Source organism: Clostridium sp. 1001283B150225_161107_B6 (assembly GCF_015556325.1).
Classification (GTDB): domain Bacteria; phylum Bacillota; class Clostridia; order Lachnospirales; family Lachnospiraceae; genus Enterocloster.
Genome location: NZ_JADNMD010000001.1, coordinates 115,344 through 230,686 on the forward strand (window position 1 = coordinate 115,344; position 115,343 = coordinate 230,686).

The window sequence follows — 115,343 nt, forward strand, 5'->3', positions numbered from 1 at the left end:
CAACATAGTTATGGTTATAGCGGGGATATACTTAATACTTTTAATGCTTGTTTGGTTATTTCTTACTTAAATTAATGTTTTATATTATCAAACAAATGGTAGTAGATTCAGGCAGGTATTGGTTAGTTCCTATGCCTGCTTACTTTCTCCCCAAATATTCTCCGGGTGCTGGAAATAAAGGGGCAGATTGTTACAATTAGTACAAAATTATAAAGGTGAGGTTTTGAAATGAAAAAGAGATACATGACTCTTTGTATGATGATGGCAGTCATTCTTACCGCATGCAAAGCGGAACCTAAGTATGTAACGGAAACAGTAATGAACAAATTTGTGGTTTCTTATCCCGGGAATTGGAATGTATCTGATAAAGATGGTAATATAACAATATATAGTGGTCACCTTACTACGGAAGATATTTATTTTTATTGTTATGATTCCGATTTCAAATTTGAAGAGTTGTGAGAAGCATGCTTCCGCTGTATCAAAAATTAAAACTATCAAATATATGATTGTAAAGTCATTAACATAGATGTATACTTTCGTTATAATTCTTAATTGTGAGGTACTTAATATGGATAACAGTACAAAGCTTTTTATTTTTTATAATTATTTCATTCCTGTTTTTGTCATTCTATTTTTTGCGGGTTCATGTTACATTTACTTAATAAGTAAACTTAAAAAAACAACTAAAAAAGAAGTACTTGCATCCTTGAATAAGTTAATCAAATCTTTGAAGATACTCATTATATTTTGTTCTGTTTCAGTAGCTTTTTTAGTTCTAATATTTTTATTATGGTGAAAATATTAATTTAAATCTCCTTAATTCTCCGCCCCGAGGCAGTTCGGGCAAATTTCAGTCTCATAACTCCAGTACCACTTATGGCACTGCTCACATACGGCAAGCTCCTGATTTCTGAATTGTTCGTCTACATAGGTTTCAGGGTGCTGCATATATCATTCCTTGGCCATAAAACTCCCTTTGAATTGTCTCGGCTTTATTTCCTGTAGCAGGTATATATTTTCCGACTACCATTTAGCACATCTCTTTTTCTTAAAGCATTAGTTTTCTTTCCAGAGGTCCTTTTTTCTGTTATAATAAAGCCAGCAATTTCATGGAGGGAAAGCGTGACGGCCCAGTGCAAAGCCCATCCATGGCAGTATGGACATGGTATCAGAAGCATGCCGACAGTACGCCAATCTGCCATTAGGTAAAGAAATGCAGGAAGTATAGGGGCGGGGAGCAGAAAAGATGCTGGAAAAATGTAAGGAGCGACACAATGTTAGATATTGCTATTTGCGATGATGATGCCTGTTTTTCCGGCGGATTAGAAGAGACGTTATGCCGCATGGAAAAGACCTATGGGTTGAATTTTGAAATTGATGTTTATCAGGATGGCAGCAGCCTGGTAAAAGCGGTTCGGGCTGGGAAGCGCTATGATATCATCTGTCTGGATATCCAAATGCCGGAGATGGACGGAGTGGAAGCAGCCCGTCAGATACGCAAATTGGATCGGGTTGCGGAACTGATATATGTTACATCATATGACAGCTATATGAAAGAGGTGTTTGAGGTAACCCCCAGCGGGTTCATTATTAAACCCTTGGATTTGAATGAATTTGAATCGACATTTTACCGCGTCCTCAGGACAGTTATAGGGCAGGACGAATACTACCGATTCCGCTATAATAAAAAAGAATACAAGCTTCTAATACGTAATATCCTTTACTTTACAAGCGATTTGAGAAAAACGTATATTATAGAGGAAGGCGGACGATATATGGAATACAGGAAAATAAATGATATCAGCAAGGTTCTTGGGGAGACAAAGGGGATATTTATAAGGATACATAAGTCTTACCTGGTGAACTACCGCCATATCGTTCGTTTTTCCTATGATACAGTCAAGCTGAGTAATGGGGAGGTACTTTCGGTGAGTAGTCGCCGTAAACAGGAAGTGAACGAGCAGCTTTTGAAGCTGATGTCATTTCCGCTAAGGTAAGAGGACAAGCATGTATTATTTTAGCGTAATGGCCTTATGTGTGGCAATTTCCCTCTTTAGTGTCCTGATTTTGAAATTATATCTGGATACGTTTCTGCAAAGAGCCGTGGGAATCAGGAGCGTGGCTGGGTGGCTTCCATTTTTCATATAGCAGTGTCTCTCTGAAACAGGGCATTTTCCGGGATATATCACTCTGTTGCTTACATTTTCCACTATGTTTATAGTAGGATTTAGTTATACCGGCCCTTTCTGGAAACGGTGTGTGTTCCCCACCATTTTCCTGGCAATATGGATGCTTTTAGAGGGTGCGGTGGATTTTGCCTTTCGGTATATAAATGGAACTGTGGAAACCGAGTTTTTGATGGTGTCCACTCTTTCTAAGATACTCCTGTTCCTATTAGCTATGGGTATCAGGCAGTATGCAAAAAAGAAGGGAATTGGAAAAGAACCATATGGCGGCGGTATGGTCTATATGCTCCTGCCTATTATAGGAATGATACTGTATCATACGCTCTATCAACTGCTGCAGTCCCTGTATGTGAACCAATCGGAAATTGGGGGATGGATGTTGTTGGCAGCAGTGGCCTTGATTTGTCTTAATTTATCTTTTTATCCTGTTTACACACAGTTGGTCAATAACCTTCATATGAAGATGGTTACGCATTATTATATAAAGCAGATGGAACTTTTCAGGCAGGAAGAGGCCATGGAAGCAGCTGCGGCGAAGGAAATTCGGCAACTGCGCCATGATATGAGGCAGCATCTGATTTATTTAGGAGAGCTGCTTGGAAATGGAACGTTGGAGGCAGCCCGGGAAGTATTATTTGAACTGATAGGGGAAACAAAAAAGCAGGGGAGACTGGAATCAAGGACCGGCAATATGGTGGTGGACTCCATGGTAAATCACGCATGGAAAACCGCAGTGGAAAACGGTATTATATTCCATGCGGATATAGCGCCGCTGCCGGAACTGTCTATAAAAGACGCGGATTTGTGTGTATTGCTGGGAAATGCCCTTGATAATGCGCTGGAGGCGTCAAGGTTTGTAGAGGAAGGCAGGAAAGAGATATGGGTTGCCATTCAATATTTTAAGGGGAGTCTGTGCATTCAGATAAAGAATATCTATAAAGAAGACTTGAAATTAGCAGATGATGGAAAAATAGTAAGCCGTAAAGAAGAGCGCGGGCATGGATTTGGACTGTACTCTATGGAGAGGATAGCAGAAAGATATCATGGAATGCTGGATATCAAATCCGATGAAGGATTATTTACGGTGGAGATATTCATATATTGCTGAAGTCAGGTAAGGGTTCTGGCCAGATTGTATCAGAAGAAGCCGAATATTTTGATGATGAAATTTTAAGTACCAAAAAATGTATGATATCATCCCGTCTTTGACACATAAATGGATGTATAAGTGCCGCAATCCCTTTGAAATACTGGGCTTGTGGCACTTTTAGATTGATTGATGTGTCAAACGCCCGTGTACTCAGAAGCATTGGACCCTCCCGCAGCAATTGATGAAAAAGGCAGCTTCTTAAAGAGCTTGCGTGAAATGTATTGCTTAATACCGAAATATCAACTATAATTATGCATGATGTTGAATTGTTTCGTTTTGTCCGAAAATTCAAAGTTGTCGTAAAAGAGACAAAAACCGCTTGAAAAGCCGGTATTTTCGGCCGAAACAGGAGCATAAAAAGTGAAATTTCCAGCTCTTTTCAACACTTGAAATAGCAAAAAAACAAGCACAGATTTTTGTGCAATACTACCAAATTAAGGACGATGTTCTATGAGAAAACTAGCGTTACCTGATGAAATATTACTAAATATCCAGCAGCCTGCCCGCTATATCGGCGGGGAGGTGAACATGACAAATAAGGACCCATCTAAGGTGGACATCCGATTTGCCATGTGTTTCCCGGATGTATACGAAATCGGCATGTCCCACCTGGGCATCCAGATTCTGTATTCCATGTTCAACAACCGGGAGGATATTTACTGCGAGCGCGTCTATTCCCCGTGGATGGACCTGGACCCCATACTCAGGGAAAATAAGATACCCCTCTTTACCCTGGAAACACAGGAACCGGTAAAGAATTTTGATTTCCTTGGAATTACCCTTCAGTACGAGATGTGCTACACCAATGTGCTCCAGATTCTGGACCTTTCACAGATTCCCCTTCATGCCTGTGACAGGACGGAGGATTACCCCATCGTCATAGGGGGAGGCCCCTGCGCCTATAATCCAGAACCGCTGGCTGATTTTTTCGACCTGTTTTACATCGGTGAGGGAGAGACTGCTTATTTTGAACTGATGGACCGATATAAGGAGAATAAGAAGGCCGGCGGCACCAGGAAGCAGTTCCTGGAAATGGCGGCAGAGATACCGGGCATATATGTGCCTGCTTTTTATGATGTGACATATAAGGAAGACGGGACCATTGAATGTTTTCAGCCTAACAATGAACATGCCATGCCGGTTGTTAAAAAACAAATCGTAACCGATATGGACAGCGTGGGCTATATCGAAAAGCCGCTGGTGCCGTTTATCAAAGTAACCCAGGACAGGGTGGTGCTGGAGATTCAGCGGGGCTGTATCCGCGGCTGCCGGTTCTGCCAGGCCGGCTGTGTGTACAGGCCCCTCAGGGAGCACAGCCTGGAATACCTGAAGCATTACGCCAATGACATGCTTAAGAGCACGGGCCATGAGGAGATATCCTTAAGCTCCCTTAGCTCCAGCGATTACAGCCAGTTAGAGGGCCTGGTCAATTTCCTCATTGATGAATTCAAGGGCAAGGGCGTGAATATCTCCCTGCCGTCCCTGCGCATCGACGCATTTTCACTGGACGTCATGAGCAAGGTCCAGGACGTGAAAAAGAGCAGTCTTACCTTTGCGCCGGAGGCCGGCTCCCAGCGGCTGCGGGATGTTATCAATAAGGGACTGACAGAGGAAGTGATTCTGAAGGGAGCCGCCGATGCCTTTGCGTCGGGATGGAACCGGGTGAAGCTGTATTTCATGCTGGGACTTCCCACGGAGACAGTGGAGGATATGGAGGGAATTGCGCTGCTGTCTGAAAAGATTGCGGAAGCCTATTACGATATCCCCAAGGACCAGAGAAACGGCAAGGTACAGATTGTGGCCAGCTCATCCTTCTTTGTGCCAAAGCCCTTTACGCCGTTCCAGTGGGCCAGGATGTGCACAAAGGAAGAATTCATTGAAAGGGCCAACATTGTCCGGGGCAAGTTCCGTGAAATGAAGAACTTTAAGAGCCTCAAATATAATTGGCATGAGGCAGAGCTTACCGTGCTGGAGGGCGTGCTGGCCAGAGGCGACCGAAGGGTGGGCGCTGTCATAGAAGAAGCCTACCGCACAGGGGCCATCTACGATTCCTGGTCCGAATATTTTAAGAATGACGTTTGGATGAAGGCATTTGAAACCTGCGGCGTGGATATCGGGTTTTATACCACCAGGGAGCGGAGCCCCGACGAGGTGTTCCCATGGGACTTCATTGACGCAGGCGTGTCAAAGGAGTTCCTGATTCGTGAGTGGAACCATGCTGTGAAGGAAGAAGTGACGCCTAACTGCCGTCAGAGATGTTCAGGCTGCGGAGCCAGGGATTTTGGCTGCGGCGTTTGTTATGAAACCGTAAAGGAATAGGATAAATGAAAATTCGGATTAAATTCAGAAAATATGGAACAATGAAGTTCATCGGCCATCTGGATGTTATGCGTTATTTCCAGAAGGCCATCCGCAGGTCGGATGTGGATATCTGCTACAGCGGGGGATTTTCCCCGCATCAGATTATGTCCTTTGCAGCCCCTTTGGGAGTGGGAATCACCAGCAACGGCGAGTACGTGGACATAGAGGTGTCCTCCACCGGGGATTCGGAAACCATGAGGGAACGCCTGAACGCGGTAATGTCAGAGGGCTTTGAGATTGTAAGCTACCGGCGTCTGCCGGATGATGCTGCCAACGCCATGTCCATAGTCGGGGCAGGGGATTATACCCTGGCCTTCAGGCCGGGATATGAGCCCGGAGACATGGATAAGGAACAGTGGTTTCAGGGGCTGATTGCTTTTTTTGAGCGTCCCAGCGTCATGGTGACAAAGAAGACCAAGCGCGGGGAAAAGGAGATGGACTTAAAGCCCCTGGTTTATGAACTGAGAATCTGTCCTGAGGGGGACGGTGAAATGGAAGGCCCCCGCCTGTTCATGAAGATATCCGCTGGCAGCGCTGCCAATGTGAAGCCGGAACAGGTGCTGGATGCATATTACGGGTTCCTGGGGGAGGAACGCCCGCCCTTTGCCTTCATGGTACAGCGGGAAGAGGTGTATGCGGACAGGGCTTCTGAGGCTGAGAAGGAGGCCGGGATTCATTCCTTTGTATCGCTGGAACAGCTGGGTGAGGAAATCAGATAATGGACAAACTAGTAGTGACCCGGCGTGGGGATAAGGTATGCACGGCCCTGGTATCCGATGGAAAGGTAAAGCAGCTTATGCTGGAGCCGGATACCGCCGACTCCCTGCTGGGCAATATCTATATCGGCAAGGTGCAGAAGGTGGTAAGCAATATCAATGCCGCCTTTATTGACATAGGACCGGGATGCACCGGATACTACAGCCTGCAGGAGCGCTGGAAGCCGGAACGGCTTAAGGCCGGCGATGAGCTGGTGGTGCAGGTCAGCAAGGACGCGGTAAAGACAAAGGCCCCGGTGGTTTCAGAGCGCCTGTCCTTCACAGGGCGGTACTGCGTGCTGACGGTGGGAAAGCCCGGAATCGGCTTTTCCGCTAAAATCCGGGATACCGCCTATAAGGCAAGGCTTCGTTCCCTGCTGGAACATGACCTGGAAGGGGAAACCTGCCTGGGTGTCATTGTGCGGACCAATGCAGGCACGGTGGAGGACCATACCGTATTGGAGGAACTGGCTGCACTGAGGCAGACATGGCGGAGACTTTCTGCGGAGGCTGCCTGCAGGGTCTGCTACAGCTGCCTTTACAGGGCGCTGCCGGGCTATATTGCAGCAATACGTGATTCCTTTGGGGGTTCCCTGGAGGAAATAATTACAGATGTGCCTGAGTACCACAGGGAGCTTAAGGAGTATCTGGAGGCATACCAGAGGGAAGATTTGGGACGCCTGAGCTTTTATTCGGACGCCCTCCTGCCCCTTGGCAAGCTCTACAGCCTGGAGAATGCGTTTGAAAAGGCGCTGGGAAAGAATGTGTGGCTTAAGTCCGGGGGCTACCTGGTCATAGAGCCTACGGAGGCCATGACGGTCATTGATGTGAATACGGGAAAGTATTCAGGCAGGAAAAACATGCAGGACACCATATACAAGATAAATATGGAGGCTGCGGATGAAATTGGACGGCAGCTGAGGCTGCGTAACCTTTCCGGCATTATTATTGTGGATTTTATTGATATGGAAAGGGAAGAGGACAGGAAGACCCTTCTTGCCCATTTAGGGGATGTTGTTTCGAAAGACCCGGTAAAGACCACGGTGGTGGACATGACTGCTTTGAACCTGGTGGAGCTTACCAGGAAAAAGGTGAGGAGGCCGCTCCACGAACAGGTGGGAATATGACAATACAAAAGGGGATAAAGGGGAAGAAATATGAAAATCATAATTGTAGGCTGCGGCAAAGTGGGAACCACACTGGCAGAGCAGCTGAACAGGGAAAACCACGATATTACGCTGATTGACTGTGACAGCGAGGCGCTTCAATCCATTTCAGACAGTACGGATGTCATGAGCGTCACCGGTAACGGAGCCGTGTACCAGGTACAGATGGAGGCGGGAATTAAGGAAGCTGATTTGCTTATCGCCACCACCAACTCAGATGAGCTGAACATGCTCTGCTGTTTGATTGCAAAGAAAGCAGGAAACTGCCATACCATTGCCCGTATCCGCAACCCTGAATATTCGGCGGAAATCAACTATATCAGGGAGGAGCTGAACCTTTCCCTGGCCATTAATCCGGAGCTGGCAGCCGCCAGGGAGATTGCCAGGCTGCTGCGTTTTCCAAATGCCATCAAGATTGAGCTGTTTGCCAAGGGCAGGATAGAGCTTCTCAAATTCCTGATTCCCAAGGATTCCATCCTGGACCGGATGAAGGTGATGGATGTGGTAAGCCGCCTGAAGAGCAATGTGCTGATTTGCGCCGTGGAACGGGGGGATGACGTGGTGATTCCCGACGGCAATTTTGAGATGAGGGGCGGGGACAAGATATCCTTTATTGCACCTCATGCGGACTGCGCTGAATTCTTCCGCAAGGCGGGCATTGAGAACAACGCGGTTAATTCCGCCATGTTTGTGGGCGGCGGAAAGCTGACCGTATACCTGGCCAAAGCCCTGGCCGATTCCAAGATGAAGATTAAAATCATAGAGCAGGATGAGGAGCGGTGCAGGATTTTAAGCGAAATTCTTCCCCACGCCATGATTATACACGGGGATGGTTCGGACCAGAAGCTGCTTTTGGAGGAGGGAATCCGCCAGACAGAGGCGTTTGCCTCCCTTACCGGCTTTGATGAGGAAAACATCCTGCTGTCCCTGTATGCAGCCAGCCAGTCCAAGGCCAAGCTGGTTACCAAGGTCAATAAGATTGCCTTTGAAAATGTAATCAACGCCCTGAATCTGGGAAGCGTCATATACCCGAAAATGCTGACAGCCGATATCATCCTGCAGTATGTAAGGGCCATGCAGAATTCCATGGGCAGCAATATAGAGACTCTGTATAAAATCGTGGCTGATAAGGCAGAGGCGCTGGAATTCAGGGTCAGGGGGGATTCGCCTGTGCTGGGGATTCCTCTGGAAAAACTGAAGACCAGAAATAATCTGCTGGTGGCATGCATCAACCGCAACGGCCGCATCATCATGCCCCGAGGCAAGGATACCCTGGAGGCAGGGGACACGGTTATTATTGTGACCACCCACACAGGGCTTAACGACTTAAAGGATATCTTAATGTAAAGGCGGGCTGGACATGAATCGGAGTATAATCATATATATGCTGGGCTGGATTATGAATATGGAGGCCATTTTCATGACCCTGCCGGTCATTACGGCTGTTATTTACAGGGAAAGCATTGGGTTCATCTACCTGGGCGTTGCCGCAGTCTGCGGCCTGCTGGGATTTCTGTGCACCAGGAAAAAGCCCTGCACAAAGATGTTTTTTGCAAGGGAAGGATTTGTGACGGTTTCCCTGGGATGGATTGTTTTGAGCTTTTTTGGGTGCATGCCCTTTGTCATAAGCGGAGAGATTCCCCATATCATTGACGCTATGTTTGAAATTGTATCCGGTTTTACCACCACCGGGTCCAGCATCATTCCCAAGGTGGAGGATATGTCCCATGCCACCCTGATGTGGAGAAGCTTTTCCCACTGGATTGGCGGCATGGGGATACTGGTGTTTATCCTGGCAATCCTGCCCATGGCAGGTGATTATAATATGCATATTATGCGGGCGGAGAGTCCCGGCCCTTCCGTGGGAAAGCTGGTGCCTAAAATACGCATCACGGCCAAGCTGCTGTATTCCATATATTTTTGGATGACCATCGTCATGATGGTCCTTCTGCTGCTGGGAAAAATGCCTTTATTTGACAGTATCTGCATGAGCTTCGGCGCTGCCGGTACAGGAGGCTTTGCCTGCCGTAATTCAGGACAGGCGGATTACACGGTGTACCAGCAGGCTGTCATTACTATTTTCATGCTGCTGTTCGGCGTGAATTTCAACGTGTACTACCTGCTGCTCATACGCAGGCCCAAGGATGCGGGACGGTGCGAGGAGCTGAGGGGATATCTGGCTGTGGTGGCCATATCCATCCTGCTTATCACCATCAATATCCGCAGCCTGTTCCCATCCCTGTTTATGGCCTTCCATCAGGCGGCGTTCCAGGTTTCCTCCATTATCACCACCACGGGGTACTCCACCATTGACTACAACAGCTGGCCGGAGTTTTCCAAGACCATTCTGCTGCTTATCATGTTTATCGGAGCGTGCGCAGGCAGCACGGGCGGAGGCATGAAGGTGTCCCGCGTTATGATTGCATTTAAGGAAATAAAAAAGGAGATGGCGTCTGTCATCCATCCCCGCAGCGTGAAGGTGCTTAAGTTCGAGGGAAAGCCTCTGGAGCACAATACCCTCAGGTCCCTTAACGCCTATATTATTGTTTATTTTATGATATTCGGCGTATCCACCCTGATAGTGAGTCTGGACAATTACGACTTCATGACCTCATTCTCGGCAGTGGCAGCCAACCTGAACAACATTGGTCCCGGTATGTCCGTGGTGGGTCCGGCATCCAACTATTCCATGATGTCCTACCTGTCCAAGACCGTGCTCATATTCGATATGCTGGCCGGCAGGCTGGAGCTGTTCCCCATGCTGGTGCTGCTGTCTCCCGGAACCTGGAAACGGAGCTAAGATGTGTAATTGTGAAATGCAGGTGAAAAAACAGTGACTTTCATTGACGAATCCCGACCTCCGGGGTATGATTTCCATAAGAAATCCATGAGGAAAGAAAACCGCGCACAATACACGTTTGGCGTGTAAGGGAATTATCGTGAAGGAGGAAACGGATTGATAAGATTCACAAAAGGCATAAGGTGTATCAGCGCTCTGGTTCTGGCGCTTTCGCTGGCATCGGCATACCCGGCCGTATCATGGGCCGGTGAAGCGGGGCAAACAGAGAATACAGAGAATACAGAAGCATCAACCGGTGCAGTTGCCTATGGTCCGGGAAGCTATGTCATCGGCCGGGACATTCCGCCGGGGGAATATGCGGTCTTTACGGAGGACACATCGGAGCAGAACGCTTATTCCACTTGTACCATTACGTTGTATAAGGATGATACCGATGAGCGGCGTATCGGAACCTTCCGGTTCCAGCACCACGGCCTGATTACCCTTTATAAGGGACAGCACCTGGTAATCACAAAGGGATATGCGGTGGAGGCGGACCGCGCGGGCATTACCCTGGGGACAACCGGCATGTACAAGGCGGGACGGGATATGGAGCCGGGCACATACCGCATCACGCCCCTTACCTCGGGCGGCGGTTATTATGCCCTGTACAATGATGTGAGATATTACTATGATTATATAGATGAATACGGAGCGCTGTTTGAGCCGGTCACAATCAATATTGTGGAAGGCCAGTATCTGGAGCTCTTTGACGCGGGCGCAGTGGAACTGGTGTCAAACTGACAAAAAACTGACAAAAAAACTGGAAATTCCGGTTGACATCGGAAAAGGAAAATGCTATGATATACCAGTATGCCGCACAGCGGGGTTGTAAGAGTCTGCCTGTTTTCCTTGAAAAAGGCAGGTCACCGAAGCTGGCGAGTAATGATAATAGGAGGTGCCTTTCATGTACGCGATTATAGCAACAGGCGGAAAGCAGTACAAGGTAGCAGAAGGCGATGTCATTAAGGTAGAGAGACTGGGCGCAGGCGCAGGCGAGACCGTAACATTTGACCAGGTGCTGGTTGTAAACAACGGCGAGCTGCAGATTGGATGCCCAACCGTTTCCGGCGCAACTGTTACAGCAACAGTTGAGAAGGAAGGTAAGGCTAAAAAAGTCATCGTTTACAAGTATAAGAGAAAGACTGGCTATCACAAGAAAAACGGCCACAGACAGCTTTATACTCAGGTGAAGATTGAAAAAATCAACGCTTAATTGTAAATGATATGATTAAAACAACCGTATTCAAGAAATCCACAGATTCAGGCAATGCTGTTTACACAGGGGTTGTGATGGAGGGACATGCCGGGTATGCCGGGGAGGGTGAGGATATCATCTGCGCGGCGGTTTCGGCCCTGGCTCTTAACTTTTTCAATTCAGTGGAGGCATTTACGGAAGATGGATTTGAAGGCGGGGCGGGAGAGAGCGGTTCGTTTGAATTCCGTTTCACTTCAGATATAAGTCCTGAATCAAAGCTCCTGATGAACTCTTTTATCCTGGGACTTCAGAATATTGAGAGGGATTACGGGAAATCATATATTAACGTGAAGTTTAAGGAGGTGTAACACATGTTAAAGATGAACCTTCAGTTATTCGCTCATAAGAAAGGTGTTGGTTCTACCAAGAACGGTAGAGACTCCGAGGCCAAGAGACTTGGCGCTAAGAGAGCCGACGGACAGTTCGTACTGGCTGGCAACATTCTGTACAGGCAGCGCGGAACCCATATTCATCCTGGCAACAACGTAGGCAGGGGTGGCGATGATACCTTATTCGCTTTAGTAGACGGAGTTGTTAAGTTTGAAAGAAAGGGCAGAGACAGAAAGCAGGTTTCTGTATACCCAAGGGCAATCAACGAATAATTTCGAAGGGCTCCATACTTAGCGTATGGGGCTCTTTTTCACACCACAGGAGGTACTGTGTATGTTTGCCGATAGCGCAAAAATATTTATTAAATCCGGTAAGGGCGGAGACGGCCACGTGTCCTTCAGACGCGAGCTGTATGTTCCCAACGGCGGTCCTGACGGAGGTGACGGCGGCCGCGGAGGCGACGTCATTTTCCAGGTAGACAAAGGAAAAAACACCCTGGTGGACTTCCGGCATGTGCGCAAGTACATTGCAAAGGACGGCCAGGAAGGCGGAAAGAAGCGCTGCCATGGAGCAGATGCCGATGACCTGATTGTGAAGGTGCCGGAGGGAACGGTGCTCAAAGATTTCGAGACAGGAAAGGTCATTGCCGATATGTCCGGTGACAACCAGCGGGAAGTCATCTTAAGAGGCGGCAGGGGCGGTCTTGGGAATATGCATTTTGCAACATCGACCATGCAGGTGCCCAAGTATGCGCAGCCGGGACAGCCCGGCGCAGAGCTGTGGGTGCAGTTGGAGCTTAAAGTAATTGCGGACGTGGGCCTGGTGGGCTTTCCCAATGTGGGTAAATCCACGCTGCTGTCCGTTGTCAGCAATGCAAAGCCTGAGATTGCAAATTACCATTTCACCACACTGAATCCCCATCTGGGCGTGGTGGACCTGGGGGACGGGGCCGGATTTGTCATGGCGGATATCCCGGGCCTGATAGAGGGCGCCTCAGAGGGCATTGGCCTGGGACATGCATTCTTAAAGCACATTGAGCGCACCAAGGTCCTGGTCCATGTGGTGGACGGCGCTTCCGTGGAGGGCAGGGACCCTCTGGAGGACATTAGGACCATTAACCAGGAGCTGGAAGCTTATAATCCGGAGCTGTTAAAGCGTCCTCAGGTCATTGCTGCCAATAAGATGGACGCAGTGTATGCAGAGGAAGATACGGACATTATAGTTGACGAGCTGAGAAAAGAATTTGAGCCAAAGGGCATTAAGGTATTCCCCATATCTGCTGTCAGCAGAAAGGGCGTAAAGGAGCTTCTGTACCATATCAATGACCTGCTTAAGACCGTGGATGATGCGCCGGTTGTATTTGAAAAGGAATTTGAGGTCCAGTACCAGGGCGACAGGAACCTGCCCTATACCGTGACCAGGGCGGATGACGGCGCCTATGTGGTGGAAGGTCCCAGAATCGACAAGATGCTCGGATACACCAACCTGGATTCTGAGAAGGGATTCGATTTCTTCCAGAAGTTCCTTAAGAATACGGGAATCCTGGACGACCTGGAGAAGGCCGGGATTGAGGAAGGCGACACGGTCCGTATGTATGGGCTGGAGTTTGATTATTACAAATAGAAGGAGTTATTATGACAAGCAAGCAGAGAGCCTATTTAAAAGGCCTGGCCATGACCATCGACCCTGTATTCCAGATTGGAAAATCCAGCCTTACGCCGGAGATTACCCAGGCAGTGGACGAGGCCCTGGAAGCAAGGGAACTGATTAAGGTGACGGTGCTCAAGAATTGTCTGGACGACGGCGGTTCCATCGCTGATGTCCTGGCGGAGCGCACGCATTCACAGGTGGTCCAGGTCATTGGCAGGAAAATCGTTCTTTACCGTCCTGCCAAAGAGGAAAAGAAACGTAAGATTGTGCTGCCGGTGAAATAGACGGACAGGTACCGGTTAAGGTATGTGAAGAAGGGATTTGTTTGGCAAAGATAGGAATACTGGGGGGAACCTTTGACCCCATCCACAACGGTCACCTGCGGCTTGGCAGGGAAGCTTATGAGCAGTTTGGGCTGGATGCGGTCTGGTTTATGCCGGCAGGCAATCCGCCCCACAAAAAAAATCATAAAATTACCGAGGGAGAGATGCGTGAGCGTATGGTTAAACTGGCCATTGCAGATACTCCCTATTTTCTGTATTCGGATTTTGAACTGAAGCGTGAGGGAAATACCTATACGGCCCAGACCCTGTCCCTCCTTCGCGGTGAATACAGGGAGGATGAGTTCTATTTCATCATAGGAGCAGATTCCCTGTATCAGATTGAGCAGTGGTTCCACCCGGAGCTGGTCATGAAGCTGGCAGTGCTCCTGGTGGCCGGACGGGCCTACCATGATAAACACCAGCCCTTTGAACGGCAGATTGAATACCTCACATCCAGGTATGGGGCAAGGATTTACCCTATCCGGTGCAGTGAGATGGATGTGTCCTCGGAGGAGATAAGGGCGGCTGTGGCTGACGGGTATTCTATCCATGGATTTGTGCCGGATGCAGTGGAAGAATATATTATGGACCATGGACTATACAGGTTCGGCGTAGAGAACCCGGTCCTGGACGGCAAAGGAGAGTGATTGTATGGAGAACCAATGCAGCCAGATTATGATATTCAGGAAAGACCTTAAGAGAAAGCTGGCGCCCATGCGCTACGAGCATTCCCTGAGCGTGTCCTACACCTGCATGAATCTTGCCATGCGCTACGGTTTCGACCTGGACAAGGCGGAGCTGGCCGGACTGATGCATGACTGCGGGAAACGGTATTCGGATGATATCATATTAAAAAAATGTTTGAAACATGGTCTGGAAGTGACGGATGCAGAGTACAAGGCCCTGCCCGTGCTTCATGCAAAATACGGGGAATGGCTGGCAGAGCACAAGTACCAGATTACGGACCCGGAAATCCTGGATGCCATTGGCTGCCATACCACCGGCAGGCCGGACATGACAATCCTGGATAAAATCCTCTATATAGCGGATTATATAGAACCCAGGCGCTACAAGGCCGAGAATCTGCCGGTAATAAGGCGGATGGCCTATGAGGACCTGGATGAGACCATGTATGCCATATTGGCGGGAACCCTGGATTATCTGGAAAAAAAGGGCGGAAGCATTGACCCTATGACGGAGCAGGCATATGAATATTTTAAGAAAGTGAAAGGAGAACGCGATGAACTCAAAAGAAATGGTGAAACTGGCATATCAGGCTCTCAGCGATAAAAAGGGGGAGGACATCAAAATCATTGATATCCAGTCCGTATCCGTCCTGGCGGATTATTTTATAATTGCTGACGGAAGCAATGCCAACCAGGTGCAGGCCATGGCTGATAATGTGGAAGAAATCCTGGAAAAGGCCGGCTGTGAGTGCAAGCAGATTGAGGGCTACCAGAATGCAAACTGGATTCTGATGGATTACAAGGATGTAATTGTCCACATCTTCTGCAGGGAAGACAGGTTGTTCTACGATTTGGAGCGAATCTGGAGGGATGGAAAGACGTTTGTGGATGTGAACGAGCTGTAATCAATAGGAACTGAAACTAGTTGGGAAACGATAAGAACGGATATACGAAGTCTGCCTGTATGGGACTTCTGTATATCCGTTCTTTCTGTGGGGGGTATAAAAGGCACCCGCGCCTACATCATGCGGACCAGTCCAATCACCTTGCCCAGTATCTCCACGGAATCCGTAATAATGGGCTCCATGGCGTCGTTCTCAGGCTGGAGGCGGTAATGCCCGTTCTCCTTATAAAAACGTTTGACAGTGGCTGAGTCATCTACCAGGGCCACCACAATCTCTCCGTTGGCAGCAGTGGGACACTGCTCCACAATCAGCTTGTCGCCGGGCAGGATTCCGGCGCCCACCATGCTTTCTCCCTTGACCGTCAGCATGAACGTCTCCGCGTTGGGAAGAATCTCTGCAGGAAATGGGAAGTAATCCTCAATCCGCTCCTCTGCAAGGATGGGTTCTCCGGCGGCAACGGTTCCGATAAGAGGTATGTTTACCATCTCTCTGCGGTTAAAGTTGAAGGTGTCGTCTAAAATCTCAATGGTCCTGGGTTTGGTGGGGTCACGCCGTATGTAGCCCTTTTCCTCCAGGGAGGACAGATGGGAGTGGACGGAAGAGGTGGACTTTAAATGTACTGCCTCGCAAATCTCCCGCACAGCCGGCGGATATCCCTTCTTTAAAATGGTATCTTTGATGTATTCTAAAATCTCCTGCTGCTTAGAAGTAATTTTATCCTGTGCCATAATCAACCTCCTGCGTTTTCTATATTTATAGTAACATATGTTCGATGAAAATGCAAACCTTTGTTCGTTTTTTTGCCTGCAGCCCTTGACAAACATTTGTTCTGGTAGTATAGTATGAATATACAAAAGAACAGACGTTCTGTATTGCGCGCAAGAAGGAACCGCCTCAGGGAGGTTGCCATATGAGAGTGAGAAAGAGAAGGTTGACAGCTACATGTTTTACGGTTTTACTGTTTGTTTCCATTATTATGGGACGCACCATGTTTACTTCCATGGCTAAGGAGGAGGGGAACAGGACCACTCCCTATTATAAGAGTGTCCGTATCCAGGAAGGTGACAGTCTGTGGGGGATTGCCAGCCAGTACAGGGAGGGCAGTTCCATGAGTATGGACGAGTATGTGAGTCAGCTCAAGCAGATGAATGGACTGAAGAAGGACACCATCCATGCAGGGCAGTATCTGACTGTGGTGTATTTTGAGTAAACAATACCAGCCTGCGGACATATAATATATATAGAAAGAAAGACATCTGAAAAGAAAGACATTTAAATGAAATATGTCAAAAACCTTTGGGGATATCCGGCCGGCTCCAAGGGTTTTTATTGTCTTGCAGGTATTATCTTCATACGGCTTTCTCCTGCGTTTCGGTTACATTTTCACCCGGAAATTTCCAAAAGTTCCAGATTATATAATTTTATAACCTTTTATTGTGCAAAATGATACAAATTTCTTTCTTGACGTTAAGATGCTGTGAAAATCAATCATATGTGTCGTGATATAATATACAAATTATAAAATAAAATGGGCCGGGATTTGTTACATTTTCATTTTCATAACATTTATATTATCAATTTATAAATAATATGTATTTGAAATTATTAAACCAGATGACTATAATAGGCAAAAGCAAACGAGAAGAGAAAGGGGGTTGTTTAGTATGAACGGTTTAGTGGAATCACTGATGGAAGAGCTTAACTGCAATGTGGTGTTCACCATACCGCTGTTCGGCGGTATTGATGTGATGGAATCCGTGGTGGTGACGTGGATTATCATGGCAATTATGATGGCGGCTTCCCTGATACTGGTCCATGGCCTAAAGGTAAGGAACATAAGCAAAAAGCAGGCTGCCCTGGAAAGCGGCATGTCCTTTATCTATGATTTCTTTGAAGGGCTTTTGGGAAAGGAAGGCAGGGATTATATACCCTATCTGATTACCGTGGTGATATACATAGGAATCGCCAATATGATTGGACTTCTTGGCTTCAAGTCGCCGACCAAGGATTTGAATGTGACTGTTTCCCTGGCTGTGATGAGTATCGTGCTGGTGGAAGTGGCCGGCATCCGCAGGAAGGGTATCAAGGGATGGATAAAAAGCTTTGCGGAGCCCATTGCCATCATAGCGCCAATCAATGTGCTGGAGCTGTTTATACGGCCATTGTCCCTGTGCATGCGGTTGTTCGGCAACGTGCTGGGCGCCATTGTTGTCATGGCGCTTATCAAGCATCTGCTGCCGCTTATTGTGCCGCTGCCATTCAGCTTCTATTTTGATATATTTGACGGAGTGATACAGGCATATGTGTTTGTGTTCCTCACATCATTATATATAAAAGAAGCCATTGAGGATTAAGTTTGCAGCCTTATGGAAAAAGAAAAAATTGAGAGAAAAAGGAGAGTCTTATTATGACAGGATTAATCGCATTAGGAGCAGGTGTTGCAGTTATTACAGGTGTTGGAGCAGGTATTGGTATTGGTCTGGCCACCTCCAAGGCAGTGGACGCCATTGCAAGACAGCCTGAGGCAGACGGCAAGATTACCAAGGCGCTGCTGCTGGGATGCGCCCTCGCTGAGGCAACCGCTATTTACGGCTTTGTCATCGGCCTTTTAATCATTCTGTTTTTAAAATAATTTACAGCAGGAAGGCGGCTTAATATGTTAAATTTAAACATTTGGAATGTAGCCTTTACGGTTATCAACCTTCTGGTTTTATACCTGTTCATGAAGCACTTCCTGATTGGTCCGGTGCGCAGGATACTGGATGAGAGGCAGCAGATGATTGAGCACGACCTGGACGAAGCAAAGAACAGGGAGACGGAAGCCTGCCGGATGAAAGAGCAGTACCAGGCTTCCATCGGCAATGCGGACCAGGAAGCTTCCAGAATCATCGAGGATGCCAGGAACAGGGCTGCCGCGGAGTATGAGAAGATTCTGGCCCAGGCCAGGGCAGACGCTGCCAGGAAGATGGAGGAAGCGGACAGAACCATTGCCCTGGAGCGCGAGAAGGCCATGAATGACTTAAAGGCCGGTGTGGCCGGTCTGGCCATGACAGCTGCCGCCAGGTTAATCAGCGAGCAGAGCGGACCGGACGGCGACAGGAACCTATACAACCGCTTTTTAGCAGAATCAGGTGAAGGAAATGACTGAGACAGCCAGGATGTATGCCATTGTTTTATATGAGCTGGGCATACCGGAAGAAATGGTCAGGAAGGCGGCAGAGCTGCTTAAGGAGAATCCGGAACTTCCGGAGGTGCTAATAAGCCCGGTGGTTCCCGCGAAAAGTAAGCATGCCGTGATTGAGAAGGTGTTCAGGGAACCCGAGTTTTCTGCATTGATGGTACGTTTTTTAAAAAAGGCTTGTGATGCGGGATGCATCGGACAGACAGAGGAGATAGCAGCGGCCAGAGATGCCTATGCCCGGAAGAAGGCAGGCATCATGGAAGCGCAGCTTCACTATGTTACCATGCCGGGTGCGGCCCAGATTACAGGAATAAAGCAGTTTCTGTGCAGAAAATATAAGAAAAAAGATGTGAACATCCGATTGGTGAACCAGCCGGACCTGATGGGCGGTTTTGTCCTGAAGGCCGGGGATACAGAATATGATTACAGCCTGAAGGGGCAGCTTTTAAGGCTCCGCGGGGCTGTGGTAAGATAGGAGTCTTGATATGAGCACAATCAGTTCCCAGGAAATCATCTCCATCATTAAGAGCGAGATTGAGAATTTTGACATGCATGCCGGACAGGAACAGGAAACTGGTTCTGTTATCTGGGTAGGAGACGGCATAGCAATCGTATACGGCATTGAACATGCCATGTACGGGGAAATCGTAATATTTGAAAATGGTGTCAAGGGAATGGTCCAGGACATCCGTAAGAATGAGATTGGCTGTATTCTTTTTGGTAAGGATACAGGAGTGGGCCAGGGCACCAAGGTGGTCCGTACCAGGAAAAGGGCGGGCGTACCTGTGGGAAACGGATTCTTGGGAAGGGTGGTCAACGCCCTGGGAGAACCCATTGACGGACTGGGCCCTGTAAAGGAAGAGGATTACCGGCCGGTGGAGGAGGAAGCTCCCGGCATCGTGGACAGAAAGTCAGTGGGTGTTCCCATGGAGACAGGTATCCTGGCCATTGATTCCATGTTCCCCATAGGCCGCGGCCAGAGGGAATTAATCATAGGGGACCGTCAGACAGGCAAGACCTCCATTGCCATGGATACCATTCTGAACCAAAAGGGCAAGGATGTGGTCTGCATCTATGTTGCCATTGGCCAGAAGGCATCCACCGTGGCAAAGCTGGTTTCCACCCTTAAGAAGAACGACGCCATGGGCTACACCATTGTCATGTCCTCCACGGCCAGCGAGGCAGCGCCTCTTCAGTACATAGCCCCCTATGCAGGGACTGCCATGGCTGAATATTTTATGCATCAGGGAAGGGATGTTTTGATTGTCTACGATGACCTGTCAAAACATGCAGTGGCTTACAGGGCACTGTCCCTGCTGCTGGAGCGCTCTCCGGGCCGTGAGGCGTATCCCGGCGACGTATTCTACCTTCATTCACGCCTTCTGGAGCGTTCCAGCAGATTGTGCGATGAAAAGGGAGGCGGCTCCATCACAGCCCTGCCTATCATCGAGACGCAGGCAGGCGATGTGTCGGCGTATATTCCCACCAACGTCATCTCCATTACAGACGGACAGATATTCCTGGAAAGCGACCTGTTCTTCTCCGGCATGAGACCGGCGGTAAACGTGGGCCTTTCTGTGTCCCGTGTGGGCGGCGCAGCCCAGACAAAGGCCATGAAAAAGGCATCCGGAAGCATCCGTATCGATTTGGCGCAGTACCGCGAGATGGAGGTGTTCACCCAGTTCAGTTCTGACCTGGATGAGGCTACCAAGGAGCAGCTGGCTTACGGCAAACGCCTTATGGAACTGCTGAAACAGCCTCTGGGAAGGCCCCTCAGCCTTCATGAACAGGTCATCACCCTCTGCGCGGCAACCCACAAGGTTATGCTGTCCGTTGAGGTTTCGGATATCAAGGAATTCCAGATGAACATGCTGGCCTGGTTTGATGAAAAGCACCCGGAGATTGGTAAAGAAATTGAGGAAACCAGGGTTCTGAACGATGACCTGACAAACCGCATCGTGGATGCGGCAAACCAGTACAAGACAAACCAGTACAAGGCATCCGTCTGACCAGGAAGAAGGAGTTAATATGGCAAATGCAAGAGAAATCCTCAGCCGTATGAAGAGCGTCCAGGATACCCGGAAGATAACCAATGCCATGTACCTGATTTCCTCCACAAAGCTTAAAAAGAGCAGGAAACTGCTGGAGGAAACAGAGCCTTACTTCTATTCTCTCCAGGATTTGATACGCCGCATCCTGCGCCATATGCCGGATGTGGAGCATTTTTACTTCAATCCAAGGAAGGAAATCAAGGAGGAGGACAGGATAAAGGGCCTGATTGTTATAACCGGCGATAAGGGACTGGCAGGCGCTTACAACCATAATGTGCTGAAGATGGCCCAGGAGTGGATGGAACAGAGCAGGAACCACCGGCTCTACGTGGTGGGAGAATTGGGACGCCATTATTTTGAGGCCAGGCATATCCGCGTGGAGGAGCAGTTCCATTACACGGTACAGAATCCCACCATGCACCGCGCCCGTCTGATTTCCTCCGCCATATTGGAGGATTATGAGGAAGGACGCCTGGATGAGGTCTGGATTATATATACGCAGATGATTAACAGCATGAAGATGGAGGCCGAGATGACAGAGCTTCTTCCCCTTAAGCGGGAGGATTTCAGCAATATTGTCATTCCGGCGGATATTATCCAGGAGGAGATACAGATGGTACCTTCCCCCAGCGCTGTCATGGACCACGTGGTCCCCAACTATGTGACCGGGTTCATATTCGGCGCCCTGGTGGAGTCCTTCTGCAGCGAGCAGAACGCCAGGATGATGGCGATGCAGTCCGCCAGCGACAATGCCAATGCAATCCTGAACGACTTGTCCATAGAGTATAACCGTGTAAGGCAGGCTGCCATTACCCAGGAAATCACAGAGGTAATCAGCGGCGCCAAGGCACAGAAAAAGAAACATTCGTAAATTCGTAAATATAGAAGGAGGCAGCCATGAGCAAGGGAAAAATCATACAGGTCATGGGACCTGTAGTTGACGTGGCTTTTGAGGATGACGGACTTCCCCATATCAAGGACGCCCTGGTGGTGGATAACCAGGGGAAGAAGTGCGTCATGGAGGTGGCCCAGCATGTAGGCGGCAATGTGGTGCGCTGCATCATGCTGGCATCCAGCGACGGCCTGTGCAAGGATATGGAAGTGGAGCCTACAGGCGCCGGTATCCAGGTGCCTGTAGGCGAGAAGACTCTGGGACGTCTCTTCAACGTTTTGGGCGAAACCATTGACGGAGGAGAGAGCCTGGAAGGTGAGGATAAGTGGGTAATCCACAGGGACCCGCCTTCTTTTGAGGACCAGAGCCCTGTTGTGGAGATGCTGGAGACAGGCATCAAGGTAATTGATTTGCTGGCCCCTTATGCCAAGGGAGGAAAGATTGGACTCTTCGGCGGCGCCGGCGTGGGAAAGACCGTACTGATACAGGAGCTGATAACCAACATAGCAACGGAACACGGCGGATATTCCATCTTTACGGGCGTGGGAGAGCGTTCCCGTGAAGGTAATGACCTGTGGACCGAGATGAGGGAGTCCGGGGTGCTGGAAAAGACAGCCCTGGTATTCGGACAGATGAATGAGCCGCCGGGGGCGCGTATGCGCGTGGCCGAGACAGGGCTGACCATGGCCGAGTATTTCAGGGATGTGGAGCACCAGAACGTGCTTCTGTTCATCGACAACATATTCCGTTTTGTCCAGGCCGGTTCCGAGGTATCCGCCCTTCTGGGACGTATGCCTTCGGCCGTGGGATATCAGCCCACCCTGGCCACTGAGGTGGGCGAGCTGCAGGAGCGTATTGCTTCCACCAAGAACGGCTCCGTTACCTCGGTACAGGCCGTGTACGTGCCTGCAGATGATTTGACGGACCCGGCGCCTGCCACCACCTTTGCCCATCTGGACGCCACCACGGTCTTGTCCAGGAAAATTGTGGAGCAGGGCATTTACCCGGCTGTGGACCCTCTGGAATCCACCTCCCGTATCCTGGAAGAGGATGTGGTGGGCAGGGAGCATTATGAGGTGGCCAACAAGGTGCAGCAGATGCTTCAGAAGTATAAGGAGCTGCAGGACATTATTGCCATCCTGGGTATGGAGGAGTTGTCCGAGGAGGATAAGCTGACCGTAAACCGTGCCAGAAAGATTCAGAGATTCTTATCCCAGCCATTCCATGTGGCGGAAAACTTTACCGGCGTACCGGGGAAATATGTGCCTGTAAAAGAGACCATCCGCGGGTTTAAGGCCATTATTGACGGCGAGATGGACGGGTATCCCGAGGCGGCGTTTTTCAATGTGGGTACCATTGACGAGGTTGTGGAGAAGGCTAAGACCCTGGAGCACCATGAGGCTTAACAGGGCTGTATGCCACAGAAAGGAGCCGGGATATGTCTGCATTTTGGCTGAAAATCGTTGCCAGCGACCACGTGTTTTATAACGGGCATTGTACGTATCTGGTGGTGCCAGCGCCAGACGGTGAGATGGGCATTATGCCCCACCATGAAGCCATGATTCTGGCTGTCCAGGAGGGAAACCTGCGCTTTAAGGTGCCGGAGGAAACAGAATGGCATCAGGCCATTGTGGGACGCGGAATCCTGCAGGTGGCCAATAACCGTGTGACCATGATAGTGGACACGGCGGAACGGCCTGAGGATATTGACGAGGTCAGGGCCAGGGAAGCGCTGGAGCGCGCGCAAGAGCAGCTGCGCCAGAAACTGAGCCTGAGGGAATTCAAGATGTCCCAGGCTTCCATGGCAAGGGCGCTCTCCAGGCTGAAAGGAAGCCATCTGAGGGAATTAAAGTGATGGGAGCAACTTCCTGGAAACAGCAACATTACATTAGGAAGCAGCGGCAATATGAAAGAATGGCTGTGGGATGGAAACATCCTACAGCCATTTTGAGTTTTGTATAAGGAAATTGCAGAAGTCCATCACAATGGGATTGTCCTTGCCAAGAGGGGAGCACATGAGGATAATCTGCCGGCGGCATACCTGGTCCCTGATGGGGAGCAGCTTTACCGGGGAGTGGGGAGACATGGGCCCCCATTCCCCGCCCAATGGTCCCCAGGAGTACTGGGGCCAGAATCCAATGCCCAGTCCGGCGGCAATCAGGTTCCTGACGGATTCCGTTGTATCGCTTTCAAAAATCACGTTTGGAACAAAATCAGCCTCTGAAAAATAGCTGTTGCATATCTGGCGTATGGGCCTGGAGCCTGCCAGGCATATGTATCCTGCGTTCCTGGTATCGGCCAGATTGATGGAATCCTTGTCCCCATAAGGGGAATGGGTGGGAACAGCCAGATACAGGTCCTCCTCCAGCATGACCATGTAATCCTCATAATCCGCATTTTTTAAGTCGGACCGCACCGCAGACACACACAAATCATAGTCAGCATGATTCTCAGCCTGGTACAGCTGGAAGTTAACGTCCGGCCGCAGGGCCCTGTAGGCAATGATTCGGTTGGTAATCAGGGTGGAGGCTGCCAGAAGCTTTAAATGGATGGTATGGCTGGACATGTACTGGTCCGCCCTCAGTTCGCCTGGAATCCGGTCCAGGGCGCTTACAATGGGAATCAGCCGCTTTTGAAGAAGGCGTCCTGCTTCATTCAGTTCTATGCTTCTGTTCTTTCTCTCAAAGAGGGGTACGCCCAGCTCTGCTTCCAGCCTGTGTATGGCCTGGGAGAGTGCTGGCTGGGCTATCTGAAGATGCTCAGCCGCCTTTGTCATGTGCTGATATTCAGCAGCTGTCAGAAAATAACGTAATTGCAGTAATTCCATATGTCACCTCGGATATATGATTTTTTCAACAGGCAGTTCCTGTTCGGGTATCCGACTATTATATACCATAATTTAAAAAAATGCATTCAAAATTTGAATGAGATAAAAACTCATTATTATTTTAAACACAGATAAAAAACCTCATTACCATAAAAACGAAAAAACCTCATAAAAAATGAGAATTATTCCCTGTTTCTGCTATTGTAATTTTTCGCCAGGTCTGATACGATGTAAAAGAGTTAGCTGTAGCTAACCACGGGGACTTTCAGCCAAACTAAAATTATGAGACAGCCGGAGGTAATACGTGAGCAAAGAAACCTTACGCCTAATGCTGAACCTGAATCCAAACGATTTGGATACCCAGGTGGCATTGCAGTGTGCACCTTTACTGACAGGTATGAAGATATCCAACCTTCTGACCGTAAACCGTTGCAGGAGGGCGGCGGTCCCGGAACTGTTCAGGGATACGGCAGTGTCCTGCTGCATTTTGTATGAATCAACTGAGAAAACCACATTTCTTCTTTACATCAGGCAGGCTCTTGAAGCGTATCTGGCCCGGCCCGAAGTAAAGACCCTGATGGAACGGTTTGGTTACAGGGGATGGGATTTGGAGGAGATACTAAGCCTTGTATCCATTAAATATGAGGAGCACATGGAAGACCGTGCCGGTTTCCCCCATGAGATAGGCCTGCTGCTGGGCTATCCTGCAAAGGACGTGATGGGATTCATTGAAAATAACGGAAAGGATTTTCTCTATATGGGATACTGGAAGGTATATGCGGACCTGCCTGAGTGCAAGCGCATCTTCCGGGCATACAGTCAGGCCCGTGAGCGCATGATTCATTTGGTTTCCCGCGGTATGAAGATTGATGGAATCTTAAGGTTGCACAATCTGAATCAATATAAATCAATGAGAATATAAGGAGGATACATGACATGAATCAGATTATGGTAGTTTACTGGTCACAGACAGGCAATACGCAGGCCATGGCCAATGCAGTGGCGGAAGGCATCAAAGAGGCGGGAAAGGAGGCCCTGGTCACAGAGGTTTCCAATATATCCGCGGACGCCCTCAGGGAGGCAGGCGTTTTTGCCCTGGGATGCCCGGCCATGGGGGCAGAGGTTCTGGAAGAAGGAGAGATGGAGCCCTTTGTGACAGAGGTGGAAGCATTTGCTTTTGGCAGGCACATCGGACTCTTTGGCTCCTATGGATGGGGAGACGGAGAGTGGATGCGCGACTGGCAGACCCGTATGGCCGATGCAGGCGCTGAAGTAGTGGGCGGCAGGGGCGTCATTGCCCAGGAAAGCCCGGATGAGGATGCGCTGAATCAGTGCAGGGAGCTGGGAAAGGCGCTGGCAGCCGCAGAGGCATAATGGGGATGTAAATACGATGAAAGGCATGGTATAGTGATAATACAGGCATGGTATGCTGCATGTTGCAGGTATCATGCTTTTTTTTGCAGACCTTTCGGTTTGCCTTTTTCTGGTGCTATGGTATAATGAATAGAATAGTATCAGGAATCTATGAATACAGCAGGGGGATATGAAACTTATGACAAATTCAGAGGGCAGGGGCAGGAATAACCGGCAGGAGGGCAAAGGACACAGAAGGGGCTCTGTCTCGTTTAAAATAAGCCTGAGTCTGCTGTGTGTTCTGATTCCCTTTTTAATCATACTCATTACGATATCCTGTGTCATGGCAGCCGGAGCCATATCCATCCTGAATGACAAGATACTGAAGGTTCAGACAGATTATGCTGTTTCCAGGGTGGATGATTTCTTCAGCAGCAAGGTTACGGCAGCCAGCATGTTCCGTGAGAATGATGATTTGCAGGCTTATTTTGCATCGGTCACCGGTAAGGATGACATCAGGTCCTATAACGGGCATGGCGAGGTGCTGAGAGTGCTGGGCAGTGCATTGGAGCAGATGGGGGATACGGAGAAGGTGATGCAGGCATGGGTGGCGGACCCCAGGACAGACTGCTACCTTTTGTCGGACGGCAGCGTGGTGGATGCTGGTTTGGAGGACACGGCATGGTACGGAACCGTGGTTTCGGAAGGGAAGACCATCATAACAGAGCCGTTTCTGGACCCGGCCACCCAGGAGATGATTGTCTCCATCGTGTCTCCGGTGGTGTCCGGGTCCGGCACAGGGCCAGCAGGGCTGTTTGGATTTGACGTAAATCTGGATACGCTTAAGCAGACTCTTTCCGGAATAAAGGTAGGGGAGGCAGGATATCTGGAGCTGATTTCCAACGGCTCGGATTACATATACAGCGACGACCCCACTGCTTCCGGCAGGAATGTCAGTGAGCTTACTATATCAGATGATTATAAAGATAAGGTGAGGAATAATTACAACGGCATCACTGATTTTACATATTCAGGGGTCAGGTATACGGCCATGTTCCGGAACTGCAGGACAACGGACTGGCTGGCAGTGGCCACGCTGCCCTTGTCAGAGGTAAACTACACCCGCAATCATCTGATTGAGACCATGGTATTCATGTCCATTCTGATGCTGGCCCTGCTGGTCCTGCTGATTGTCTTTGTGGTCCGCAGGCTGATGAAGCCCCTGGGTGAAATCAGCGCAAGCATGGAGGCATTTTCCAGAGGAAACCTGGATGCGGATATACGGGCCGGCGGGGATGATGAGATTGGAAGGCTGTCTGAAAGCGTCCGTTCTTCGGTCCGTTCCTTAAAGGACATCATTGAGGACATAACACACATACTGACAGAGGTTTCCGCAGGTAATCTGGCTGTGCCGGTAAAGGGGGATTACATAGGTGATTTCAGGTTTATCCGGGAAGCCCTGGAGAAAATCATGGGCGCCCTGAACCATACCTTACGGCAAATCAGCATTTCCGCGGAGCAGGTTTCCTGCGGCTCGGAGCAGGTGTCCGCGGGAGCCCAGACCCTGTCCAGGGGGGCTGCGGAACAGGCAGGCTCAGTGGAGGAACTGGCCACTGTTATCAACGACCTTTCCCAGCAGATTTCATCCAATGCCGACCGGGCCTTGGAGGGCAGCCGGATGGCCGGGAATGTGGGGGAGGAAGCAGCGGAAAGCGACCGAAGGATGCAGGAGCTGCAGGACGCCATACACAATATCAAAACAAGCTCCTTTAAAATACGGGAAATCATCAGGACCATACAGGATATTGCGTTTCAGACCAACATACTGGCCCTGAATGCCGCCGTGGAAGCGGCCCGGGCAGGGGACGCAGGAAAAGGATTTGCCGTGGTGGCAGGGGAGGTCAGAAACCTGGCTTCCAAGAGCGCCGAGGCTTCCAGAAATACGGCTGACCTTATCAATAACTCCTTAAAGGCAGTGGAGGACGGAACAAAAATAGTGGACGCAACGGCTGTTTCCATGAGGAACGCATTGACCGGGGTACAGAAGGTGGTAAAGACCATGGACGATATATCTTCCGCATCCAGGGAACAGGCGTACTCCGTGGAACAGGTGACGCGGGAGATGGAGCAGATAGCGGGCGTGATTCAGGAGAATTCAGCCACTGCTGAGGAAAGCGCTGCTGCCAGCGAGGAGCTTTCGGCTCAGGCACTGCTGCTGAAAGGACTTATAGAGAGGTTCCGGCTTGACAGCACATATGAGGAATGATTGCATACATTCAGTATGGGAATCTGAGGTGGATGGGATGTCAGTAAATTATGATGCGGGATTTTATGACAATGACACGGAATTGCATGACTATGATATGGAATTTCGGAAATTGGCAGATGAGGTATATAAGCAGCCCTGTGACTTGTTTTCTTATATGGAACGGCATGACATTCCGGCCGGCGACAGGGACAAGGTGCAGGAGGCGGTGCAGCTGGACATTGAAATTTTAAACACTGCCTTTGTCCTGGAGGATGCCAGGATATTTGAGGAGTACGCCAGGTGGCTGTACCGGCTTCTTCTTCCTGTGATGGCACAATGTCCGGAGGATGGACTGAGGAATATGGTCTGGCGGCATTTTAAACAGGTGGGAGACTGTGCATCAAGGGTAATGAACAAGAATGACGGGATGAAGGCGGTCCGGCTGACAGACCTTGGGGCCAGGGCAGCGGCCGGGGAATACGGAAAGGGGACCTGTAAAAAGGAGTGGAAGCCGGAAAAGTATGAGAGCCAGGTCAGACAGTATCTGGACAGCCTGCTGGCATCCGACACCAGGACCGCTGTGTCCCTTGTGACTGGCTATCTGAAGGAGGGTATCCCCTTAAGGGATATATACGGGGATATTATAGCGGAGTCCATGAGACGCGTGGGGGACCTGTGGCACGAAAATGTCATTTCTGTGGACAAGGAGCATTACTGCACATCCGTCACCCAGCTGGCGTTGTCCCGGATGTATCCTGTAATATTCGGCCAGAAGCGCAGGAACAGGAAGATGATGGCAGCCTGCGTGGGCAGTGAGCTCCATGAGATGGGAGCCCGCATGGTGGCGGACCTGTTTGAGTATGACGGATGGGACAGCATTTATCTCGGGGCGTCCGTGCCCTTTAATGCCCTGGAGGAAGCCATGGAAGAGCATCAGCCGCAGCTGGTTGCCCTTTCTGTGACCATGCCCCAGCATCTGAGGCTCTGCCGGGAGGCGGCGGACCGGATTCACAGCCTGTTTCCCGGATGCAGGATTGCCGTGGGCGGGAATGCATTTATGAGCACGAATGAGATATGGAGGAACTGGAAGGTGGATGTATATACCCGCGATGCAAGGCAGCTTGTGTCATGGGCGGACCATGTACTGGAAAAGGGATAATGATGGGATATATTGCTCTATGTGATTTGCAGGGAAATGTAATCAAGATAATTCAGCACAATTCTGCGGACATGGTCCATGAGGGACAGAATGTAAAGCAGCTTTTTTGCGATGCCCGGGAGATGGATGAGTGGGAGGAACTGCTCAGACAGGACAGCGGACACGCCGCCTATGGTTCCGGTTACTATGAGATACAGAAGGTAAATAACCAGCTTATCAATTCCCAGAGAGAGCTGGCCAAGGCCAATGCCCGTCTTAAAATCATGCTGGAGGAAGCCAGGCAGGCCAGGGATACCATCGAGCATCTGGAGCGGGACCCTCTCACCGGTCTGTTTACGGAGCGCGTATTTTATGAAAGGGCCGGCGCTGTTCTGGAGGAGGATTCCGGAAATGGGTATGACATTGTGGCAGTGGATATAGAACGGTTTAAGATGGTAAATGACGCCTTTGGGTCCGCGGCAGGGGACCAGCTGTTAAAACGGCTGGCGGACTGCCTTCTGGGCATTCCGCTGAAGGGGAAGGGATTGTTTGCCAGGGCCAGGGCCGACATGTTCTTTGGCCTGGTGGCCCATGAAGACAGTTTCTATGAGGAACTGGACCGGAGGCTGGACAGTCTGGCGGAAAATCCGCGCCTGCCCATGCGTATCCAGATTAAGGCCGGAATCTATCCGGTGGAGGACCGCCGCATCACCGTGCCCAGGATGTGCGACCGGGCCCTTCTGGCCTCGGCCAGCATAAAAGGATTGTTTAACTGCCGCTGCGCTGTCTATGACGAGTCCATGCGCCAGAAAATGGTGCTGGAGCAGAAGGTCATCAATACCATGGAGGAATCACTGGAACGGGAGGAGTTTCATCTGTTCCTGCAGCCCAAGGTGGAAATTGAAACCGGCAGGCTCATAGGGGCGGAGGTGCTGGTGCGGTGGGACCATCCTGAGTATGGAAGGATACTGCCGGGGGATTTTATACCTATATTTGAAAAGAACGGCTTTATCTACGCCCTGGACCAGTATGTGTGGAGAAAGGCCTGCCGGATGCTGGAGCGCTGGAAAAAAGAAGGAATGGATTACGTCCCGGTGTCGGTGAATGTGTCCAGGGCAGATATCTATCATGGCGAACTGCCTGAGATTCTGGCTCAGATGGTAGAGGAAAGCGGGCTGGAACCAGGTGAACTTCATCTGGAAATAACGGAGAGCGCTTATGTGACGGATTCCCGCCAGCTGATGTCGGTGGTGGACCGCCTGAGGCAGCTGGGGTTTGTTATAGAGATGGATGATTTTGGGAAGGGCTATTCTTCCCTCAATACACTTTCGGAGCTGCCCATTGATGTTTTAAAGCTGGATTTGGAATTCCTGAAGCAGGGAGTCAATGTATTGCGCAGGCAGCAAATCATGCGGATGATTGTGAACATGGCAAAGGAGCTGCAGCTGCAGGTTATAGCGGAGGGCGTGGAGACAGGGGAACAGACCCGCCTTCTGAAACAACTGGGTTTTTCTTATGCCCAGGGGTATTACTACGGAAGGCCGGTGCCCCAGGAAGAGTTTTTTCACCGGTACCTCAGACAGCGGAAATAAATGAAGGTATGGTTTGTGACTTTCAGAGTAAACCATGGGCAGAGCCGTGGACAGGGAGGAAGGAAGACATGCTTGCAAAGCGGAAGCTTTTAATTGTTGAAGATAATGCAATCAACCGGATGATGCTGAAGGAGATATTATCACAGCGGTATTCGGTGGCGGAGGCTGAGAACGGACAGGAGGCACTGGAAAAACTGGAATATATGAAGGGGGATGTTTCACTGGTTCTCCTTGATTTGGTTATGCCTGTGATGGATGGATACACATTCCTGTCCCTGATGAAGGCCAATCCCCAGTTTGCGCCCATTCCTGTTATTGTCACAACCCAGATCGGAGACGAGGAGAGCGAGGTCAGGGCCCTGACCAGCGGAGCCATGGATTTTGTGGCCAAACCATATAAGCCGCAGATTATTATGCGGCGCATTGAGAATATCATTAAACTGCGGGAAACAGCAGTGATAGTGAACCAGTTCAGGTACGACCGCCTGACCGGTTTGTGCAGCAAGGAGTTTTTCTGCCAGCAGGCAAGGGAAACCATGCTGGACCATCCGGACAGGGAGTATGATATCGTCTGTTCCGATATAGAAAATTTTAAATTAATCAACGATGTATTCGGTGTTCCGGCCGGTGACCGTCTCCTGTGCAGGATGGCGGACACATACAGGAAACTGGTAGGTGAGAATGGCTTTTGCGGCCGATTCAGTGCAGACCGGTTCGCCTGTTTGGTGGAACACCATTTTGCTTATACGGACCGTGTATTCAGGCAGGCTATTGACGAAATCAACAGCCTGGGGGAAGTGAGGAATGTAACGGTTAAGTGGGGAATCTTTCCTGTCAGTGATAAATCCCTGTCCATTGAACAGATGTGCGACCGGGCCTTTCTGGTGGCCAAGAGCATTAAGGGAAGATACGGAACCTGCTTTGCCACCTATGATGATAAGCTGCGCAACCAGCTTCTGAGGGAACAGGCCATCACAGATAGCATGGATGAGGCTCTGGAAAAGGAGCAGTTTGTCATTTACCTCCAGCCCCAGTACCGGCTCTCAGACCACACGCTGGTGGGGGCGGAGGCTCTGGTGCGGTGGAATCATCCCGAGTGGGGACTTCTGCCGCCGGCTGAATTCATTCCCATATTTGAGAAGAACGGATTCATCATAAAGATGGACCGGTATGTGTGGGACCGGGCATGCGCCGCGTTAAAATCCTGGGATGAAAAGGGATATCCCAGGCTGCCGGTGTCCGTCAATGTTTCCAGGTCCGATATTTATCACGCGGACCTGGCCGATATCCTCATAAAGACTGTCAGGAAGTACTCCCTTTCGCCCTCCCGCCTTCATCTGGAGATAACAGAGAGCGCATACACGGAGAACCCGGACCAGCTTATTGAGACATTGGGATGCCTGCGGGGAAAGGGATTTATCATTGAAATGGATGACTTTGGAAGCGGTTATTCCTCACTGAACATGCTGAACCGGATGCCCTTAGACGTATTGAAGCTGGACATGAAGTTTATACAGGATGAGACTTCCAAACCGGTCAATCAGGGAATCCTGCATTTTGTCATGGAACTGGCCCGATGGATGAAGCTGGACGTGGTGGCGGAAGGCGTGGAGAAGAAGGAGCAGATTACACGCCTGCGGGAAATGGGATGTGACTATGTCCAGGGATACTATTACGGAAAACCCATGCCGTGCCAGGAGTTTGATGACCTTATCAAAATATCAGGTCTTTTAAACCGCCGGGAACTGGATACGCCCATTGAGACTAGGGAACAGCCGGACACGCCATTGTCCATGATGGCATTTTTGGACATTTTAAACAGCCTTCCCTGCGGATTATGCGTATGCCGGGTCACTGAGGAGGCGCTGATTCCCCTGTTTTACAACCAGTCCTTTTATGAAGCCCTGGGAATGCCCATGGAACAGACACAAAAGACCATACTGGATTCACTCTTTCCGGGAGTCTGCCCTGATGATATGAAGCTTCTGAGGGAAAAGGTGCTGGAAGCTGTCTGGAATACGGGAACCCTGCTGCATATATGCCGCGTCCGGAAAAAGGATAAGGGGGAATACGGCTGGATTCATATGAGCGGCCAGGAGAAGGTGCAGAAGGACGGCACAAAACTCTTTTATGTTGTGTGCAAGGATATCAGCGAGTATGTTCATCTGGAGAGGGAATTTGACAGGGCGAATGAAAAGCTGGAGCATCTGGTCAACAGCATACCGGGAGGAATCATCCATATTGAAATAAAGGACGGGCAGGTCATGCCGGTTTTCTTTTCAGACGGTATCGCATCCCTTTCCGGCCGCGGCCGCGGGGATTTGGAACAGCTGATGATGGGGGACAGCCTCAGTATGATTTATGAGGCGGACCGCCAGAAGGTGGCCCAGACCGTGATGCAGGTTATGGAAACAGGAGGAAGCCTGGATGTCTCGTACCGTATCTGGCACGAAAACGGCTCCCTGCTCTGGATTCGCCTCAATGGACGGTGTATTGTCTCAAACGGGGAAGGAGCACGGCTTTATGCGGTGGTGACGGAAGTATCTCCGGAAACACAGCTGCTTCAGAATATGACCCTTCAGACCGCTGACGGCATTTATGTGATTGACAAACGCAATTACGACCTTTTGTATGTGAACGACGCCAAACATCTCTTTGCTGCATCCGGGGAATGTGTGGGAAAGAAGTGTTACAAGGCCCTGCAGGGCCAGGAGGCCCCCTGTCCTTTCTGCAACATAAGATTCAATGAATTTGAGGGCCAGGCCCGTGAAATGCCTATGGAGGACGGCCGGACCATGCGTACCCGTTTTTATGAGATGGATTGGAACGGCATACCCGCCTATGTGGAGTACATACAGGATATTACCAGGGACATTGAAAATAAAAAGGAGATGGAACGGCTGGAGCAGTATTTCCAGACCGTGCTCAGGTATCTGCCCGGCGGCGTGGCGGTTGTCCGTTATGGGAAGGATGGGGGAATGACGCCGGAATTCATATCAGATGGATTTGCTGCCATGACAGACATGTCCCTGAGCCAGACCTGGGAGCTGTACGGGAAAGACGCCACGTCGGGAGTCCATCCGGAGGACGTGGAACAGGTGCGGCAGAAGATGGCGGAGTACATTGAAAGCGGCGAGGTCCAATGTGAGATTACTTACCGTCTGATGAAGGGGGACGGAAGTTATGTCTGGGTGAAGAACACCCTTTCCATCATAGACAGCGACAAGGGGGAGAAGCAGATTTACGCCTGTTTCCGGGATATGACCAGGGAACGGGAGGAGCAGGAAATGCTCCGCAGCCAGTACAATGACCTGATTGTACAGCATTACCGCACGCTGGAGCCAAATACATTGATTGTGGGCCACTGCAACATTACGCAGAACCGTATTTTGGAAATCAATGATTATATGGGTTCGGACCTGCTTGAAACCTTCGGTGCCAGACGGGAGGACTTTTTTAAAGGTATATCCGGATTTGTGGCGGAGCCGGACATGCGCCGGCGTTTCCTTAAGACATATCTCAACCAGCCGTCCCTGGAAGCCTTTGAAAAGGGAAATCTGGAACTGAAGCTGGACTGTTTTGTACGCATGCCAAGGAAACCGGAGGGCTTATACGCCAGGTTTAAGATGAACCTGATTGCCACTCCGGACAGCGGTGATGTGACGGGCATCCTTACTGTTACCGATGTGACGGAACAGACTGTATCGGACCGGATTCTCCACAAGCTGTCCGTGTCCAGTTATGATATGGTGATGGATGTGGACCTGAACCGGGACCATTATACCCTGCTGTCCTATAACCACGGGGCGGAGGATGTGCCTGAGCCTTATGGAATCTACTCGGAACAGGTCCGGAGGCTGGTTCAGGATATCGTGGTGCCAAGGGACAGGGCCAATGCAGGCAGTATGCTGGATAAGGAGTATATGATATCACGGTTAAAGCGGGATGGATTTTATTCATTCCCCTACTCAGTCCGCTGGAAATCCGGGGGAATACTGACAAAGAACCTGACGGTTACGGCAATCGACCTGCGCATCGGGCGTATCTGCATGGCGCGGACCGACATTACGGATTCTGTCCGGGAACAGCAGGGAACCCTGAACATTGTGGCCAGCATCTTTGAGGTGATGGGGCTTCTGGATATATGCAGCGGCAGCCTGACCATGCATGACCGCCGGACGATTCTGGACGACCTTCCGCCCTACTACGTGGAGGATTATAATGCCTGCTTAAAGGGAATGACGGCGCATTACGTCTCCCATGCCCGCCAGGAGGCGGAAAGGCAGTTCCGGATGGAGACTATGCTGGAAAGGCTTAAGGAGAAACCGGAAGGGTATGACTTTGTGCTGCCTTATGGGAACGGGCGGGAACCGCGGTACAAGCAGATTAATATACTGTGGGGCGACAAGGACCATAATACCATCTGCATGGCCAGGGCAGATGTGACGGATATACTGGCGGCTGAACGGAAGTCTAAGGAAGCGCTGGAAGAGGCCCTGGCCTTTGCGGAGGAAGCCAGCCGGGCTAAAAGCGATTTCCTATCATCCATGAGCCATGATATCCGCACGCCCATGAACGCCATAATGGGCATGACCACCCTTGCCCTTTCTAACATGGGGGACCGGGACCGGCTTAAGGATTACCTGAATAAGATATCATTGTCATCCAGGCATCTGCTGAGCCTGATTAACGATATCCTGGACATGAGTAAGATTGAGCGCTCAAAAATCAAATTGAACAATATGGAGATAACCATGGAAGGAATGCTGGAACAGCTTTCATCTATTATGGGTCCGCAGGCTGTCAATGCAGGTCTGGCATTCCATATCCGGGAAGGGGAAATGCTGCATCCAAGGTTTTATGGGGACGCACTGCGCATCAACCAGATATTAATCAACATACTGGGAAATGCAGTTAAATTTACGCCTGAGGGGGGAACCGTAGAGCTTTTGGCGGAGGAAACATCTTCTCCTGCAGGGGATGGATGGTCCAGGTACCGGTTTACGGTCAGCGATACCGGCGTGGGTATGACGGAGGAGTTTCTGGCCCATATATTCGAGCCCTTCCTGCGCAATGCGTCGCGTATTGAGGGAACCGGGCTGGGACTCAGCATCACCAAAGGCCTGGTGGACCTGATGGGCGGCAGTATTTCCGTGGAAAGCCGTCTGAACCAGGGGTCCGTGTTCTGTGTGGAGCTGGACCTGAAATGGGCTTCTGCTGCAGGCAATGAGGACAGGGAACAGCCGGAACTTCCGGATGATACGGATAAGGGAACGATACTGGCGGGATGCCGTTTCCTTGTGGCTGAGGATAATGCAATTAATTCTGAGATACTCTGTGAGGTGCTGAGAATGTACGGGGCCTGCTTTACCGTGGCTTCCAACGGGGCCAGGGCAGTGGAGGCATTTAAGGATTCCCTGCCGGGCACCTATGACGCGGTGCTGATGGATATCCAGATGCCGGAAATGAACGGGTATGAGGCTACCCGGGTCATAAGGAAGCTGGAACGCCCGGACGCAGCAAACATACCCATCATAGCGATGACGGCCAATGCCTTTGCAGAGGACATCCAGATGGCCAGGGACGCCGGTATGACGGCCCATGTGGCCAAGCCCATAGATCTGAAGGTACTGCTGGCTACCCTTTGCGGTACTGTACTCAGGACAGCGCCTCTGCCGCGGGGCGGGAACCGGACTTGATGGGCGGCAGTATAAAGCATATACAATTGGGAGGAATAACATGCGATACAGGAAATTGGGAAACACGGGCCTGGAGGTCAGTGAAATCGGATTGGGAGCTGAATGGCTGGAACGGCATGGAAGGGAGGAGATAAAGGAGGTTGTTGACTGCTGCGAAGCACAGGGAATCAACATTCTGGACTGCTGGATGGCGGAACCCAATGTCAGGTCCAACATCGGCGCCGCCCTAAAAGGCAGGCGGGAACGATGGATGATACAGGGGCACCTGGGTTCCACCTGGCAGGGCGGCCAGTACGTCCGCACCCGCGAGATGGACAAGGTGATACCGGCTTTTAAGGATTTGCTGGACCGTCTGGGAACGGACTATATTGATTTCGGCATGATACATTTTGTGGATGAAGCAGCGGAATTTAGGCGTATCATGGAGGGAGAGTTCATTGCCTATGTCCGCGGACTGAAGGAAAAGGGAACCATACGCCACATCGGCATGAGCACACATAACCCGGATGTGGCAAAGCTGGCTGCCCTGAGCGGTGAAATAGAGCTGATTCTGTTCAGCATCAATCCGGCCTTTGACCTGCTGCCGGCCAGTGAGGACATGACGCGGTATTTTGCAGATGTGTACGATGAAGGGCTGAGGAACATAGCTCCTGAACGGGAGGAGCTTTACCGTATCTGTGAACAGAGCGGCGTGGGTATTACCGTGATGAAGGGATATGCGGGCGGCAGGCTGTTTTCTCCGGAGACATCGCCCTTCGGAGTGGCCCTTACCCCGGTGCAGTGCCTCCACTATGCCCTGACCCGTCCCGGAGTGGCCAGCGTAATGGCAGGGTTTGACACGCCGGAGCATGTGATGGCGGCTGTTGCCTATGAGACAGCCACAGAGGAGGAACGGGACTATGCCAGCGTGCTGGCAGGCGCCCCGCGCCATGCATACTTCGGTCAGTGCACCTACTGCGGACACTGTGCGCCCTGTCCCTCAGGCATTGATATTGCCATGGTGAACAAGCTCTATGATTTGGCTGTCATGCAGCCGGATGTTCCGGCTGCGGTGCGGGCCCATTACCAGGGACTGTCTGCAAATGCCGGGGATTGTACTGGGTGCAGAGGCTGTGAAGCCCGATGTCCGTTTGGTGTGCATGTGGCGGAACGCATGGAAAAGGCCCGGGAATTGTTTTGACGGCTGCTTCTGAGAAAACAGCTGATAGGGCAGCCCCTGCGCCGATAAATAGGGAAAGGATGACTGTATATGGAAATACGCATATTAAAGTATTTTTTGATGGCGGCAAGAGAAGAGAACATAACAAAGGCCGCCAGCCTTCTGCATATTACCCAGCCCACCCTTTCACGCCAGCTCATGCAGCTGGAGGAGGAGCTGGGCGTAACATTATTTACCCGCAGCAACCACCGCATCATACTGACAGATGACGGTATGCTGTTAAAGCGCCGGGCCCAGGAGCTGGTTTCCCTTGCGGAAAAGACAAAGATGGAATTTCTCCATGATGAGAATACCCTGGCAGGGGAGATTGCCATTGGCTGCGGCGAGACACGCAGCATGAACAGGCTGGCGGAGCTGATGGCTGACTTCAGGAGCCGGTATCCCCTGGTACGGTTTGAGATTTACAGCGGAAACGTGGATAATATAAAAGAACGGATGGAACGGGGGCTCCTTGATTTGGGGCTCTTTGTGGAACCGGTGGATGTGGGAAAATACGAGTTCCTCCGTATGCCTGTAAAGGAAACCTGGGGAATCCTGGTGCGGGAGGATTCCCATCTGGCAGAGATGGATGCGGTCCGCGCAGAGGACCTGGTCCGCATGCCATTGCTGGCTGCAAGCAGGGAAATGGTGCAGAACGAACTGGCCAACTGGTTTGGGGATTATGCGTGTCAGATGGAAATCGCCGTCACATACAATCTGGTCTATAATGCTTCCATCATGGTAAAAAAGGGAATCGGAGCAGCACTCTGCCTGGAGCTGGACAGCTCTTACGACGGGGTGAAATTTGTTCCCCTGTCCCCGCAGCTGAAGATCGGGTCTGTGCTGGCGTGGAAGAGGAACCAGATGTTTTCCTCCTCCACCTCCGCTTTTATACGGTATGCAAGAAGTTCGCTGTGATTGCCCTTGACACCTACACACAGTAGGTGTACACTGGAGATAATAACTACAAAGTGTAGGTGAAAGGGGATGGACATATGGAACGGGAAGTACAGCTGCCTGAGGCGCAGATGGAGGTCATGGAAGTTATCTGGGATAAAGGTGGGAGGGCCATGTTCGGCGCGTTGGGGGAGGAACTGGCATCCAGGGGTAAGTCCTGGAAGTCCAATACCATTCTGACGCTTTTGTCCCGTCTGGCTGATAACGGTATGCTGACCGTGCACAAGCAGGGACGGCTGAACGAGTATGTGGCCCTGGTATCCAGGGAGGCGTATCAGCAGGCCCAGGCCAGACTTCTGGTGGACCGGGTTTTCGGCGGTGACACAAAGCATCTGATTTCGGCCCTGGTCAGCCAGGAATATCTGACCGAAGATGATTATGAGGAGCTGAAGGCATTTTGGGAGAAAGGGGGAGGCAGGGGATGAGTATGTATCTGGAAATGTTTTTCACCCTGTCCCTGTCAGGCGCTGTCCTGATTCTGGTTCTGCTTGGAGCCACGCGGATATTCGGCAGATACATGGGGCGCAGATGGCAGTATTATATCTGGCTGGCAGCCGTGCTGAGGCTGCTTTTGCCTATCCCGTCTCCTGCCGGCCTTTTTTTCCCGGATGTTTTAAGGAGCGGCCTGTCCGCCGGCCTGTTGTCTGAAGGGGGGAATATGCCTGCCTGGACAAACGGACTGTCCGGCGGCGGGACGATGGAAGGACAGCCTGAAACGGGGATGGAAGGGGTGACGGGGAAGGAAGAGATGGGGGCAGAGGGGACAGAGGCCCCAAGGCCGGATTACACGGGCGCGCTCCGTGCAGATACGGTTCCGGTTTCCAGCCATGGGCTGTATCTGGTTCTCCTTATATTGTGGCTGTCTGTGGCTGCTGTGCTGATGGGAAGGAAGATATGGAACTACAGGTACGCAGCCAGGCTGTGTAAGAGGGCTGAGATTTCTTCCGGTATGCCGGATATGTGGCTGGAGGTCTATGGTGGGCCGTTGGAGGAAGCCTGCCGTACATGCGGCCTGAACAGAAGACCGCGTCTGGCGGTCAGCAGGGCCATTCCTTCGCCGGTGACAATGGGGCTGTTTGCACCTGTGATTATCATGCCTGCTGATATTCCGGCAGACAGGGCTTATTATGCATTTTTGCATGAAATCACCCATATACGGAGGCTGGATGCGCTGTACAAGTGGCTGGCGGAGGCGGCAGTATGCCTGCACTGGTTTAATCCGGCTGTATATGTGCTGCAAAAGGAGGTATCCAGGGCCTGTGAACTGTCCTGCGACGAGGCGGTAATCCGTCATATGGACAGCCGGGATAAACAGCGTTACGGCGAGCTTCTCCTCGCCACACTCAGACGCCATACCGTGCCTTCTGATGCAGGCATGGGCCTTCCGCTCAGTCAGAATGCAAAGTGGATGAAGGAGAGGCTGGTGTCCATTCTGGAATTCAGAACCAGAAGCAGGAAATGGTCCTGGGCAGCCTGGGCCGTGACGGCTGCCGTCATATCCATGGCAGTATTGTGCGGTTTTGCACCTTTGCAGAGGAAAACTGGGACTGCCGGTGCAGAGACCGTGCTGGCAGGTGCGGCAGGACGCCTGGAAACAGGTGCAGCGGACGGAACATCAAAAATCAGCTGGAATGAGTATGAGGATGTGCGCCGCCGACCGGACCAGAAAAGCCTTCAGACAAAGATGTTCTGGGCCAATGGCTATATCGTGGCCCTGGCCTGGAATGTGGACCCGGACCAGTATGACGTGGTCCGGCAGGCAGACGGAAAGACCCTGTGTTTTACAGGGAAAACAGAACCGTATGCAGAGGACAGTTCCATAGCCGTGGCAGTGCAACAGTCCATTGAAAAGCAGAAACTGAGTAAGGGCAAATATAATTTCCAGCCGGACCAGCTGGTTTTGCTGGGAGTGGACGGACCCTTTGAGGGAACTGCGGATGAACTGGCCACGTGGTTCTATGAAGCGGATAATCTGTCCTACTTTGCAGCCGTGGCAGGCAGTGTCAGCCCGGAAACCTGCGCCGGTCTGATGGAACGGTTTTATAAGGAGGACCAGATAAAGTATTTTGCCGTTATTTCAGGAAACCATGACACATCCCTTAAGGGCAGGAAATCAGAGATGGCAAAACAGGCGGCCAAGGCCGGAAAATCGGATTTCTTTTCCGTACTGGAGGATGAACTGACGGATGCGGAAAAGGCGGATATTGCCCTGGATGCATACCGGGCGGACCAGACAGATATATTCTATATGACATATGAGACATTGAGCCGGGACCAGGCCGGGGAAATTGCCAATCAGGCATATGAAGAGGACCGGGTGGAGTATCTCTATGTACTTAAGGACATGCTGACGCCCGGTCAGGCCGCATCCCTGGCGGAACGCGCCAGGAGGGATGGGAAGCAGGAGCTTTTATATGTACTGGAGTGGAAGAATTAGGTAAAGCTAAGAGGATGGGGTTTCCTTCAGAAATGCCCTGATAATGTCCAGTCCCTGACAGAGCTGTTTATGGCTTTTGGGGGAGCAGGTAGCGATGCGGATTGCATTGTGTCCCGCCTGATTGCCCACGGAAAAGCGCTCTGCTCCAAATACACTGACGCCTCTGGCGGAGAGTGCTGCTTCACATGACTTGCCGCTGCACGACAAGGGAAGCTTTAGCCATTGATAATAGGATTCCATGGAGGTGCAGGCTGATGGAAAATAGGAATGGTATATCTGGTTCCGGCGGACGGCAGCAGCCCTTTTTTCAGCTATAATCTGCCGGAACAGTCCGCTTCGTATGAGCTCTGTTGCAATTTCAATGTTCAGTGAGGATATTTTCAGGCTTTGGCTGTAGATTCCCTGTTCCATTACATCCACGTACTGTTTGGGCAGATGCAGATAGGCAATCCTGAGTCCGGGACAAAGGGGCTTTGACAGTCCGCTGATATAGATACAATGTTCAGGCGCTTCCAAGGCCACCGGGACATAGGGCCTGCTCATGAGAGCGGCATAGTTGTCGTCCTCAATGGCAATCAGGCTGTGCCTGCGTATAATGGCTGCGATTTCCTTTCTCCGGTAATCCGAAAATGCGATGTTGGTGGGATTGCTTCCGGCGGGCATCAGGAATATGCCCTTTATCTTCTGGTTTGTACAGAGGGTATCCAGTACATCGGGGCGCATGCCGCATTCATCATTTTCAACAGCCGCAAGCTGCAGATAGAGCTGGTTTGCCAGGCTGATGAAATTAGGGTAGGTATAGGTATCCACGGCAATGCGGTCCCCTGCCTCAAAAAGGGAGGAGAGGACAGTTGCAAGGGCGTTCTGGGCGCCGGATGCAATGAGGGTATTATGTTCATCGGCGTCCAGACCAAACTGCCTCACCCAGCCGGCAGCTGTCTGAATCTGCTCCCGGCTGCCCAGCGGGTGGGAATACTCAAAGAGGTGCTCGGAGCCGGGCCGGTTCAGCAGGTCCAGGGTCAGGTCCCGGACCAGTTTGTTCTGCTGGTAAAAGGGATGTATGACAGCCATCTCAATACGGGATGTTATGTTTTTTTCTACCGTGGACATGGGGACATTGGCCGAGGGGACCACAAAGGTGCCCTTGCCGGTGACCGCGTGAATCAATCCCCTCATTTCGCACAGCTTATATGCTTTTGTGATAGTGCTGAGGTTTAAATCCAGAAAATCCGCCAGTTCCCTCTGGGGCGGCATCTTGGTGTTGGCAGGCAGTCTGCCGCTTTTAATATCCCTCTCCATCATGTCTGCCAGACAATAGTATATGGGGTATCTCAGTTCTTTCCTGTCCGGTTTCCAGGACATGGGATAGTTTTCAAATGAATTGACAGGAATGGCAATCACCTCCGTTTGCGGTACAGCCGTTTTACGGGCGCGCCGCTGTATTCTGTCTGTGGTATTTTTACAGCGGTATTCTCAATATATCCCATTCTATATTTTCCTGAGGATACCTGTCAAGAAGAAAATGGATGGGGATTTTGAGTCTTTGGATTTTCAGCCCTGGGATTTTCACAAGGTCATAACTTGAAAAGCAGATGGAGGAGTGTTAGAATATATTATTTAATAAAAGGATTGGCACAGGCGCTTAAAACAGGGCTGTGCCCTTGGATGGGGGAATCAATCATATGAATCAGTTTGTCACGGAACAGCTTATCTATGTATTACGGCTGGTGGCCGCTGCCCTTTGCGGCGGTCTGATTGGCTGCGAGCGGCAGAGTAAAAAGAAGACAGCAGGCACCAGGACCCATGTAATCATTGCAGTGGCCTCTGCCATGATGATGATTATCTCCAAGTATGGGTTTGATGATGTGCTCAGTGAATATGTAAAGCTGGACCCTTCCCGTGTGGCCGCAGGCGTGGTTACGGCTATTGGTTTCATCGGTTCAGGCATTATTATTTTCAGGAACAACAGTGTGAACGGAATCACCACCTCCGCCGGAATATGGGCTACCGTGGGCGTGGGGATGTCCATGGGAGCGGGTATGTATATCCTGGGGGCAGTATCCACGGCCATTGTGATGCTCTCGGAACTGTTTCTGGGAAGAAAAGGTTACTTCTCCAGGCGGAACGGGGAGGACAAAGAAGTGGAGATTGAATACAGCGAAAGCCTGGACGAGGATATTTTCCAGTTCATCAACCGGACACTGCAGGACCAGGACTGCAAGATGGTGAATATCCATCTGACAGAAGAGGCGTCCACCTATGTTCTGACAGCCCAGCTAAAGACGCCGGCGGATTATGACATGTCAGACCTGGTGGGACAGCTTAAAAAGAAAGGCCAGCTAAAGCGTATATCGGTGCAGTGAGAGGGCGGGAATGCAAAATGTCTGATGCGAAACGGATGTATCTGTTTTCGTACGGGCTATTTTTCCCGAAGCCTGACCTTATTCCTGGCGCTGCGCCTTCGCTCGTCCTCCAGGGCAGCGTAGTGACGCTTGGTGGTATTGACATCGGAGTGGCCCAGCACATCAGCCACCAGATATATATCGCCTGTTTCGCGGTACAGGTTGGTGCCATAGGTGCTGCGCAGCTTGTGCGGGGTGATGGGTTTTAATGGCGCCACGGTCCGGGCATACTTTTTAACCAGGTTTTCCACGCTGCGCACCGCCATGCGTCTGCGCTGCAGGGAGAGAAAAAGGGCGTCCTCATGTCCCTGTTCCGGGATGATACGGTCACGTTCCTCCAGATAGTCTAACAGGGCATCCTCCACCTCTGTGCCGAAGTACACGGTCACTTCCTTGCCGCCTTTGCGGTAAATGCGGATGCCGCCGTTTTTAAAGTCAATATCGGAGATGTTAAGTCCCACACATTCCGATACGCGGATGCCGGTACCCAGCAGGAGGGTAAGAAGGGCCAGGTCCCGGGTCTTTGTCTTTGCATGATAGCTTTTCTGCTTATCAGTCAGTTTGCCGCCCTGTTCCACCTCGTCCAGAAGAAGGGCCACCTCATCCACGTCCAGACGGATGATTTCCTTTTCGTGGAGCTTTGGGAGCTGCACCAGCGCAGCGGGATTGTTCCTGATTCGTTCGTTCCTGAAGTAGTAATTGTAAAAACTTTTCAGGGAGGATATCTTGCGCATAATGCCCCGTTCCTTATTCATGACCTCCTGATTTTTATCATTAAAACGGTATTTCAGGTATTCCATATATTCCTCAAAATCCGTGACAGACAGCTGGTCCAGCTGGTCCAGCGTGATATCCTTCACATCAATCCTGGCAATGGCAGGATTTTCCCTGTGGAGGAAATCAAAGAACACATGGAGGTCATAGGCATAGGCAATCCTGGTCCTGGAGGATGTCCTGGGCTCGATACCGCGGAAAAAGTCTCCGCAGAATGGGGGCAGGTCTTTAATCAGATTGCGCAGCCGCAGTATGTTCTCGCGGTCTACCTGTTCATGGTATGATAATTGACTCATATAAGTGGATGCCTCGTTTCATAAGATAGTTTCTGCGTGCCAGACACGTTCTAAGCTCTATTTTAGCGTCAACCGCAAATGATTGTCAATTAATTGTTTTTTCTTTCCTGATTTTGTTGTATAATATAACAATTCAGATAATCGAAAAAACTTGGAAAGAAGGCAGTATGGAAATAAAATTGGAATTTGACAGTGTGTCCGGCGGCCTGTCCATCTTCCTTCCGGAGGGGACAAAGCCGGAGAAAAAGGCGTTGGATGAGCTGGGGACAATGATGAAGCTTACCGGTACCGTGGAGCGGATGAAATCGTCCGGCGTCTTTTCGGCGGAAAAGGGTCCCTCTGTCATAAAGGCAGCAGTGACCCCGGACTTTCACAAGGGGGCCGGCATTCCCATTGGCACGGTGCTGATGACAGAGGGATTTGTGATTCCCCAGGCCATGGGAAATGACATTAACTGCGGCATGAGGCTTTATACCACGGATTTAAAGGAGGAAGAACTGGAAGGTTGTCTGTCCTCCCTTCTGCCTGAAATCCGGCGCATTTTTTTTGAGGGCGGGCGCGCTATTCCCATGAACGGAATTCAGAGGGAGGCCATGCTCAGACATGGGCTTACGGGACTGTTGGAGACTGCCCGGGAGGCGGAAGAAAAGGGGATATGGACCCTTTATGACAGGGAGGAGCAGGAAAAGGCCCTGGAGCGCACGGCTTTCAGGGGCAGCCTGGATGCCGCAGATACAGAGGGGCTGGAGGATTTTATAGGCTCTGCCCATACCTTGTCCTACGATGACCAGATTGGCTCCATAGGAGGCGGGAATCATTTTGTGGAGATGCAGCGCGTGGCGGAGATTTACGACGGCCGGACAGCCAATGCATGGGGAATCAGGAGGGGAGCCATACTTGTCATGATTCACACCGGCTCCCTGACCATCGGCCACCAGAGCGGCAGAATCAACCGAATCATAACAAAGGAACTGTATCCGGAAAGCATTCCCCATCCGGACAACGGAATTTACCTTTTGCCTGAAGGGCAGGAGAGGGGGATAAAAAACAGCGCCGGAATTCCGCAAGGCGATGAGACGGAAAGCCCGTGGCGGCGTTTCTGCAGCACTACATATAATGCGGCTAATTTCGGGTTTGCAAACCGGCTGTTCCTGGGGCTTATGCTCCGGCGGGCCGTGGAGGACCGGGTGCGTCCTTATGAAATGAAGCTTCTGTATGATTCCCCCCACAACTTTATATGGAAAAAGGAAATGGAGGGCAGGAGTTATTTCATCCACAGGAAGGGGGCCTGCTCCGCCAGGGGCATGGAGGAAATGGAGGGAACGCCATTTGCCTACTATGGAGAACCGGTGATGATACCTGGTTCCATGGGAAGTTCCAGCTATCTGCTGAGAGGCATGGGAAATCCGGACGCTCTGTGGAGCGCCAGCCATGGAGCCGGGCGCAGGCTTTCCAGGGGAGAGGCGATTCATGGAAATGACCGGGAATTCAGGGAATTTATGAAGAAATTCCATATTGTGACGCCCATTGACCCGGACCGCAGCGATTTAAAGGGCCGGAACGATATACTGAAAAAATGGGAGGAGGCCGTCCGCTCTGAGGCGCCCTATGCCTACAAGGATATTGACCAGGTGGTGAAGGTCCATGAGGAACACGGGATGGCAGGGCTGGTGGCCAGGATGGAGCCTGTGTTCACAGTGAAGGCGTAGAAGGATGGTCCGGCCTGAGTTCTAACGCAATCTGTCTGATATTCTAACAGGATATTAATAATATGTGGAAATTATAATACGGACTGTTTTTGCAGGTCTTCTGGCTGGAGGTTTTACGATGGACATGTTGGTTTTTGGAATAGCAGCAGCGGCATCCTACTGGTATGAAACAGAGGTTTTTTTGTTTTTCGGCAGCATGTACGTCATGGGCCGTTTTCTGTATAAGTGGTATATGCCGCTGCTGGAATCATGGCCGCCTGAAAGGGGGAGGGAGGGACGTCTGGTTCTGGGCTGTCTTCCGCCTGTCTCCTTTGCGATTATACTATTTGTTCTCCTGACCATGGCATCCTATGACGTGGTTGGAATCTGGATTGTCTTTTACTGTATAATGGGATATGCGTGGCTCAGGGGCGGGATATACATGATGGAGTGCCTGGACCTGTCCTGGCCCTTTGACGCTGTTTATCTGGATAACAAGGCTGCAATCTTTCCTGCTGCCGGAGGATTTGCAGGGGTGACCCTTATTTACGCAGGAGCCAACACCGGGGACGGACCCGGCTGGTGGGTTGTATTGTTTGCCTCAGGGCTTGGTCTGGCTGCCTGGCTTGGTCTGGCCATGGCGGTTAATCTGCTGACGGATATGTCCGAGCGGGTCAGCGTGGACCGCGATATGGGCAGCGGCATCCGGTTCGGCGCATATCTGATTGCCAGCGGCCTGATTCTGGCCTATGCATCAGGAGGGGACTGGACCTCCGCACAGGCTACGCTTCTGGAATTCACCGTTGGATGGCCGGTGCTTCCACTCATGCTGTTTGCCCTTCTGGTGGAATGGTTTTATATACAGCCTGCCCGCCGCCTTGTGAACATCAGCAGGCAGGGGGATATACGTCTGTCCGTTTTTTGGGGAGGCAGTTACCTGGCCTATGCTGCGATTGTGCTCCTGGTTTTTCATGGGATATATGGTGAATCCGGCGGGGTATTCCTGTGAGCGGGGCGGTATTGGCCCGTATCCCCGGGGAGCAATATTCGGATTACCGCTATGAGGCCATATTCCGGGTATATAAATGGGACCCTCAGGTGGAAGACCACAACACAGTGGCTGAACATGTGGTGCTTCTGGACAGGCAGACAGCCGGGCAGCTGGAACGCTGGGCGGAGCAGCTGACCGCCGAGACCATGGAGATTGAGCAGGCTATGATGGGACGGATGGATTTGGTGAAGACCCTGGGTCTGCCGTCAAAGGTAAAAAAAGCCATTCCCAGAATGAACAGCTATTCCCCGGAGGAACATATACGGCTGATGCGGTTTGACTTTCATCCCACCACAGAGGGCTGGTCTGTTTCGGAGGTCAACAGCGATGTTCCCGGAGGGTTGGCCGAAGCCTCAGTGCTTCCCAGACTCGCCCAGAAATACTTCCCCTTCCATGAACCCCATGGTCATGTGGCCCGCAGTCTGCTGGAGGCATTTCAAAAGAGAACACGGCCAGGTGCAAGGATTGCCTTTGTACATGCAACCTCCTACGCGGATGACCGCCAGGTCATGCAGTTTTTAGGGGATTATTTTGAACAGAACGGATACCGTTCCCTGTATGCGGCTCCCGACCATCTTATCTGGAGAGAGCATCAGGCAGTAAGCCTGATTCAGGGGGAGGAGGGGCCTGTGGGCGGAATTGTGCGGTTTTATCCATTGGAATGGCTTCCGAATCTTTCCAGGCGGACAGACTGGGGCGGGTATTACGACACGCATACCCCGTCCTGCAACCATCCAATGGCTGTTTTTGCCCAGTCCAAACGGCTGCCTCTTATATGGGATGAGCTGGGGCTTGAGCTTCCTGCCTGGAGAACCCTGCTGCCTGAAACCTGCGCTCCCGGGAACGGTAATTTGGGGGAGGGATGGATTTACAAACCGGCGTTGGGCCGTGTGGGGGAAGGTATTTCAATCCGGGAGGCGCTGACTCCAAAGGAATACAGGCAGATACAGCGGAACGTCCGCCTGCACCCCAGGGACTGGATTGTACAGAAACGGTTTGAGAGCAAACCGGTTTCAGGCAGGGAGGGAGAGCAGTTTCATCTATGTGTGGGGGTGTTTACAGTGGATGGAAAAGCAGCCGGTTTTTATGGGCGCATCAGTCCCTATCCCCGCATAGACGCCAGGGCAAAGGACATTCCCCTGCTGGTGGAGAAGGAGGATAAAACCAATGAATGATAATTACAGTACATACCGAATCTGGGCGCCGGACAATGCCCTGTGGACCCAATGGGCCAAGCCGGTGCTGTTTGCCCGTGCATTGAATCCTGCGCCTGAGAAGCTGGTCCTGCCTCCTGTTAAATGGGCCCCTTATGGTGATGGAAGAACGGCTGTGTTTGTGGATTTGCCGGGAAAGAGAGGGGTACTGGAGGGCCTGGCCCTGGCTCAAATGGGCTACCGGCCGGTACCGCTCTATAACGGCGTCTATGGCGCGGACAAGTGGTCCATGGCAGTGGACGTAACACCTGTGGCGGAAGCCCTGTACCTGGGCGCGGATTACCTTAGCTGTCAGTCCATCCGTCCGGACGCGCCTCCTGCATTTCTGCTGGACGCGGCCAGGATGAAAGGTCCGGCACGCCAGCCGGGCAGATATGATAACCGCTGGTGCGTGTTTCCCCAGGATGCCCCGTCAGCTGATTTCCTGAAGGCTCACGGCATTGGTTCCATTTATGTCAGGGCCAAGGACATTCAGAATGATTTGGCCCACATACTTCTGCGTTACCAGAAAAAAGGAATTCGGATTTATCTTGTGGGGGATAATGGCGTACCCAAAAAGCTGGCCGTTGTGCGGCCCTCCTTGTTCAAGAGCTTTCTGTACCGATTTTGCACCATGATGGGTCTGACCAGAAATGCAGCAGGCGGATTCGGCGGAACAGTGCCCGAGGCCACCCAGTCCTCCGGCGGACGGTATTATGGCATTGGGTGAGCAGGCTTTATGTAAGCTGTATTACCGCAGGGCAGTTCTTATCGGAGATACCTGTATTGGCAATGGAAGATTAGCGTTGCAGGTTATCAGCAGGATGCATATAAGGCTGTAAAACAGGATTGGGTTAATTGAAAGCCAACACACGTCATATAAATGTCGTGACCGTAAAATGATAAAAGGGTTGTATACAAGGTACAGTAAAATGTGCCATGGTTACAACCCATAATTATTTGTATTAATACAACACTTTAAAGATACTGTTGGATGTGAGAGGTGTTATTAATTATATAGGATACATGATAATGACCGGGTAAAAATACAAGATAATCAGTTGGAAACACAAAAAGGTCTATTAAAGGTTGTTTTTGTCTCAAACTATTCGTTAAAGTGTTGTTTCGCGAATAGTTGGAAATCACCCTATTCGATATAGACTCTATACCTGGAATCCACCCATTTCAATTTGGTCACACCAAGCAATAATTAAATGCTCACCCTTCTAAGCAGCATATCCGCCATGGCCGCTTCCGCCGGCCCCTTTGCAGAGCTGTTCAAATTCTTTCAGTTTCTGCTTTGCTTCTGGAGTCAGGTTCGTTGGAACCTGTACTTCAACCGTCACATACTGGTCGCCATGGACGGACGGATTTCCTGTTGTAACAATCCCTTTCCCTTTCAGGCGAATCTGACTTCCGGACTGTGTGCCTTCCTTTATCCTGCACATAACGTCGCCATAAATTGTGGAAATCTTCACTTCACCTCCAAGCACGGCTGTTGTAAACGGAACTGTAACTGTGGTATAAACATTTTGGCCCTCCCTATGGAATCCCGGCTTGTCGTGCACCGTTATTTTCAGAAGCAGATTTCCAGGCTCTCCGCCATTGGTCCCGGCCATCCCTTTTCCCTTTAAACGAATCACTTTGCCGTTTGCAATGCCTGCCGGTATAGCTACTTCCACTGACCGTATTTGTCCATGTTCATCCTGCAGACGGATTGTTTTTTTGCAGCCAAAGGCCGCTTCATCAAAGCTGACTTCCATATTGCTCTGGATATCCTCTCCCTTTACCGGGAATCCGTATCCGGAATGAGCCCCATTAAATCCGTTACTCTGAAATCTGTCTGCTGTTCCTCGGAAGAAACCTGAACCTCCAAAGATATTGTTCAGAATATCATTCATGTCCTCTCCGCCTTCAAAATGGTATTCATGATAACCACTATCCATGTTTTGGCGGGTGCGGTAGGAATTATAATCAAATCCGCTATTTTCTGTTCTTTTGTAAGCTCCGGCTGACTCGTCAAACGCCGCATGTCCGTACTGGTCATATAATTTCCGTTTTTTTTCGTCACTCAGTATATCGTAGGCTTCATTGAGTTCTTTAAACCGTTCTTCTGCCTGAGCGTTACCCACATTACTGTCCGGATGATACTTTTTTGCCAGTTTTCTATATGCCTTTTTGATTGATGCGGCATCCGCTGTCCGGCTGACGCCTAAAACAGCATAATAATCTTTTTTCATCATGTATGCGCCCCCTCTTTCCTTCAGATAAGAGAACATCGAAGAGAAAAACGGGAAAACATCTATATGCTCCCCCGCTTGCCCTCATTTTATTTTCTATTTGTTCTATATATGTTATAACATATACATCAGCGCTCGTCAAGTATGATTTACAATTATTTCGATTATCCGCTATACCGTTGTATCTAAATGGCAGCGATTGCACATATGATTCCGATTAGTATCAGCAAACAGCCTCCGATTCGGTAAAATCCAATTGCCAGATTAGAAGGCTCGGCATTTTTATACCACCAACCGCGTGCAAGCCACCATGCACTTCTGGGCGCAAAAGTATACCAAGCCCCTATAATAATCAAAACAAATGCAAGAAAGGGGGACGCCAAACCTCTGCCATGGCTGTTCCTCGCATCCATGGCACGCTCTATTCCCCAGACAAGAGAAAAACCATCGATATACCCCTGCTCTTTTATGGCTTTGGAATCAGAGCCTCCGGAAACCATAAGCGCGCCGTTTATATTGGTCTGTCTGTAAACATGTCCATTGGGGTATGTTATTACAATATCCCCGTTTTTGTCATACCTGAATTTGTAATCCCCGTTTTCCATTGATATTGTTCCAGCTGAACGTGTTCCCGGGTTAAATGTAAGCACTCCGGACTGTCCGTCAATTTCAATGGTTGTTCCGGCCTGCTCTGTCACATCTTTTTTGCAGGATGTCAAAAAAAGAAGTGACAATATAATCACAACAAGTTTCAGGATTCGGGTCAGTCCATTTGTCCTTTCCATTTTCCATCCCCCACTCATTCCATTCTCCATCTCCCTTCGTTTGTAAGTATGCTTTTGTACATGGTTTAGTGATGATAACTGCTCCTTTTCAAAACAACAGGCGTTATGGTTCCCATGTAAAACTGCTGGGGATTTCCAACGGTCTGCCCTCCCATTCTGCACACCAACTTAGCCGTGATATCCCTGGCTTCCATGCGGATTTCTTCTATTCCCCGGGCAAACAAATCATCAAATGACAAGCGCGCAATCCGTGTACCAATGTGATGTCCCCTGTAATCTGGATGAATGGCAAACCTTCCCCAATGTATTTCACCATTCTCCCTCCAGGCAGCGACGGTTCCTATGACCACGCCATTGAGCACGGCACACCAGCACTGCGGGTTTTTATCTAAAAATCCATTGATATCTTTTGCGGGGATTTTCTGCTCCCCGTTAAATACGTCTGTCTGCAATTTCATGATTTGAGGCATATCCTCGCGGACAGCCTGTCTGAATATGATATTTTCCAAAAAATGCACCTCTTTCATCAAAGGTTCTCAATTGCACCAACAGGACAGGTTTGGATACATTTTGAGTATGATGGCCATTTGATATATAAGATTGTTTGTGATATAGTTGAATTGACTGAAAATGATAAAGGAGAATCATTATGGATAATCAGGAAATCATATGTTACTGCGCAGGTGTTACAAAGGCGCAGATTCTGGAAGCACTGGACAGGGGCGCCCGGAATTTAGACGACATAAGGCAAATGACCGGGGCCTGCACCATTGGCAGATGCAAAGAATTAAGTCCCACAGGAAAGTGATGTTCCTCTGCGATTATAGGTATAATCAGGGAGTATCATACAGTTCATCTGCCATAGGCGCTGTCATGTTCCGAAGATTACAGTATGTCCTCCGGTCAGGCGATTTCCAGGAGCTTTAGCAGTTCGTTGTGGGGGCGGTCCATATCCGCCTGAAACACATCAATGTGGTTTAAATCCCCGCTCCTGTCCGTAAAGGCGGGGAATAAAAAACCGCATACCGGCTTTCCTGGTTCGTACTCTCCGCTTAAAGGACAGATGGCGCAAATCATATATTCAAAAACTTCTTCAGATTCCCACTGACGTTCATTATCAGACCCTTTTGCGGGGATATCATAGCGGTCATGGAAAACCAGGATGGCATATTCCCGCTCTGCACGGTAATGCTCCATAACAACATCATAAAAGGTATCCATCAGGGCATCATTTTTCAGGCCGCATTCGTTCATGGCCATGAGCAGCTGCCACATGCTTCCTGGTTTTCGCGCGCTTTGAGGATATTCGTACTTCTTAAGGTTTACATTGGTGGCTGCAAAGGGAATTTCCTTTGCCAACTTCAGTTTTTTTGTCCGTTCTGCTGCTGATAATTTCAGAAAATTAATATTAAAACTACCGTCAAAATCCCCGTCCCTGTCTACATAGCATCCCGCAATCCTGGTAAAGGAGGTGCGGGAAAGGGTCATCCGTCTTGTAAGCTCCAGCATGTCTTCTCTGTTTATCATAATATGTCCGTTACCTTCCTGCCTTTTCTGTCATTCAAGAAGATTGTATCACATACTTTATGGACCAACAACTTATTTTCCTTTTGTATAAACAGGAAGGTTATTTTTGCCGATTGTGACGGAACCGCTTCTGCCTTGCGGTCCGGACCTGCATCGCCATATATGTCTTTTGGTCCATCATGGTTTACCTCCATCAGACACAGGGTCTAAATAAATGTTTTACAGAAACTTTATAAAATCATAACTTGACGCAAGTACGAAATCGGACTATAATACACACCACAAGTACGAAATCATACTAAGAATCAATTACATACAGGGAGGTGCGCCTTATGAAGAAAGGCTTCATGAACGAATCCGCAGAGAAATCCACAGAGAAATCCGCAGAGAAATCCGCAGAGGTAATGACAGAAGAAAATACAAAAGAAACAGACCAGGAAATCCGGGAATGCAACCGTCTGTACAAGGAACTGGATGATATTTACCACGACATTTCCCTCAGGCTGGGCATATCGGACAGCGCCTTTACCATATTTTACATCATCAATGAACTGGGGGACGGATGTCTGCAGGCTGATATCTGCTATGAGTCATTTTCCAACAAGCAGACCATCAACTCTTCCATCCGCAAGCTGGAACAGGAGGGGTATCTTTATCTGGAGCAGGGTCATGGAAGAAATAAGCACATCCGTCTCACCGACACAGGAAAAGCATTTATCCGGGAAAAAGTCAGTCCTGTGGTTAGAATGGAAAATGACGCCTTCCTGACCCTGGAGCCGGGGGAACGTCGTGAGTTTCTGCGCCTGTTTAAAAAATACGTGGAGAATTTCAGGAATAGTAAAAATGAACTGTAACAGGAGGATAATTTCTGTATGAGAACAATTCTGCGGTTTTTAAAGCCGTACAAAGGGCTTTGTCTGGTGACACTCTTCGTCATGGTACTGGACGTGGCCGGCGGTCTGCTGATTCCCACTATCACAGCGGATATGATTAATAACGGGGTAGCCGGAGGCGATATGGGCTTTATCTTACGCAGGGGCCTGGCCATGCTGGCCGTCACCCTGGTTACCAGCTTCGGGGCATTGGCAGGCAGCTGGCTCTGTTCCGACCTCTCAGCCAAAATCGGGCGCGATATGCGGGATGCCCTGTATGACAAATCCCTGACCTTTTCTTCCTATGATTTTGAGGCCTTCGGAACAGGTTCCATGATTACCAGAACCTTAAGCGATGTAAATATCATCCAGCAGTCCATTGTCTGGTGCATTCAGATGGTGCTGCCGGTTCCCGTGGTCTGCATTATGGGCATTGTCATGGCATATTCCATTGACCGCGTCATGGGGCTTCTGCTGATTGGCGTAACCCTGCTAATCATTCTTCTGGCTGTGCTCATAACCAGGAAGGCATCCGTTATTTTTGGCAGGCTCCAGAAGCTTTTGGACCGGATGAACGTGGTGCTTCGGGAAAATGTGACGGGTGTGCGCGTCATACGCGCCTTTAACAAAGAAGGATATGAAGAAAAGAGAATGCGCAAATCCTTTGAGGATTATGCCATGTCTTCCATCCAGGCCAACCGCCTGTTCGTCAACCTGGAAAGCATTGCATTGTTTGTCATCAATCTTTCCATTGTAGCCATACTCTGGATGGGCGGAAACCGCATTGGAGCAGGGTTCATGGAAATAGGCGATATCACTGCCCTGACCCAGTATGCCGTTATGATTCTGTTTTACATCATCATGGCCCAGATGGTATTTATCATGCTTCCCAGGGCCTTTATCTGCGTACGCAGGATGAATGACGTCCTCTCCCGCAAGCCGGAGATTCCCGAAACAAAGGATGCTGCTCCTGCCCTGCCGGAAAAAACCAGGGATGTCATTCAGTTCAGGGATGTCTCATTCCGCTTTGCGGATGCAGATGAGAATACCCTGGACCACATTACCTTTTCCTGTGTCAGGGGCTGTACCACTGCCATCATCGGCAGTACGGGAAGCGGAAAATCCACCATAGCAAAGCTGGCTCTGCGCTTCCACGACGTGACATCCGGCTCCCTGCTCTTAAACGGCAGGGATATCCGCAGTGTCAGCCAGAAAGAACTGAGGGACCATATTGCCTATGTCCCCCAGAAGGCATGGCTGTTTTCAGGTACCATTGCCGACAATCTCCGCCATGGAAATCCGGATGCCGGTGAGGAGGACATGAGGGAGGTTCTGTCTGCTGCCCAGTCTGACTTTGTATACGGCCTGCCGGAGGGCCTGCAATCCATGGTCTCACAGGGCGGCTCCAACTTTTCCGGCGGTCAGAAACAGCGCCTTTCCATAGCCAGGGCCCTGATGAAAAAGGCCGACCTCTATATTTTTGACGACAGCTTCTCTGCCCTGGATTTTAAGACGGATGCGGCTCTTCGCAGAGCCCTTGCGAAAAGGACGGAGGACGCGGCTGTTCTGATTATAGCACAGCGTGTCAGCACCATCCTGAATGCAGAGCAGATTATTGTCCTGGAGGACGGCAGAATTGCGGGAATGGGAAACCATGCCTCCCTGATGAAGACCTGTCCCGTATACCAGGAGATTGCCAGGTCACAGATGGAAGGAGGAAATTCTTAAATGAGTGATAACAATACACAGATATACGAGGATGAAATGGATTTTGCATCCCCCAATCATATGAGAAGGACCCTGCGGCGTCTGTGGGTGTCTGTGAATGACCAGCATAAACGGCTGATAGTAGTTCTGGTCTCCGTGGTGTTCTACACACTGCTCTCGGTTGCAGCCCCTTTTTACAGCGCGCACATCGTGGATTTGCTGTGGAACAGCATCAAGGAGGCCATGGCAGGCGGGGAAGCCTTCCGGGTAACCTGGCACCACGGTGGGAGGGATATATTCATCCTGCTTCTGATTTACCTGGCAACCGCATTTTTTTATACGCTGCAATCCTTTCTCATGGCCAGTTTTGCTGAGAACCTCAGCCTGCGTCTGAGGACGGAAATCAGCACCAAGTTAAACCGCCTGCCGCTGTCCTACTTTGACAGGAACCAGACAGGCGCAATTTTAAGCCGTACCACCAATGACCTGGATAAGATGGCGGAAGCACTGCAGACAGGGCTTCTGAAGCTCTTTACAGCAGCAGGAATGGTCGTTGGCTCCCTCATTATCATGTTCCGGTTCAGCGCCTGGCTGACCATGATTTTCCTGCTGTTTACAGGGCTTGCCATGCTCTCCACCCGGGCAGCCTCGGCTAAGACATTAAAGTATGCCATGGAGCGTCAGAAATGCGTCAGCAAGGTAACGGCCCTGGTGGAGGAATCCTACAGCGGGCGGGTCATTATCAAGGCATTTAACCAGGAACAGGACAGCTCACGGCGAATGCATGAGGCCACACAGGAGCTGGCAGGGGCTTCCAGAAAGGTGGATTTCATGATAAACGCCATCAATCCTGCTGTCCGTATGATTAACCGGTTCGGCCAGGTCCTGATAGTGATACTGGCTGGCAGAATGCTCATAAACGGCTCTCTTACCGTCGGCGTGTTCCAGGCATTTTTCCAGTATGTGAATCAGGCATCCGAGCCCCTGACAGAGGTAGCCTATATGGTAAACTCCATGCAGTCTGCCCTGGCCTCCGTGGAACGGATTTACGATATGCTGGATGAACCTGAGATATCACAGGAGCCAGCCCTTCCAGCCCTGGTGGAACGTGTACAGGGCAAAGTGGAATTCCGGAATGTGCGTTTTGGTTATTCCCCAGACCGCATACTGATGAAGGATGTCAGCCTGTCTGTCAGGCCGGGCCAGAAAATCGCCATTGTGGGAAGCACCGGAGCCGGCAAGACCACCCTCATTAACCTGCTGATGCGGTTTTATGAGGTGAACGGAGGAAATATCCTGTTGGACGGCAAGGATATCCGGACCTTATCCAGGGCTAACCTTCGCAGCTGCTTCGGCATGGTTTTGCAGGATACCTGGCTTTTTGAAGGCACCATTGCAGAGAACATTGCCTATAGCAAGCCGGATGCTGCCCGGGAGGAAATCATTGCGGCTGCAAAGGCGGCCAGGGTGGATTTCTTTGTACGCACCATGCCGGCAGGCTATGATACGGTTCTGACCAATGATTCGGAACATATTTCTGTTGGCCAGAGGCAGCTTCTGACCATTGCCAGGGTGTTTCTGCTGAATCCGGCCGTACTGATTCTGGATGAAGCCACCTCCAGCGTGGATACCAGGACAGAAATGGAAATCGGCAGAGCCATGAAGGAGCTGATGAAGAACAGGACCAGCTTCGTGATTGCGCACCGGCTGTCCACCATTGTGGATGCGGACCTGATTCTTTTAATGCAGGATGGCACCATTGTTGAGCAGGGGAACCACCGTGAACTGCTGAGGGCGGAGGGCGCATATGCAGACCTTTATTACAGTCAGTTTGCATAGAGGGAAGTTATGGCTTTATGTATGGGACAAGAATGACGCATGGTGGGCTTGCGGTTTGCGGATTTAAAATGCAATACGATAAACGTGGTTTAAATATCCATATCCTCCCACCCATACACCTGTAACTGTATCATCCTCGCTGTCCAGATTAACATATATTCTGGAAACACAGTGTAAATTATACCCCTGTTCAAAGATATACTGGTTTTGCTTTGATGCGTACTTATATAAATAACAGGCCAGCGCGCCGGTGGAGGTACCGGTGGCTGATTCTTCATTAATGCCGTACAGCGGGGCGAAATTCCTGCATATTGCGGTCACGCCCCTGTCTTTTCCAGGGGAAAAGGCATGGATGCCGATGCATTCATTTTCCCTGCTTATTCTGGTGATGGCGGGGAAATCAGGGGCCATACTGCCGAGAACCACGGGATTAGTCACAGGAACCAGGATATCCTTTAGGCCGGTGGACACGATTTGCACCGGTAAGGTATGGTCAATGACGATTGAATCAAAGCACGCCTCTGCCTCTTTTCTGTCCAGCGTTTCATAGAACTGCGGTCTGTTCTGCTCCATGAGAATCAGGCCGCTTTCATCAACCTGTACCCTCAGGATTCCTGACTTTGTCTCTATGGTACAATCCTGTTTTTTCAGCAGCCCCAAATGCCGCAGCACAGTGAAGGCGGCGATTGTGGCATGGCCGCACAGCGGAATTTCCCCTTTGGATGTAAAGTATTCCAGTTTAAAATCATTGAATGTTGAAATACTGACAAAGACTGTCTCCGAATACCTCAGATAACCGGCTATTTCCGTTTTCTGTGCTTCAGTGAACCGCCTCCCAATTATCACACCTGCCTTATTTCCGCCTTTGTCATCTTTGCTGAACGCGCTTGCTACATAAGCATTAAATATCGTCATTTATCTCTCCCGTTAAAATGCAGATGCTCTCTTCAATCAAGGTGACAGATTTTCTCAGATACGTATTTTTTCAGATACGGAACATAACCCTGTTTTTAAACTCCTGGGCCTTGCCGTCATTCCAGTCATGGACGGGTCTGTAATATCCCGCAATCCTGCTGTAAACATCCGCAGAGCCTCCGCAGTTGGGACAGATATCCTGTCTGCCGGGCAGATAGCCGCAGGTCTGGCAGATGGTGTAAACAGGAGACAATGTGAAACAGGGAATATGGTGTTCTGTAATCATGCTGCAAAGTATATCCCTTGCCTTTTTCCAGTCCTTCAGTTCCTGTTCCATGTATACATGGAACACGGTGCCTGTGGTATAAAGGGGCTGCAGGGCGTCCTGGTTCAGAAGGGCATCACGCAATGTGCCGTCATAGTCAGCCGGCAGCTTGGTGCTGTTTGTATAATAAGGCTTGTCCCCTTCATGACCGGCTGTCCTGATTCCGGGGAAACGCTCCCGGTCCAGTCTGGCGAATCGGAAGGTGGCTGACTCTGCGGGCGTTGCCTCCAGGCCGTAGAGATTACCGTATTCCTCCTGATAACCAACCAGCTTTTCACGCATGTGGTTCAGGACAGAGACAGCAAATGCTTTTGTCTCTTCTGATTCCAGTCCGGCCTGCAGCCACGGGGCATTGAGTCCGGCTTCATTCATGCCGATGACGCCGATGGATGAAAAATGATTGTCAAAGTCCGTAAGATAGCAGGCTGTATAGGGATAAAGCCCATTCCTTAACAGGGAGGAAATCACCTTCCGCTTCGTGTCCAGGGACCGTGCAGCCAGGTCCGTCATCCGGTCCAGCCGTGTATAAAAGTCCCTTTCATCCTTTGACTGGTATGCAATCCGGGGAAGATTGACCGTAACCACGCCAACGGAACCCGTATGCTCCCCATATCCGAAAAAGCCGCCGGCTTTTTTCCGCAGCACATGGAAATCAGGCTGGATTCCATCATAGGTAGCCCTCACATCCTCGGGTTTCATACCGCTTCCCATGTAGTTGATGAAATAGGGTGTTCCGTAATGGGATGCAAGGGAAAACAACAGCCTGTTTTGTTCGGTATCCGACCAGTCATAGTCCTCTCCCATCCCATAGGCCGGAATGGGATACTGGAATCCCAGGCCATTGGCATCGCCTTCCAGCATGGTTTCCAGGAATGCCTTGTTCACCATGTCCATTTCCCTCTGGCATTCCCCATATGTAAACTCCATTCTCCTGCCTCCCACAATGGCCTTTTCATCCGCCATGTCACAGGGCACCTTCAGGTCCATGAAAATGTGGGAAAATGGAGCCTGGGTACCCCAGCGGCTGGGAGTGTTGACTCCGAAGACAAATGCCTCCATGCATTTTTTTACCTTGTCATAGGACAGGTTATCTGCCTTCACAAAGGGGGCAAGGTATGTGTCAAAGGACGAGAAGGACTGGGAGGCAGCCCACTCATTCTGCATGATTCCCAGAAAATTCACCATCTGGTTGCAGAGGGTGGCCAGGTGCTTGGCCGGGGATGCGGTAATCTTTCCGGTGATGCCGCCCAGACCGTCCAACAGGAGCTTCTTAAGGGACCATCCGCAGCTGTAGCTGGTCAGCATGGATAAATCATGGATATGGATGTCTCCGTTTACATGGGCATCGGAAATTTCCCTGTCATATACTTCCGTAAGCCAGTAATTGGCAGTCACTGCGCCGGAGTTGTTGAGAATCAGCCCGCCAACCGAATAGGTAATGGTGGAGTTTTCCTTCACACGCCAGTCTTCCACCTTTACATAGTTGTCCACCACGTCTTTATAGTCCAGAATGGTTTTATCTAAATTCCTGATTTTCTCCCGCTGCTTCCGGTACAGGATATAGGCTTTGGCCGCATCGGTGTATCCGGATTCCTCCAAAACCTTTTCCACGCTGTCCTGGATATCCTCCACTGATATCCGGCTGTCTTTTATCTTTCCCTGGAAGTCGGAGGTGACCCTCAGGGACAATAGCTCAATGATATCATCCGTATATGATTTACCGGTTGCTTTAAAGGCTTTCTTGATAGCCAGTGTTATCTTTTCCAATTGGAATTCAACGGTTTCCCCGTCCCTTTTAGCCACTAAAAGCATGTTCTTGTCTCCTCCTCAATAAGCGTGATTCGCTGCCGTACATACCGCAAAACAGATATATTCCATTATATCAAAGACATGGACATAAATACAGCATGAATTTTTATCCTATGACGGGTGCGGGATTAAGTAAATGGCGGCCATCTAGAGATAGTGTCCGGTCAGGCGGTAAAATGCCCGGATACGCCGTTGCTTTTACCGGCGGTTCGCTCCAGGTACAGGAACATTCCCAGGCAGAGTATAATCTGTACGAGGCTGGAGGCAGGGGTTCCCAGACCAATCTGAAACAGGGTTGCCCCCGCCATACGGCTGACTGCGTAAACAATGGGAATCCGCACCAGAAATGCGCCGATGATTCCCTGTATCATGACAAAAATTGTCTTTTCACAGCCATTGTAATAGCCGGTAAAACAGAACAGGAAAGGTGTCAGCAGACAATCCACTGCATATGCCTTCAGATAGCTGTGGGAAGCAGCTATTACATCCAGGTCCTTTGAAAACAGAGAGGACAGCAGGTCTCCGTGGAACAGGGTGATATACGACATGGCCAGCCCCACCGCAAATGCGGTTGCCACGCCATATCCCAATGCCTTCTTGGCCCTGACAGGATTCCGCGCTCCCATGTTCTGGGCAACAAAGGCTGACATGGACTGCATGTAGGCGGAGGGAACAAGCATGATGAAGATACAGACCTTTTCTGCCACGCCCACGCCGGCAGAGAAGGTTACGCCAAAGGAATTGACAACGGTCTGTATCAGCAGGAAGGATACGCCCACTAAAAGCTCCTGCAATGCAACCGGAACTCCCAGTTTTAGCTCAGCTCCGATTATTTGTCCGTTGAACCGTATACAGTTCCCCGTAAATTCAAAGGGAAGCTCCTTTTTCAGTATGATTGCAAATGAGATTAACACGCTGATGGCCTGGGCTGCAACCGTGGCCAGGGCAGCGCCTGCTGTTCCCATGCCCAGTACGGCAACCAACAGGAAATCCCCGCCTATATTGATGACGCAGGCAATCATTACAGTCACCAAGGGCGTCCTGGAATCACCGATTCCGCGGAATACGGCCCCCAGCACATTATACGCAACAATGAACAGGGAACCAGCGCCGCAAATCCTGATATAGGTGACGGTCTGTGAAAATGCCTCTTTGGGTGTGTGAAGAAGGCCGGCCAGCACCTCAGCTGCGCCTGTCATTATCACGGTCAGAATGACAGCAAATACGGAAAACAGGCAGATGCCGCTGCCGATTGCATGGCCTGCTTCCCTGGGCCTGCGCCTTCCAATCCGTTCCCCTACCAGGATGGTAATGCCCATGGATAAACCTGTTATGACCATAGTGATTGTCTGTAAAAGCATACTGCCCGTTGCCACACCTGATACATCGGCCGTGTCGGCAAACTGTCCGACTACCAGCAGGTCCACCCCGCCGTATAAAGCCTGTAAAAACAGCGTAAAAAGTACCGGAACAGCAAAACGGACAAGGGAAACCAGTATATTCCCTTCTGTCAAAGAATGTTTTTTTTCCATCATGTTTTTCCTCCTCTTTCATTCATATAAATCAGCTGTGCCCGGTGTCCATGCATGGTCTGCTGCAAAACAAAAAGAGCCGGATAAGGAGCAGATATTTCAATCTGCAGCCTTATCCGGCTCATCATTTCATCCGAATGATTTGCCCTCCGAGCAAGCATTATTTATTATAGCAGATAATGATTTCATGTCAAGGTTTTTTATTTGCTGCAACAATCGCTGTAACAATAAGGACGGTCATGGTTGCTGCAATAGTTCATGTCATGATTGAATTCCGCGAATGGCCTGAATCACCTCTTCCAGGGAAAGCCATTTATCCCATTCATACCCTGGCATGGCAGAGGCAGTGTCATAGACAGCCTGGAAAGCCTGATTGTATTCATCCCGGGACATCAGAATCCCCTCCCATTCATATTGATAGATGGGATTTCCTTCATCATCAAGCTGTACATTGGAATTATCTTCCGCCCCATAATATCCGGATGCAATCGGAACCAGGCGGCCGGATTCCATGCTGTACACAATATCGTAGTAGCTGTCCATATTTCCCTCTGAATTGCACAGAAGATTTCCGCGTTCAATATAAGAAAAATAAAGTCTGGACAGCTGTGTTTCATTGACAGTCCCGTCAGCGAAACTTACAATATTGCAGCCCGTTGCCTCGTCTATCCCGATTTCCACCAATTCCGGGATGGCATCGTCATTGATGTAAATCAGATTGTATCCGTGCCACTGACCGCTGTCCTGGGATTGGAGAAGGCTGATATAGGCCTGTTTCCAGCCGGAAACAGAATCCTGTGCCCCGCTCTTGCCTGCACCCAGGAATCCCAGGACAGACCTCACGGTCTTTTCAGCAAGGGCTGAATTGGCATTCTCTGATAACTCTTTCTCCAATGTAAAGCTGCCGTCATTCTTTCCGCTGTAGATTCTCACCTCGGAACCACCGGTGCCTGTCTCTGGCCCGGATGCTGGTGAGTAACTGCATATGATGATAATATCATTGCAGCCGTCGTTGTTATAGTCGGGAAAAGAAACTGCCTCCACCTTATGAAACGTCTCATTGCTCCGTAAGTTGCCCTCGCACACGCCGTCCAGGATATACGCCGGTTTTCCGGTCTTTTTTATTTCAAACAGGACATCTGTCAGGGGATTCTCAGCCGGATCCGGTTCATAGGATGCAAATGTGACGCTGCCCAATGGTTCCAGGGTCACATCAAAGGTCTGGTCCTTAATCAGGATATATCCTGCCTTTCCATTGGCTGCATCAGACGGCTCCACTGCGTTGTCCTCCTGCTGTGCGGCTGTCTGCGTGTCAGGCTGGGAGTTATTTTTTGTGTCAATCCTGATTTCCGGTTCCTCCCCGGTATTTTGGGTTTCAGTCTGCTCCGGGGGTTGTGACCGGGATGGGGCCTTTTGTTCGCAGGCCGTTAATGCACCGCACAGCGCTATGCATAGTAAAAGTGTTGTCAGTTTGTCAGGAATATGTCTCATATTTTTCACCTTCTGTTTTATATGTAGTTTTAAATGATTTATAATAAATCCTTCCTTAATTCTGTGAATTGCAGGAAGGGACGGGATGTGATACAATACCACACGGGGCATTTGACGGACCGTTTCGCAGCCTGTAAATAAAAATGTGTAAATAAAAAAGTATGTATTGGAGGCTTATATTTTATGAAAAAGTGGGAAACCATCAGAGAATTTATCATGATTACCTTTGCCACCGTCATTGTGGCGGCAGCCGTCTTTTTCTTTCTGATGCCGAGCCACGTATCAGTGGGAAGCATCTCCGGTCTGGCAATTGTTTTGGGAAACTTTGTTCCCCTCAAAATTTCAGCAATTACCTTTATCCTGAACATGCTTCTCCTGGTTTTGGGTTTTCTGCTCATTGGAAGGGAATTCGGTGCAAAGACGGTTTATACCTCGTTCCTTCTGCCTGTGGTCCTGGCTGCTTTTGAACTTATGTTTCCGGGAAATGCTTCCATTACCAATGATGCATTTCTGGATATGATTTGCTATATCTTTGTGGTTAGCATTGGACTGGCCATGCTGTTTAACAGGAATGCGTCATCCGGCGGACTGGATATTGTGGCAAAGCTGCTGAATAAATACCTGCATATGGAACTGGGCAAGGCTATGTCCATGTCCGGTATGTGTGTGGCGCTCTCCGCTGCCCTGGTTTATGACAAGAAAATCGTGGTGCTCAGCGTCCTTGGCACCTATCTGAACGGAATCGTCCTGGACCATTTTATCTTTGGCTTTAACATTAAAAAACGGGTATGCATCATTTCCCAGCGCGAGGAAGAAATCAGGGAGTTTATTCTGCATCACCTCCACAGCGGCGCCACGATTTACGAAGCAATAGGCGCTTACGACGGACAGCCAAAGAGGGAAATTATCACCATTGTGGATAAAAACGAATATGCAACCCTGATGAATTATGTCCTGAAAACAGATAAAAATGCTTTTGTCACCGTGTATACGGTAAATGAAATCATATACAGGCCCAAGCGTTAAAAGGAGCCGGCCAGATGACAGATATCAGCGAGAGCAGGCATTTGGCTGGTATTAATTCCAAATATACCTGCATTCAGGGTTCGTGCATTCGTATTTTGGCGGGGATAACCTGCTGAAGCTCAGATGTGGTTCCCTGAACAGGAATGCGGCCAGCGGATTTCCGCGTATGACCAGTTCACTGTCTGTTAAATTATGTATTTCCCTGCAGCCGCACTTTGGACAGCCGGGATACTGTCCGTTCCTGTCCCTTTCATAGACAGGGGCAAATGAATGAATCTCAAACACATCCCCCATATCCTCGTAAAAGGTATTTTCTGATAAAGGTGTTCAGTAGAATGTTTGACAAGGACATTCTGATTATCTCACGTTGAATTAAAAAAATCCAGCCCAATTTATTCCATTTTTTTGATTATTATCTTCTTGGTCTAAAAAAGGTCATATTTCCGGCCATGATGTTCAAAAAAATTATTTATAAACTATTTTTGAACAAAACAGTTGACAAATAATGGTATATATGGTACCATCCAGGTGTTTAAAGCGTTCAACAAATATGATAATTATAAAATTTTGAACAATATAGCAAATGTACGGTTATACATATTCGGGTGAAATAGCAAAACCATAACTATTTAACCGCAGCTATATAAACCAGCCATAAAATCACCACAAATAACGGAGGAATGGTCTATGTCCGATTCACGCTTGTATAAACAATGGAAATCCAGATTTACATTCATGGCATTCGTAATCCCTGCCCTCTTTTTCCTTATACTGTTCTGGCTGCTTCCCATTGCAGCGTCCATTGGAATCAGTTTTACGGACTGGGATTACATGAGCCCGGGGTTTCATGTGACCGGACTGGCCAACTATCAGGGACTGTTTCAAGATAAAGCTTTTTGGGAGGCCCTTGCCCATACTCTTGTGTTCGCCGCTAAGACTGTGATTCCAGTTCTGGCTCTGGGCCTTATGCTGGCTCTTCTGGTGTGGTCTGCCGGCCGGCATACCATTTATTCCCTTATTATCTTCTCCCCCTGGATTACGCCGGCTGTGGCTGTGTCCATTGTGTGGACCTGGATATTTGAACCGGATGCCGGGTTGGCCAACCAGCTGCTGCATATGCTGGGGCTGCCTGGTTCCGCCTGGCTGCACAGCTCCGCTACAGCCTTGTCCAGCGTGGCTCTTGTCACAGTATGGAAGAATCTGGGATATGTGATGCTGCTCTTTTCAGGCGCATTATCCAGGATGCCCTCAGAGCTGTCTGAAGCTGCTTCTGTTGACGGGGCGGGAAGTTTGCAGCGCTTTTTATACATTACTCTTCCGCTGCTGCGCGCGGCTGTATTGACAACAGGAATTATCATGACTGCGGATTCCCTGCGGGCCTATGACCAGATTCAAATTCTGACCCAGGGAGGACCGGCAGGCAGTACCAGGACCCTGCTCTACCTGTATTATCAGCTGGGGTTTGAGCAGTTTAATATGGGAAAGGCGGCTGCAGCCGTGGTCATCCTTATGGCTATAGGTCTGGGCCTGTCCCTGCTCCAGCTCCATATGAAGAAAAAGGAGGTATACTCATGATTATGGTTCCGCGTACCCTTCCAATGGTTCGTTCAGTCGTTGCCCATGTGCTGTTGGCATCAGTCTGCTGCTTTACCGTATTCCCCTTTTTGTGGATGGCTGTAAGTTCCCTTAAAACAAAGGCAGAGGTCATGGCGGCAGATACCTTCCTCCCCTCATCGCCCCAGTATGGGAATTACCTTGAAATTCTATTCCGTTCCCCCATTCCGCGTTACCTTGCCAACAGCCTGTTGGTGGCAGTCAGTGCAGTGGTTATCCAGGTCCTGTGCTGCTCCCTGTTTGCCTATGCAGTGACATTCATGAAAATCAAGGGGCGGAATATCCTGTTCCGGCTGGTTCTGTTCACTTATATGGTGCCAACCGCTGTGACCTATATCCCTTGTTATATCATCCTTTCCAGGTTAGGGCTATTAGACAGTTACCAGGGCCTTATCCTTTCCAATGGCGTCAGCGTGCTGGGAATCTTTTTGCTCCGGCAGGCATTTGAGAGCGTTCCTATGGATACCATAGAGGCAGCCGGGATGGACGGAGCCGGTCATATTAAGATTCTCACAGGGATTATACTTCCCATGACGCGGCCCTCCTTTGTCACATTTATCCTGCTGTCCTTCATCAGTACATACAACAGCTATATGTGGCCGTCCCTGATAACGGATACTCCAAAGCTGAGTCTGGTATCCCAGGGGCTTAGGCGGTTCCTCTATGAGGGAGGCGCCTATGGAACCCAGTGGTCCCTGGTGATGGCCGCAGGAACGGTGACTGTAGTGCCTTTGCTGGTTTTATTTGCCGCTGCCTGGCCTCTGATTGTCAGGGGTATTACTGATTTGGGCTGCAAAGGTTAATCTGCGCGGCCGGGCATAAACCGTCAGTGGTAACCAGTTCATTATAAAGCATCCATACAGGAGGAATAAGATATGAATCAAAACAGGAATCAAAAGACGAACCGAATTGTGAATCAGATGAACCGCTGCCGGACAATCATCCATCAAAAGACATTGGCAGCAGCACTGCTGGCATCCGTTTTTTTCCTTCTTTCAGGCTGCGGGACCAATGCCCCGGCGGATACAGTCACAGACAGCGGCAGGGTCCGGGTTACATTCTGGTATTCAGGCGGAAAGACCGCAGCCAGGGTCATGGAGGAAATCATTGACAGCTTCAATCAGTCTCAGTCCAAATACACGGTGACCGGAATCCAGCAGGCTGATTACGATGAGACATACACCAAGCTGCAGGCTGGAATTGCGGGAAAGAATGCGGCGGATATCGCTCTTCTGGATTCGGATAAGGCGCGAAACCTTATGAAGAAGGAATTATTAGTCCGCCTGGACCGTTATACAGACCAGGATGATTCGTTTGATAAGGACAGCCTGATTCCCGTATTTCATAACCAGTGTCTTTGGGACGACGGGGCTTTGTATGCGATGCCTGCTTACGGCACCACACAGGTCATGTACTATAACAGGAGACTGTTTGAAACAGCAGGCATCCGGCCTGATTCCATTCAGACATGGGAGGACCTGGCTGAGGCGGCTGAAACCATACAACAGAGTACGGGAGGAAGCGCCTGTGGATGGGAACCTATGTGGGGGGAGGACAATCTGATTGACATGGCCCTCAGCAACGGAGGAACCATGCTCAGCGATGACAGCCGCACCGTGCTCATTAACTCGCCTCAGTGGATTGAAACCTGGGAAACAGTGCGGAAATGGATACATGAAGATGATATAATGGCTGTCCACTATGGCGGCCAGGGCTGGGAATACTGGTATGATACCATGGATGATGTGCTGCAGGACAAGGCAGGCGGGTACACCGGCTCCTCCGGCGACCAGGCTGATTTGGATTTCACTAAGGTGGGCGCCATGGAACAGCCTAGATTCGGAGATAATCCGGCTGCTCCTGTAGCCAGGGTGTTGCAGCTGGTGATGGTGGATACGGGAAAGGATAAGACAAAGGATGGGGCCTATATGTTCATGAAGTATTTTGCAGATGCGCCCCAACAGGCCAGGTGGTCCATGGCAACGGGATATATACCGGTCCGCCGGACCACCCTGGACATTCCGGAATACCAATCCTATACAGAGGAAAATCCCCAGGCCCTTGTTCCCCTGGCCCAGGCCATGCACGCGTCTCCTGACCCCATAGACCCAACTGGAGGTAAGATTTTCGACGCCCTGTCCATTGCGGCGGACAAGGTGGAGATTGAAAATGTGCCGGCGGCAGATGCCCTTAATGAAGCCGCCGAAACCGCGCAGGCTGCCTTGGATGAAACATATAAAAATGCAGAGGCTGTCCTGGCGGCAATGACAGGACATTCTACCTTCTGTGATGTTCAAAACGCCTTCCGGAATCCTCACTGTCATTTCTCCTGCCACGGCCGAATCCATTGCGCAGGGGACCTTCTCCATGATGGCGGAAGGGTTCCCTGTGTCCGTGGCTTAAGATATATTCATGCATCTCCTTCATTTTCTCAAAGGTATATTCTGAGGCATGGTCCGGATCCAGCTGCCGTATGATTTCATCCTCAAGACGTTCCAGGAACTGCTTAAATTGCTGCTGTTCCTCCTCGGTGAAACAGCAAAACAGCTGTTCCGCGTCCCGGCTGTCCATTCCATCTGACTGTTCCACTGCTTTTTTGCCCTCTTCTGTCAGGATGATGTTCATGCTGCGCCTGTCCTGCTCAGAGGGAACCCGCTTTACATATCCCTTGCTCTCCAGCTTACGCAGCAGCTCACTCATAGACTGGGTGCTGATTCCCAGAAGATAGGACAATTCCTTGTGACTGATTTCCGGCTTCAGCTTCAGGATGGCCAGTATTCTGCCCTGACCCTTATAAGGGCTTCCCAGGGGGCCGTTTTCCTTATAAGCCTCTGTCTGGTAACGGTGAAGCAGCATTCCGATATGGAAAAAATGTTCTGACAGCTGTTTGCCATGGTCCATATATGGTTCCTCCTGTTTTCTGATTTCTTAATCTGTGTATGGTTTTCTGCCTTGGTTTTATTCTGCCTGAGGTTCTTCCCGTCCTGCTATAAGGTTTGTGATATGAAGAATGGATTCAGGGCTTAAGTAATGTTCAACTCTGCAGGCATCCAGTTCTGCAACCTCTTCCGGTACGCCGATGCTGCACAGGAATTGCCGAAAGGTCTCATAGGAATGGCTGATTTTAGCCGCGATGCTGTATCCAGCTTCGGTCAGGTCTACCTCATGGTTGCTGTGGACCAGAATAAGCCCGTCAGCCGCCAGTTTGCCGAATGCAATGGAAACACTGGGCTTTTTTACGGAAAGAGAGGCAGCAACATCCGTGGCCCTTACATGTCCGTTTTTTTGCTTTAAGAACAGGATGGCTTTCAGATAGTTTTCTTTCGAGACAGTGATATTCATAATCGTAACCCTCTTCTGCTTATTTGTCCATATCTTTCATAATAATCTGTTCCATGCTCAGGGAAAAGGCGGGACTCAGTCCAATTTTCCGCAGTTCTTTTTCCAGCCGGTCCATGGACTGATTTACCTTATCCAGAGGACATTCCTGGTTAATGGTGATTTGCAGGGAAACAATCCTGCTCTCAGGGCCGTAATCATGAAAGTCCATTTTTTTCAGAGTCAGGAAGTCCTTTTCTTTATCAAAGCGTTTCTGGATTTCCAGAAGCTGCTGCTGGGATATGCCTTCTCCAAGGAGCAGCATGTAGTGATTCAGAAATGCCTTCACCCCATCCTTCAGAATCAAAAGACTGATTATGATTCCCACTGCCCCGTCTGCAGAAATCCCGGACACTGTGTACAGAAATGCCGAGCCAACGGTCATCAGGGTCATCTTGATATCCGCCCATTCATTCTGTTCACAGGCTTCCAGAGCCATGGATTCCAGCTGCCGGTTTACGTGCTTTGTGTATGCGGATATCCCGTATTTTGCCAGGATGGACAGCGCGGATACCCCATAAACCAAGGTGGGAAACGAACGGGCCGGTGGCTGAAGCATCCGCTGGATGGCTTCACGGAGCATGGCGGCGCCGGTCAGTATAATTGTTATAGCTATGATGAGTCCAAGCACATACTCTGTCCTGCCGTGTCCGTACGGATGGAGACTGTCCTCTTTTCTTCCGGCCAGGCGGAATCCCAGTACTACCATCAGGGATTGAATGGAATCCATTAGATTGTCAAAGCTTTCAGCCAGCACAGCTACATTTCCGCATAGAGTGCCGGTCAGGTATTTGCATATAAAAAGCAGAACATTTCCAAGGGTGGAAAAAAGACCGGTCTTCATCCCCAGGTTTTCCCTGGAAATGTTCTGTGTCAATGCCTGTTCCATAAAAATCAACTCCTCTCAACTGCAAATCAGTGAAATCAATTGTGTGCAACAAAATACATAAGGTACCTGATATAAATATAGCAGGTACCTTATGTATTTGTCAACACTAATATTTTCCTGGCTTATTTACAATAATACCATATCTCCGTTCGTTCATTTATTGTGTTTTTGTCTGCGGGATTTGCGGTCCGAAAACATAAATAGTATCAGGGTGATGAATAAAAGACAGCCTGTTATTACTACGGCCACGGATTGTATGAAGGAAGAGAATCCGTAGTATTGTTCCATCTCCTCTCCTTCTATCCATCCGCTGTATAAATCAAGGGCATTTCCAAGGTATATGTCCTCCGGCACATCCCGGTCTGTTATGCGGTATGCCTTTTTTTCTTTTTCATTCAGAAAGCGGGCTGCCCCCTCGTCCCAGTAATAGCCCACGGGAAGCACCACCCTGCCTCTGGCAGGTATGCGGGTAATTGCATTGTCCACCAGGGCCCAGGTTCTGGAACCATCCTTAAATGTAATCAGGTAATACTGGGCATAGTCCACATAGGGCCGCATCCAGAAGGTGGTCCACCAGCTCCGCGTAATGGCGGGCGCAGTGATTCCATAGGTACGGCTGCGGCTGCCGTAATAACCGCGCTGGGTGGAAGGCCGTGACCTGTGATTGATTTGTTTATATATGCCGGTAGCTTTAAACATGGATGCATCTGCTTCCCATGCTCCGATGTAGTTTTTCTGCAAATCCGCTGCTGACATCATGTATCCGGTTGGCTCCGTACAGGGGTAACCTGCCCGCTGCAATAAGCCGGAAGTACTCTCCTCGTCTCCTGTCAGCACTTCTTTTGCAGATACAGGTTTGGCAGACTGGTAAAGGATGCCTTCAAAATTCAGCCGCGGAGCAATGGTGAGCCAGAAAAAGAACATAACAGCCTCTGCCAGAAGCACCCATAAAAGCCTGCATTCCTTTTTCTTTTTCATTTGCCCCATTCCTCCTGTCAGACCTTTTTAGGCATATCCGGAGACAGAAGGCTTATCCCTTTCCCTGCCGGATGGTATTTATCATTCACATTATACCATATAATGAAAAGACCGGACATAAAAACCGAACCCAGCAGTGCCAAAGATGCGATACGCTGATGCCATATCACAATCACTGGCGCTGCAGGGTCCGGTTTCATTCATGCCGGGGTATCCCTTTTATAAATATGCATTTCAGAATTATCCTTCTATGGATATATATTTTTTCTCTTCTGCCAGGGGTTTTGTTTCCTTTTTCGGAATGGAAAGCCTCAGGATACCATGCCTGAATTCGCCCTTAATGTCCTCGTCGGTCACATCCTCGCCCACATAGAAGCTTCTCTCGCAGGCACCGGCATAGCGCTCCCGGCGTATATATCTGCCGCTGCCTTTATCCTGTTCATCTTTGTCCAATCCCTTGGAAGCGCAGATAGTCAGGTAGCCGTCTTTCAGGGATGCCTTGATTTCATCCTTCTTAAAGCCCGGCAAATCCATTTCCAGCTCATATGCTGTATCCGTTTCACGGATGTCGGTTTTCATCAGGTTTTTGCTTCTGCGGCCATATAATTTCTTTTCCAGTTTTTTCATATCCTTATCATCGAAAAATGGGTTCCTGAAAAATTCATCAAACATATCTTCACCAAACATACTGGGCATTAACATACATCATTCCTCCTTTGCTTTCTGTGCGGCTACCGGAAATGATTCCGGGAGCCATGTATGTTCAGGTCATCAGCCATATATCTGCTAACCTTCAATTGCAATATACTTTTTCTCTTCCACGGCCGGTTTTGCTTCTTTCTTAGGAATCACCATCTTCAGGGTGCCGTCTTCGAATTTAGCCTTGATATCCTCCTGGGTCACTGCATCACCAACATAGAAGCTTCTGCTGCAGGAGCCGGAATAGCGCTCCCTGCGGATGTAGGTTCCGCCGGAATCCTTTTCATCCCTGGCGGAATCTGTGGTGGCCTGGATGGTCAGATATCCGTCCTTAAGTTCTGCCTTTACATCTTCCTTTCTGACGCCGGGCATGTTCATGGTTATCTCATAGCCGCTTTCCGTATCCTTGATATCTGTATTCATCATATCGAATGTCTTGCGGCTGCCGAATGAGTAATCAAAAAAGTCATCCAATAAATTTTCTCCAAAAATACTAGGCATCAACATATGTCATCTCTCCTTTATTTTATAATCTATGTGGTTGTTATATAGTGTACGGGAACTGGGTGGGGAGAAAGTCAGGAAGCATATGTCATTGCATCCCTTCTTTTCTTTCCTCTCCCTTTGTTCTATATGTAATATAACACGCATTGTTAGCAATGTCAAGAGATGAGTGCTAATTTCACATTTTTTTCATAATTTGCGTAAATTTTTCTTACGAAAAAGCTGTTTCACCCCATCCTCACGGAATCTTTATATATACCTCATGATTTGGATATGGAATCTTTAGGCTGCCTGGTGCTACGATAAAGCCAGCAAAAGAACTGAAACACATGTGAAGGAGGTGTATTATATATGAATAAGGAATTCAGGCGTGATATGGCTGGTATGGGAATCATGTTTTTAATCATGCTGGGAGCAGTTGCGCTCCGCGCATATATCTGGCTGTAGTCTTATCTGTAATGAACGGATGCCATAGGGATTCATTGTTTTTTTCCTGTTTTTTCCTTAAGTCAGACCGAAAACATGAAATATTACAGGAAATCCAAAAATCTTACCATGGAAAAATCCATGCAGGACTCCTATACTTATAACAACACCATAAGACAAATCTGGCATGGAACAGAGCCAGTGATATGCAAAGGAGTGTAAGATTATGACAAGTATGTTAGTTAAGTTTGAACAGCCGGAACAGGTGGTGGATTTTGTAAATACACTGAGCCATTATGACTGTGATGCAGATATTAAGTATGGCAGCCGTATGGTAGATGCCAAGTCCGTTCTGGGGGTTCTCTATCTGGCGGTATCCCGTACCGTGGAACTGATACTCCACATTGATGAGGATGGCTCCGGGGACATAAAAAACAGACTTGCGAAATTTGCCGTATAAACAGAACCGAAATCAGAAAATCAGCCGGCTGTGCCAAAGCCGGCTGATTTTCTGATTATGGGCCCGGAACTATCTGCTCCAGTACAGTATCTCGCCGCCATACTCCATGGCCAGATACTGTGTGTTATCTTCCGATATGAGGTGAAGAGTCAGGCTGTTCTGACTGTCACCATGGTCTTCATAGGGTGTGATGGCGGCCGTTATGGTCCCGCCTGATTCTGCGGACACGTCTGCTTCCGAACACTGCCCCTCTCCGCCGACGCCTATGCCTATCAACTTAACATCCCTTTCATATATCTTAATTTTTACGAAGGGTAGTTTGGAATGACAATCCCTGGCATACCCCTGAACCAAACAAAAACGCAAATAGTTGACATAAAAATTTTATGTCAACTATAAAGGGGTTATGTCAACTCAACGGACATTTCCGGTCAGCCCATACGCTTCTGCTCCACAGCAGCATCTATTCAATGGGCGCCTGGTAAAATCCGCCATAAAAGTTTTCCGTTTTAATCATATTTACAATCACATGGGAATCCTGCTCCCGCATGAGATGTACGATGTCGTTTACCTCATAGGAGGACACCACGGTGTGGAGCAGGTACATTTTTTTATGGCTGTAACCGCCCACTGCATCCACGCAGGATATGCCATGCCTGTACTGTTTTACATACTGGTCTATGATTTCCTGCGCCTTGGTGGTGGTAATCTGCAATGTCACCCGCTCGTACCTGTGATGGAAGGCAGAGATGGCCTTGGTGGATACGAACTGGAACAGAATGGAATAGCCCGCATACAGCCATCCGAACATGTATCCGAAGATACAGAGTATCACACAGTTGCCTGCAAACACATATTCCCAGATAGACCGTCCTGTCTTATTGGATACATAGAGTGCAATAAAGTCCGTACCGCCTGTGGAGGCATTTCCTCTTAAAGCAATGGCAATGGACAGCCCGTACAGGAAACCGCCGAAGACCACATCCAGGAGCACATCGTTAAACAGCGGTTCAAAGCTGCATATTTTAAGAAAAAAGCTGGCCAGGAATACCTGAAGCATGGAATAAAAGGTAAAACGCATGCTGATGCTTTTGCTGCAGAGGATGGCCACCGGTATATTGAGGACCAGCATACCAAGGGAGGTGGAAATCGTATGTCCGTAGAGGGATGCAATCCTGTCTATCAGGATGGCCACCCCGGTAAATCCGCTGGACAAAAGGTTAGCCGGCCGTATAAAAGCCTGAATCACATAGGTCTGCAGCAGGGCGGACGCTGTCACGGCCAGGATGGTTATGAGCCTTCTCACCAGCATGTTCTTTTTGTATTTTGCTATCATGGCCCTATCTCCCTAACGCTCCAAGACTGTCCAGGAGCTGACGGACCAGGGCTTGTGACACCACGTCATAACTGTTCTCATGGGGCGGCTCTGCAAAGCCGTAGGTCACTCCGTTGGAAGTGGTGGTAGGGTCTGTCATCCAGTCCTTGCAGGAGCTGTGGACCTGCCTTATTCCGGTTTCTTCCATGAGGTTCCTGGCATTGGAGACATTGATGCCGCTTCCGGCCAGAATCTCAATGCTGTTCCCATATGCTGACTGAAGGGCACCCAACAGTGCCTTTCCCTCCACCGCCTTTGGCTTTAACCCGCTGGTCAGCAGACGGTCGGTTCCCAGTTCTATCAGGGTTTCTATGGATTCATAGGGATTAGAGGTGCAGTCAAAGGCACGGTGAAAAACGGCTTCCTTTCCATGGCTGTGGATAATGGATATCATCCTTGCATTCCTCTCCCTGTCAATGGAGGCATCCTCCCTCAGACAGCCAAAGGCAATGCCGTCTGCTCCGTGGCGCACCAGGTTTTCACACTCCCTGAGCATTACACTGAAATCCTCTTCGCCGTAACAAAATCCACCGCCCCTGGGCCGGACCATGGCGATTACCTTTACATTGCAGTGTTCCTTCACAAGCTCCAGGGATGCCAGGGAAGGCGTAAGCCCGCCCATGTGCAGGGCGCAGTTCAGTTCAATCCGTCCGGCGCCTCCGGACGCTGCCTGTAAGGCGTCATAGTAGCTGCCGCAGCATATCTCCAACATATTAAAACCTCTCCTTCTTCCTGTCCGTCCTTACGTTACCTGCCAAAGACCTACAGCTGCGCCAGACGGTACAGGGCCAGTGCATATATTTTTGCGTTGGTTACCAGGTCATCCACGGTCATCCATTCATTGGGATTGTGGCTGATTCCCTTTTGTCCCGGAAAACTGGGACCAAAGGGGACGATACCGGGCATGGCCTTGGCATAGGTGCCGCCGGTGGTGGTCACCGGAGTGCCGTCCATCCCCGTGACCCGCTCATAGCTGTCCTGCATGGCTTTTACCATAGGCGTATCCCTGGCAAATACCACAGGGTCATAGTTTTGTACCAGCTCTGCCTTCAGGCCGCTGTTCTCCGCCTTTTCCGTTATGGCTTTCATGATTTCCTGAATGGTGGTGCCTCCCGGATAGCTTAAGGTGGCGTCAAATGACACCCGGCCGTCTTTGTCCCCGCAGTCAGCATCTTCGCAGCAAACGTCTCCGCCGGGCCGTAATCCCAGCTTGTAACCGCGCATCTCCATCATACCATATTCTTCATGGTAGTAGTCAATACCCAATCGGTCGCCCGTATTTCCGGCGCCGATAAAATAATTGTTTACAAAGTCGAAAAATGTCCCCAGGCGTTCCTTGGTGCCAAGGATGCGGACCACAGCCCTTCCCCGTTCGCTGTAAACCACAGGATATTTACAGTCCGGCGTAAATCCGTAAACAGGAGGTTTTTCTTTCGTCAGATAGTAGGAAAGGTCCTTAAATCCCGTTTCCTCGTCGCATCCGAAAATGATACGCACCGGATGCATGAGAGGAAGTCCCAGCGCCTTGACGGCAGCCAGCCCGTACAGGCAGGCCATAACAGGCCCTTTATTGTCCAATACTCCCCTGCTGTAAATGATTCCGTTTTCCATATGGCCGCTGAAAGGAGGTTCCTTCCAGCCCTCTCCTGCCGGCACCACATCCACATGCCCCATGGCGCAGACATAGTCTTCTCCCCTGCCATAGGAGGCATATCCGATGTATCCGTCCAGATTTACGGTTTCAAACCCCATCTCCCTGCTGATGGAGAGGGCCAGGTCCAGGGCTTTTTTTACGCCCGGACCAAAGGGAGCCCCGTCCTGGGCCTCCCTTTCCACACTGTCAATGCGCACCATTTGGCGTACATGTTCAATTAACTGGTTCCGGTTTCCATCAATATAGTCCAGAAGCTTCCTGTCAATCTGATTTAGTTCATCCATAGTTCTATTCCTCTATGGGCGCCATACGCGTCTTCATATAGTTTTCCATCCATTCATCCGATGCCTTTTCATAGGTGCAGCGTCCATCCTCCCCACGGCTCACCAGATACACGGTGGGCGCCAGGTCCTCTGTGACCACGGCAAAGGAGAAGCCGTCTATGTTGGTTGCCACGCCCCATTGGCCCTTTGGATTCATGGCTATCAGGGATAAATCCCCTGCCTCGCCCCTGCGCTCCCTAAGCTCTGCGTCCAGGCGGTTGACGGCTGTCTCGCAGGCTTCCTGGGGATGCATGCCCTCGCCCATAAGGCGGACGATTTCATAGGAGATACAGCCCTTCATCAGGTCCTCGCCCAGTCCGGTGGCGCTGGCCGCGCCCTTTTTGCTGTCAGCATAGAATCCGGAGCCGGATATGGGAGAGTCTCCTACCCTGCCCTTTTTCTTCATGAAAAGTCCGCTGGTGGAGGTGGCGGCCGTCATCTTGCCGGTCATGTCCAGGCAGGCCATACCAACGGTATCGTGGCCCGAGTAAGGCTTAAGCTTCTGGGAGGCAGCCTGGAGGGCTGCCTGGGCAGACATCTCCTTTAAACGCTTTCTGTAGTGGGCCCTGGCGCGGTCCGTCAGCATGTTCTTGCGCTCAAAGCCCTCCTTATGGGCAAATTTTTCAGCTCCCTCCGCCACCAGCAGGCTGTTGACCTTTTCATGGCTTAAGCGTCTGGCAATGGAAACAGGATTGGCAAAGTCTTTGATGGCCGCCACAGCGCCTATGTCCAGGGTATTGCCGTCCATAAAGGCGGCATCCATCTCCACTTCCATCTCCTCGTTGGGAAGCCCTCCGTAGCCAACGGATTTATAGTAAGGAAAATCCTCCACCTCCCGGATGGCAGACTCAATGGCGTCCCCTGCGTCCCCGCCGTCCTTCAGCATTTCGGCTCCCTTGGTGATTCCCTCCACTGCCATGCGCCAGGTTGCAATCATACCCCACATCCTACATATCCTCCTCTATCTGAAACAGAATTTATTTTCCAGTTCCTCAGTACTGCTGCCGTCAGCCAGTGCCTTTGCCAGCGTGCACATGTTCTTGAGCGCATCGTTCAGCCCCATGCCGCCCTTTTTCGGGGTTTCCACAATAGCCACCTTATCCTTGTAGGCAGCAATGGTGTCCTGGTTCTCAGCAGACATGGCTGCAAACGCCTTTGCCTTTGTGGTGGCGTTGATATCACAAGCAACCTTGGCGCACATACAGGCATAGTCAGCGTAGTTAAAGGCAGGACCGCACATGACCACATCCGGCTGCAGCTTGTTTACCATGGCGCAGAGCTTGCGGCTGACCTCCTCCGGGTCAGCCAGAAAGGTTCCGTTGCCGCAGCACAGGCAGGCTGTCACATGGCCGTCCACCTGTTTTAAGAAGGGCTCCATCATGACTGCGGGACCAATAGGTTCTTTTTTTCCTGTAAGCGGGACCATGGTATCATCTTTTGTTCCAAGACCAGACTGTATCTGGTCGTATATCATAATAATCTTCATTATCTTCACCTCATATTTGTTGTATCCCCACAGGGATTATCAGAGAATGGCCGGGCCGTTCAGGGCAGCCATCCTACAGGTCGTCAAAGGAAAGGTCATCAAAATCAATGTCATCGTCATCGGATTTTTCAGATGCCTTGGCTTCGTCTTCCAGGTACTGCCTATCCATCATCTTAATGAACGGCATGTAGATAAATACGCCCATTATGAGCAGCAGCAGCTGGAGCACAGCTCCCTGCCAGCCCGTGGCCAGGAATCCGGATAATACCACAGGCATGGTCCATGGAATGGCGACGCCCGTGCAAAGGGGAACCAGGCCAATGCTCATGCAGAAATAAGAAATCACGATGTTGATGGTCGGCACCAGCATAAAAGGTATGAGAATCATTGGGTTCAGCACAATGGGAAGGCCGAACACAATGGGCTCATTGATGCCGAACACGCCGGGGATAAATGCCAGTTTGCCCAATTCCTTGATACGCTTGGAATGGCAGAATAAAAGCATTGCAATGAGCAGCGACAGCGTGGAACCGCATCCCCCGAAGGTTGCGAACAAATCCTGGAACTGCTGGGAAATGATGTTCGGCAGCGGCTGGCCTGCCTGGAAGGCAGCCAGGTTGTCGGCAGACAGTGTCTGAAGGATGGGATTGAACACAGCGCCTACCACAGAACCGCCGTTCACTCCAAAGAACCAGAAGAAGTGAAGGAAAATATAAGCGATAACCATGGCCGGAAGCGTATTGCCCAGCTTTAAAAGGGGTGTCTGCAAAATGGTAAAGATAAAGTTGAAGGCGTTCTTATAAGGTGTCATTGCAAATACAATGTTCAGGATAAAGAACACCAGTATGGACACGCCGGCGGGAATCAGGGCTGAAAATGACTTTGATACCGTAGGAGGAACACCGTCAGGCATCTTGATGACCCAGCCCTTTTTATTAACCCACGCATAGATATGGACTGACAGGAAGGCCACGATGATTCCCACGAAGATGCCCTTGGAACCCACCCAGTTTAAGGGGATTCCGGTGACCGTGGAACCGCCGTCCACAAGAATCTCATAGGGCATAATGAGAAACCAGCTCACCAGGGCAATGGCTGCTCCGAAAAGCTTATCTACATTCATCTGCTCCGCAAAGGAATAACCAATGCCTATGACGGCCAGAACTGCCATGATGGAGAAGGTGGCGTCCGTGGGCTTGGAAAAATAGGAAGCCCAGTTATCTCCGAAAAACCGGGCCCAGAAATCGGTCCATCCCGGTATCGGGAAGTTGGCAATCAGCAGGAAGAAGGACCCTACGATTAAAAGCGGCATGGACAGCAGGAAGCCGTCACGGATGGCAATCAGATATTTATTTTTTCCGATTTTCTCTGCCAGAGGCATGAGTACGGACTCTAACTTTCTTAACATGATTCATGTTCCCCCATTTCAACTATGATTGTTTTAACGCAGCCGGTCACGGATATTGCGCCGGACCGTTATTTTGCTGATTTCATAAGCTTGATGGCTGATTTCAGCACTTTCTCACCGTTCATCATGCCGTAATCCGTCTGGTCAATAACCTGAATCGGGATGCCCTTGTCGCCGTACTTTTCCACGATTTCACCATAACGGTATTTAACCTGGGGCCCTAAGAGAATTACGTCCGGGTGCTTCTCGTCAATAATCTGGCCAATCTTTCCGTCCGGGAACGCCTCCACTTCGATGGGAAGGTCATGGGAATTGGCTACGCCCTGCATTTTGCTTGCCAGCATACTGGTGGACATTCCTGCGCTGCAAAATAAATATACTCGTTTCATGATTAAATCCTCCTTGATATCTATATAGTTTCCTTTTATTGTTCTTCTTTTATACGGACAGATAAATTACGGCATCTGCCCTTACCGGTTTTCCAGCTTTTTCTCCAGTACTGCAATCCGTTCATAGCTGGCTATCATCTCTTCCGCAATGATTTTGAAGGCTTCCGCGCTCATGAGCTGGTCCTCTGCATGGACCAGAATCAGTGAACCTCCGACCTGCTCTCCCTGGGCCTCCTTCTGAATCAGTTCAAAATGAGCCTCATGCCCCGCCAAGAACATTTCCTGGCCTGTCTTAATACATTCCCTTGCCCCTTCAAAGTCTCCCTGCTTTGCTTTCTGGATTGCTTCGATGTAACTGGAACGGGCACCTCCCACATTGGAGATAATCTTGAAGCAAATCATTTCTAATCCCTCTACCATTTTTGCTGCCTCCTTACTATTTTTCAAAAGAGAAAATGCAACAAAACCATTCTGTTTGCTGCATTTCTTATTAAGTTGCCTTAATTATAAGGCAGTTATTCACTTTTTTTCCTTAAAGGCATTTCCTAGCTGTTAGGAAATTCAACCCATTATTCTGTCAATAAATTCCTCATAGCTGCATGGAGCCACTAATTTTGCCAGCTCCTCCGGCTGGTTCACCACATTGGACACCCAGTCAAAGAAGATTTTTATCATCCTGGCATCCCCCTCGTTGATGGCAAAAAGCATGACCAGACGCACCTCGAAGGCGCCCCATTTTACCGGATTCTTAAGCTGTGCAACGGCAATGGTGGAGTTCCTGGCAAAGGCGCCAAAGGCATGGGGAATGGCAAAGGTGTTTACAAAGGAGGTGGGCGACATCTGCTCCCTCTTTAAGACAACCTCCGTGAATTCCGGCTCCACGATGCCCTCCTTTTCCAGGCCGGCGCACAGCATCCGGATGATATCCCCGGGCTGGTCCATGTCCACCTGGGTGTGATAATGCTCCTTCCGTATCAGGTTTCCGATATGGGAGGTGAATTCCAGCCGGAAGCCTTTCTTGTCCAGCCGGTTGATGGCCTGGAGGATTTTCGACTCTGTTTCCGAGTCCACGAACAGATTGATGGAGACTGTCTCCACATCCAGTCCGTGTTCCAGGGGAAAGGTGCTGAGGAGCAGGTCCGGGTCCAGGGCAGACACCTCGTCCTCCTCAAAATAGCCGAATACCTTTACCACTTCCATCCTCTCCCGGAACATATCGGAAATTTTCTTCACACACATGTCGGAGAAGGACTGGTTATGGGGCAGAATCATCACGGCCCTGTATTTCCGCACGGAATTCATGCGTTCACTGGCAGCGCCCAGGTGAAGGGCTATGTAACAGCTCTCCACATCCGATATGGGCCGTTCCAGCTTCTGCTCCAGAAATTCCAGCACATAAATGCCCATCTCAAATACAAGGGGATATTTGCGTTTGATTTCCTCCACAAACACATCCTCCATACGGACCTGGTTTTTGACCCGCTCAATGAGCCCGTGAACATGCATCTTAAGCCCTGCCATCAGGTCTGCGTCCTGCCTGAAATCCAGGCCGAACAGGGCATAGACCTGTTCCAGGGCCTCGGCCACCAGCTTCTTGGTATTCAGCCACTTTCCATTAAAATTCACGAAATCGCTGGTGTAGTTAGAAGCCCTTCTGCCCATGATGACCAGGGCAAACATGCCCACCTCGCCGTCGTGGACCGTTACGTGCAGCCGCCTGGAGATGCGGTCGAAGAAGGTCTGGGATATCTGGTACTCGATGGTTTCCTCCAGCCCCTGCATCCCCTCCTCCATATTGATATAATTGGCGCAGTTCATCCGCTCTATGCTGGTCCCGGCGTGGAGAATCAGCATGGGAAACATGGACTCATGAATGGAATAGTCATATTCCTCCAGCACATCCACAAAGATGTCCTTGACCTCAATTAGGTTAAAGCTCCGGTAGAGATGGGCCAGGGTGTTCAGGTTCAGGAAGTTTTCCTGCACCTCAGCAACCAGTAAATCCCGGTAGAAACGGCGTTTGCTGGCCTCATCCCCCTTTAAGGAGATACATTCCTTGTTCCGCACCAGCTTCAGGCCGCTGTAGGGCTCCAGCATCTTGCGTATGCGCTTTAAATCATTGTCAATGGAATAGCCGCTGACATAAATCTGGCTCTGGAGCATGGTCAGGTTCAGCTCCTTTACCTCAAAAAGCAGCTTTTGTATCATGTATGCACAGCGGGCGCCGGGGGTCTGGGGAATGTCTGCCTCCCTTGCATCAGCCCCGGACGCCAGGGCAGGCCGTGCGTCCTCGCACAGCCTGTATCCCTGACGCACATTGGACTCGATGGGCGGCGGGTCCGTGTGCTTATTAATGGCCTCCACATCGGAACGGATGGTCCGGTCCGACACCTGCAGAAGGCCGGCCAGCTGCCGGCTGGTCATCCAGTCCCCCCGCTCTGATAATATGGCAAGCAGCTGCTCCTGTCTTTTATTCTGCATGGTTAAAACTCCTTCTCTCTTCTGCCGTTTCTGTCATGGCAGCTTTTCAGGGTACAGACCCTGTATGCGATACAGCCTGTGCGGTTCAACCTTATACAATGCGGAATGCAAATACCTTCCAGGGCTCAACATAGTCCAGGAGCACGTGTTCATACTCCGGCAGATGGCCGATGACATTTTTGCGGCCGTCATTGGGCATTTCTTTTGTGACAATGTGGAGCTCTCCCTTATATTTCAGGTAGCCGTCGTTGAGTATGACCACATCGCCCTTTTTCAGGTCCCTGGTATTGGCGGCCGGAATGGTCCGGTCTGCAAACGTTACCCTGGGCCAGGTGGAGCGAATCATGTATTCACTCATATCGCCTCTCACCACATGTCTGGGCTCATAGTCCAGAATCTGCTGTTCTGTCTCTGTCAGCTCCTTTTCCAGTTCAATGCCAAAGGTAAGGATGCTGGGATTGACGGCCGCACAGACCTTCAGTTCCTCGCCCGCTGCATAGGCGTTGGCTATCAGCACATCATCCACCATTCCCGTTGCAAACATATGGCGCACCTGGAAATCCAGGGGCAGGCCGCGGTGCATTTCCAGGGTACAAAGCCCTTCATTTAAAGGCCATGGACCGTAAGCACCCGGGGCATTGCTGGATACGAACGCGGCCACTGTAAGACCCAGTGATTTCATCTTTTCATTGCACCTGTTAAAGTGCTTCAGGCTCAGCCCGGTATAGGCCTGCGGATAAAAGTTATGGCAGGTAATCAGCTTTTCGCGGTCAGGATGGTGGTCCATGATATTTTCCACATACACCAGTTTGGTGCTGGCGTTCAGCTCTACCTTCAGGCCCTGGGGATTAAAGGTCATAAGGCTTTCCTTCATGCCGTCAAATCCCTCGTCCAGCCGGATGCCGTCCACATGCATTTCCTGGAACACGGACAAATCCTCATAGGAGATACCCAGCCTTGAAAATACAGCAGGGCTTACATCCGGAATGATTTCCATGCCGCAGTCATGGGCCTCGTCAGCCAGGCGGCGGAACTGTCCGATGATTTCCTCCCTGCTTTTTTCCCCAACGCTTAAAAGGCAGGTAAAAATCCTTTTATAACCCAGTTTACCTGCCTTTCTGATATACCCTATGTCCTGTTCTTCTGTTGAATACTCCGGATAAATAGAAATACCTAATCTTGCCATAATAATAACCCCTCTTTCCTGATTTGAACTGCAAAGCAGTTCTTTGACCTTAACTATAGACTGTCAAGAGGGGATTCGGCGGTAAATCCGTTTCCTAACAGCTAGGAAACGAACCAATTTTATGATGTCTGTCCGCCCTGCCTGTTTATAAAATAGTGCGCATGAGCCCCTGAAGGAAACCGGAAGCCTGGCCCTCATCGGGACCTTCCACCGTAAGCTCCAGGCTTTCTCCCTGGTGTACGCCCAGGCTCATGAGCGCAAGGACATTCTTGCAGTCCGCTGTACCCTTCTGGCTTTTAAGGGTTATCCGGCTCTCATAACCTGCGGCCGCCCTGCTCAGACTCATGGCATTGGTTGCATGAAGCCCCTGCTTGTCAGATACTACATATTTATAACTTATCATTTCATCATCACCCTTAATTTATTCTCCCCCCATTTTAACATAGTTAACTTTTCTTGACAACCAGGTGTGTGGACAGGTAGAATAGAAAAAGCCGCCCGGTACTCCGGCAGAGAGGAACCGCCGCAGGCACTGAACCGGAAAATAGTGATTAGAAAGGATAATTGGAATCTACATGAAATTACAGCGTCTTTTGAGCCTGACACGCCAGGCTCTTGATAAATACGGGCTTATTCAGGACGGGGACCGCATTGCCGTAGGAGTGTCAGGAGGAAAGGACAGCCTGGCCCTGCTCCACTCCCTTCATCATCTGAGAAGGTTCTACCCCAAAAAGTATGAGCTGTGCGCCATTACCGTGGATTTGGGACTGGGCAACATGGATTTGGAGCCGGTGGCAGCCATGTGCCGGGAATTTGAAATCCCATATGAAATCATCCGCACTGAAATCGGCCCAGTGCTTTTTGATATCCGCAAGGAAACCAATCCATGCTCCCTCTGCGCCAAGATGCGCAAAGGCGCCCTTAATGAGAAGGCCAAGGAGATGGGATGCAACAAGATTGCCTATGCCCATCACAGGGATGATGTGATTGAAACCATGATGATGTCACTGTTCTATGAGGGAAGATTTCACTCCTTCTCACCCTATACCTATCTGGACCGCATGGACCTGGCAGTCATCCGCCCCATGATTTTTGTCACGGAGGCAGATGTGATAGGTTTCCGGAACAAGTACCAGCTTCCGGTGTGCAAAAATCCATGCCCCATGGACGGGTACACGAAGCGGCAGTACATCAAGGACCTGATACGCCGGCTTCAGGAGGACAATCCCCATATAAAGGACTGCATGTTCCGGGCAATATTGGACGGCAATATAAAAGGATGGCCCCAGGCATTGAAATAATGCCTGAGGCCATCCTTTTCTGCCGAATCCGCACCGTCCTTATATGCCGGGACCGCCTTCGCCTGAACCGCCTTCGCCTGAACCGCCCTCAGCCGAACCACCCTGGGCCTGTCCTGGACCGTTGTCCTGGCTTCCGGGACCCTGGCCTGTACTGCCGGACCCGGAATCAGAACCGGAGCCGGAGCCTGTGTCGGGCTTTTCCGTGTCAGGAGCCTTTGTGGGATGGCTGCCGGATGGCTTTTCAGAGCCGCTGCCGGGGCCGTCCACTCCCGGGCCCTGTTCCTCATCCGGATTTTTCGTACTCTCAGGAGCCTTTGTGGGTTTATCCGAGACGCCCGGGCCCACCTCTTCGGTTTCCTCTGTCTCCCCGGTGCTCTCCTGGGTGGTTTCCTCTGTCTCCATGGTACTCTCCTGGGTGGTTTCCTCCGGGGCAGCTGTCTCAGGCGGAGGTGTCTCTGCCGGGACATTCTGGGCCGGGGCCTTACCGCCTGAAGAGCCGCCGCCTGAGGAACCGCCTCCGGTGGGAGCTGCCTTACCCTCCTCATAAAGCCCTGTTTCTTCCGATATATGGGCGCTGATTTTCTTCACGGAAGAGGAGGGATGATAGGATGTTTCCTCTCCGTACAGGAACTGGTGGAGAAGGATTACATTGCTTTCCAGCGTGGCAGGCACCACACAGTCCATTCTACCGATTCTCATGGTCTGCCTGGAGAAGGGGAAACCGGCTGTTTCTCCGATGTGATACTTACCAATATCCTTTGCCAGGGGAAGCACATCGTTGACGCCGACGCTGGTGGAAATTTCCTGTACCATGTAACCGGCCAGCGAGGTCAGGGTTGAGATATCAGCCTGCTTTGCCTTTGCCAGGGCAAGCTCAACTACCTTTCTCTGACGCTCCGTTCTCTGGAAATCCGTGTCCATGAGACGCAGACGGCTGTAGGCCACAGCCTGGACGCCGTCTAAGTGGTTCATTCCGGCCTGTTCCAGCTGATAGGAACCAATGCCGGTGGAATTGACGGTTTCCGTAATAAAGCCGTTGATATACTTAAATTCCGCGGGCGTGATTTCCAGGTCAATGCCGCCCAGAATATTAATGGCTTCGGCTACTGCCTTCCAGTTAAAGGTGGCATAATCGTCAATCCTGATATCCAGGTTTTCTTCCAGGGCAGACACGGCCTGTTTATGTCCTCCCTTAAAATATGCCTCGTTGATTTTGTGATAGGTTCCCTCTGAATTGATTTTCAGGTATGTATCCCTGTAAACGCTGACAAGGCGGATTTCTCCGGTGGACCTGTCGATGCTGCATATCATCTGTACATCTGCCAGGGCGTTCTTGGTATTTCCGTCCCGGCTGTCCACGCCGAATACGGCTATGTTCCAATACCCGGTGGGTCTGTGAAGAAACAGCCATGCCCCATATCCAATGAGGGCAACCAGAAGGAGCAAAAGGATTCCCTTCCATCTGCCTTTTTTACGCCGTTTGGCCATTTGTCCCTGCTGTCTTTTTCCGGCGCGTCCCTGATTTCTTGAACCAGTCTGGGGAGTTCTGGCCCTGTCCTGATTGGAAGAAGATGCGCTTCTTGCCTGCCGGGATTTACCGCCCGGTGCCGGTGCCTGGCGTCTGCCGCCGGAGTGAACCTGGCGCCGCCCTTGGGGGGAACCGGCTGAACCGGAGGAAGACCTCAGACGGCCTGCCGGTACCGGAGGCTCGTCATCCAGATAGTCTTCCATGGGAAAATCAATCTGCCTGTCCCCTTCCATGTCATATTCTTCGCCGTAATAATACTCTTCGTCATAATCATTGCGGCCGTCATGGGGCTGTCCGGAGCCTCTTCGCTCCCCGGCAGGCTGCACAGGCCTCTGGTATGCCCGGCCGCCGCCCTGCCCTGCGCGGCCTCTTCTGGCACGTGCCCTCATGCGTTCCAGCTCATCATCATTTTCTCTGTTATTCATGATTCTACTCCTCTTTATCTAATTGGTTCCAATGCGTAAATTGGTTCCTGTACGGAATTTTATTCCAGGATACGCCGGTAACTCTCCCAGTCACCTGTAACGCTTCCCACTTCCACATTATTGGAGCTGCCTGTGGTTTCCTGGATACAGAGCATATTGCCCTCAGCTGTCCAGCCCAGAAATACCACCACATGGGCCATGGGATTGAGCCTGATACAGATATCCCCCGGCATCAGTTCATTCCTGGCAACAGGCGTGCCGCTTCCCAACAGCGTGCTGGTGCTCTGAGCCCCCAGCCCTCTTCCCGTAACAGACCAATACACCCAGTTAATCCAGCCGGAACAATCCAGTCCCTTCAAAAGCCTGCCGTCCTCGTCAGGGACAGTCAGGGAGCCAAACCCATTGCCGGTATAACCGGGCGCCGACGGTTTTCCTCCCCAGTAGTAGGGAATCTTGCCCACGGAAGTGAGGGCATACCGCACAAAGTCCTTCTGCTGCCAGGTAAAGACTGTCTGCCTCCGAAGTGCCTTTGACCAGAGCCAGAACCGAGCAGTCCACATGGCCCGGTTCACCAGCAGTATGTAATCATATTTTTTCATGTTGTGCGTCCTGTTATCATTCATAAAGCATATAGTTGCACCGTTCCCCATTATATCACACGGACAGGGGAATGAATAGAACAAAAGTCTTAAAGAATCTTTAAAATAGCTCCTGAAACAAGGGGGAATAGGGCCTGAAGCAGGGAGTATACCCGGGGCAGGAGGGGCGTCTCACCCAAAATATGGTTGACGCATAAAATAGAGTGAGCTATAATATTCACAATCTATCACAGGAGGGATAGGGACTCATAGCAAAGCTAAGCGCCATGCACCTTTTGCCGGGGACGTGAACAGCAGGAAGGCCTGCTGCCGGCGGAAAGGTTAACGAGGTGGAGAGAGAATCGAGGAATTCGGCGGGTGCTCTCCCATGCTGTCCGGGCGTGTCACATGCTGGAAAATATGCGGGTAACTGCAAAACAAAACCAGCGTGACCGGATAAATAATACCAGTTGAAATGAAAATGAAATCAATGAAAAATGGAATGTTGAAAACTGCCTGAAAAAGACAGCCTGGTTTTTTGTTGTCTTTTTCAGGAATGACAAATGCAGTTAAAATGACTGCAGCCAACAAAGAAAGGCAGAAAAATTATGTGCGGAATCATTGGATATACAGGTCCTCTGGAGGCAAAAGATGTGCTTCTGAAGGGCCTTGCAGGGCTGGAGTACAGAGGATATGACAGCGCAGGCATAGCTTACTTTAACCAGGATTCCCTGGTCAGAACCATTAAGAAGGTGGGAAAGGTGGCGGCACTGAGTGAATGTGTAACGTCAACCGATGAAATATCCCACTGCGGAATCGGCCACACACGTTGGGCCACCCATGGAGGCGTCACGGATGCAAATGCCCATCCCCACAGCTTTGGTCAGGTAACCCTGATTCATAACGGTATCATTGAGAATTACCGCCAGCTCACCCAGGAATACGGACTGGAAGGCTGTCTTGTCTCCCAGACTGACAGCGAGGTGGCTGCGGCTGTCCTGGATGCAGCGTATAAGGAATGCAGCCAGGACCCTCTGAAGGCCATTGCCGCCTTTACAGGGAAGCTGGAAGGCTCCTACGGCTTTTGCATCCTTTTTGGTGACCGTCCCGGGGAAATCTACGCTGTAAGGAAGGTAAGCCCTCTTGTGGCCTCCTACACCCATTCAGGTGCCCTGGTGGCCTCAGACCTTACCGCCCTGATTTCCTATACCAGGGAGTACTTTGTGGTTCCGGAAGGCTGCATCGTGCGCATGACGCCATACAAAGTCCGTGTATATGATATGGACTTCAGCCGGGTGGAGCCGGAGGCATTGGAGGTCAGCTGGAACATGGATGCAGCCATGAAAAACGGATACCCTCATTTCATGCTGAAGGAAATCCACGAACAGCCGGAAGCCCTTAAGAATACCATACTTCCAAGGCTGGCGGACCGTCTGCCTGATTTTACAGCCGACAACATACCGGACCGCATATTTGCTGAGTGCTCCCAGGTGCGCATCATTGCCTGTGGCACTGCCATGCATGCAGGCATGGTGGCAAAAGCGCTGATGGAGCCCATGCTCCGGATTCCTGTTACCGTGTCCATTGCATCTGAATTCCGGTACGAGGACCCTCTGATTGATGCCGGCACCCTGGTCATAGTTATATCCCAGTCAGGGGAAACCATTGACACGCTGGCTGCCATGAATCTGGCCAAGAGCCTCGGCTCTCCCACCCTTTCCATTGTCAATGTAAAAGGCTCCACCATTGCCAGGGAAAGCGGCTATGTGTTTTACACCCATGCAGGCCCTGAGATTGCAGTTGCCAGCACAAAGGCGTATTCCGTGCAGCTGGCCGCGCTCTATATGATTGGCTGCCGCATGGCCCTGGTGCGTGGCGCATTCAGCAGGGAGGAGGCCAGGGAATTCATGACGGACCTGCTGGATGTGATACCTGCCATGGAGACTATGATTGGACAGTCTGAATTCATCCAGTCCTTTGTGCGCCACCTGATTCGTGAGAGGGACACCTTTTTTATCGGAAGGGGCCTGGATTATGCCTTTTCCCTGGAAGGAGCCCTGAAACTGAAGGAAATCTCCTATATCCATGCGGAGGCATATGCTGCCGGCGAATTAAAGCATGGGACCATTGCACTGATTTACGACAATGTGCCTGTCATTGCCATTGCCACCCAGGACCATGTGTTTGCCAAGACCATTTCCAATATCCGGGAGGTAAAGGCCAGAGGCGCTTACGTTATCCTTCTGGCCAAGAAGCAGTCTGTGGTGGAGGACGGGGTGGCTGACATGGAGCTTCGGATTCCCGACCTGGAAGACCGTTTCACCGTGTTCCCCATTGCAGTGGCCCTGCAGCTGATTGCCTACTATGCTTCCATCGGCAAGCACCTGGATGTGGACCAGCCCCGGAACCTGGCCAAATCCGTTACGGTGGAGTAACCGTCCATGGCTCTTCCTTTGCCGGGATAAATTACCGGAAGAAGGTTTTTTAGATGTGGTTTAGAGAAACATACGGTATCATACAACCATAACGGTTATTGCCAAGAGTACCGCATCAGAAAACAAAAGGAGATACGAACCATGAAAAAGAGGATTGCTTTATTACTAATTACAGGGATTTGCCTGGTAAATACGGTTCCCTGCTTTGCGTCACAGTCAGTGAAGGTCAGTGCTTCAGATTCCGGGCAAGCTCAATATACCACTCTCCCTGACAGGGATACCCTGCAAAAGGATGTGGGATTCAGGCCCAAGGCACCTCAAGAGCTGGCAGGCGGTTATCTGTTTGGCAGCGGGAGTATCACAGAATCATTTGATTTGGATTCAAGTGGAGCGCCTGTCAACAAACAGAAAGGTATAAGCTTTAAATATATAAAGAGTGACAATAATACCACCAAATTTGTTTCCCTGTCAGCAGAACCAGCGTCATGCCAGTCCTTTTCAAGTAATGGTTCTGTTATAAAATATGGGGAAACCGACTTGCACTACAGCACGGAGCAAGCCAATTCCCTGGCCTGGTTGGACGGGGATGTATGCTACATCCTGACGAACATCAATAAGAATGTGACCAGGGAAGAACTGATAGCCATGGCTGAGGCCATGATTGATTTAGATACTGATTTACATTGACGTTAAAAGCAGATGCAGCAACGCCGTCTAAACCCGGTATTGCTGCATCTGCTGTTTTACTTACTTATACTGCCGCTGCTCCATGCATGATGCCGGAGCTACTTCCGCTTTCTCCACTCCTGCTTCACTTTTGCAAAATTCAGGATGACATCCACTGCGCCCTCCGGCCCTGTGACGCTGCTGTTGAGGCATAAATCGTAGCTGCGCGGGTCGCTCCACTTCTTATTGGAGTAATAATTATAGTAGCTGGCGCGCTGTTTGTCTGTCTTAATCATGATGTCCTTTGCCTTGGAAGCATCCACCTTGTACAGGTCCTGAAGGCGTTTCAGCTTGTCGTCGTCATTGGCCGTGATGAATACGCTGACCACATTGGGGTAATCCTCCAGGGCGTAATCCGCACACCGGCCCACCATAACGCAGGAGGCCTCCTCTGCCAGCTTCTTGATGGTGTCAAACTGTGCCAGGAATATCTTATGGTTAATAGGCATATCGGAATATCCCGACGCCGTATACCCCATGGAATAGGAATCCATAACCAGTGAGTAGAGGAAACTGCTGGTGGGCCGTTCATCGTGTTTCTCAAACAGCTCCTCGCAAAGTCCGCTGTGTTTTGCAGCCATGGATAATAATTCCTTGTCGTAGCACTTAACGCCCATCTTTTCAGCCAGTAATTCGCCAATCATCTTGCCGCCGCTGCCACACTGCCTGCCAATCGTAATAATAAGATTATTTGTCATTCTACATTCCCCTTTCTGCACTGTCTGTCCTGTAGGTCAAAAGTCATATTTTATCTATTAAGTATTATAACTCAAAAATTCAGAAAAGTATATAGAAATGTACAAAAAAGTAAAAAATAGTATAAAGCTTTGCGACAAAAGTGACAACTTGTCCATTAAAGTATGTTTTTACTGCGCTTTTACATCCTGGTTCAGTTCAATGTATGGAGGAGTTTATCAAAGTATTCCGGCAGAGGAGCTGTGAATTCCATGTATTCACCTGTCCTGGGATGGATGAACCCCAGAACACCGGCATGAAGGGTCTGGCCGCAGAGTCCGCTTATGGGACACCTGGCAGGTCCGTACACAGCGTCCCCCAGGAGAGGATGGCGTATACTGGCCATGTGGACGCGTATCTGGTGGGTACGGCCTGTTTCCAGCCTGCACTCCACATGGGTGTACTGTCTGAACCGGTTCAGGACCCTGTAATGGGTTACGGCATCCTTGCCGTTCTGGTAGTTGATGCTCATCTTCTTGCGCTCCGCCGGATGGCGGCCAATGGGAGCATCCACAGTCCCATCATCCTCTGTAATAACGCCATGGACAATGGCCTGGTACCTGCGGGTAATGGAATGCTCCTTGAGCTGGGCGGCAATGGAGCTGTGTGCCATATCATTCTTGCATGCAATGATAACCCCGGTGGTATCCATATCGATTCGGTGCACAATACCCGGACGCATGACTCCGTTGATGCCGGACAGCTGGTCCCTGCAATGGTACATAAGGCCGTTTACAAGGGTATGGCTGTAATGTCCTGCTGCCGGGTGCACCACCATGCCCTTGGGTTTATTGATGAGGATGACATCCTGGTCCTCATAGAGGATGTCCAGGTCCATGGGCTCCGCGTCAATCTCCGGCTCCACGGCTTCCGGCACCTCCAGCTCAATCCGGTCCTCTTCCTCCACAATATAGCTTGCCTTCACGCCCTGGCCGTTAACCAGGACCTGCCCTGATTTAAGGAGCTTCTGGATGTAGGAGCGGCTTAAATCAGGGCAGGCTTCGGCAAGGTATTTATCGATACGCACATGGTCCTCCATATCCGTGGGATAAAATTCCTGTTTCAAAGGGATATGTCCTCCTGTCTGATGATATTGGTGATTTGTCTGGCAATGTTACTGCTGCTACGCCTGTTAATGTCTTTTGAATGAGAAACATGCCATGTCCTCGTCCTTGTAATAAAACATGATTAAAAACACAAGGCAGGCAGCTCCCACAGTGACATAACAGTCAGCCACATTGAAAATAGGAAAATTAATCAGTTTAAAATACAGAAAATCCACCACATATCCCTGGCTGACCCGGTCAATCATATTTCCCACAGCGCCTGCGCTTACCATCATCAGGCATACAGCCAGGGGGCGGTACCTGCCCTCCGGCGGCATCTTCCATATGAGATAAGCCACTGCGCCCAGCACAAGGACTGCAATGAGAAAGAAGAAGAGCTGCTTCTCCTGCATCATCCCGAATGCAGCGCCCCTGTTCTCCGAATAGTAGAACTCGAATACACCATTCCAGATGACAAAAGGCTTCTGCCCCTTTAAGGATTGGACGACCAGTCCCTTGGTCCACTGGTCCAGTCCCACCAGGATGACGAAGCCAATCAGGAAGCTGATAATCAGGGATTGCTTCTGTTTTGTCATTATGCCTGTCCTCCTATCACATCAAAGCCAGCCTTCATCTCATCTGCCGTGACAGTCTTGTCCACATAGGCCTGACCAATGGACTTAAGCAGGACAAAACGGATGACGCCGGCATCCATCTTTTTATCACTCCGGGTGGTCATAAGGACCTGTTCCCAGGCAAGACCCGGCGCTGCGGCAGGAATCCCGAAGGAAAGAAAGGTGTTTCTGATATCCTCTGCCTCTTCTGCAGTAATCATGCCCCTGAGCTGGGATATCCGAGCTGCCGCAATACAGCCCAGGCCCACGCAGTGGCCATGGTGCATGGTGAAATTCTCCAGCTTTTCAACTGCATGGCCCAGGGTATGGCCGAAGTTAAGAAGAGCCCTCTCCCCCTGTTCCGTGGGGTCCTGCTCCACCACATGCTTTTTAATCATACAGCTCCCGTAAACCATGGCCTGGCACAAATCCAGATTCCTGGCAGCAATGCCCTGGCGGTTTTCCTTCAGCCACTGGTAATACTCCCTGTTCTTAATCAGACCGTGCTTTACCACCTCCCCCATGCCGGAGGAAAACTGTTCCTCAGGAAGGGTTAAAAGGGTGCTCAGGTTTGCATAAACCAGCTTGGGCATGTGGAATGCGCCTACCATGTTCTTATAGGCGTCGAAATCCACGCCGGTCTTGCCGCCGATGCTGGAATCCACCTGGGAAAGCAGGGTGGTTGGAATCTGAATAAAGTCAATGCCCCTGAGGTAGGTGGCGGCTCCGAAACCGCACAAATCACCGACCACGCCTCCGCCCAAAGCAGCCAGCATATCCTTTCTGTCAAAATGCTCCAGAATCAGGTGCTCGTACAGATTCCGCACCGTGTCCAGGTGTTTGTTCTCCTCCCCGGCGGGGAAGGTAAAGACTGTAACAGCCTTGCAGCATCCGGACAGAATGGAGCGGACCTCCTCCAGATACAGAGGCGCCACATTGGAATCCGTTACAATACAAATCTTGTGTTCCTTAACAGGAAGGCGGGATACAGCCTCCTTTAATCCTTCAAAGGACTGGGCAAGCACAATATCGTAGATATCCTTCCCATCCCTGCATACATTTATCCTGTCAGCCATGCCGGTTTCCTCCTCGATATTTTATACAACAAATCGGCAGACACACCAGGTCTGCCGCATACTTGTCCCCCTGCGGGGACCTCTTTTTTCCTTGTAGATTACAGATGGATATTAAGTCCTGAGACATCCATGCCCATGGCGCTGCCTGCGGCCAGGATGTCCTGGAAATCCCCGGACAGTTCCACGGAATCAGGTGTTGCGATGAAGATATAATTGGATATCTTCTGCAGATTGCCGTTCATGGAATAGGTGGCTCCCGATGTAAAATCTATGATTCTCTGAGCCACTTCTGTATGTATACCCTCCATATTCAGTACCACTGCCTTGCCAGCCAGAAGGTAATCACAGATGTCTCTGGAATCCTCCATGGATGTGGGTTTAATCATCGTCACTTCCATGCTGCGTCTCATAGGTACTACTTTGGGATTGGATCTTCCTAAAAACCGGGGCTTGTCCTGCTCCTCTTCATCGTCATATTCCGTATTCTTCTTTGAGAACAGTCCCTTGCGCGGGGCCTCCTCTTCAAAGTCATCGTCCAGGTAGTAATCATCCTCTTCCTCATCAGGATTTAATCTCATGGTATCCATTAACTTACCTAACAGACTCATCTTACACTCTCCAATCTCTATATGCAGTGCTTACCGGGGAAAACACCTTATCGTGCACCGAAAATACCGGTGCCGACCCTGACCATGGTCGCTCCTTCTTCAATGGCAACCTCATAATCCCCAGTCATTCCCATTGAGAGCACACTCATAGTAACATTATCAATGTTTTTGCCACCTATGTCAACAGCAAATTCAAATAATTTTTTAAAAATTCCACGATTTTCCTCTGGATTATCTACAAAAGGCGCAATTGTCATAAGCCCTTTTATATGCACATGAGGGAAATCCTTAATCTGCATAATGGCGTCCTCCACCTCTTCCATAAGGAACCCGTATTTGCTCTCCTCCCGGGCCACATTGACCTCCAGAAGGATGTCAACATCCAGTCCCAGCTTTGCCGCATCTGTCTCAATCTGCCGGGCCAGGCGGATTGAATCCACGGAGTGAATCAGCACTGCCTTGTCAATGACCTGATGGACCTTGTTGCGCTGCAGATGTCCTATCATGTGCCAGCGGATATCTTCCGGAAGCTCCGGCTTTTTGTTCAGTATTTCCTGTACCTTGTTCTCACCAAAATCCCTGGCTCCCCCATCATATGCTTCCATAAGCATGGGAATGGGTTTTGTCTTGCTGACTGCGATGAGCGTCACTTCCTCAGGATTTCTCCCCGCCCTGCGGCAGGCATCTTCAATATGTTTTCTTACTTCTTCCAGCTGATTTTTTATCATATTGTTTTCCTCCCTTACTGGTACAGCAGCTGTCCTTCCTCCACCATGGAGGCATCCAGAACGATATGGTCGTACACGGACAAGCCGTATTTCATGTTCTTCCGCACAGTATAATATTCGCTGTTGGAATCCAGTATATCAATTTGTTTAAAAATAGTATAGCCCTTATTAATATTGTAAACACCCTTCAGGGAAGCAGTCCTTCCAATCTGGTAGCGGTCCGATGATTCGGGCCTGACCACGTAATCCCCTGCTTTAAAGCCGTTTTCTTCACCCATGTCCACGTAATAGAATTCATCGTCCGAATAGTAGACCGTTGTGGGAACGAATACAATGGATGTGCCGTTTTCCGTATAAACTTCCTTATAAAAACCATCCTCTGAGGAATCGCCGCCCTGGGTCATGTATTCCAGAGGTATGAGATAAAAGCTCTTGTCCGTTACCGCACTGACAGGAATCTTGAGACCGTCGGCCTTATCTACTTTTATCTCAAAATCCACAAAGCGGTCTGAGATAAACTGTTCCATATATTTTGAAAAATCCAGTTTTCCATAGGCAGCCCCGTCCTTTCCCGTAAAGGAGGAATAGGCGGCCGGTGTGCTGAGGGAATCGTCGCGGAACAGGACCCGCAAGGTGGTCTTGTCATTATAAAGGGCTGCATCCTCGTCGCTCAGCGGAAACACAATGGACCATTTTTCCGAGGTAACAATTTTATAGGCAGGGGAGCCGCTGTCAATCAGGTCCCCGGATTTATGTACTGTCTTTACGTAGGTGCTCCGGTCAAAATCAGCGGCATCCACGTCTGACGTTGTCATGGATTCAAAGGAATCAATGCCGTAGGATACCACGCCGGATACATCGGAGCGGACCTGCTCAAATACAGCCCCTGACTGCTCCGCCAGCTTGTCCAGCTGGTCCAGTGTGCTGAAACTGGAATACTCCATCACTGAGGCATCCAGGGAAATCCTGGCGTCGTAGATGGTCCCGAAATCCTGGTTCTGGAAGGACAGAACAAAGGATGTAAGCTGTTTTTTCAGGTCCGATAAGCTGTCATCGGAAAGGGATGTACCCTCCTCGGCGTTCTCTTTTAACAGCGCCTCCAGGTTTCCTGTCTCATCCAGGGAATAAATGCGGCTTCCCACGGAAGCACGCTTGCCTTCCCGCAGATAATAGTTGATATAGCCGGAACGGTCCGCTGTCCGCACCTGCTCCTCACGGAGAATCAGACCGTTGTAGATTCGGTTGTTGACAATTCCGCCGGCCACCACCTCATAGAACTGAATCTTCTCCCGCTTCAGGTACGTATAGACGCTGAAAACCAGGTATATAAATATGATAAAGAAGATAATCATTCCCACGTTGATGTTGAGAGGCCTGCGGTAACGTATAACTTTTTTGTTTTTCTTTTTGGCCATGAAACCAGGCCTCCTTTTACAAAATACACATCACTTCACAAAAAGCTGCCCTCCATACCAGGCATTTTAATCCCAGCAGGTTGGCAGCCCATAAGTCCTGTCTGTATTTTATCACAGAAAATGTATCATTACAATGAAATAATCACATCGCCCTTGGCACACTCAGGAAGCTCCGCAGCGTCCATGGAAATACTTAACACAAAGGTTATATGGTACTTTTCACCGATATTTTTCAATGTCATATATGTATCAGAAATGTCGGCTCCCTCCAGGCATGACAGCTTTAAAAAGCTATCCAGGTACATGGTCTCCAAATCGTGGTCCTGGGAGATAATACCGCAGATAAATCCTAAAAATCCATCGCTGTTTGTAAGTGGGAATTCATTGACATTAATGAGACGAATCTTGTTGTTTAATTCATACATATGCTGGGCACTCTTATCCAGATATACGACAGTGCCGTTGGCCCCCTTGATTGCTGCATTGGCCATATCTAACAGATGTTTGGTCTTACCTTTACCTTTTTTTCCTGCAATAATCTGAACCATACCAATCTCCTCCTTGAGTTATATATGTTGTATAAAAAATCAATTAAGATTACTCTAATTATAGTATAAATTCATAGAAAGCGCAATCACTATTTGACGATTTTAGAAATTATATTTGTCATATTATCATATAGGCCGGAACGGCTGTCTGATTTCAGTACAACAGATATATATTCTTTATCATCCCGGTCCCTGGTAGCCATGATGAGACAATAGCCGGCTGCCTGGGTAGTGCCTGTCTTTCCCCCGAATACGGTCAGGCCGTCCGGTGTCTCCCGCTCCCTTGTCATGAACCAGTTTCCGCCCTTCCATGTCTTGGTGACGGCCTGGCTGTCCTTGTCATGGTAGTTGGCCGTGTAGGACGTGGTCCCCACAATCTGCCGGAAAACCGGATATTTAAGAGCCTCATTGAAAATAAGGTACAGGTCGTAGGCCGTGGTATAATGGTCCGGATTGTTGAGCCCGTGAGGGTTCACAAAGTGAGTTCCGGTTGCTCCCAGACTGGCAGCCTCCTGATTCATCATGTCTGCAAACTTATCAATGCTACCCGCAATATGCACTGCAATGGCAGCGCCTGCATCATTGCCCGAAGGAAGCATGAGCCCGTATAAAAGCTGTTCCAGTGTCAGGGTATCGCCCGGTTCAATACCGCACAGGGTGGCCCCGGATTCCGTGATGACAGCATCATCCGTCACAACCACCCGGGAGTTTAAATCGCCGTTTTTAATGGCCACAAGAGCCGTCATCACCTTGGTGATGCTGGCCGGATACAGCCGTTCAAAGGCTTCCTTGCTGTAGAGTGTTTCCCTGTCACTGACATCAAAAAGGGCAGCTGCCTCCGATGTCACATAATTGCTGTCAAAGCTGCCTTCATCCTCTACCACACATAAATCCGAAGCAAAACCGTCTGCATAGCGCACGGTCCGGGACAGGCTGTCCTCCATGACCGGGATTCGTTCTTCCAGGCTGTAAGGTTCCTTAATACCTGAAAGACAGCCCGTAGTGGAAAGGGCGACAGCCCCCAGAAGAAGCGCGCACAGAAAGCTGCGCGTCCGTACTGCCTTCATTACCTGACTACCTCTCGCCATTCCATATCGCCTCTGTCAAGCGCCTTGATGAGCAGCTCGGCAGACGCCAGGTTGGTGGCAAGGGGGATATTGTAGATATCACACAGGCGGACCACATCGTTTACATCCGGCTCATGTGATTTCGGATTCTGCGGGTCACGCAAAAAGATGACCAAATCCATTTCATTGTGCTCTATCTGAGCCGCCATCTGCTGCATGCCGCCCAGATGTCCGGCCAGATATTTGTGGATGTTAAGATTAGCCACCTCTTCAATCAGACGGCCTGTGGTGCCTGTTGCATACAGTGTGTTCTTGCTGAGAATTCCTCTGTATGCGATGCAGAAGTTCTGCATAAGTTTCTTTTTTGCGTCATGTGCAATCAAACCAATTGTCATATTAAATTAACCCTCCTTGGATTAGATATGTCTTGTTTCTCTCTGAAGCCCCACATTGAGCACCAGCCCTATTCCCATGAAGATACTGATTAAAGAGCTGCTTCCGAAACTGATGAACGGAAGCGGAAGCCCTGTATTGGGAAAGATACCTGTGGCAACAGCGATGTTGGCAAATGCCTGGAACGCAATCAGTGTTGCCATGCCCACACAGATGAGGCGGCCGGATAAATCCCTGGCCCTTGCAGCCATCATAAGACATTCATAAATTATCAATAAAAATAAGGCGATAACCACCACACAGCCTATGAAACCCAGCTCCTCGCCAATCACGGCAAAAATGAAGTCTGTCTGCTCCTCTGACAGGAAATTACCGTTCTTGACAGAGGCTATGGTGGTATTAAAAAGCCCTTTACCCTTTAACTGGCCTGAACCGATGGCAATGATGGAATTGTTCTGCTGATAACGGGCCTCTCCATACTGGTCAGGATAGAACCAGGCCAGGATACGTCCTGCCTGATAATCCTTTATGAATGGTATCATACCGTGAAGCAGCAGGTAGACAAAGGTGGCCATTACGGGTATGGTAACAGCCAGGGTTCCTGCAATCCACTTATAGCTTATGCCGCTTGCAAATACGATTCCCAGTACCATTACCATAATCACAAGACAGGTAGACAGATTCGGCTGTTCAAATATCAGCGCTGCCGGTATGGCAAACAGCAGGGCTGCTATGGCCACGGTGCTGACCTGGTTAATCTTTTCCTGGTATTTCATGAAATACCAGGAAAAGGTTATAATAAGGCCAATCTTGACAAATTCCGATGGCTGGAGCTGGCCGATGCCGGGAACTTCAATCCACCGCCTGGCGTTGTTCACCACATTGCCCCAAATCAGTACGGCCACAAGGCTTGCAATACACAGGCCGTATATAAGGGTACTGAAATTCAGGATTTTGTGGTAATCCACCAGGGAAAGACCAATGGCCACAGCCAGTCCTATGAACACTCCTAAAAGCTGCTTGTTGACCGCATCTGCGTTCATATTCGTTGCGCTGCGTATAACCAGCACACCGATGACGTTGAGTACAATCATATAAAATATCAGCCGAAAATTAAAATGTCTGAAATCATAATCCAAAAACATATTTAATAAAGCCCCTTGTTCGATATGGAACGAATCGGTATGTTGGCATGAAGCACAGGCAGTGCCCGACAGCCGCCCTTTTGGGGACCGCTGTCCGTATCCATCTGTATCTGGACTTTGTCCTTTTCTATCTCCATATATTTGGAAATGGCGTGTATCACGTCATCTTTTATCATCAGTATCATCTCCGGTGAGCAGCCTGCCTTATCGGATACCAGCAAAAGCTTTAGCCGCATCTTAGCTGTCTCTCCGGAACGCCTGGTTTGAAATCCCTGGAACCATCTCACCTTGACACCATCCCTTCTATGCTCTCTTAAGTATTCCGCGCAGCCTGGCAAAAAAGGTTTCCGTCTCACCGGGATTTGTCATAGGTATACTCTCTCCCAGTATCCTGCGGCAGATATCAAGATAAGCCTGTCCGGCCGTAGAGCCCAGCCCCACCAGAGGTTCTCCCTGGTTGGTGGAAATGACGATGTTCTCGTCATCGGGCACTGCTCCGATGATGTTTACTGCCAGAATGTCCGTCACATCGCTTAAGGACATCATGTCACCCCTGCGGACCATGTCGGCCCGTATCCGGTTGACAATCAGGTCAATCTCGTCTATCTCCGCATGTTCCAGAAGACCGATGATACGGTCCGCGTCGCGGATGGCCGAGACTTCCGGCGTCGTGACTACCAGTGCCCTGTCAGCACCGGCTATGGCATTGTAAAATCCCTGCTCAATGCCTGCAGGACAATCTAACAGTATGTAGTCAAATTCTTCCCTCAGGTCATCAACCAGCTTTATCATCTGCTCCGGATTCACGGATGTCTTGTCCCGTGTCTGGGCCGAAGGCAGAAGGTATAGGTTTGGGTATCTTTTGTCTCTTATCAGGGCCTGCTTCATACGGCAGTTGCCTTCCACCACGTCTACAAGATTGTAGACAATGCGGTTTTCCAGTCCCATGACCACGTCCAGGTTGCGCAGGCCGATATCTGTATCAATCAGCACTACCCGCTTACCCAGGATAGCCAGTCCTGTTCCCACATTGGCAGAAGTAGTCGTTTTGCCTACCCCGCCTTTTCCAGAAGTAATCACAATGACCTCGCTCATGATGAAATCCTCCTGAAAATTACTTTACCTTCCTATTGTACATTAAATTTCGTAAATTTACCAGTATTTTTTTGGCATTAAGCAAAATTTAACATATTGTTTAGGAATGACTTTTTTAAAGACCGCATAACAATGGCCCCATCTTCCACCAGGGCTATCATGGGTCCCCGCCCCAGACGCTTGTTTCTCTCGTTGAAACGGCTGCTCAAATCCCCAATGCGAATCTGCAGGGGAGCCATGTCAAGGGCCATGACAACGGCCTGGGGATTGCCGGACACGCCGGCAGTCACCGTACCTTTTAATTCACCCAGTACAATGACATTGCCCTTGGCCGTGACCCTGGCCCCGTGGTCCACACTGCCTATGACCACGATGCTGGCCTCGGATTCCAGGCAGTCCCCTCTCTTCAGCGTACCCCGGTAGAACTGCCCTGTCTGGGAGTTCAGCTCCATCAGCTTATCGTTCAGTGCTTTTTCACAGCGTTCAATCCGCTCCGCATCTGTGTCCAGAAGACAGAGAACCTCAATCTGTGAATTCTTCGTAATCGTATCGACAATTGCAAATTCCTGGGCCGCAGTCAGTTCCCGGCCCTCCAGGGTCAGGGTCATCTGGACAGAGCCCCAGAAACGGGCGCTCTCCCTGAACTTCTTCCCGATGGCCTCCAAAAGCTCGCCAAAGGGCAGGTCAGGGTCCAGGATAACAGTCATTCCTGCCTTGCTGCTCTTAATTACAACTGCATTGTGCATACAATCACCTCTTTTGCTGGTTTAGTCACCAATATTTACATTTGATACACCTAAGGCACCGGAGTTTTCTATCTGCTCCAGGGTGGTATATTTATAATAATACTCGTAAACCTTTTTGCCAAGGGTTGCAGCGTTGGTTCCTGCATAACCGTACGGAATATTTACAGTCACGGCAATTTCCGGATGGCTGTAGGGCGCAAAGGATACGAAGAAGGCATGGTTGGAACGGCTCTTGTCCTCCTGGGCCGTACCTGTCTTGCCTGCCACCTCCACCGGGAGGTCTGAGAATATTTTCTTGGCGGAGCTGTCCGTGATAACACGGCGCATACCTGTCTGGACCGCATCCCAGGTGCTGTCAGCCGCTTCCACATGGGAGCTTACGGCAGGGGTATAGTCCTTAATCAGGTTTCCGTCAGAGTCGGTAAGTTTATCCAAAAGACTCAGCTCAAATACATTTCCACGGTTGGCAAGGGCTGCCACATAGCGGGAAAGCTGGACATTGGTGTAGGAATGGGTGCCCTGTCCCATGGCAGAACGCTCCGGGTCCTCCGATGAAATCTGGGGCTCGTTTTCGGAAATCTCCACCCCTGAGGTGTGGTCCAGACCAAAAAGGGTGGCATATTTGCGCAGGGTGGCAAGGCCCTGGTCCGGCGAATAGGTGCCGTCCGGCTTCATGCAGAGCCTGTGGGCCAGTTCGGCAAAGAAGTAGTTACAGGAATTCTGTATGCCTTCTTCGATGTTTTCGCTGTTGTGGCGGCCTGGCCAAATCCAGCACTTGATGGGCTTGGAAATCTGGTCGTATATACCGGTGCACTCAATGGTGTCCTGGAGGCCAATCACGCCCTCTTCCAGGGCAGCCACAGCCGTGATGGGCTTAAAGGTGGAGCCTGGGGCCTTCTGCGCTTGGGTGGCGTTGTTATAAAGAGGCCTGGACATATCGTCCTGGAGCTGGCTGAAATACGCTGCGTCCACGCTGCCTGACATCAGGTTATTGTCATAGCTGGGATATGTGACCAGCGCCCGCACCTCTCCTGTCTTTACGTCCGTCACCACCACGCCGGCCGTACATGGGTCCAGGGCCAGCTGCGCCGGGGTCAGTTCCAGGTTGGATATCTTTTCCTTGATAAACTGGTAGGTGTAGGTGGAGTCCCCCATCTGGAGGGCTGCTATGGCCTGGGCATCATAGTTTAAGACGCCCTGGGCATAAAGGGCCAGACAGAGCTCGCGGCCTGTTATGACCTCGTCATTAATCAGGTAGCGGAACATGCGTTTCGTAAATTTGTTGTCATTGCGCAGGGACTCAATGACATGGTCCACCAGCTGGGCAAATATATCGTCGGCATCTGAATACTTGCTGGTCACATCCAGGCGGGTGGTGTCCACCCAGCTGCCTGCGATGCCGCTGTAGATATAGTCCCTCAGGCTGATGGTGCCTTCCTTCCACGCCTGGTATTCCGGCGAGGACTGGTCAATCTTATCCTTCTGTATGATTCCCACGGAACCATCGGACAGATAAGAATAGATATAGTTCATATAGGTGGCCATATCCTTGGGCAGGTCGTTCATGGCCAGGGCATGGGAACTGAGAAGCTCGTTGCGTATGGCTGCCAGTATCTGTTCCCTGGAAGATTCGTATTTGCTGTAAATCTGCTTTTCAATGTCGGACGCCCCTTCCTGGGACATGTCCATCAGGGACAGCACATTGTTGTTAATCAGCTGGTAATAGGCATCCTTCACAGGGATGGGAATTTTGGAAGGGTCGTAGGTTTTATCAGGGTCCAAATCATCGTACTGGAGATGGTAGCTGATAATACCGGCCAGCTGCTGCTCAATCAGCTTGTAAATGGCAATCTGTAAATCCCTGTCAATGGTCAGGTACACATCATCTCCTGCCTTGGCATCTGTTTTCTCGATGATTTCCCGGGGACGTCCCATGTTGTCCACGTACATCCTGGAATAGCCCTTTTCTCCCTGAAGCTCCAGCTCCATGGATTTCTCGATTCCGATACGGCCCACTATGTCGTTGAGGTCGTATTTGTCCGGGGCATCCTCCGGCAGGCCGGCAGCCTCATCAGACTGGTGCCACTGCTCGTTCAGGGCGGACAGCTGGTCCTCCTGGACCTTGCCTGTATAGCCGATGATGGGGGCGAAATAGATGCTGTCCTCATATTTGCGTACATAGGACTGCTCCACTGCAACGCCTTTCAGGTCAGCGGCGTTTTCATTGATTTCCACCATGGTGTCCATGCTGATGTTGGTGGCAACTGTGGTTGTCTCGTATTTCTGGTATTCGGTCAGCTTCATGGTATAGATGATGTTAATCATATCCAGGGCAATGTTATCCGGTATAACCAGGGGATTGCCCTTTTCGTCCTTCATCTTGTCCAGCTCATAATCCACCTTTTTGCGCTCAAAGGCTTCCCTGGCCGTGATGTTGGTGGGATGCTTGCCTTTGGGGTCGTTGAGGCCGCTGGTGGAAGAAAGACCGTAAAAGTTCAGAAAGAAACGTGTCCTGGCTGAATCCGAGCTGGATGTATAAAACATCTCCCCGTTCTGGTCCAGCGCCACCTCGAACTTTCCCTCCACTGTCTCGCCCCGGCGGTCCAGTATACGCACCAGATGATACAGCATCTGGTTGCGGGAGGCCGGACGGGGGTAATCTCCTAAATCCTGTATGGTAACGGAATAAGCCAGCTCGTTGTAAGCCAGCCGGTTGCCGTTCCTGTCATAGATATTGCCCCTGGAACCCGGTGTTGTGACGCTCTTTTCCGTCCTCTGCATATAGGTTTCCTGGTATCCGCTTCCGTCCAGTATCTGCATCTGGAACAGCTTGCCCAGAAGTCCTGCGAACATAACGGTAAATATCACGGAAAGGGCAAAGAGCCGTGAGCTGAACAGTTTCTTGAAAAATTCTTTTACTATCTCTAACAGTTCGTCAAACAAGTTTTGTGTCTCTCCTTTTTCCTATATCCTCCACACGTCTGCTGGCGGAAAGGAACAGCCTGTAAATCAAAAGGGTGGTAACTGCGGTGAATATAATCTCCGGAAGCATGATATTCCTGAAATAATATGGAAGATTCAGTCGTCCGCGGATTAAGAAACGGAAAACATATATATACATGCTGTACCAGATTCCGTTGATGATGCTGAGTATCAGCGGAAGGGTGATGTAGTCTTCGTAATAGTACTTGGTAAAAATACCGTTGGCATAACCGATGTAAATATATATAAGGGTATAGAAGCCAAAAGGCCCGCTGTAGAAAAGGTCCAGTAAAAGCCCGGAAAGGACGCCGTAAAACATCCCCGCATTTTTCCCGTGGATAAAGCCAAAGGAAAACGTGAGGATTAAAAGCAGATTGGGGGTTGCCGACAAAAAAGGAAGCAGGGGAAATACACAGTTCTGTACCGTAAATGCCAGCACGATAAACAATATATTGATAAGTACCTGTTTTATCTTAGCTTGAATCACTGAACAGCCGCCTCTCCTGTGTCTTTGATATCCGTTATAATCAGCACCTCCTGCAGATTGTTGAAATCAGCCACCGGAATCAGGTAGCCTGACTGGGTCAGGTGGTCCGGGTCAATGGAGACATCCGCAGCATATCCAACCAGGATACCCGGAAGGAACTTGGTGCTGATATTGGAGGTGACAATCTGGTCCCCGTCCCTGAGGACCGCATCCTTTGAAAAATCCGTAAGCTTAAGGCGTCCTTCCTCATAGAGGGTCAGGTCCCCTGCAACGATACAGTTATAGGAGGAGTCTATCTTCATGCCTCCCACCCGGCTGGAATCGTCGATGATGGAACGCACCGTGGCATAATTGGCCCCCACGTCCGTCACTATGCCCACCAGGCCGCCGTCGGCAACCACATTCATGTCCACAGCCACTCCGTCGGCAGAGCCCTTGTTGATGCGGAACACCTGGAACCATTTTTCAGAGTCCCGGGCAATGACCCTGGCCCCGATTTTATCATACTGCATGTAATCCTGGTCCAGCTCATAGAGTTTCCTTAAGCGGTCCAGCTCAAACTGCTCGGCCTGCAGGCGGTTATTGTCCTCTGTGAGCTGGACAATCTGCGCTTTTAGTTCTTCATTTTCCTGCAGCGCGTCTTTCAGGCTGCCGTAATCCTTCAGCTCGTTATAGATACCGGTACCCACTGCATTGACACCTGTCTGGATGGGAATCAGAAAATACCCAACACCTGTGCGCAGGGGTTCTATGATGCCGTCCTTCAGGGATGTGATGCAGATGAGCAGCACGCACAGTACCGTAAGTCCTGCCAGAATATATTTACTGTGTTTCGTCTCCATGGATAAACTTCCTCTTACATTAGATTCTCTTCGCGGAAACTGAGATAGCGCCTGTCTCCGATTACTACATGGTCAATCAGGGTGATTCCCACCAGGTCCCCTGCTTCCTTCAGGCGTTTGGTGAGGAGCATGTCCGCCCTGCTGGGGGTGGGGTCGCCGCTGGGATGATTGTGAACCAGTATCATGGACACAGCCCGGCACCGGAGTCCCTCTATAAGTATCTCCCGGGGCGTCATGACAGAAGCGTTTACAGTCCCTCTGGCCATAATCTGCTCACGAATCATGGCCTGCTTTGTATTCAGGAACATGACGCGGATTTCCTCCTGCTCCAGATGGCGCATATCTTCCATATAATAGGCAGATATCTCCTCAGGATGTCCAAAATAAAGGGAATGCCCGCTGGCCTTCCGCTTCCAGATTCGTTTTGACAGCTCTCCTATGCAGAGCAGCTGAACGCCCTTAACCTTGCCTACGCCCTTGATTCCTGTAAAGTCATCCAGGGAGTGATGCAAAAGGCCCAGCAGGCCGTCTCCGGGGCTGCCAAGGGCCAGAAGGCTGTCTGCCAGGTCCAGGGAATTCCCCTCCCTGCTTCCTGTCCGCAGGATGACGGCCAAAAGCTCTGTGTCGGACAGGCTGTGGGGGCCAAGGCGCAGACATTTTTCATAGGGGCGGTCCCTGTGGGGCAAATCCTTAATTCTTATTCTTTCCATCTCTCTCCTAACTACGCACCTCTCCAAGCACAAAGTCAGGAAAATTATATATACCGGTAAATGATGAGCGCCACTGCCACGCCGATGATACTGGCCATGGTAATCTTGATGGTCAGTCCGAAGGTGATAACCAGGATGCCGAAATTAATTACCAGAGGCGAATCCAGGCCAAAGGATTGTCCGAAATTCAGCCAGTTCAGCCACGAAATCCCTTCTGCCAGCTGTCCCATAAAGCCTCCCAGAACAATGCCTGCCAGCAGCATGATTAAAAGTATCCAGAAATTCTTGTAATGCATGTGTCTTATCCTCCGGTCGGTCAGGCCGGTCCCTGGCCGCCGGGCCGGGGGTACAGCCTAATTAATATATATTACCATAAGTTTCCTGGGGTGTCATCTTAAGATTTTCAAAACCCCGTCATCCAAAAGCTGCTGCAGAGATTTAAGTATTCCCAGCTTGGCGTGATACCAGGTCAGTCCTCCCTGGAAATACACGGCGTAAGGCGGCTTAATGGGACCGTCAGCTGACAGCTCTATGGATGAACCCTGGACAAAGGCGCCGGCTGCCATGATGACAGGGCTGTCATATCCCGGCATATCCCATGGTTCAGGCGTCACATAGCTGTCAACCGGCGCTGCTGCCTGGATTCCCTTGCAGAAGGATATGACTCCCTCCGGCGTTCCGAAGGTAATGGCCTGGATGATGTCATGGCGGGATTCACTGCCGTCAGGAACCACGCCGCAGCCTAAGCGTTCATAGATATTAGCTGCAAATACAGCGCCTTTCAGGGCTCCCGATACCACCACGGGGGAAAGAAAGAGTCCCTGGTAGAGCTGCTGGTTCAGTCCCAGGCTGGCGCCCACCTCCCTGCCCAGTCCGGGAGCGCTTAAGCGGTAGGATGCCCGGTCAATGCAGTCCTTTCTGCCCACGATATAGCCGCCGATGGGAGCCAGGCCGCCGCCCGGATTCTTAATCAGGGAACCTACAATCATGTCCGCTCCCACGTCCGTCGGCTCCAGGGTTTCCACAAACTCGCCGTAGCAGTTGTCCACCATACAGATAACCTGGGGCTTTATATTCTTGATGAAGGAAATCAATTCCCCAATCCGCTTTACAGACAGGGTGGGCCGGGTGGCATATCCCTTGGAACGCTGGATGGTCACCAGCTTTGTCTTTTCATTTAAGGCTGCTGCAATGCCCTCATAGTCAAAGGAACCGTCCTCCAGCAGGTCCACCTGGCGGTAGACCACCCCGTATTCCTTAAGGGAGCCGGCGGAATCCCTGATTCCTATGACTTCCTCCAGCGTGTCATAGGGCTTGCCCACAGGCGACAGAAGTTCGTCGCCGGGACGCAGGTTCCCTGACAGGGCCACGTGAAGAGCATGGGTGCCGCTCATAAGCTGGGGGCGTACAAGCGCGCTCTCGCCGTGGAATACGCTGGCATACACATCCTCCAGGGTATCCCGGCCCAGGTCATTGTAGCCATATCCGGTGGTGGCGGCAAAGTGTATGTCGCTGACACGGTTGTCCTGCATTCCTTTTATAACCTTCATCTGGTTGTATTCCGCCACTGCATCAATGGCCTCAAAGCGTTCCTTCAGCGCCTGTTCGGTCTCTGCTGCAAATTCCCTTACCTCCCGGCTGATGCCAAGGCTTTCATACATCTGGTTCATTTCATTTATATCCATTGGTTCATAATCCTCCGTTTTCCGGTTTGTTATTGTAGCACGATTCCCTGTTTTTCGCAATCCTCTAATATTCGGTCCAGGACGTTGGACACATCCCCTCCGAAATCAGGCAGGTTCAAAAAGCGCACGTCCCGCTCCCGTTTGAACCAGGTCAGCTGGCGTTTGGCAAAATGCCTTGTATCCCGTTTCAGTACATATACAGCCTCATCCAGGCTGCATATGCCGTCCAGGTAATCCAGCATTTCCTTATATCCCAGACCCTGCATGGAGGTATGGCCTCTCCGGCAGCCCAGCTCTTTTAATGCCTTTACTTCCTCCACCAGTCCCTGCTCCATCATCAGGTCAACCCTGCGGTCGATTCTCTCATAGAGCAGGGAACGGTCCGTATTCAGGACATAATAGAGGAAGTTGTAGGGGGACTCCTTCTCACGCTCCTGCTGGTTATGGAGGGAAATCTTCTCCCCTGTCAGGCGGAAGTATTCAATGGCCCGTATGACCCGTTTTATATTGTTGGCATGAATCTGGCCGGCTGCCTCCGGGTCCACCTGGCAGAGCATGGCGTGAAGGACCTGAGGCGCCCGCTCCCCCTCTCTCTCAGCCAGGGCTTCCAGTTCCCTGCGGATAGGGCTGCTGTCCTCATTTTCCTTAAAATCAATGTCGTAGAGCAGGGCCTGTATATAGAAGCCGGTTCCCCCGGCAATGACGGGGATGCGGCCGTGGCCGTATATTTCTCCCAGGGCCTCCTTTGCCATCTGCTGGAAGGTAACCACGTTAAAAGGTTCCCGGGGGTCCAGCACGTCGATGAGATAATGGGGAACGCCGTCCATTTCCTCCGGAGTTACTTTGGCAGAGCCGATATCCATGTGCCTGTATACCTGCATGGAATCCGCACTGATGATTTCCCCGCCAATGGCCTTTGCAAGGCGGATGGAAAGGGCGGTTTTCCCCACTGCGGTGGGTCCTGTGAGGACAATGAGCGGCTGCTTCATATGATAAAAGCTCCTTTCAGACAATGCGTTTAAATTTTTTCTCCAGCTCATACTTGCTCATGGAGATAATGGTGGGTCTGCCGTGGGGGCAGGCATAGGGATTTTCCAGGTCCAGAAGCTGGTCAATAAGCACATTGGCCTCCTGGAAGGACATGGTGTGATGCCCTTTGACAGCTGCCTTGCAGGACATGGATGCCACCTTTTCATATATAATGTCCGGGTTATGTACCGATATATCCTCTGAGAGCCCGTCAATCATCTCTGTCAGCAGTTCTTTCTTGGCAATGGAAAACAGGTTGGCAGGCACGCCGCGCACCGCATATTCCCTGCCCCCAAAGGGTTCTATCTCAAAACCGATTCCCGCGAAATAATCCATGTATTTCTTCAGGAGCAGTTCTTCATTCATGTTCAGTGTAAGAATAATGGGCGGGTCCACCATCTGCATATCATACTGCCGTGTTTTTAAGGACTTTATGGTGTTTTCATAGAGCACCTTTTCATGGGCAGCGTGCTGGTCAATGATGAACAGCTGCTCGTTATACTCCACCATCCAGTATGTGTCAAACAGCTGGCCGATAAGCTTATGCTTCAGCCTGGCCTTGGGGTCCAGAAGCTTGCCGTCAAACAGGTCCAGCTGTTCCGGCTGGATGGGGGTGGAACTGCTGCTGTCACCAATGCCGGTCTCCTTTCCCGGGTCCTGATTCCCTGTACCATGTGTTCCCTTTAAAGGATTAAGGGAGGCCGGAGGCATGGAATGTGTTTCCTGGTCCTTTCTTCTCTCCTTCAGCCAGTCAGGCATCCGTTCGCTGACAAAAGAGGGTCTGGGCGGGGCCTGGCGGGCATAAACAGAGCCGGCGCCGGGTGAAGGGCCGCCGTGCTGGGCTGTGCCGCTGCTGCCGGAAGTTTTCTGTTCCAGGTTTTCCCTTCTGCGGACCTCGAAGGGCTCCGGGCGGGGAGCCAGCTTTTCCGCCAGCTGTCTGGCTTCCTTTTCCTGCTTTTCCTCCAGGCTTACCTGGGGAATCAGCTCCTTGTGGGCCAGGGCACTGCTGACAGCCCGCAACACTGCGTTGTACACCCTCTCACCGTCGGCAAAACGCAGTTCCATTTTGGTGGGATGGACGTTTACATCCAGGGTATCCGGTTCAATGTGGAAATGCAGCATGGTAAACGGATACTTGTGCTGCATCATGTAGGGCTTGTACGCCTCCTCAATGGCCCTGGATATGATGGTGCTCTTGATATACCGGCCATTGATGAAATAATTCTCGTAATTCCGGTTGGACCTGGCTATGACCGGCTTGCCTGTAAATCCGGTCATCGTAATCCAGTCCTCCTTGATTTCCACCGGGAGAAGGTTTCCTGCAATCTCCCTTCCGAATACAGTGTATATCAGGTCCTTCAGGTTATGGTTGCCTGAGGTGTAGAGCTTGTTTTGGTTGTTCTGTATGAACCGGATGGAAATATCCGGGTGGGAAAGGGCAATCTTCTCTACCAGAGCAGCCACATGGGCGCCCTCTGTCATGGGAGTCTTGAGGAATTTTTTGCGCGCAGGCGTGTTGTAGAACAGGTTGCGGGCAATGATGGTAGTTCCCTCAGGTGCGCCTATTTCCTCCAGTCCCTTTTCAATACCGCCTTCAATCTGGTAACGGGAACCGGTAAGGCTGTCTCCCGTCTTTGTAATCAGCTCCACCTGGGCCACGGCCGCAATGCTGGCCAGGGCCTCGCCGCGAAAGCCCAGGGAGGATATGGTAAATAAATCCTCCACTGTCTTGATTTTGCTTGTGGCGTGGCGCAGGAATGCCAGGGGAATCTCTTCCTTTGGAATGCCCCATCCGTTGTCAGTGACACGTATCAGGGAACAGCCGCCGTCCTTGATTTCCACGGTTACGGCAGTGGCATGGGCGTCAATGGCATTTTCCAGCAGCTCCTTTACTACGGAAGCAGGCCGCTCAATGACTTCGCCGGCTGCAATTTTATTGATGGTACTTTGGTCTAAAACAGTTATGTTGGCCATATCCAGGTTCCTTTCTGTCTGTGCTCAGCCAAAAAGTATCTCTAAAAGCCGGCCCCAATCGCAGATGCCGGGGCCGGCTTTATCAGTTGCTTTTTACAGGTATATAATCCCTGACCTGTATCCACTTTACCGACTTGCCGGAACGCTCCGAGAGAAATGTCCGCAGGCCGTTTATGCAGACAGCGCCCATCTGTCTTTTGTCCAGCAGATAGCCGCCGTGGTCCATGGTATACAACACCAGGCAGCGCTGTGTCTCGCATATGTGTGATATCTGGCTGTATGCGTGGACCGCCCTGCCTCCGGACGTCCGGAAGTAATTCCGGTAGAATTCATAGGTCACCGTAAGGGGCTCGCCGTTTTTGACCAGAAAACGCTTCCATGCAGTATCCAGCTGCATCCGGTTGGAACGGTCTGAATTAAAGAGGCCGCTGCGGATGAACCCGGGTCCCAGGGTATGGACCAGGTATGCCAGAATCAGGAAAATAATGGCAGCGTTCAGGGTATGGAGAATGCCGAATATGCGCAAAACAATGGAACTTACACAGCCTGCGCGGCATATCCATAAAAGGACTGTGAATACAAGCCATACCCAAAGGGGGGCAGACGGATTCAAATGTTTATCCACGGAAACCATATGGTACAATGATTCCCGGTTCATCTTCATGTCAACCGTATAGCAGACGGACTGGGGCCCTGTCTGCTGGTCCTCTGTCTTCATATCAGATTCCTTTTCCTTGCTGCACCGGCGGCCTTTCGCCCCCAATACTGCATTACATCATGCAGTACGGTTTATCCCCTCTCTTTATATACAACAAAACCAGGTAAAACACAAGCTCTTTTTACAGAACCATAAACCGCAGCCTTATAAATCCATGAGCCCCTCCAGCACATGGACCTCCATGCGTCCCTGTTCCAGGTCCACATCCAGGATGCAGTCTCCGATGGCGGGAAGCATCAGTTCCTTTCCGTCCTTCATGGCAACCACATACACATCATTGGCCCCTGTTTCCAGCACGTCCTTAAGAGTGCCCAATTCCTCGCCCTGGTCTGATACCACAGCAAGTCCAATCAAATCTGTGATAAAGTATTCATCCGGCTCCAGCGCCACGGCCTGGTCCCTGGTAACCAGCAGGTCCTTTGATTTGTATTTTTCCATTTCATTTATATCGTCATGTCCCTTGAATTTCAGAATGACCATGTTCTTAAAGAATTTCACATGTTCGATTTCCATGGGAATCTGTTCTTTTCCAGTGTCAAGGATGACTTCCTTCAGCTCTTTAAACCGTTTGGCGTCATCTGTGGTGGGGAATACCTTTACTTCCCCTTTGATTCCGTGGGTGGAGGTTATGACTCCCACTCTCAGCATGTTTTCCATACACCTGTCACCTTTCTGTGATGCGTAATTTACCCGGCCGTATTTACCGGGCTATATATACCGGAACAAGTTCCGGGACAATAGTTCCGGAGCAATAAATGAACCGCCAGCCCAGCGGCCAGCGGTCCTTAACTTGTCTGCTTACTGAATCCAGCTTACTGAATCTCAACGATTACTTTCTTGTCTTCCTTGGATGCAGCGGCCTTGACAACGGAACGGATTGCTTTGGCAATCCTGCCCTGCTTGCCGATGACCTTGCCCATGTCCGCAGGAGACACCTTGAGCTCAATCAGGGTGTCCTCGCCCTTCATTGATTCGGTAACAACAACTTCTTCTGGGTTATCGACCAGTGCTTTCGCAATCACTTCGACTAATTCCTTCATCTTAACACCTCATTGACAACTACTGAATGCCGGCGATTTTTAAGAGCTTTCCTACGGTCTCAGTTGGCTGTGCACCTGTTGCTAACCACTTCTTAGCTGCTTCCTCGTCAAACTTGATGACGCTTGGTTCCCTGGTTGGGTCATAAGTACCGATTTCCTCGATGAACTTGCCATCTCTTGGAGACCTGGAATCAGCAACTACGATTCTATAGAAAGGAGCCTTCTTCTGTCCCATTCTTCTTAATCTCATCTTTACTGCCATGTGATTTCACCTCCTTGTGAATTGTTCTTATATTAGACATACAGGAGTATTCCTGTTTGACTAGCTTGATTGGTCTGCGGATGCATCATTTAAACACCTGTCCTAGAAGGGCATCTTCATCTTGCCGCCCAGCAGTCCTCCCAGACCACCGAATCCGCCTTTTCGTTTGCCGCCGCCCATAAGGCCGGGCATCTGCTTCATCATTTTCTTCATCTGGTCGAACTGCTTGACCAGACGGTTGACCTCGCTGACCTCCACACCGGCGCCTTTTGCAATGCGCTGTTTCCTGGAAGGGTTCATGAGGTTGGGATTGGCCCTCTCCTCTTTTGTCATGGAGAGGATGATGGACTCTACCCTGTGCATGGATTTTTCACCTTCGTCCATATCAGCGCCGGACAGCTGGTTTCCCATTCCCGGCATCATGGAAAGAATGCTTCCCATACCGCCCATCTTCTTAATCTGCTGCATCTGGGTCAGGAAGTCATTGTAATCGAATTCCGCCTTGCGCAGCTTCTGGCTCAGCTCCTTGGCCTGTTCTTCATCCACCTCGGCAGCTGCTTTTTCAATCAAGGACTGGATATCGCCCATTCCCAGGATTCTGGAAGCCATTCTGTCCGGGTAAAACTGTTCCAGGTCGGACAGCTTCTCGCCCATGCCAACATATAGAATCGGTTTGCCTGTGACTGCGCGGATGGAAAGTGCCGCACCGCCTCGGGTATCGCCATCCAGCTTTGTGAGGATGACACCGTCAATGCCTATCTTATCGTTAAATGTGCCGGCCACATTTACTGCGTCCTGGCCGGTCATGGCGTCTACCACCAAAATAGTCTGGCAGACATCCAGATTGTCCTTTATCTCCACCAGCTCATCCATCATGGTTTCGTCGATATGGAGACGTCCGGCCGTATCCAGGATAACCACGTTAAGGCCGTTCTTGGACGCGTGTTCCACTGCTGCTTTGGCAATGTCCACCGGCCTGTTCTTATTGCCCATGGAGAATACCGGAATGCCTACCCGGTCGCCGTTAATCTGCAGCTGCTCTATGGCAGCAGGCCGGTAGATGTCACAGGCAGCTAACAGGGGCTTGCGTCCCTTGGCCTTCATCTTGGCTGCAATCTTGGCCGTGGTAGTGGTCTTGCCAGCTCCCTGAAGACCGGCCATCATGATGATGCTGATTTCATTGGAAGGCTTTAGGGCAATCTCTGTTGTTTCGGAACCCATGAGCTTTACTAGCTCTTCGGTTACGATTTTCACTACAGTCTGTCCCGGGGTCAGGCTTCCGAACACGTCTTCGCCCACAGCCCGTTCCTGTACAGAACCGATGAACTGCTTCACCACGCGGAAACTTACATCTGCTTCCAGAAGCGCCATCTTGACTTCCTTCAATGCGGCTTTTACATCGGCTTCTGAAAGACGGCCTTTACCGCGAAGGTTTTTGAATACATTTTGTAATTTATCGGATAAGCTTTCAAAAGCCATGAAATAATCCTCCTAAGGC

General features: G+C 50.3%; 112 protein-coding genes and 2 pseudogenes (1 of these 114 only partly in view). 54 read left to right on the forward strand and 60 right to left on the reverse strand.

What is annotated here, in order from left to right:
- The 18 genes from I2H39_RS00560 to rsfS form a co-directional block, all read left to right on the forward strand.
- Positions 1–70: the 3' end of a hypothetical protein gene (locus tag I2H39_RS00560; RefSeq protein WP_138307173.1), read on the forward strand. 149 nt of this gene lie to the left of the window's left edge; 70 of the gene's 219 nt are visible here — the last part of the coding sequence; its start codon lies off the left edge, out of view; it ends in the stop codon at positions 68–70.
- A 185-nt stretch (positions 71–255) separates the two neighbouring features.
- Entirely contained in the window at positions 256–462 is a 207-nt protein-coding gene (locus tag I2H39_RS00565) for a hypothetical protein (RefSeq protein WP_207746740.1), read from the forward strand.
- A gap of 815 nt (positions 463–1,277) precedes the next feature.
- Complete coding sequence (locus I2H39_RS00570) at positions 1,278–2,000, forward strand: LytTR family DNA-binding domain-containing protein (protein ID WP_195625563.1); 723 nt, start codon at positions 1,278–1,280, stop codon at positions 1,998–2,000.
- Positions 2,001–2,214: 214 nt separating this feature from the next.
- Positions 2,215–3,297, forward strand: a complete 1,083-nt coding sequence (locus tag I2H39_RS00575; RefSeq protein ID WP_207746741.1) for an ATP-binding protein — start codon at positions 2,215–2,217, stop codon at positions 3,295–3,297.
- A 492-nt stretch (positions 3,298–3,789) separates the two neighbouring features.
- Complete coding sequence (locus I2H39_RS00580; protein WP_195625565.1) at positions 3,790–5,658, forward strand: TIGR03960 family B12-binding radical SAM protein; 1,869 nt, start codon at positions 3,790–3,792, stop codon at positions 5,656–5,658.
- A 5-nt stretch (positions 5,659–5,663) separates the two neighbouring features.
- Positions 5,664–6,419: a TIGR03936 family radical SAM-associated protein gene (locus tag I2H39_RS00585; RefSeq protein ID WP_138307163.1), complete on the forward strand. Its 756-nt coding sequence runs from the start codon at positions 5,664–5,666 to the stop codon at positions 6,417–6,419.
- On the forward strand, positions 6,419–7,582 hold the full coding sequence (locus I2H39_RS00590; protein WP_195625566.1) for a ribonuclease E/G: 1,164 nt from the start codon (positions 6,419–6,421) through the stop codon (positions 7,580–7,582). The genes I2H39_RS00585 and I2H39_RS00590 overlap by 1 nt, the downstream gene beginning before the upstream one ends.
- A 30-nt stretch (positions 7,583–7,612) precedes the next feature.
- Positions 7,613–8,968 carry a Trk system potassium transporter TrkA gene (gene trkA, locus I2H39_RS00595; protein ID WP_138307159.1) on the forward strand — a complete coding sequence of 452 codons (1,356 nt, stop codon included), beginning with the start codon at positions 7,613–7,615 and terminating at the stop codon, positions 8,966–8,968.
- 13 nt (positions 8,969–8,981) lie between these two features.
- Positions 8,982–10,421 (forward strand): TrkH family potassium uptake protein, encoded by a 1,440-nt coding sequence (locus I2H39_RS00600; protein ID WP_138307157.1) that lies wholly within the window; start codon positions 8,982–8,984, stop codon positions 10,419–10,421.
- Between the two features lie 156 nt (positions 10,422–10,577).
- Positions 10,578–11,204: a hypothetical protein gene (locus tag I2H39_RS00605; protein ID WP_195625567.1), complete on the forward strand. Its 627-nt coding sequence runs from the start codon at positions 10,578–10,580 to the stop codon at positions 11,202–11,204.
- A gap of 163 nt (positions 11,205–11,367) precedes the next feature.
- The gene (rplU, locus tag I2H39_RS00610) at positions 11,368–11,676 is read left to right on the forward strand and encodes a 50S ribosomal protein L21 (RefSeq protein ID WP_002567611.1); all 309 of its coding nucleotides are present in this window, start codon (positions 11,368–11,370) and stop codon (positions 11,674–11,676) included.
- 11 nt (positions 11,677–11,687) lie between these two features.
- Positions 11,688–12,026 (forward strand): ribosomal-processing cysteine protease Prp, encoded by a 339-nt coding sequence (locus I2H39_RS00615; protein ID WP_138307153.1) that lies wholly within the window; start codon positions 11,688–11,690, stop codon positions 12,024–12,026.
- Positions 12,027–12,029: 3 nt separating this feature from the next.
- Entirely contained in the window at positions 12,030–12,320 is a 291-nt protein-coding gene (rpmA, locus tag I2H39_RS00620) for a 50S ribosomal protein L27 (RefSeq protein ID WP_002567613.1), read from the forward strand.
- Positions 12,321–12,381: 61 nt separating this feature from the next.
- Positions 12,382–13,671, forward strand: a complete 1,290-nt coding sequence (gene obgE, locus I2H39_RS00625; RefSeq protein ID WP_138307152.1) for a GTPase ObgE — start codon at positions 12,382–12,384, stop codon at positions 13,669–13,671.
- Positions 13,672–13,682: 11 nt separating this feature from the next.
- On the forward strand, positions 13,683–13,982 hold the full coding sequence (yhbY, locus tag I2H39_RS00630; protein WP_138307150.1) for a ribosome assembly RNA-binding protein YhbY: 300 nt from the start codon (positions 13,683–13,685) through the stop codon (positions 13,980–13,982).
- 41 nt (positions 13,983–14,023) lie between these two features.
- Complete coding sequence (gene nadD, locus I2H39_RS00635) at positions 14,024–14,668, forward strand: nicotinate-nucleotide adenylyltransferase (RefSeq protein WP_195625568.1); 645 nt, start codon at positions 14,024–14,026, stop codon at positions 14,666–14,668.
- A 4-nt stretch (positions 14,669–14,672) separates the two neighbouring features.
- Positions 14,673–15,311 carry a bis(5'-nucleosyl)-tetraphosphatase (symmetrical) YqeK gene (gene yqeK, locus I2H39_RS00640; RefSeq protein WP_195625569.1) on the forward strand — a complete coding sequence of 213 codons (639 nt, stop codon included), beginning with the start codon at positions 14,673–14,675 and terminating at the stop codon, positions 15,309–15,311.
- Positions 15,262–15,612, forward strand: coding sequence for a ribosome silencing factor (gene rsfS / locus I2H39_RS00645; RefSeq protein ID WP_138307143.1), 351 nt, complete (start codon positions 15,262–15,264; stop codon positions 15,610–15,612). Before yqeK ends, rsfS begins: the two co-directional genes overlap by 50 nt.
- A 113-nt stretch (positions 15,613–15,725) precedes the next feature.
- Here rsfS and lexA read toward each other — a convergent pair whose 3' ends face one another.
- Entirely contained in the window at positions 15,726–16,340 is a 615-nt protein-coding gene (gene lexA, locus I2H39_RS00650; RefSeq protein ID WP_195625570.1) for a transcriptional repressor LexA, read from the reverse strand.
- A 182-nt stretch (positions 16,341–16,522) separates the two neighbouring features.
- On the opposite strand from lexA, the gene I2H39_RS00655 reads away from it, so the two are divergent.
- The 9 genes from I2H39_RS00655 (at position 16,523) to atpC (ending at position 23,591) form a co-directional block, all read left to right on the forward strand.
- Positions 16,523–16,822: a LysM peptidoglycan-binding domain-containing protein gene (locus I2H39_RS00655; RefSeq protein WP_138307139.1), complete on the forward strand. Its 300-nt coding sequence runs from the start codon at positions 16,523–16,525 to the stop codon at positions 16,820–16,822.
- A 454-nt stretch (positions 16,823–17,276) separates the two neighbouring features.
- Positions 17,277–17,966 (forward strand): F0F1 ATP synthase subunit A, encoded by a 690-nt coding sequence (locus I2H39_RS00660; RefSeq protein ID WP_195625571.1) that lies wholly within the window; start codon positions 17,277–17,279, stop codon positions 17,964–17,966.
- Positions 17,967–18,019: 53 nt separating this feature from the next.
- Entirely contained in the window at positions 18,020–18,244 is a 225-nt protein-coding gene (atpE, locus tag I2H39_RS00665; RefSeq protein WP_138307135.1) for an ATP synthase F0 subunit C, read from the forward strand.
- 24 nt (positions 18,245–18,268) lie between these two features.
- Positions 18,269–18,760, forward strand: a complete 492-nt coding sequence (atpF, locus tag I2H39_RS00670; RefSeq protein WP_138307133.1) for a F0F1 ATP synthase subunit B — start codon at positions 18,269–18,271, stop codon at positions 18,758–18,760.
- The gene (atpH, locus tag I2H39_RS00675; RefSeq protein ID WP_138307516.1) at positions 18,753–19,268 is read left to right on the forward strand and encodes an ATP synthase F1 subunit delta; all 516 of its coding nucleotides are present in this window, start codon (positions 18,753–18,755) and stop codon (positions 19,266–19,268) included. Before atpF ends, atpH begins: the two co-directional genes overlap by 8 nt.
- Positions 19,269–19,278: 10 nt before the next feature.
- On the forward strand, positions 19,279–20,802 hold the full coding sequence (atpA, locus tag I2H39_RS00680) for a F0F1 ATP synthase subunit alpha (RefSeq protein ID WP_138307131.1): 1,524 nt from the start codon (positions 19,279–19,281) through the stop codon (positions 20,800–20,802).
- 19 nt (positions 20,803–20,821) lie between these two features.
- Entirely contained in the window at positions 20,822–21,715 is an 894-nt protein-coding gene (gene atpG, locus I2H39_RS00685; protein ID WP_195625572.1) for an ATP synthase F1 subunit gamma, read from the forward strand.
- A 26-nt stretch (positions 21,716–21,741) separates the two neighbouring features.
- Positions 21,742–23,142, forward strand: coding sequence for a F0F1 ATP synthase subunit beta (gene atpD, locus I2H39_RS00690; protein WP_138307126.1), 1,401 nt, complete (start codon positions 21,742–21,744; stop codon positions 23,140–23,142).
- Positions 23,143–23,174: 32 nt separating this feature from the next.
- Entirely contained in the window at positions 23,175–23,591 is a 417-nt protein-coding gene (gene atpC / locus I2H39_RS00695) for an ATP synthase F1 subunit epsilon (RefSeq protein ID WP_138307124.1), read from the forward strand.
- Between the two features lie 81 nt (positions 23,592–23,672).
- Here the strand turns inward: atpC and I2H39_RS00700 are convergent, their stop codons facing one another.
- The gene (locus tag I2H39_RS00700) at positions 23,673–24,563 is read right to left on the reverse strand and encodes a LysR family transcriptional regulator (protein WP_138307122.1); all 891 of its coding nucleotides are present in this window, start codon (positions 24,561–24,563) and stop codon (positions 23,673–23,675) included.
- 304 nt (positions 24,564–24,867) lie between these two features.
- Between I2H39_RS00700 and I2H39_RS00705 the strand changes: the two genes are divergently transcribed.
- The 10 genes from I2H39_RS00705 (at position 24,868) to I2H39_RS00755 (ending at position 41,185) form a co-directional block, all read left to right on the forward strand.
- Positions 24,868–25,485, forward strand: coding sequence for a DUF3793 family protein (locus I2H39_RS00705; protein ID WP_195625573.1), 618 nt, complete (start codon positions 24,868–24,870; stop codon positions 25,483–25,485).
- Between the two features lie 14 nt (positions 25,486–25,499).
- Positions 25,500–25,937 (forward strand): flavodoxin, encoded by a 438-nt coding sequence (locus I2H39_RS00710; RefSeq protein ID WP_138307118.1) that lies wholly within the window; start codon positions 25,500–25,502, stop codon positions 25,935–25,937.
- Positions 25,938–26,115: 178 nt separating this feature from the next.
- Complete coding sequence (locus tag I2H39_RS00715) at positions 26,116–28,182, forward strand: methyl-accepting chemotaxis protein (RefSeq protein WP_195625574.1); 2,067 nt, start codon at positions 26,116–26,118, stop codon at positions 28,180–28,182.
- Positions 28,183–28,219: 37 nt separating this feature from the next.
- Positions 28,220–29,323 (forward strand): cobalamin-dependent protein, encoded by a 1,104-nt coding sequence (locus I2H39_RS00720; protein ID WP_195625575.1) that lies wholly within the window; start codon positions 28,220–28,222, stop codon positions 29,321–29,323.
- Complete coding sequence (locus I2H39_RS00725; RefSeq protein WP_195625576.1) at positions 29,323–30,894, forward strand: bifunctional diguanylate cyclase/phosphodiesterase; 1,572 nt, start codon at positions 29,323–29,325, stop codon at positions 30,892–30,894. Before I2H39_RS00720 ends, I2H39_RS00725 begins: the two co-directional genes overlap by 1 nt.
- A 68-nt stretch (positions 30,895–30,962) precedes the next feature.
- On the forward strand, positions 30,963–36,593 hold the full coding sequence (locus I2H39_RS00735; RefSeq protein WP_227146894.1) for an EAL domain-containing protein: 5,631 nt from the start codon (positions 30,963–30,965) through the stop codon (positions 36,591–36,593).
- 40 nt (positions 36,594–36,633) lie between these two features.
- Positions 36,634–37,773, forward strand: a complete 1,140-nt coding sequence (locus I2H39_RS00740; protein WP_195625577.1) for an aldo/keto reductase — start codon at positions 36,634–36,636, stop codon at positions 37,771–37,773.
- Between the two features lie 69 nt (positions 37,774–37,842).
- Positions 37,843–38,709: a LysR family transcriptional regulator gene (locus I2H39_RS00745; protein ID WP_195625578.1), complete on the forward strand. Its 867-nt coding sequence runs from the start codon at positions 37,843–37,845 to the stop codon at positions 38,707–38,709.
- Between the two features lie 77 nt (positions 38,710–38,786).
- Complete coding sequence (locus tag I2H39_RS00750; protein ID WP_138307106.1) at positions 38,787–39,173, forward strand: BlaI/MecI/CopY family transcriptional regulator; 387 nt, start codon at positions 38,787–38,789, stop codon at positions 39,171–39,173.
- Positions 39,170–41,185: a M56 family metallopeptidase gene (locus I2H39_RS00755; RefSeq protein WP_195625579.1), complete on the forward strand. Its 2,016-nt coding sequence runs from the start codon at positions 39,170–39,172 to the stop codon at positions 41,183–41,185. Before I2H39_RS00750 ends, I2H39_RS00755 begins: the two co-directional genes overlap by 4 nt.
- Positions 41,186–41,191: 6 nt before the next feature.
- On the opposite strand, the gene I2H39_RS00760 is transcribed toward I2H39_RS00755, so the two are convergent.
- A complete protein-coding gene (locus I2H39_RS00760; RefSeq protein ID WP_240305465.1) occupies positions 41,192–42,487 on the reverse strand; it encodes a PLP-dependent aminotransferase family protein in 1,296 nt (431 codons plus the stop codon).
- A 380-nt stretch (positions 42,488–42,867) separates the two neighbouring features.
- Between I2H39_RS00760 and I2H39_RS00765 the strand changes: the two genes are divergently transcribed.
- The gene (locus tag I2H39_RS00765; protein ID WP_138307102.1) at positions 42,868–43,548 is read left to right on the forward strand and encodes an MgtC/SapB family protein; all 681 of its coding nucleotides are present in this window, start codon (positions 42,868–42,870) and stop codon (positions 43,546–43,548) included.
- A 56-nt stretch (positions 43,549–43,604) separates the two neighbouring features.
- On the opposite strand, the gene I2H39_RS00770 is transcribed toward I2H39_RS00765, so the two are convergent.
- On the reverse strand, positions 43,605–44,657 hold the full coding sequence (locus I2H39_RS00770; RefSeq protein WP_138307100.1) for a tyrosine-type recombinase/integrase: 1,053 nt from the start codon (positions 44,655–44,657) through the stop codon (positions 43,605–43,607).
- 167 nt (positions 44,658–44,824) lie between these two features.
- On the opposite strand from I2H39_RS00770, the gene I2H39_RS00775 reads away from it, so the two are divergent.
- The 4 genes from I2H39_RS00775 (at position 44,825) to I2H39_RS00790 (ending at position 49,319) form a co-directional block, all read left to right on the forward strand.
- Entirely contained in the window at positions 44,825–46,366 is a 1,542-nt protein-coding gene (locus tag I2H39_RS00775; RefSeq protein WP_195625580.1) for an RtcB family protein, read from the forward strand.
- A gap of 118 nt (positions 46,367–46,484) precedes the next feature.
- Complete coding sequence (locus I2H39_RS00780) at positions 46,485–47,354, forward strand: hypothetical protein (RefSeq protein ID WP_195625581.1); 870 nt, start codon at positions 46,485–46,487, stop codon at positions 47,352–47,354.
- Positions 47,351–48,571 (forward strand): glutathionylspermidine synthase family protein, encoded by a 1,221-nt coding sequence (locus tag I2H39_RS00785; protein WP_195625582.1) that lies wholly within the window; start codon positions 47,351–47,353, stop codon positions 48,569–48,571. Before I2H39_RS00780 ends, I2H39_RS00785 begins: the two co-directional genes overlap by 4 nt.
- Entirely contained in the window at positions 48,564–49,319 is a 756-nt protein-coding gene (locus I2H39_RS00790) for a hypothetical protein (RefSeq protein ID WP_195625583.1), read from the forward strand. The genes I2H39_RS00785 and I2H39_RS00790 overlap by 8 nt, the downstream gene beginning before the upstream one ends.
- Before the next feature lie 496 nt (positions 49,320–49,815).
- On the opposite strand, the gene I2H39_RS00795 is transcribed toward I2H39_RS00790, so the two are convergent.
- The 3 genes from I2H39_RS00795 to I2H39_RS00805 form a co-directional block, all read right to left on the reverse strand.
- Positions 49,816–50,832, reverse strand: a complete 1,017-nt coding sequence (locus I2H39_RS00795; protein WP_195625584.1) for a DnaJ C-terminal domain-containing protein — start codon at positions 50,830–50,832, stop codon at positions 49,816–49,818.
- Positions 50,833–51,014: 182 nt separating this feature from the next.
- Positions 51,015–51,614, reverse strand: a complete 600-nt coding sequence (locus I2H39_RS00800; RefSeq protein WP_195625585.1) for a DUF6199 family natural product biosynthesis protein — start codon at positions 51,612–51,614, stop codon at positions 51,015–51,017.
- Between the two features lie 65 nt (positions 51,615–51,679).
- Positions 51,680–52,123: a GNAT family N-acetyltransferase gene (locus I2H39_RS00805; protein ID WP_195625586.1), complete on the reverse strand. Its 444-nt coding sequence runs from the start codon at positions 52,121–52,123 to the stop codon at positions 51,680–51,682.
- A gap of 134 nt (positions 52,124–52,257) precedes the next feature.
- Between I2H39_RS00805 and I2H39_RS00810 the strand changes: the two are divergent.
- Positions 52,258–52,419: pseudogene (locus I2H39_RS00810) on the forward strand ((2Fe-2S)-binding protein); the annotation flags it as partial.
- A gap of 98 nt (positions 52,420–52,517) precedes the next feature.
- Here I2H39_RS00810 and I2H39_RS00815 read toward each other — a convergent pair.
- Positions 52,518–53,141, reverse strand: coding sequence for a DUF4317 family protein (locus I2H39_RS00815; protein WP_195625587.1), 624 nt, complete (start codon positions 53,139–53,141; stop codon positions 52,518–52,520).
- A gap of 332 nt (positions 53,142–53,473) precedes the next feature.
- On the opposite strand from I2H39_RS00815, the gene I2H39_RS00820 reads away from it, so the two are divergent.
- From I2H39_RS00820 to I2H39_RS00830, 3 genes are read left to right on the forward strand one after another with little or no spacing between them, the layout of a single operon-like run.
- Positions 53,474–53,995 carry a hypothetical protein gene (locus I2H39_RS00820; RefSeq protein ID WP_330640931.1) on the forward strand — a complete coding sequence of 174 codons (522 nt, stop codon included), beginning with the start codon at positions 53,474–53,476 and terminating at the stop codon, positions 53,993–53,995.
- An 18-nt stretch (positions 53,996–54,013) separates the two neighbouring features.
- Positions 54,014–55,741 (forward strand): ABC transporter ATP-binding protein, encoded by a 1,728-nt coding sequence (locus I2H39_RS00825; RefSeq protein ID WP_195625588.1) that lies wholly within the window; start codon positions 54,014–54,016, stop codon positions 55,739–55,741.
- Entirely contained in the window at positions 55,742–57,559 is a 1,818-nt protein-coding gene (locus I2H39_RS00830) for an ABC transporter ATP-binding protein (protein ID WP_138307067.1), read from the forward strand. It abuts the gene before it with no gap.
- Between the two features lie 63 nt (positions 57,560–57,622).
- Here I2H39_RS00830 and I2H39_RS00835 read toward each other — a convergent pair whose 3' ends face one another.
- The 4 genes from I2H39_RS00835 to I2H39_RS00850 all read right to left on the reverse strand — a co-directional run bounded on the left by I2H39_RS00835 (position 57,623) and on the right by I2H39_RS00850 (position 63,631).
- The gene (locus I2H39_RS00835) at positions 57,623–58,474 is read right to left on the reverse strand and encodes a PhzF family phenazine biosynthesis protein (RefSeq protein WP_138307066.1); all 852 of its coding nucleotides are present in this window, start codon (positions 58,472–58,474) and stop codon (positions 57,623–57,625) included.
- A 70-nt stretch (positions 58,475–58,544) separates the two neighbouring features.
- On the reverse strand, positions 58,545–60,611 hold the full coding sequence (locus I2H39_RS00840; protein WP_195625589.1) for a ribonucleoside triphosphate reductase: 2,067 nt from the start codon (positions 60,609–60,611) through the stop codon (positions 58,545–58,547).
- A gap of 161 nt (positions 60,612–60,772) precedes the next feature.
- Positions 60,773–62,140 (reverse strand): MATE family efflux transporter, encoded by a 1,368-nt coding sequence (locus tag I2H39_RS00845; RefSeq protein WP_195625961.1) that lies wholly within the window; start codon positions 62,138–62,140, stop codon positions 60,773–60,775.
- Positions 62,141–62,401: 261 nt separating this feature from the next.
- On the reverse strand, positions 62,402–63,631 hold the full coding sequence (locus I2H39_RS00850; protein ID WP_195625590.1) for a hypothetical protein: 1,230 nt from the start codon (positions 63,629–63,631) through the stop codon (positions 62,402–62,404).
- Between the two features lie 183 nt (positions 63,632–63,814).
- On the opposite strand from I2H39_RS00850, the gene I2H39_RS00855 reads away from it, so the two are divergent.
- The 4 genes and pseudogenes from I2H39_RS00855 to I2H39_RS00870 all read left to right on the forward strand — a co-directional run.
- Positions 63,815–64,657 carry a YitT family protein gene (locus I2H39_RS00855; RefSeq protein ID WP_138307060.1) on the forward strand — a complete coding sequence of 281 codons (843 nt, stop codon included), beginning with the start codon at positions 63,815–63,817 and terminating at the stop codon, positions 64,655–64,657.
- 687 nt (positions 64,658–65,344) lie between these two features.
- Positions 65,345–66,232: a sugar ABC transporter permease gene (locus tag I2H39_RS00860; RefSeq protein ID WP_195625591.1), complete on the forward strand. Its 888-nt coding sequence runs from the start codon at positions 65,345–65,347 to the stop codon at positions 66,230–66,232.
- A complete protein-coding gene (locus I2H39_RS00865; RefSeq protein ID WP_195625592.1) occupies positions 66,229–67,074 on the forward strand; it encodes a carbohydrate ABC transporter permease in 846 nt (281 codons plus the stop codon). Before I2H39_RS00860 ends, I2H39_RS00865 begins: the two co-directional genes overlap by 4 nt.
- Positions 67,075–67,365: 291 nt before the next feature.
- Positions 67,366–68,301 (forward strand): annotated as a pseudogene (locus I2H39_RS00870) (extracellular solute-binding protein); the annotation flags it as partial.
- 247 nt (positions 68,302–68,548) lie between these two features.
- Here I2H39_RS00870 and I2H39_RS00875 read toward each other — a convergent pair.
- The 6 genes from I2H39_RS00875 to I2H39_RS00900 all read right to left on the reverse strand — a co-directional run bounded on the left by I2H39_RS00875 (position 68,549) and on the right by I2H39_RS00900 (position 72,722).
- On the reverse strand, positions 68,549–69,172 hold the full coding sequence (locus I2H39_RS00875) for a MarR family transcriptional regulator (RefSeq protein WP_195625593.1): 624 nt from the start codon (positions 69,170–69,172) through the stop codon (positions 68,549–68,551).
- A 57-nt stretch (positions 69,173–69,229) separates the two neighbouring features.
- Positions 69,230–69,613, reverse strand: a complete 384-nt coding sequence (locus I2H39_RS00880) for a metal-dependent transcriptional regulator (protein WP_195625594.1) — start codon at positions 69,611–69,613, stop codon at positions 69,230–69,232.
- Positions 69,614–69,632: 19 nt separating this feature from the next.
- Positions 69,633–70,538 carry a cation diffusion facilitator family transporter gene (locus I2H39_RS00885; RefSeq protein WP_195625595.1) on the reverse strand — a complete coding sequence of 302 codons (906 nt, stop codon included), beginning with the start codon at positions 70,536–70,538 and terminating at the stop codon, positions 69,633–69,635.
- Positions 70,539–70,691: 153 nt separating this feature from the next.
- Entirely contained in the window at positions 70,692–71,516 is an 825-nt protein-coding gene (locus I2H39_RS00890; RefSeq protein ID WP_195625596.1) for a hypothetical protein, read from the reverse strand.
- A gap of 240 nt (positions 71,517–71,756) precedes the next feature.
- Positions 71,757–72,218: an Hsp20/alpha crystallin family protein gene (locus I2H39_RS00895; RefSeq protein WP_138307047.1), complete on the reverse strand. Its 462-nt coding sequence runs from the start codon at positions 72,216–72,218 to the stop codon at positions 71,757–71,759.
- Between the two features lie 84 nt (positions 72,219–72,302).
- On the reverse strand, positions 72,303–72,722 hold the full coding sequence (locus tag I2H39_RS00900) for an Hsp20/alpha crystallin family protein (RefSeq protein ID WP_138307045.1): 420 nt from the start codon (positions 72,720–72,722) through the stop codon (positions 72,303–72,305).
- Positions 72,723–73,371: 649 nt separating this feature from the next.
- On the opposite strand from I2H39_RS00900, the gene I2H39_RS00905 reads away from it, so the two are divergent.
- Positions 73,372–73,605 (forward strand): HPr family phosphocarrier protein, encoded by a 234-nt coding sequence (locus tag I2H39_RS00905; RefSeq protein WP_002567698.1) that lies wholly within the window; start codon positions 73,372–73,374, stop codon positions 73,603–73,605.
- Between the two features lie 69 nt (positions 73,606–73,674).
- Here I2H39_RS00905 and I2H39_RS00910 read toward each other — a convergent pair whose 3' ends face one another.
- From I2H39_RS00910 to I2H39_RS00965, 12 genes are all read right to left on the reverse strand, one after another.
- On the reverse strand, positions 73,675–73,881 hold the full coding sequence (locus tag I2H39_RS00910; RefSeq protein WP_227146897.1) for a hypothetical protein: 207 nt from the start codon (positions 73,879–73,881) through the stop codon (positions 73,675–73,677).
- A 187-nt stretch (positions 73,882–74,068) separates the two neighbouring features.
- Positions 74,069–74,941: a YitT family protein gene (locus I2H39_RS00915; protein ID WP_195625597.1), complete on the reverse strand. Its 873-nt coding sequence runs from the start codon at positions 74,939–74,941 to the stop codon at positions 74,069–74,071.
- 4 nt (positions 74,942–74,945) lie between these two features.
- Positions 74,946–75,692: a copper homeostasis protein CutC gene (locus I2H39_RS00920; RefSeq protein WP_138307041.1), complete on the reverse strand. Its 747-nt coding sequence runs from the start codon at positions 75,690–75,692 to the stop codon at positions 74,946–74,948.
- 50 nt (positions 75,693–75,742) lie between these two features.
- Complete coding sequence (locus tag I2H39_RS00925) at positions 75,743–76,918, reverse strand: Sapep family Mn(2+)-dependent dipeptidase (RefSeq protein ID WP_195625598.1); 1,176 nt, start codon at positions 76,916–76,918, stop codon at positions 75,743–75,745.
- A 4-nt stretch (positions 76,919–76,922) separates the two neighbouring features.
- The gene (locus I2H39_RS00930) at positions 76,923–77,903 is read right to left on the reverse strand and encodes a N(4)-(beta-N-acetylglucosaminyl)-L-asparaginase (protein ID WP_138307037.1); all 981 of its coding nucleotides are present in this window, start codon (positions 77,901–77,903) and stop codon (positions 76,923–76,925) included.
- A 15-nt stretch (positions 77,904–77,918) separates the two neighbouring features.
- The gene (locus I2H39_RS00935; RefSeq protein WP_138307035.1) at positions 77,919–78,443 is read right to left on the reverse strand and encodes a GrdB-related putative oxidoreductase; all 525 of its coding nucleotides are present in this window, start codon (positions 78,441–78,443) and stop codon (positions 77,919–77,921) included.
- 73 nt (positions 78,444–78,516) lie between these two features.
- Positions 78,517–79,851, reverse strand: a complete 1,335-nt coding sequence (celB, locus tag I2H39_RS00940) for a PTS cellobiose transporter subunit IIC (protein ID WP_138307033.1) — start codon at positions 79,849–79,851, stop codon at positions 78,517–78,519.
- A gap of 68 nt (positions 79,852–79,919) precedes the next feature.
- Positions 79,920–80,240: a PTS sugar transporter subunit IIB gene (locus I2H39_RS00945; RefSeq protein WP_138307031.1), complete on the reverse strand. Its 321-nt coding sequence runs from the start codon at positions 80,238–80,240 to the stop codon at positions 79,920–79,922.
- An 81-nt stretch (positions 80,241–80,321) separates the two neighbouring features.
- On the reverse strand, positions 80,322–80,660 hold the full coding sequence (locus I2H39_RS00950; protein ID WP_195625599.1) for a PTS lactose/cellobiose transporter subunit IIA: 339 nt from the start codon (positions 80,658–80,660) through the stop codon (positions 80,322–80,324).
- A 141-nt stretch (positions 80,661–80,801) separates the two neighbouring features.
- The gene (locus tag I2H39_RS00955; RefSeq protein ID WP_195625600.1) at positions 80,802–82,721 is read right to left on the reverse strand and encodes a PRD domain-containing protein; all 1,920 of its coding nucleotides are present in this window, start codon (positions 82,719–82,721) and stop codon (positions 80,802–80,804) included.
- A gap of 91 nt (positions 82,722–82,812) precedes the next feature.
- On the reverse strand, positions 82,813–83,907 hold the full coding sequence (locus tag I2H39_RS00960; RefSeq protein WP_195625601.1) for a MupG family TIM beta-alpha barrel fold protein: 1,095 nt from the start codon (positions 83,905–83,907) through the stop codon (positions 82,813–82,815).
- 145 nt (positions 83,908–84,052) lie between these two features.
- A complete protein-coding gene (locus tag I2H39_RS00965) occupies positions 84,053–84,310 on the reverse strand; it encodes an HPr family phosphocarrier protein (RefSeq protein WP_027642437.1) in 258 nt (85 codons plus the stop codon).
- A gap of 172 nt (positions 84,311–84,482) precedes the next feature.
- On the opposite strand from I2H39_RS00965, the gene I2H39_RS00970 reads away from it, so the two are divergent.
- Complete coding sequence (locus I2H39_RS00970) at positions 84,483–85,208, forward strand: ATP-binding protein (protein WP_138307022.1); 726 nt, start codon at positions 84,483–84,485, stop codon at positions 85,206–85,208.
- A 39-nt stretch (positions 85,209–85,247) separates the two neighbouring features.
- On the opposite strand, the gene I2H39_RS00975 is transcribed toward I2H39_RS00970, so the two are convergent.
- From I2H39_RS00975 to I2H39_RS28775, 3 genes are all read right to left on the reverse strand, one after another.
- Entirely contained in the window at positions 85,248–87,161 is a 1,914-nt protein-coding gene (locus I2H39_RS00975; RefSeq protein ID WP_195625602.1) for an LCP family protein, read from the reverse strand.
- Positions 87,162–87,220: 59 nt separating this feature from the next.
- Positions 87,221–87,760, reverse strand: coding sequence for an NlpC/P60 family protein (locus I2H39_RS00980; RefSeq protein WP_330640935.1), 540 nt, complete (start codon positions 87,758–87,760; stop codon positions 87,221–87,223).
- A 321-nt stretch (positions 87,761–88,081) separates the two neighbouring features.
- On the reverse strand, positions 88,082–88,327 hold the full coding sequence (locus tag I2H39_RS28775; RefSeq protein ID WP_207746742.1) for a hypothetical protein: 246 nt from the start codon (positions 88,325–88,327) through the stop codon (positions 88,082–88,084).
- Positions 88,328–88,347: 20 nt separating this feature from the next.
- Between I2H39_RS28775 and glmS the strand changes: the two genes are divergently transcribed.
- Both glmS and I2H39_RS00990 read left to right on the forward strand, forming a co-directional pair.
- Positions 88,348–90,174 carry a glutamine--fructose-6-phosphate transaminase (isomerizing) gene (gene glmS / locus I2H39_RS00985; protein ID WP_138307018.1) on the forward strand — a complete coding sequence of 609 codons (1,827 nt, stop codon included), beginning with the start codon at positions 88,348–88,350 and terminating at the stop codon, positions 90,172–90,174.
- Positions 90,175–90,315: 141 nt separating this feature from the next.
- Positions 90,316–90,861, forward strand: a complete 546-nt coding sequence (locus I2H39_RS00990) for a DUF4367 domain-containing protein (RefSeq protein WP_195625603.1) — start codon at positions 90,316–90,318, stop codon at positions 90,859–90,861.
- Positions 90,862–90,959: 98 nt separating this feature from the next.
- Here I2H39_RS00990 and I2H39_RS00995 read toward each other — a convergent pair whose 3' ends face one another.
- The 27 genes from I2H39_RS00995 to ffh form a co-directional block, all read right to left on the reverse strand.
- Complete coding sequence (locus tag I2H39_RS00995) at positions 90,960–91,619, reverse strand: cytidylate kinase-like family protein (RefSeq protein ID WP_138307016.1); 660 nt, start codon at positions 91,617–91,619, stop codon at positions 90,960–90,962.
- Between the two features lie 170 nt (positions 91,620–91,789).
- Complete coding sequence (locus I2H39_RS01000) at positions 91,790–92,674, reverse strand: RluA family pseudouridine synthase (protein ID WP_347708564.1); 885 nt, start codon at positions 92,672–92,674, stop codon at positions 91,790–91,792.
- Between the two features lie 93 nt (positions 92,675–92,767).
- Positions 92,768–93,277 carry a signal peptidase II gene (lspA, locus tag I2H39_RS01005; RefSeq protein WP_195625605.1) on the reverse strand — a complete coding sequence of 170 codons (510 nt, stop codon included), beginning with the start codon at positions 93,275–93,277 and terminating at the stop codon, positions 92,768–92,770.
- Positions 93,277–94,371: a 3-dehydroquinate synthase gene (gene aroB / locus I2H39_RS01010; RefSeq protein ID WP_138307010.1), complete on the reverse strand. Its 1,095-nt coding sequence runs from the start codon at positions 94,369–94,371 to the stop codon at positions 93,277–93,279. The genes lspA and aroB overlap by 1 nt, the downstream gene beginning before the upstream one ends.
- A 98-nt stretch (positions 94,372–94,469) precedes the next feature.
- The gene (locus I2H39_RS01015) at positions 94,470–94,979 is read right to left on the reverse strand and encodes a cell division protein SepF (protein ID WP_138307008.1); all 510 of its coding nucleotides are present in this window, start codon (positions 94,977–94,979) and stop codon (positions 94,470–94,472) included.
- A gap of 47 nt (positions 94,980–95,026) precedes the next feature.
- The gene (locus tag I2H39_RS01020; protein ID WP_138307006.1) at positions 95,027–95,707 is read right to left on the reverse strand and encodes a YggS family pyridoxal phosphate-dependent enzyme; all 681 of its coding nucleotides are present in this window, start codon (positions 95,705–95,707) and stop codon (positions 95,027–95,029) included.
- A gap of 14 nt (positions 95,708–95,721) precedes the next feature.
- Positions 95,722–97,122, reverse strand: coding sequence for an HlyD family efflux transporter periplasmic adaptor subunit (locus I2H39_RS01025; protein WP_138307004.1), 1,401 nt, complete (start codon positions 97,120–97,122; stop codon positions 95,722–95,724).
- A gap of 128 nt (positions 97,123–97,250) precedes the next feature.
- Entirely contained in the window at positions 97,251–97,670 is a 420-nt protein-coding gene (locus I2H39_RS01030; protein WP_002567724.1) for a hypothetical protein, read from the reverse strand.
- A gap of 89 nt (positions 97,671–97,759) precedes the next feature.
- Positions 97,760–98,737: a D-alanyl-D-alanine carboxypeptidase family protein gene (locus I2H39_RS01035; RefSeq protein WP_138307505.1), complete on the reverse strand. Its 978-nt coding sequence runs from the start codon at positions 98,735–98,737 to the stop codon at positions 97,760–97,762.
- Complete coding sequence (mgsA, locus tag I2H39_RS01040) at positions 98,737–99,132, reverse strand: methylglyoxal synthase (RefSeq protein WP_002567726.1); 396 nt, start codon at positions 99,130–99,132, stop codon at positions 98,737–98,739. Before mgsA ends, I2H39_RS01035 begins: the two co-directional genes overlap by 1 nt.
- A 21-nt stretch (positions 99,133–99,153) precedes the next feature.
- On the reverse strand, positions 99,154–100,275 hold the full coding sequence (locus I2H39_RS01045; RefSeq protein ID WP_195625606.1) for an FtsW/RodA/SpoVE family cell cycle protein: 1,122 nt from the start codon (positions 100,273–100,275) through the stop codon (positions 99,154–99,156).
- Positions 100,276–100,277: 2 nt separating this feature from the next.
- Positions 100,278–100,562, reverse strand: coding sequence for a cell division topological specificity factor MinE (minE, locus tag I2H39_RS01050; RefSeq protein ID WP_195625607.1), 285 nt, complete (start codon positions 100,560–100,562; stop codon positions 100,278–100,280).
- Between the two features lie 16 nt (positions 100,563–100,578).
- A complete protein-coding gene (gene minD / locus I2H39_RS01055) occupies positions 100,579–101,370 on the reverse strand; it encodes a septum site-determining protein MinD (RefSeq protein ID WP_002567729.1) in 792 nt (263 codons plus the stop codon).
- A 77-nt stretch (positions 101,371–101,447) separates the two neighbouring features.
- Positions 101,448–102,116, reverse strand: a complete 669-nt coding sequence (locus tag I2H39_RS01060) for a septum site-determining protein MinC (RefSeq protein ID WP_138306998.1) — start codon at positions 102,114–102,116, stop codon at positions 101,448–101,450.
- 21 nt (positions 102,117–102,137) lie between these two features.
- Complete coding sequence (locus tag I2H39_RS01065) at positions 102,138–105,059, reverse strand: penicillin-binding transpeptidase domain-containing protein (protein WP_195625608.1); 2,922 nt, start codon at positions 105,057–105,059, stop codon at positions 102,138–102,140.
- Complete coding sequence (gene mreD / locus I2H39_RS01070; protein ID WP_138306994.1) at positions 105,052–105,585, reverse strand: rod shape-determining protein MreD; 534 nt, start codon at positions 105,583–105,585, stop codon at positions 105,052–105,054. Before mreD ends, I2H39_RS01065 begins: the two co-directional genes overlap by 8 nt.
- Complete coding sequence (gene mreC / locus I2H39_RS01075) at positions 105,582–106,427, reverse strand: rod shape-determining protein MreC (protein WP_138306992.1); 846 nt, start codon at positions 106,425–106,427, stop codon at positions 105,582–105,584. Before mreC ends, mreD begins: the two co-directional genes overlap by 4 nt.
- A 14-nt stretch (positions 106,428–106,441) precedes the next feature.
- Positions 106,442–107,137, reverse strand: a complete 696-nt coding sequence (radC, locus tag I2H39_RS01080; RefSeq protein ID WP_138306990.1) for a DNA repair protein RadC — start codon at positions 107,135–107,137, stop codon at positions 106,442–106,444.
- Positions 107,138–107,181: 44 nt separating this feature from the next.
- A complete protein-coding gene (locus I2H39_RS01085) occupies positions 107,182–107,433 on the reverse strand; it encodes a DUF4321 domain-containing protein (protein WP_002567735.1) in 252 nt (83 codons plus the stop codon).
- Positions 107,434–107,526: 93 nt separating this feature from the next.
- Positions 107,527–108,822 carry a methionine gamma-lyase family protein gene (locus tag I2H39_RS01090; protein ID WP_138306988.1) on the reverse strand — a complete coding sequence of 432 codons (1,296 nt, stop codon included), beginning with the start codon at positions 108,820–108,822 and terminating at the stop codon, positions 107,527–107,529.
- Between the two features lie 29 nt (positions 108,823–108,851).
- Positions 108,852–109,811 (reverse strand): tRNA (adenosine(37)-N6)-dimethylallyltransferase MiaA, encoded by a 960-nt coding sequence (miaA, locus tag I2H39_RS01095; protein ID WP_195625609.1) that lies wholly within the window; start codon positions 109,809–109,811, stop codon positions 108,852–108,854.
- A 16-nt stretch (positions 109,812–109,827) separates the two neighbouring features.
- Entirely contained in the window at positions 109,828–111,825 is a 1,998-nt protein-coding gene (gene mutL / locus I2H39_RS01100) for a DNA mismatch repair endonuclease MutL (protein WP_195625610.1), read from the reverse strand.
- A gap of 82 nt (positions 111,826–111,907) precedes the next feature.
- Positions 111,908–112,588, reverse strand: a complete 681-nt coding sequence (locus tag I2H39_RS01105) for a YcxB family protein (protein ID WP_240305468.1) — start codon at positions 112,586–112,588, stop codon at positions 111,908–111,910.
- Between the two features lie 99 nt (positions 112,589–112,687).
- Positions 112,688–113,200, reverse strand: coding sequence for a ribosome maturation factor RimM (gene rimM / locus I2H39_RS01110; protein WP_138306980.1), 513 nt, complete (start codon positions 113,198–113,200; stop codon positions 112,688–112,690).
- A gap of 155 nt (positions 113,201–113,355) precedes the next feature.
- A complete protein-coding gene (locus tag I2H39_RS01115) occupies positions 113,356–113,583 on the reverse strand; it encodes a KH domain-containing protein (RefSeq protein ID WP_002567740.1) in 228 nt (75 codons plus the stop codon).
- Between the two features lie 19 nt (positions 113,584–113,602).
- Positions 113,603–113,845: a 30S ribosomal protein S16 gene (gene rpsP, locus I2H39_RS01120; protein WP_002583195.1), complete on the reverse strand. Its 243-nt coding sequence runs from the start codon at positions 113,843–113,845 to the stop codon at positions 113,603–113,605.
- Positions 113,846–113,947: 102 nt separating this feature from the next.
- Entirely contained in the window at positions 113,948–115,324 is a 1,377-nt protein-coding gene (ffh, locus tag I2H39_RS01125; RefSeq protein ID WP_195625611.1) for a signal recognition particle protein, read from the reverse strand.
- Positions 115,325–115,343 lie beyond the last annotated feature (19 nt).

Bases quoted from the DNA above. Each gene is read 5' to 3' on its own strand.
- celB (WP_138307033.1), bottom strand. From the start codon at position 79,851: ATGTTAAGAAAGTTAGAGTCCGTACTCATGCCTCTGGCAGAGAAAATC.
- I2H39_RS01030 (WP_002567724.1), bottom strand. From the start codon at position 97,670: ATGGTTCAGATTATTGCAGGAAAAAAAGGTAAAGGTAAGACCAAACAT.
- mgsA (WP_002567726.1), bottom strand. From the start codon at position 99,132: ATGACAATTGGTTTGATTGCACATGACGCAAAAAAGAAACTTATGCAG.
- I2H39_RS00655 (WP_138307139.1), top strand. From the start codon at position 16,523: ATGAGAGTGAGAAAGAGAAGGTTGACAGCTACATGTTTTACGGTTTTA.
- atpE (WP_138307135.1), top strand. From the start codon at position 18,020: ATGACAGGATTAATCGCATTAGGAGCAGGTGTTGCAGTTATTACAGGT.
- atpG (WP_195625572.1), top strand. From the start codon at position 20,822: ATGGCAAATGCAAGAGAAATCCTCAGCCGTATGAAGAGCGTCCAGGAT.
- I2H39_RS00815 (WP_195625587.1), bottom strand. From the start codon at position 53,141: ATGATAAACAGAGAAGACATGCTGGAGCTTACAAGACGGATGACCCTT.
- I2H39_RS00600 (WP_138307157.1), top strand. From the start codon at position 8,982: ATGAATCGGAGTATAATCATATATATGCTGGGCTGGATTATGAATATG.
- I2H39_RS01020 (WP_138307006.1), bottom strand. From the start codon at position 95,707: ATGATAAAAAATCAGCTGGAAGAAGTAAGAAAACATATTGAAGATGCC.
- I2H39_RS00565 (WP_207746740.1), top strand. From the start codon at position 256: ATGATGATGGCAGTCATTCTTACCGCATGCAAAGCGGAACCTAAGTAT.
- I2H39_RS01045 (WP_195625606.1), bottom strand. From the start codon at position 100,275: ATGTTTTTGGATTATGATTTCAGACATTTTAATTTTCGGCTGATATTT.
- I2H39_RS00900 (WP_138307045.1), bottom strand. From the start codon at position 72,722: ATGTTGATGCCTAGTATTTTTGGAGAAAATTTATTGGATGACTTTTTT.
- I2H39_RS00590 (WP_195625566.1), top strand. From the start codon at position 6,419: ATGGACAAACTAGTAGTGACCCGGCGTGGGGATAAGGTATGCACGGCC.
- I2H39_RS00980 (WP_330640935.1), bottom strand. From the start codon at position 87,760: ATGAAAAAATATGATTACATACTGCTGGTGAACCGGGCCATGTGGACT.
- I2H39_RS00820 (WP_330640931.1), top strand. From the start codon at position 53,474: ATGAAGAAAGGCTTCATGAACGAATCCGCAGAGAAATCCACAGAGAAA.
- trkA (WP_138307159.1), top strand. From the start codon at position 7,613: ATGAAAATCATAATTGTAGGCTGCGGCAAAGTGGGAACCACACTGGCA.
- yhbY (WP_138307150.1), top strand. From the start codon at position 13,683: ATGACAAGCAAGCAGAGAGCCTATTTAAAAGGCCTGGCCATGACCATC.
- I2H39_RS00760 (WP_240305465.1), bottom strand. From the start codon at position 42,487: ATGATGGAGAGGGATATTAAAAGCGGCAGACTGCCTGCCAACACCAAG.
- radC (WP_138306990.1), bottom strand. From the start codon at position 107,137: ATGGAAAGAATAAGAATTAAGGATTTGCCCCACAGGGACCGCCCCTAT.
- I2H39_RS00720 (WP_195625575.1), top strand. From the start codon at position 28,220: ATGTCAGTAAATTATGATGCGGGATTTTATGACAATGACACGGAATTG.
- I2H39_RS00850 (WP_195625590.1), bottom strand. From the start codon at position 63,631: ATGAGACATATTCCTGACAAACTGACAACACTTTTACTATGCATAGCG.
- I2H39_RS00975 (WP_195625602.1), bottom strand. From the start codon at position 87,161: ATGAATAACAGAGAAAATGATGATGAGCTGGAACGCATGAGGGCACGT.
- I2H39_RS00700 (WP_138307122.1), bottom strand. From the start codon at position 24,563: ATGGAATTACTGCAATTACGTTATTTTCTGACAGCTGCTGAATATCAG.
- I2H39_RS00740 (WP_195625577.1), top strand. From the start codon at position 36,634: ATGCGATACAGGAAATTGGGAAACACGGGCCTGGAGGTCAGTGAAATC.
- I2H39_RS00945 (WP_138307031.1), bottom strand. From the start codon at position 80,240: ATGAAACGAGTATATTTATTTTGCAGCGCAGGAATGTCCACCAGTATG.
- obgE (WP_138307152.1), top strand. From the start codon at position 12,382: ATGTTTGCCGATAGCGCAAAAATATTTATTAAATCCGGTAAGGGCGGA.
- atpD (WP_138307126.1), top strand. From the start codon at position 21,742: ATGAGCAAGGGAAAAATCATACAGGTCATGGGACCTGTAGTTGACGTG.
- atpH (WP_138307516.1), top strand. From the start codon at position 18,753: ATGACTGAGACAGCCAGGATGTATGCCATTGTTTTATATGAGCTGGGC.
- I2H39_RS00825 (WP_195625588.1), top strand. From the start codon at position 54,014: ATGAGAACAATTCTGCGGTTTTTAAAGCCGTACAAAGGGCTTTGTCTG.
- I2H39_RS00770 (WP_138307100.1), bottom strand. From the start codon at position 44,657: ATGAGTCAATTATCATACCATGAACAGGTAGACCGCGAGAACATACTG.
- I2H39_RS00765 (WP_138307102.1), top strand. From the start codon at position 42,868: ATGAATCAGTTTGTCACGGAACAGCTTATCTATGTATTACGGCTGGTG.
- I2H39_RS00570 (WP_195625563.1), top strand. From the start codon at position 1,278: ATGTTAGATATTGCTATTTGCGATGATGATGCCTGTTTTTCCGGCGGA.
- I2H39_RS01035 (WP_138307505.1), bottom strand. From the start codon at position 98,737: ATGAAGGCAGTACGGACGCGCAGCTTTCTGTGCGCGCTTCTTCTGGGG.
- I2H39_RS00915 (WP_195625597.1), bottom strand. From the start codon at position 74,941: ATGATAGCAAAATACAAAAAGAACATGCTGGTGAGAAGGCTCATAACC.
- I2H39_RS00960 (WP_195625601.1), bottom strand. From the start codon at position 83,907: ATGGCAAGATTAGGTATTTCTATTTATCCGGAGTATTCAACAGAAGAA.
- mutL (WP_195625610.1), bottom strand. From the start codon at position 111,825: ATGGCCAACATAACTGTTTTAGACCAAAGTACCATCAATAAAATTGCA.
- I2H39_RS00840 (WP_195625589.1), bottom strand. From the start codon at position 60,611: ATGCTTTTAGTGGCTAAAAGGGACGGGGAAACCGTTGAATTCCAATTG.
- I2H39_RS00780 (WP_195625581.1), top strand. From the start codon at position 46,485: ATGGACATGTTGGTTTTTGGAATAGCAGCAGCGGCATCCTACTGGTAT.
- atpF (WP_138307133.1), top strand. From the start codon at position 18,269: ATGTTAAATTTAAACATTTGGAATGTAGCCTTTACGGTTATCAACCTT.
- I2H39_RS00710 (WP_138307118.1), top strand. From the start codon at position 25,500: ATGAATCAGATTATGGTAGTTTACTGGTCACAGACAGGCAATACGCAG.
- yqeK (WP_195625569.1), top strand. From the start codon at position 14,673: ATGGAGAACCAATGCAGCCAGATTATGATATTCAGGAAAGACCTTAAG.
- I2H39_RS00660 (WP_195625571.1), top strand. From the start codon at position 17,277: ATGAACGGTTTAGTGGAATCACTGATGGAAGAGCTTAACTGCAATGTG.
- I2H39_RS00790 (WP_195625583.1), top strand. From the start codon at position 48,564: ATGAATGATAATTACAGTACATACCGAATCTGGGCGCCGGACAATGCC.
- I2H39_RS00755 (WP_195625579.1), top strand. From the start codon at position 39,170: ATGAGTATGTATCTGGAAATGTTTTTCACCCTGTCCCTGTCAGGCGCT.
- aroB (WP_138307010.1), bottom strand. From the start codon at position 94,371: ATGGCTGACAGGATAAATGTATGCAGGGATGGGAAGGATATCTACGAT.
- I2H39_RS01090 (WP_138306988.1), bottom strand. From the start codon at position 108,822: ATGGATATAAATGAAATGAACCAGATGTATGAAAGCCTTGGCATCAGC.
- I2H39_RS00875 (WP_195625593.1), bottom strand. From the start codon at position 69,172: ATGGACCATGGCAAACAGCTGTCAGAACATTTTTTCCATATCGGAATG.
- I2H39_RS01015 (WP_138307008.1), bottom strand. From the start codon at position 94,979: ATGAGTCTGTTAGGTAAGTTAATGGATACCATGAGATTAAATCCTGAT.
- I2H39_RS01000 (WP_347708564.1), bottom strand. From the start codon at position 92,674: ATGGAGGACCATGTGCGTATCGATAAATACCTTGCCGAAGCCTGCCCT.
- I2H39_RS00795 (WP_195625584.1), bottom strand. From the start codon at position 50,832: ATGATGAAAAAAGATTATTATGCTGTTTTAGGCGTCAGCCGGACAGCG.
- I2H39_RS00935 (WP_138307035.1), bottom strand. From the start codon at position 78,443: ATGAAGATTATTATGATATACGACCAGATACAGTCTGGTCTTGGAACA.
- I2H39_RS00950 (WP_195625599.1), bottom strand. From the start codon at position 80,660: ATGGTAGAGGGATTAGAAATGATTTGCTTCAAGATTATCTCCAATGTG.
- mreC (WP_138306992.1), bottom strand. From the start codon at position 106,427: ATGGAGACGAAACACAGTAAATATATTCTGGCAGGACTTACGGTACTG.
- I2H39_RS00615 (WP_138307153.1), top strand. From the start codon at position 11,688: ATGATTAAAACAACCGTATTCAAGAAATCCACAGATTCAGGCAATGCT.
- I2H39_RS01085 (WP_002567735.1), bottom strand. From the start codon at position 107,433: ATGCATTACAAGAATTTCTGGATACTTTTAATCATGCTGCTGGCAGGC.
- lspA (WP_195625605.1), bottom strand. From the start codon at position 93,277: ATGACAAAACAGAAGCAATCCCTGATTATCAGCTTCCTGATTGGCTTC.
- I2H39_RS00855 (WP_138307060.1), top strand. From the start codon at position 63,815: ATGAAAAAGTGGGAAACCATCAGAGAATTTATCATGATTACCTTTGCC.
- atpA (WP_138307131.1), top strand. From the start codon at position 19,279: ATGAGCACAATCAGTTCCCAGGAAATCATCTCCATCATTAAGAGCGAG.
- I2H39_RS00920 (WP_138307041.1), bottom strand. From the start codon at position 75,692: ATGTTGGAGATATGCTGCGGCAGCTACTATGACGCCTTACAGGCAGCG.
- I2H39_RS00860 (WP_195625591.1), top strand. From the start codon at position 65,345: ATGTCCGATTCACGCTTGTATAAACAATGGAAATCCAGATTTACATTC.
- atpC (WP_138307124.1), top strand. From the start codon at position 23,175: ATGTCTGCATTTTGGCTGAAAATCGTTGCCAGCGACCACGTGTTTTAT.
- ffh (WP_195625611.1), bottom strand. From the start codon at position 115,324: ATGGCTTTTGAAAGCTTATCCGATAAATTACAAAATGTATTCAAAAAC.
- glmS (WP_138307018.1), top strand. From the start codon at position 88,348: ATGTGCGGAATCATTGGATATACAGGTCCTCTGGAGGCAAAAGATGTG.
- rplU (WP_002567611.1), top strand. From the start codon at position 11,368: ATGTACGCGATTATAGCAACAGGCGGAAAGCAGTACAAGGTAGCAGAA.
- rimM (WP_138306980.1), bottom strand. From the start codon at position 113,200: ATGGAAAACATGCTGAGAGTGGGAGTCATAACCTCCACCCACGGAATC.
- I2H39_RS00725 (WP_195625576.1), top strand. From the start codon at position 29,323: ATGATGGGATATATTGCTCTATGTGATTTGCAGGGAAATGTAATCAAG.
- I2H39_RS00895 (WP_138307047.1), bottom strand. From the start codon at position 72,218: ATGTTAATGCCCAGTATGTTTGGTGAAGATATGTTTGATGAATTTTTC.
- I2H39_RS01115 (WP_002567740.1), bottom strand. From the start codon at position 113,583: ATGAAGGAATTAGTCGAAGTGATTGCGAAAGCACTGGTCGATAACCCA.
- rpsP (WP_002583195.1), bottom strand. From the start codon at position 113,845: ATGGCAGTAAAGATGAGATTAAGAAGAATGGGACAGAAGAAGGCTCCT.
- rpmA (WP_002567613.1), top strand. From the start codon at position 12,030: ATGTTAAAGATGAACCTTCAGTTATTCGCTCATAAGAAAGGTGTTGGT.
- I2H39_RS00925 (WP_195625598.1), bottom strand. From the start codon at position 76,918: ATGGATGAACTAAATCAGATTGACAGGAAGCTTCTGGACTATATTGAT.
- I2H39_RS00735 (WP_227146894.1), top strand. From the start codon at position 30,963: ATGCTTGCAAAGCGGAAGCTTTTAATTGTTGAAGATAATGCAATCAAC.
- I2H39_RS00965 (WP_027642437.1), bottom strand. From the start codon at position 84,310: ATGATAAGTTATAAATATGTAGTATCTGACAAGCAGGGGCTTCATGCA.
- I2H39_RS01025 (WP_138307004.1), bottom strand. From the start codon at position 97,122: ATGGCCAAAAAGAAAAACAAAAAAGTTATACGTTACCGCAGGCCTCTC.
- I2H39_RS00880 (WP_195625594.1), bottom strand. From the start codon at position 69,613: ATGAATATCACTGTCTCGAAAGAAAACTATCTGAAAGCCATCCTGTTC.
- I2H39_RS00890 (WP_195625596.1), bottom strand. From the start codon at position 71,516: ATGAAAAAGAAAAAGGAATGCAGGCTTTTATGGGTGCTTCTGGCAGAG.
- I2H39_RS00750 (WP_138307106.1), top strand. From the start codon at position 38,787: ATGGAACGGGAAGTACAGCTGCCTGAGGCGCAGATGGAGGTCATGGAA.
- I2H39_RS01060 (WP_138306998.1), bottom strand. From the start codon at position 102,116: ATGCACAATGCAGTTGTAATTAAGAGCAGCAAGGCAGGAATGACTGTT.
- I2H39_RS00830 (WP_138307067.1), top strand. From the start codon at position 55,742: ATGAGTGATAACAATACACAGATATACGAGGATGAAATGGATTTTGCA.
- minD (WP_002567729.1), bottom strand. From the start codon at position 101,370: ATGAGCGAGGTCATTGTGATTACTTCTGGAAAAGGCGGGGTAGGCAAA.
- I2H39_RS00580 (WP_195625565.1), top strand. From the start codon at position 3,790: ATGAGAAAACTAGCGTTACCTGATGAAATATTACTAAATATCCAGCAG.
- I2H39_RS00715 (WP_195625574.1), top strand. From the start codon at position 26,116: ATGACAAATTCAGAGGGCAGGGGCAGGAATAACCGGCAGGAGGGCAAA.
- I2H39_RS00990 (WP_195625603.1), top strand. From the start codon at position 90,316: ATGAAAAAGAGGATTGCTTTATTACTAATTACAGGGATTTGCCTGGTA.
- I2H39_RS00575 (WP_207746741.1), top strand. From the start codon at position 2,215: ATGTTTATAGTAGGATTTAGTTATACCGGCCCTTTCTGGAAACGGTGT.
- I2H39_RS00835 (WP_138307066.1), bottom strand. From the start codon at position 58,474: ATGACGATATTTAATGCTTATGTAGCAAGCGCGTTCAGCAAAGATGAC.
- I2H39_RS00905 (WP_002567698.1), top strand. From the start codon at position 73,372: ATGACAAGTATGTTAGTTAAGTTTGAACAGCCGGAACAGGTGGTGGAT.
- rsfS (WP_138307143.1), top strand. From the start codon at position 15,262: ATGAACTCAAAAGAAATGGTGAAACTGGCATATCAGGCTCTCAGCGAT.
- I2H39_RS00585 (WP_138307163.1), top strand. From the start codon at position 5,664: ATGAAAATTCGGATTAAATTCAGAAAATATGGAACAATGAAGTTCATC.
- I2H39_RS00845 (WP_195625961.1), bottom strand. From the start codon at position 62,140: ATGGAAAAAAAACATTCTTTGACAGAAGGGAATATACTGGTTTCCCTT.
- I2H39_RS00970 (WP_138307022.1), top strand. From the start codon at position 84,483: ATGAAATTACAGCGTCTTTTGAGCCTGACACGCCAGGCTCTTGATAAA.
- I2H39_RS00775 (WP_195625580.1), top strand. From the start codon at position 44,825: ATGGAAATAAAATTGGAATTTGACAGTGTGTCCGGCGGCCTGTCCATC.
- I2H39_RS00955 (WP_195625600.1), bottom strand. From the start codon at position 82,721: ATGCAGAATAAAAGACAGGAGCAGCTGCTTGCCATATTATCAGAGCGG.
- miaA (WP_195625609.1), bottom strand. From the start codon at position 109,811: ATGAAGCAGCCGCTCATTGTCCTCACAGGACCCACCGCAGTGGGGAAA.
- I2H39_RS00865 (WP_195625592.1), top strand. From the start codon at position 66,229: ATGATTATGGTTCCGCGTACCCTTCCAATGGTTCGTTCAGTCGTTGCC.
- I2H39_RS00885 (WP_195625595.1), bottom strand. From the start codon at position 70,538: ATGGAACAGGCATTGACACAGAACATTTCCAGGGAAAACCTGGGGATG.
- lexA (WP_195625570.1), bottom strand. From the start codon at position 16,340: ATGGCACAGGATAAAATTACTTCTAAGCAGCAGGAGATTTTAGAATAC.
- I2H39_RS00930 (WP_138307037.1), bottom strand. From the start codon at position 77,903: ATGTGGGGTATGATTGCAACCTGGCGCATGGCAGTGGAGGGAATCACC.
- I2H39_RS00745 (WP_195625578.1), top strand. From the start codon at position 37,843: ATGGAAATACGCATATTAAAGTATTTTTTGATGGCGGCAAGAGAAGAG.
- I2H39_RS00800 (WP_195625585.1), bottom strand. From the start codon at position 51,614: ATGGAAAGGACAAATGGACTGACCCGAATCCTGAAACTTGTTGTGATT.